Origin of the sequence: Streptomyces sp. HUAS YS2 (genome assembly GCF_033343995.1) — a bacterium.
Taxonomy (GTDB): domain Bacteria; phylum Actinomycetota; class Actinomycetes; order Streptomycetales; family Streptomycetaceae; genus Streptomyces; species Streptomyces solicathayae.
This window is the reverse complement of sequence record NZ_CP137573.1, coordinates 7,406,759-7,520,183: the sequence shown is the minus strand read 5'-3', so window position 1 is coordinate 7,520,183 and position 113,425 is coordinate 7,406,759. Positions and strand designations below refer to the sequence as shown.

The following is a 113,425-nucleotide window of genomic DNA, read 5'->3' as shown; positions in this document are numbered from 1 at the left end:
CCCTGGTGCGCGTGCGGGTGCGGGTGTGCGCCCTGGTGCGCGTGCGGGTCGACGAGGACCGGGCCGGAGCGGGCCGCGGCGATCCGGCCGCACAGCTCGGACGCGTCCCCGGGCCTGCCCTCGGGGGTCTTGGCGAGCAGGTCGAGGACCATCCGCTCCAGGAACGCGGGCAGTTCGGCCCGGTGCTCGCGCAGCGGGACGGGCGGGGTGTCACGGTGGCCGACCAGCACCGCCCAGGCGTCGTCGAGGTCGAACGGCGGGACGCCGGTGGCGATCTCGTAGAGGACGCAGCCGAGCGAGTACAGGTCGCTGCGGTGGTCCACCTCGGACCCGCTGATCTGCTCCGGCGACATGTAGTGGGGGGTTCCCATCGCGATGCCGGTGCCGGTGAGGCGGGAGGTGAACCCGATGTCGGCGCCGAGGCGGGCGATCCCGAAGTCGCAGATCTTCACGGCGCCGTCGGTGAGCCGCATGATGTTCGCGGGCTTCAGGTCGCGGTGCACGATGCCCTGGCGGTGGGTGTACGCGAGGGCGTCGGCGACCTGTTCGGCGATGTCGACGACGTCGGCGACGGGCAGCGGGGCCTGCTTGTTCTGCTCCAGGAGCTGGCTGAGGTTCTGCCCCTCCAGGAGTTCCATGACCAGGTAGAGCACCCCGTCCGACTCGCCGAAGTCGTGCACGACGGTGACGCCGCGGTGCTGGAGGGAGGCCGCGACCCGGGCCTCGCGCCGGAAGCGCTCGCGCAGCACCTTGACGAAGTTGTCGTCGCCGCGGGCGTGCTGCGGCCCGAGCGGCTTGAGGCACTTGACGGCGACGCTGCGGCCGAGCGCCTCGTCGGTCGCGCGCCACACCTCGCCCATGCCGCCACGCCCGATCTGTTCGAGCAGCCGGTACCGGCTCTGGATCAGCCTGGTCTCCGCCATCGCGTGCTGTCGCCCCCGTCGCTAAGCTGCTGCGCCCTCCCCGGCCCGTCCAGTATGGCCGCCTGCCTGTGCAGTTTGAACGGGGCGGGCCGCGTGGCGGGCCCGAGTCGCGCCATCGCGTTCAAGATGTGACCGGGCGGCAACCTCCAGCGGAGCCGGGCGGGGATGCTGCGGAGCGCGTTCGCCGTGGCGACGAGCCGGTGGGTGACGGTCTCGGGCGGCGGCGCGGGACGGCCGTACAACTCGTGGGCGTACGGCGGCAGCGTGTCGTACGCGAGGGCCGCGACGTGCCGCCAGATCACCGCGCGGGCGGGGACGAGCAGCGGCGGGATCGGGGGCCGGCGCAGGAAGTCGTCGACGACGCGCGCGTCCTCGCCGGCGGCGAGCTCGGGGCGCACGGCGACGAAGTACGCGTCGAGTTCGTCCGTGTCGGCCGGCGTCCGGTCCGGGTCGAGGCCGACGAGCCGGGCGGAGGTGCGGTGTTCGTCGACGTACCGGTCGGCCTGGGCGTCCGTCAGCGGGATGCCGGAACGGCGGGCGACGTTCAGGTACGAGTCGATCTCGGCGCAGTGCACCCAGAGCAGCAGCTCCGGGTCGTCGACGCCGAGCAGCCGGTGGATCTTGCGGACGCGGGCCCCGGCCGCCTCCGCGGCGTCGGCGGTGCCGTAGCTGATGGTGCCGACGAAGTTCGCGGTGCGCAGCAGGCGGCCCCAGGCGTCCTTCCTGAAGTCACTGTTGATCATCACGCCCCGGACGGCACGGGGGTGCAGGGCCTGGAGGTAGAGGGCGCGGACCCCGGCGATCCACATGACCGGGTCGCCGTGGAGCTGCCAGGTCACGGAGTCGGGGCCGAAGAGGCCGGGGTCTGCGGCGCGGGGCGCCGTCGCTTCGGGGTTCACGTCGGGCTCCTTCCCGCCCGGGGCGGGTCCGGAACCGGCGCACGGCCGAGGAACCCTGGAAACGAGTAGTTCGCTTCGCGAATTTCTGCGTGCGAAATGTTAGCGTGGCCGGGTGGGAAAGCATGGAGACGACGACCGTATGGCCATGGCGACCGCTCTGGTGCGGACCGCGTTCCTCGTCAACGCCGCCTACGCCGAGTCCGCCCGCCAGCACGAACTCACTCCACAGCAGGGCCAGTTGCTCTGCGCACTGATGGCCCGACCGTACGGCATGGGCGAGTTGGGCGCGGTACTGCGCCTCGCCAAGTCGAGCCTGACCGGACTCGTGGACCGCAGCGAGCGCAACGGACTGGTCCGCCGCGAGCAGGACGCCGACGACCTGCGCGCCGTGCGCGTCGCATTGACACCCCAAGGCACCGCCCTGGCCGAGGAGTTCTACGGCGGCACATGCCGGCGGATCGAGCGACTGCCGTCGACCCTCGGTGCGGCCGAGCGGGCCACGCTCGTCGCGCTGCTCGGCCGCGTCGTGCGCGACAACGAGGCCCCCGCGCGCTTCACGGAGCCGAACGAGGGTTGCAGTTCGTGACGCGAACTAATATGGTTCGTGACACGAACTGCAACTCTTTGTCTGTGGGGAGCACCAACATGAGTCGTACAGTCGCAGTCATCGGTGGGGGTTACGGCGGGGCCGCGGTCGCCAAGGCGCTGGACTCCGAGGCCGATGTCGTCCTGATCGATCCGCGGGACGCGTTCGTCAACGTGGCCGGTTCGCTCCGGGCCCTGGCCCGGCCGGACTGGGCGGACAACGCGTTCTTCCCGTTCGACACCCTGCTCGCCCGGGGCGAGGTGATCCGCGACCGCGCCGTCTCGGTGGACCCCGAGGGCGTCACCCTCGCCTCCGGGCGCCGCGTCGACGCGGACTATCTGGTCCTGGCCACCGGCTCCAGCTACAGCTACCCGGCCAATCCCGCGTCGGACGCCACCGCCGAGGCGCTGGACGACCTCCGCCGGAGCCACAAGGAGCTGGACGGCGCGGAGCGGGTGCTGATCCTCGGGGCCGGGCCGGTGGGTCTGGAACTCGCGGGCGAGATCCGGGAGGTCTGGCCGAACAAGGAGATCACGGTGGTGGACCCGGCGGAGCAGCTGCTGCCCGGCTTCGAGCCGGAGCTTCGGGACGACCTGCACCGCCAGCTGGACGCGCAGGAAGTCCGGCTGCGCCTCGGCACCCGCCTGACCGTCCCGCCGGCCACCGAGCCGGGCCGGGCCGGGACCTTCACGGTCGCCACCGGGAACGGCGACGAGATCACCGCCGACATCTGGTTCCGCGCCCACGGGCTGCGGATCAACAGCGACTTCCTCGCCGACGGCCGCCTCACCACCCGCACCGAGCAGGGCCAGGTCCCGGTCACCGGGACGCTGCGCGTCCGCGGCCACGACCACGTGTACGCGGTCGGCGACCTCACCGACCTCGCCGAGGCGAAGATGGCCGGGTACGCGATGCAGCACGCCGAGGTCGTGGCACGGAACATCGCCGCGCAGCTGCGCGGCGAGACGCCCGAGGCGGTCTACGAGCCCGCGACCGACCCGATGATCCTGCTGCCGCTCGGCACCCGGGGCGGCGTCGGCCAGCTGCCCTCCCCCGACGGCCCGAACGTCGTCACGTCCGACACGGTCTCCGCTTACAAGGGCGGCGACCTGTTCACCGGCCGCTTCGCCGAGATGTTCGGCACCGCCGGCTCCTGAGTGCTCCGGTGAACCGAGGACCGCTGTGAACACCCCTGGAAAGGCAGAACGTTGACCGGACAGAAGATTCCGCCGCTCGCCTTCGGCTTCGGGGCGCCCACCGGGCTCCGCGACCTGCCCGAGCTGCTGCGCACGACCCGGCAGGCCGACCGCGACGCGCTCGATCTCTTCTCGCTGTCGGACCATCCGTACCTGGGCGACCGCGTGGACGCGTACGCCACGCTCGGCTTCGTCCTCGGTGGCACGGAACGGATCGCGGGCTTCGCCAACGTCAGCAATCTGCCGACCCGCCCGGCACCGATGCTGGCACGGACGGTGACCTCGCTGTCGGCGCTCTCCGAGGGCCGGGTCGTCCTCGGCCTGGGTGTCGGCGGGCTGTGGGACCGGATCACCGCCATGGGCGTGGACCGGCTCTCCCCCGCCGACGCGGTGGCCGCCTTCGAGGAGGCGATCGTCCTGATCAAGTCCCTCGCGGGCGGCGGCCCGCCGGTCACCCACGACGGCCGCTTCTACCGGGTGGCCGGCATCGAGCCCTCACCCGTGGCCGCGCCTCCGGTGTGGACCGGGTCGGTCGGCCCGAAGTCCCTCGCCGCCACCGGCCGCGTCGCCGACGGCTGGATCCCCGGCCACGCGGCGGACTGGCTCAGCGACCGCTACCGGGAGTCGCGCCCGGTCATCGACGCGGCGGCGGCCGCGGTGGGCCGCGACCCGGGCGAGATCCGCACGGTGTTCAACTTCCCCGGCCGCATCACCGAACGCCCCCTGACCGCCACCCGCGACGACCAGGGCCGCTGGATCGGCGGCTCCGTCGACCAGTGGGTCGAGGAGCTGACCGGGGCGGTCCTGGAGCACGGCGCGTCGGGCTTCGTCCTCTTCGCGAACGACTACGGCCACGTGGACCTCACCACGCTGGGCCGCTGGGCCACGGAGGTCGCCCCGGCCGTGCGCGAGGCGGTCGCGAAGGAGCGCGGCTGACGGGCGGACCGACCGCCGGCCGCCTCGGGTCCGGGGCCGGCGTCCGGGACCGCCGGACGGGCCCTAGCCGATCTCGACCACGCGCGCCCAGTCCGGCGGCCGGTCCGGTCGGTAGTCGGGGTCGTTCTCGTACGACGAGCCGGTGCGCGGCCTGGGAAACAGGCCGACGACGGTGCGGCAGTACGGCCGGGCCTCCGGCCAGGGCGTCTGGCCGTCCGTGAGGACGACCACGACGTCCGGACGGGTCCGCAGGGCGGCCGCGAACCCGGTGCGCAGGTCCGTGCCGCCGCCCCCGAGCAGCGGGATCCCCTCGGCCGTGCACAGCGGGTCCACGATCCGCGCGGCCGCGTCGCACGACAGCACGGTGACCAGATCGCTCCGGCCGCCCACGGCGCGGGAGATCGCCGTCACCTCCAGCAGCGCGCTGCCGAGTTCGGTGTCGCTGACCGACCCCGACGTGTCGATGACCACCGCCACCCGGGGCGGCGTACGACGCAGGCTCGGCAGCACGATCCCGGGCAGCGCGACCGAGCGGCGCGACGGCCGGCCGTACGTGTGGTCGGTGCCCCCGCCGGAGCCGGAGGCGGCCGAGCGCAGCGCGGCACCCAGCAACTCCCGCCAGGGCTGCGGCGGGTGGAAGACCTCCTCCGCCCACCGCCGCCACCCCTTCGGGGCGTCTCCCGGCCGGCCGGTGATCCCCTGCGCGACCCGGAAGCGGACCTCGTCCTGTTCCTGCTCGCTGAGGCCGTGCGCGCCGTCCGGGCCGAGGTCCCACTCCCGCTCCAGCCCGTCCGCGCCGCTGCCGCAGTCCAGCCAGGCGGCCATGTCGTCCAGCCACGGCCCGAGCCGGAACTGGCGCAGGTAGTCCTCCATGAGCTCGCCCTCCGACAGCCCCAGCAGCTTCGGCAGGACCGCCCCCTCCGGCTGCGCCAGCCCGTCGCCGTAGACGTCGTCGTTGATCTCGCAGTCGGCGGCGATGTTCATCCGCAGCCGGTCCCCCGCACCGGTGAGCCCACGCTGCTTCGCCACCCGGTCGCCGCGCCCGTGGTGGTCGCGCAGCAGGTGCGCCACCTCGTGCACCCACACCCCGGCGAGTTCCTCGACCGGCGTCCGGGCCACGAAGTGCGGGGAGACGTAGCACCGCCAGTGCCGGTCGACGGCCATGGTCGGCACCCGCCGCGATTCGACGACGTGCAGCGCGAAGAGCGCCGTCGCGAGGTAGGGCCGGACCTTCACGGCGTGCAGCCGGGCGGCGAACAGCTTCTCCCGGTCCAGGGCGAGGGGCGCGGACGGGCCCGGAGTCCCGCCCTCCGCTCCGCCCGTCTCCGCGCCGACGCCCACGCTGGTGTCCGCGCTCATCGGCCCGCCGTCACCGCACGGGCCACCGAGCGGTCCGCGCGGCGGGACACCGACACCGCGCCGGCCAGCCGCTCGATCGCGTCCGGCACGTCCCACTCCTCCTGCCGCAGCGCGGCGAGTGTGGTCGCGGGGACGACGACCAGATCCGGCGCGCCGGTTTCCAGGGCTCGTACCAGCAGCGCCCACGCCGCGTCCCAACGCTCCTTGCTCGGACGTGCCTTGACCGCTTCGACGACCCCTTCCAGCGTGGCCTGACGCCGGTCGCCGCGCTCGGGCAGTTCGGCGTTCTCCGGATCCGCGAGCAGTTCCTCGGGGTCCGGCAGGTCCATCCGGTCCAGCCAGGCGAGCAGTTCGAGCCCCGGACCGTCGCCGACGGTGCCCCGGACGAGCAGCGACAGCACGTCCCGTGAGGAGCCGGCCGCGGTCGCGAAGGCTATCAGACACACCGTCATGTCCCAGCTGCGCGGGGACGGCCAGGGGCCGCCTCGGCGCGTCTCGCTGCCGGGCAGCCGGTGGACGAGCGCGGGTCGGACGTCGAGCAGCCCGCACACCGCGCGCCGGGCCCGGTCCACGGCATCCGGGAGCCGCTGCGGGTCGAGCCGGGGCAGCGTGGCACGGGGCCAGGTCCCGCCGAGGCCGCGCACCACCACCTCGTGGTCGTGGGTCCACTGCAGATGCACGAAGCGGTTGGCCAGCGGCGCGCTCAGCTCCCAGCCGTCGGCCGCCGAGGACCGCGGGTTGGCGGCGGCCACGATCCGGACGCCGGGCGGCAATTGGAGCGAGCCGATGCGGCGCTCCAGGACGAGCCGGAGCAGGGCGGCCTGGACGGCCGGGGTCGCGGTGGAGAGTTCGTCGAGGAACAGCAGCCCCCGGCCCTCCCGCACGAGGCGGACGGCCCAGTCCGGCGGGGCCAGCGGCACGCCCTGCTGCGCGGGATCGTCCCCGACGATGGGCAGGCCGGAGAAGTCGGACGGCTCGTGCACGCTGGCGATCACCGTGGTGAGCGGGAGTTCGAGGGAGTCGGCGAGCTGGGTGAGGGCCGAGGTCTTGCCGATGCCGGGCTCGCCCCACAGGAGGACGGGCAGGTCGGCGGCGACGGCGAGGGTGAGCGCCTCCAGCCGGTCGTCGGGGCGCGGTTCGGTGCGCGTGTCGCGCAGCAGCGCGAGCAGATCGGCCGCGACATCGAGCTGGGAGGCGGAGGGGGCGAGGGGCCGGAGGGCAGGCACGGACGGGGCGAATGTGGCCAAAGAGATCACCTGGGCGTGTGGGAAGGGACGAGAAGACGGTGGGGTGCGTGCGCAGGCCGAGGACCCGCGTCAGGCGCCGGCGGCGTTGCGCGGGCGGGTACGGCGATCGCCGCGCGGGTGGGCGGGACGCCTGCCGACGCGCTTCCGGGGCAGACGGGCGGGTCCGGGCGCGGGGCCGACCAGACCGGCCCGGTAGAGCCCGTACGTGACCCGCCGCTCCACGGCGGCTTCCAGGGCGTCCCGGAGCGGTCCGTCGCGCAGTGTCGCGTCGGGGCCGAGCAGTCCCTCGACGACGGACAGGGCCCCGGCGATGTCGCCGTGGTCCAGACGTTCACGGACGCCGGTGAGGCTGTCCGGGCGGCGGTGCGCGTCGTCGATGGCCCGGAGGCAGGGCAGCGGCGTGCCGGACAGCGCGGCCAGCAGCTCCTCCCGCCGTATCTCGGCCGGGTCGTGGTCGAGCGCGGAGAGGACGCCGTCGACCAGCCCGATCCGGTGCCGGGCGCCCCGGCACTCCACGATGCGCGGCTCCCCCGCCCGGTCCGTCGTACGGGACGGGCCGTCGGACGTCGACCACCCGGGTACGAGGGCGGCGGCGACCAGCGGGTGCAGCCGGTCGGCCTCGATCGCACCGGCACGGATCAGCTCCAGGTCGGGCAGGACCCAGGTGGCCGCGTCCGGCAGGAGCGGCAGCGGGGCACCGTGGCCGCCCGGAGGCCCGTCGGAGATCCGCGGGCCGGAGGCCCCCGTCTCCAGGACCAGCCGGCGGCTCCCGACGCGCACGGCGACGGGACCGTCGGCGTGCCCGTCGGCGCGGAGCAGGATCCCGGCCTCGGCTGCCCACCGGTGCACGGCGCAGCGCCGCAGCTCCGGCGGAACGTCGCCCTCCGACGGAAGGCCGGCCCCGGACCGGAGCGGCAGCTCGTCGGTCCTGCGGGCGTCCCACAGGTGCCGGTGCAGGTCGAACCGGAACCTTCGGCTGGGCCGGGGATGCGGATGGCGGGCGACGAGGTCGTCCGCCCGTGTCCCGTCCCACAGGGCGAGGCTCATCCGCTGCCCGGCGTCCGCCCAGGCCGGCACGGTCCGGACCACCAGTTGCACCGGTCTCGGCCCGTCCCGGCCCGGCACGTCGTACCGGGCGAGCGGGACGGTCAGTCCGGGGCGCAGCAGTCCGTCCGGGGCGATCCTGGGCATGTGCCAGCGCAGCAGGTCGGGCGCCAAGTGCCGCAGATCGGAGCGTACTCGGGACGCGAACGCGCGACCGTGGGCATGCGCCACGGCCCGCAGGTCCAGGTCTACGTCGAAGCCCGCGGCGGCACAGGCCCCCGCCCAGTCACCGACGTGTCGGCGGGCGGTCGCGGTCTCGATCATGGAGGTCGGCACGGCGTACTCGCGCACGCGCGACCAGGAGGAAAGCCGGGTGTCCCCGTTCGCGTGGTCGGTGAGCATCAGCACTCACTTCGCGAAGAGGGGGCCCCCAATCTGGCGAGAGAGGTAGTCATCGCGATCATCGTAACCACGAACCCGGCTCCGGGTCACGTCAATTGAGCGTGACGGGAACGGGACCGTCACTCTTCTTCGTCGCGCCGCTTGTGCCACCGCAGCCACGCGGCGCCCACCACCAGCGACCCCACCGTCAGCACGATCCCCAGCACCGGCCAGTGGCTGCCCGCCAGGCGCAGATCGGCGGCCAGGACCCCCGTGATCATGAGGACCGGGAGCAGGATCGAGAGGCCGACGCGCGCGGCGCCGGCCACGGCCCCCGGGGACAGACGCGAGCGCCGGCGCGGGGCGGAGACGGGTTCGGCGAAGTAGAAGAGCGTCGCACGGCGCATGAGGTCGGCCGTGCCGCGCCTGTACGACATCGCCATGTACGGCAGCCACACGAGCGGGGCGACCAGGCCCGTGAGGATGACCGCGACCAGCAGCAGCCACCGGCCCGCCTGGACGAGCCGGGGGTGGGCCCCGAGCTCCTGGCCGGGAGTGATCACCCCCAGCAGGCGAGCCATCCGGGGAACCAGGTTCCAGAGCGCCGCGAATCCGTGCCGGTGCACTTCGGCCGGGTCGTCCTTCCGGGTGCCCTCGCGGGCGTCCAGAGCCGCTCCGGCCTGCTCGACGTCGTCGTGGACGCCCTGGATCACGAGGAGTTCGGCGGCGCGTTCGCGCGTCCTCGGATCGCGGCCGTCCAGCGCCGCGAGTTCCAGCATCGTGCGGGTCTGGCGCAGCAGCGCGGCGCAGAACGCGACCGGGACGAGGACCATGAACGGGCCGCCGACGAAGGCACCCTCGGTCACGGCGGCCCGGGTGCCCCTGGTCACCACCCGGGCCCGAAGCTCGGCGGGCTCGTCGGCGGGGAGCGCGGCCACCTTCCGGCGCGCCACGGGCCCGAGCCGGCGCACCGCGAACAGGGCGAGGATCTCCGGGAGACTCTGGGGGTCGGCGAGGATCTCCCGCAGCAGGGACCGGGCGAGGAGGTGATCCCCGGCGGAGTCGGCGGTCAAGGCATCAGCGCCCTCCCGGCCCCGGCGGCCGGCGCGGCGCCCCCGGTCGCCGTACACGGGCCCGCGGCCCGGCGCCTGCGGCGAGGGGCCATGTCTCCTCCAGCGGTGGGTACGTCCTCATTCCAGTGAAGGACGCCCACCGCACATCCGCACCCCGGACCACCCACACGGCGCCGCCGGGTAGGGGGTCGGGCGGGTGTCAGGAGAGAGCGGCGAGGATCTCGTCCGCGGCACGGCGGCCGGAGCGGACGGCGCCGTCCATGTAGCCGCTCCAGGTCTCGGAGGTCTCGGCGCCGGCCCAGTGGATCCGGCCGACCGGCGCGGAGAGGGCCGGGCCGTACTGGGTCAGGGCACCGGCGCCCAACCGGCCGCCGTAACAGCCTCGGGTGAACTCCTCGGCGTTCCAGTCCTGTTCCACGACGTCGAAGGGGTGGGCCGCCCGGGGGCCGAAGTACTTCACCAGGGCTCCGACGACGAGTTCGCGGCGCTCCGCCGCGGTCAGCAGACACGCCTTGCGGGCGTGGGCGCCTTCGAGGAAGCCGACGAGCACCCCGCAGGAGGCGTCCTGCGGGGAGTTGTCGAGGACTACGCCGAACGCGTCGTCGACGCTGAGGACAAGACCGTTCAGTCCCTCCGCGCGCCAGAACGGCGTGTCGTAGGCGATGTGGAACTTGATCACCGATCCGGCGGGCATCTGCTGGGTCAGCCCGTCACGGAGCGGGGGCAGCGCGGGGACGTACCGGAGCCGTCCCGCCAGCGTCGGGGGCAGGGCGACGATCACGCGACGGGCCGTGACGCTGCCGCCCTCGAACTCGACGGCAACGCCGTCCTCGTCCTGGCGGATCGTGCGGACCACGTGGTTCAGCCGGACCGCGTCGCCGAGTTCGGCGGCCATCTTCTCGCTGATCAGGTGGGTGCCGCCGACCACACGCCGTTCCTGGGCGCCCCCGGTGGTGGCGATCATCGTCTGAAGGCTCGTTCCGGACCTGATGTAGAAGAGGAAGTGCAGCAGGGAGAGTTCGGGGGACTCCGCGGAGAACAGGGTCGGCACCAGCAGGCGGAAGAACCGTCGGGCGACGTCGTCCTCGGTGTGCGCGACGAGCCAGCCGTCCAGCGTCTGCCGATCCAGGCCCTCGGCGCCCTCGGCCGTCCACGGCGCCTCCGTCGGCACCGTCGAGGCGAGGATCTCCAGCTGCTCCCACAGTCGGCCGACCTCCATGGCCGTCTCCGGGGGAAGGCCGAAGGTCTCGTCGGCGTACCGGACGACCTTGCCGTCGTAGACGGTCATCGCCTCGCCCTCGTCGAAGCTGGGGAAGGTCTCGAGGCCCAGCTCCTCGATCAGTTGCAGTACGACGTCCTGCGTGGGGCCGACCCACTGACCGCCGAGCTCCACCGGAACCCCGTTGTTGAGGAATCCTCCGAAGGTTCGGCCCGCGACCCGGTCACGGGCCTCCAGCACGGCCACGGTCCGGCCCGCCGCCACCAGAGAGCGTGCGGCGCTCAGCCCCGCCAGCCCGGCGCCCACCACGACAACGTCCACGTCGGTCATCTCGCACCCTCCGAGTAAGTCAGTCGCTTGACTGAATACGTAGGAACGGTATTCCTGCTTTCAGCCGTCGACAAGGGTTCGACGGGTTGAATTAATACGGGCGACCGAGTCGCAGGAAGGGGTCGGGCGACGCCACGGACAACCCCTAGGCGTTCCGCCGCACAGCCGCGAGCGAGACGATCATCTCGATCGCCGCGTCGAGGTCCTCACGCGCCCGCGTGTCGTTCGGATCGCACACGTACTGCAGGATCAGGCCGTCCAGCGTCGCCACCACGATCCGGCCGAGCCGGCCGAACGGCACCGCGCACGTCTCGCCGGCCTCCTGGGCGGCCCGCTGGCACCATTCGGCGACGACCGCGCAGTACCGCTCGTACTGCCAGCGGGCCAGGCTCTCCTGCCCCGCGGCACGCAGGGCGTAAGTGGTCAGCTCGTACTGCATGACCTGGAGGTCCGTCCGCCCGACGACCAGCTGCGACCAGAAGCCGACGAGGGCCTGCCGCACGGCGTGCTCCAGACCCTTCCCCAGGTCGGCCGCTTCCCGGAGCACCTCCGCGATCTCGTTCACCACGTCCTCGATCACCGCGCGCAGGAGCAGTTCCTTGGACGGGAACACGTACTGCATGGTGCCGAGGGACACCCCGGCCTCGGCCGCGACCGCGCGCAGGGAGGTGCCCGGCACCCCGTCCCTCGCGAGGGCGATGCGGGCGGCGGCCACCAGCTGCCGGCGGCGGACGGATGCTTCGACGTAGGGCATTGCGTCTCTTTCTCGGTCGTGTGACCGACAGCATCCCCGCCAGGTCTCCCCCGGGGCAACTCCGGTCGTCACCGTCCGCCGGGGAGCCCACTCCGCCTGACCGGCACCCTGTGTCAGGACCGGCCGAAGGCGAGCTCGACGACCTTCCGCCAGTCCACACGCGGCGCGGGAGGCGGGACGCCCGGCCGGTCGCGCGGTACGAGGACCCGCAGGACGCCCGGCCGCAGGGTGCACACGACGGGCGTGGGCATCCGCAGCGCCTCGCCGTCGACCGCCACCGGGATCTCCGCCTCGTCGGTGGTCACCTCGACCCGCTGCGCCGTCGTGACCGTCAGCGCGTCGGACTCGGAGCCCCGTACGGCCAGGTCCGCGGCCTCCGCCGCACCCTCCACCCTGATTCCCAGCACGCCCAGCTCCCCGTCGTCGAGCCTGGGCCTGCGGGCGCCGCCCGTGAACTCGTCGGGCGACTCGTACGCGTTGTTGCTGATCAGGAGGGCCTGCTGGGCGGAGAGCGCCGTGCCGTCGATCCGTGCGTCGAGTCGTCGGACCCCTTCCCCGACCAACAGGTCCGGCATGAGCGCCAGGGCCGTCCCGGCTTTGTCGTCGCGGTACTCGGGGCGCTGCACGATGTCGGCGTACACGCCGAAGGACACGGTGTTGACGAAGGGTCGGCCGTCGACGTCGCCGAGGTCGATCCGCAGTTCCTCACCGTCGGTCAGCGCGTCGAGGCACCGTGTCGGGTCGGAGCGGTCGAGGCCGAGGTCCATGGCGAAGTGGTTGCGGGTACCGGCGGAGACGACGAGGAACGGCAGCCCGTGTTCGGCGGCGACCGCCGCGACCAGCGCCTGGGTGCCGTCGCCGCCGGCGACGCCGAGCAGGTCGGCGCCCTCGGTCACCGCCTCCCGGGCCAGCTCGGCCACGTCGGCGGGGGCGCCGGGGTCGAGCAGGACCACCCGGGCGCCCAGGGCTTCCGCCCTCTCGACCAGCCCGAACCGGCCGACCTTCCCGCCCCCCGACTTCGGGTTCATGATGAGGAACGGCCGCTTCGGCCGGGACGCGACGACCGCCCGCTGCGACCGCTCGGGCCGCGCCCTGCGCAGCGCGTCCCGCGCGCAGACGAGCGCCACGCCCCAGCACAGGATCAGCACCAGCGCCGTCCGCCAGAGGCCGTCGAACGCGTAGAAGACCAGGACTCCGGCGGGCGCGGCGATCGCGACCAGCGCCCCGAGCAGGCGCAGCAGACCGCGGCGGACCAGGAACCACCACAGGCCTGCCGCGCCGAGGACCAGCCCGAGCAGGCCGGCCGCGACGACCTCGAGCCCGCCCTCCCGCACGGAGAGGATCAGCACGACCAGGGAACCGGCCGCCGCGAGCACGGCAAGGCGCGCCGACAGCCGTGCGCCCGCACCCCCGCCGGGCCTCGTCATTCGCCACCTCCCATGGGGCGCACCACCTCTCGACCTGGTCCGAGACCCACCTTGCGCCCTCCCGGACCCGACGGCATCCCGGCCGAAAGGGAGGCCTGGGACACAGAAAGCCGGTCAAGTAGATTTCGACTCTGGTTTGAGTTTACTTTGGGTGCGATGTTTGAGTATCGGCAAGCACCCCCGGTGGCAGGCAGCCGCCCGTTTCCGCACAATTTCCCTATGGGGACCGATGTCGACGCGTTCCTGCGGCGGGTGGCGCAAGAGCTCCGGCCACGGACGAACCAGTCGGCCGACGTCTTGCTGCGGCGCATCCGCAGCGAGCTTCCCGATCCGTCACTGGACGAGGACATCGCCGCCCTCGTGTCGGAGGAGACGACCGGGCATGTCGCCGCGTTCCTGGACGTTCTCGAACACGGCATCGACACCACGGAGTTCACCGCGCCGCCACAGGCCGCGGAGGTCGCGCGCCGGTACGCCCGGATCGGCGTGCCGATCACCACGCTGCTGCGCGCGTACCGGCTCGGCCACCTCGGCCTGCTCCACATGATGCAGGCGGAGATCCCCCGGTTCACCGACGACCCGGAGTTGATCAACACCGCTGCGATGCGGCTGATGGAGGCCGGTTTCGCCTACGTGGACCGCGGCTCCGCGCACGTCGTCGCGGCCTATCAGGAGGAGCGCGACCGCCGGCTCCAGCACAGGCTCCTCCTGACGAACGAGGCGAGCCTGCGGATCGGGAGCACGCTCGACGTCGGCCGGACCGCGCAGGAGCTGACGGACGTCTGCACCGAGGACTTCGCCGCCCTCGTCACCGTCGACCTGCTCGACTCCGTCCTCGACGACGAGGGCGAGGGGGCGCAGACACCGACGGATCCGCCCCTGCTCCGACGCGTCGCCCAGCGCTCGGTATCGGGCGAGTCGCCCGTCGAGTCGCCCGTCGCCGAAGGGCGTACGCACACCTATCCGACCGGCTCGGAGCCTGCTCGCGCGCTCGCCACGGGTCGCGCCGGCCTGCTCCACGCCGCACAGGCCTCCCACTTCCCCTCGGCGCTGCTGCTGCCCCTGCTGGCCCGCGGGGACACCCTGGGCCTGGTCCAGTTCTTCCGCGACGAGAGCGCGCCACCCTTCGACGAGGACGATCTCCTCCTCGCCCAGGAGATCGCGGCCAGGGCGGCGGTGTCCATCGACAACGCCCGCCGGTACACCCACGAACGCTCCACCGCACTCACCCTGCAGCGCAGTCTGCTGCCTCCGCACGCGGTGGAACAGTCCGCCGTCGTGGCGGCCGCCCGCTATCTGCCCAGCGGTTCCCGCGCGGGCGTGGGCGGCGACTGGTACGACGTCATCCCCCTGTCCGGGGCCCGGGTGGCCCTGGTGGTGGGTGACGTGGTCGGCCGCGGGCTGCACGCCGCCGCCACCATGGGCCGGCTGCGGACGGCGGTGCGCGCCTTCGCCGACATCGACCTCATGCCCGACGAACTGCTCACCCACCTCGACGACGTCGTCATCCGGCTCCAGCGCGAGGAGGCACGGGAGGACGGCGAGCTCAGCGCCACGTGCCTCTACGCGGTCTACGACCCGGTCTCCCGGCTCTGCTCACTGGCGAGCGCGGGACACGTGGTGCCGGCCCTGGCCACCCCCGCCGTCCCCGGCGGCGGCGACCGGGCCCCGCAGTCGGCCCGTTTCCTCGACATGCCGATCGGGCCGCCGCTCGGCCTGGGCGGACTCCCCTTCGAGACCGCGCAGTTCGAACTGCCGGCTGGCAGCCTGCTCGCCCTGTACACGGACGGCCTCATCCAGCGGCGGGCGCAGGACGTCGACGCCGCGCGCACCACCCTGTGCGACGTCCTCGGCCGCGCGCCGGGGGCGCCGAAAGAGGTCTGCGACCGGCTTCTCGCCGCGCTGCTGGCCGGCCGTCCCGCCGACGACGTGGCCCTGCTGGTGGCACACACCCTGGCACTCGACCCCGGCCGCGTCGCCACGCTGGACCTCCCCTCCGACCCGGCCGCGGTCTCCGGGGCCCGGCGGTTCACCTCCGAGACGCTGTCCGCCTGGGGACTCGAGGACCTGGCCTTCGGTACCGAACTCATGGTCAGCGAGCTCGTGACGAACGCGATCCGCTACGGCAAGCCCCCCATCCGGCTCCGTCTGATCCGTCAGTCCTCGCTGACCTGCGAGGTCTTCGACGCGAACGCCACCGCGCCGCACCTGCGCCGGGCCCGCACCTTCGACGAGGGCGGCCGCGGCCTGCTCCTCGTCGCGCAGCTCGCGGAGCGCTGGGGCACGCGGCACGGCCGCGAGGGAAAGGTCATCTGGGCCGAGCAGGCGCTGCCGCGTTGAAACCGGACGCCCTTCGCCTCGGCCGCTCCCCCTCCGTCCCCGGCCTTCCCGCCCTCTCTGCCCCTCTCCCGTCTCAGCGAGCCGCCGTGATTGCCATCCTCGTCCTGCTGACCCTGCTGTTCCTGTGGACCGTCGTGTCCGACCGGCTCGCACGGTGGAGCATCACCGCTCCGATCGCCTTCGCCGCGGCCGGCATCCTCCTCAGCGGTCTCGATCACCCGGTCGTGCCTCTGGACGTGGACACCCACACCTTCCAGCGGGCCATCGAACTCGTGCTCGCGGTGATGCTGTTCACCGACGCCACCGAGGCGCGGGACTACGCCCGGCTGCGCGGCCCGGTCGGCGAGGGAAGACTCCTCGGAATCGCCCTGCCGGCCTCCGTCGCGCTCGCCACGCTGGCGGGCGCGCTGGTCTTCCCGGACAGGAGCTGGTGGCTCCTCGCGGTCGCGGCCCTCGTGGTCATGCCCATGGACCTGGCGCCGGTCCTGATGATCCTGCGCGACGAGCGCATGCCGCTGCGGGTGCGGGCCGCGCTCAACATCGAGGGCGGGTTCAACGACGGTCTGATCTCGCCGCTCTTCGTCTTCTGCGTCGCCAACCTCGTCTCCGCCGAGGGCGACACGTTCGGCGACCTGCTCCTCAATGCCCTCCAGGGCGCCGTGTACGCCGCGATCGTCGGCAGCGTGCTCGGGTATCTGGCCTCCCGGGTGGTGCGCCGGGCGCTGGAGTCCGGGTGGGCCAAGCCCGCGAGCCTGCGCTTGGCGGGGCTCGCCCTGCCGTTCCTGACGTACGCGGCCTCCGTCCTCGTCGAGGGCAACGGCTTCGTCGCGGCGTTCGTGGCGGGCCTCTGGTACGCGAACACCGTCCTCGTGATCGGGAGCGACTCCCTCGACCTGGTGCAGGACGTCAGCCACCTGCTGGCCCTGGCGGCCTGGTACGCGTTCGGCGCGCTGGCCGCGGAGGCGTTCGCCGACGGGGTCGCGCTCCAGGTGTTCGCCTACGCGCTGCTGGTGCTGACCGTGGCCCGGTTCGTCCCGGTGGTCGCATCGCTCACCGGCACGGTGTTCAGCCGGGCCGAGCGGGCCGCGATCGGCTGGCTGGGGCCGCGCGGCGTCACCTCGATCGTCTTCGCCGTCCTCGCGTACGTCCAACTCCCCGAGGAGGACGCCGACTTCGTGGTGAACATGACCAGTGCGACGGTGCTGCTCAGCGTGATCCTGCACGGAGTGACCGCGGAACCGGTCGCCCGTTGGTTCGCGCGGCACCCGCAACAGCCCGGTCCAGCACGTGAGACCGACTGAGAGGGCGGCCCGCCGGCCGCCTCCGCCCCGTTAAGGTGCCCCTACCCGTGGCCGGCAACCGATGACCCGGCCACCCGTTCCGCCCGATTCCCCTGAGGATGCACATGTTCACGGTCAATGAGTATTTCGACGGCGCGGTCAAGTCGATCGCGTTCACGCAGGAGCAGGGTGCGGCGACCGTCGGCGTCATGGCTCCCGGGAAGTACGAGTTCGGCACCGCCGCTCCGGAGATCATGCACGTGGTCAGCGGGGCCCTGGCGGTCATGCTGCCCGGCGCCGGCGAGTGGGAGACCTTCGCCGCCGGGGACCACTTCAAGGTCCCCGGCGACAGCAGGTTCCAGATCGAGGTCGCGGTGGAGACCGCCTACCTCTGCGAGTACCGCTGACCCCGCCCCGGACCGTCAGGCGCGCAGCACGGAGCGGCCCGCGAAGCGCGCCGAGTCGCCCAGCTCCTCCTCGATCCGGATCAGCTGGTTGTACTTCGCCGTGCGGTCGGAACGGGAGAGCGAGCCGGTCTTGATCTGACCGCAGCCGGTCGCCACCGCGAGATCGGCGATGGTGGTGTCCTCCGTCTCGCCCGAGCGGTGCGACATGACAGCCGTCCAGCCCGCCTCGTGGGCGGTGGCGACCGCGGCCAGCGCCTCGGTCAGGGTCCCGATCTGATTGACCTTGACCAGGATCGAGTTGCCGACGCCGGTGCGGATGCCCTCGCGCAGCAGCGTCTCGTTGGTGCAGAACACGTCGTCGCCGGTGAGCTGGCAGCGGTCGCCGACGCGGGCCGTCAGCTCGCGCCAGCCGTCCAGGTCGTTCTCCGCCATCGGGTCCTCGATGGAGACGATGGGGTACGCGTCGATGAGCTTGGTCAGGTAGTCGGCGTTCTCGGAGGGGGTGCGGCGCACCCCCTCGCCCGCGTAGTCGTACACCCCTTCGCGGAAGAACTCCGACGACGCCGGGTCCATGATCAGTCCGATGTCCGCGCCGGGGCGGTAGCCGGTGCGCTCGATGGCGGCCGTCACGAAGTCGAGCGCCTCCTCGGCGGTACGCAGCGCGGGCGCGAAGCCGCCCTCGTCGCCGACTCCCGTGGAGTGCCCGGCGGCCAGCAGATCGCGGCGCAGGGTGTGGAAGACCTCGCTGCCCATGCGGACGGCCTCGGCAAAGGTGTCCGCGCCCACCGGGGCGATCATGAACTCCTGGAAGTCCAGCGGATTGTCGGCGTGGGCGCCGCCGTTGACGATGTTCATCATCGGCAGCGGCAGGAGGTGGGCGCCGGCGCCGCCGAGATAGCGGTAGAGGGGCTGGCGGTGGGCCGCCGCGGCAGCCTTGGCGGCGGCCAGGGAGACGCCGAGGATCGCGTTGGCGCCGAGCCGGGACTTGGTTGCGGTGCCGTCGAGGGCGACCAGCGCGGCGTCGAGCCCCGTCTGGTCCGCCGCGTCCCGACCGCGGACGGACGCCGCGATCTCCCCGTTGACGTGGGCCACAGCGCGGTCGACGCCCTTGCCGTGCCAGCGCGCGGCGTCTCCGTCGCGCAGTTCCACGGCCTCCCGGGCTCCGGTCGAGGCGCCGGAGGGGACGGCCGCGCGCCCCAGGGAGCCGTCCGCCAGGACGACGTCGACCTCGACCGTGGGGTTGCCCCGGCTGTCGATGATCCGGCGGGCGGTGACGGTCTCGATGGTGGCGTCGACGGTTCCGACTGCTTGTGCGGACATGGCGGTTCCTCCCCGTTGTCATGTGCCGTGGCCCCGGCTGCGACAACGCTGGCGCTGAGCCCGACGAGGCCAAACCATACAGCAATGCTGTTCAGTTTTGCTGTACAGCATTGCTGTGCAGGTCAGCTGCACACCCAGGCCGGCCGACGGGGTAAAGTGCCCTATGCCCACCTCGGAAGCCGCCGCCATCGCCGCAGAACTGCGCACCGCGATGGGCAAGCTGCTGCGGCGCGCCAAGGACGAGGACCGTATTCCGCTGGGCCAGGCCGCGGTGCTCGGCGCACTCGATCGCAACGGCGCCATGACCACCAGCGACCTCGCCGCCGATCAGCGCGTACGACCCCAGTCCATGGCCCGGTCGGTGGGGCTCCTCATGGAGCAGAACCTGATCACGCGCCGGGCACACCCCACGGACGGCCGCAAGTCGCTCGTCGAGCTGTCGGACGCGGGCCGGGCCGCGCTCGAAGCCGAGCGCGGCCGCAGGGCCGGTTGGCTCGCCCAGGCCATCGAGGCCGAACTCACGGACGAGGAGCAGGCGTTGCTCGCCCGGAGCACCGCCCTCCTGGAGCGGCTCGCCGCACGCTAGAAGATCCTCGCCGGGGAACGGGACCTGTCCCGGTCCCGGGACCGTGTGACCGGGCTCGCTAGTTGGCACCAGGGCACGTTCACGACCTGCACTGATGCCAAGTGGCCTCAGCAGCCGGAGCCGCAGAATCAGCGAAATGGTTGGCACTTTGGTACAGCGCAGGTCATGAGGATATGAACGCGACAACACATCGCCGTGTTGTTGTGAGGCGAGAAGCTGTGCTGGACGGCAACCCGTGGCTCCAGCCCTCGGTACACGCCGGCGGGTCCGGAGCACGTTACGAGGCCGCAAGGACCCGACCGCTGCCGTGACCGGCCAGGAGGTCGCTCGAGTTGTCGGCCCGAGCCGGTCCCGCAGGCCGTGTCGTGGGCACGCGGTGTAGCGGACGGCCAGTTGATCACCCCATGTGCGCGTTGAGGGCAGACGTCAGAGCCGCCGCCAGTGTCAGCACGGCTGCGAAGGTGACAGCGGCCCGGGCCAGAGCGGACGGATAGGAGGCACCGTCGAGGCGCGCGAGCTTGCCGGCGACTGCGGCAGCCAACAAGGCGAATTGAACGACCAGCGCTGCGGCGAACAGAAGAAGGGTGTGACCGGGCACTGCGACTCCAAGCTGCTGGGTGGTTTCGACGCATCCCAGAGTCGGAGAGGTTGTGTTCGCCATGGTTCGGCCGGTGGAAGATGAACACCTACGAACGGGTCGCATGGAAAGGCCTTGCCGGGTGAACGATGGGACGTGGGAGCGTGAGGCGGCGCTGACCGAGCTCCGCAGGCGGCTCGACGACGGCTTGGCAACGCTCGGTCTGACCAAGACCCAGCTCGCCGCCCGCGCGGGACTGGGCCGCACAACAGTCCAGGAGGCGTTCAACCCCAAGGCTCCCGTTGCCTCCCCCGGAACGGTGGCCTCGCTGTCGAACGCGCTGGGCCTCCCGGAAACCGAGCTGCTGCGCCTGAGGCGCTTCGCTGTCGGAGAGGACGCAGCGGTATCTGAGGCAGAACCGATCGGAAGGCCGATCGCGGAGTGGGACCCGCATCATCTGGAGGTTCATCCTGCTGGCACCGGCGAAGGCCACTTGCCCGGCTCTGCGCTCTCCGGATATGTACTCCGCAACCACGACCGGGTCCTGGCCGAAGCGGTGTCAGCGGCAGCGTCGGGCGATCGACTGATGGTGGTGCTGGTCGGGTCCTCCTCGACAGGCAAGACGCGTGCGTGTTGGGAGGCCGTGCAACCGCTGGGGGCGAAGGGGTGGCACCTGTGGCACCCCTTCAACCCGACGCGTGCCGAGGCGGCGCACGACGAGCTCGCCCATGTGGGCCCGCACACTGTCGTATGGCTGAACGAGGCCCAACATTATCTAGGAGACCACAGCTACGGAGAGCGCATCGCTGCCGCCCTCCATGCCCTGCTCACCGCTCCAGAACGTGGTCCCGTACTGGTGCTGGGCACTCTGTGGCCCGAGTACGCACGTCAGTACACCGCCCAGCCGACCCCTGGGCTTCCGGACCCGCACAGCAGAGTGCGCGAACTCCTCACTGGCCGGGTCGTTCACGTCCCCGATGCCTTCGATGCGAAGGCACTCCAGGAAGCAACCGCACGGGCACGGACCGGCGATCAACTTCTCGCCGACGCGCTCGGACGAGCTCGCAGAAGCGGTCGAGTGGCGCAGGACCTGGCTGGGGCCCCTCTTCTGCTTCATCGCTACCTCACCGCGTCTCCTCCCGCCAGAGCCGTACTGGAGGCGGCCATGGACGCCCGGCGTCTCGGCGTGGGGCTGCATCTGCTCCAGGACTTCCTGACCGAGGCGGCGGTCGACTACATCGACGAGGAGGACTACGTCACCCTTCATCACACGAGGGACTGGGCCCAAGACGCTCTGGACGAACTGGCAGAGACCGTCCACGGCAAACAGGCTCCACTGCGTCCGGCCAACACGCGCCCCAAGCAGCGTCCGCCCGGAGACATCCCGTCCGATGAGTCGGGCGTCACCGGTCCGGTGTTCCGCCTTGCCGACTATCTGGAGCAGCATGGCCGTCGCACTCGGTCCCGGCTCTGTCCGCCTGCGTCGTTCTGGAGTGCAGCCCTGTCACATCTCACACAGTTCGACGACCTCAGCAGCCTGGCGGCAGCCGCCAAGAGCCGTCACCGCCTCCAGTGGGCCCACCATCTCCAACGCCGAGCTGAGCTGGAGCGTGCCGGCGTGACGGGAGGTCTCAGAGGGGAAATCGACGAACGCCACGACCTCGAAAAGGAAACAGCGCTTCTCTGGTCGCGAGCAGTGGGCGGAGACCCCGACGGCGCGGAGGCCGCAGCCCGGATCACAGCTGCTTCCGGATCCCCCATGGGTTTGCATGTGATGGGCATCTGGCGAGCGGAGGCCGGGGACAGGGCCGCTGCCGAAGCGCTGCTCCGCCAGGCGGTCGAGGCCGGCTGGTCAGCGGCTCTGCGCGACCTCGCCATGCTGCGGGACGATGCCGGGGACCCGCAGGATGCGGAGGCTCTTGCCATCAGAGCAGCGAAAGCGGGTCATACGGAGGCCCTGCGGAGTCTGGTGAAGCGACGGGAGGAGTCGGGGAACAGTGCAGCCGCGGAGGCCCTGGCGCAGGCGCTGGCCGACACGGGATCCCCGACGACTCTGCGGGCTCTCGCTGTGCGGCGCCAGGAAGCCGGCGACACAACCGCCGCTGAGGCTCTCTTGCGGTACTGCGCCGAAACGGGTGACGTTCCCAGCCTGCACCCACTGTGCCTGCTTCGTGAGGATGCCGGGGACCACGAAGCCGCAGAAGTCATGGCGCGGCAAGCGGCCGCCGCCGGCAACTCCGGTGCGTTGCACGCCCTGGCCATCCGCCGCTTGAAGGACGGGGCCACCGAGAGCGCCCACTCTCTCTTCCGCGAGGCTGCCGACATCGGCGATACCAAAGCCACACGCGCCCTGATCTTCCTGTCGGAACGGGCCGGACAACACGAAGACGCGGAAGCCGTAGCGCGACAAGCCAGCGCAACCTGCCGCCGCCAGGCCCTTCGCGACCTCGCAGTCCTGCGGGCAAAGGGCGGCGACATGACCTCCGCCGAGACTCTCTTTCGGGAGGCCGCAGCAGCGGGGCACCCGTACGCCCTCGGGGAACTCATTCGATGGCACGACGAGAACGGCGATTCTGCAGAGGCCGAAGCCCTCGCCCGGGAAGCTGTCCACACAGACATCAACAAGCGCCACCCGTTGCACGAACTGGCACGCTGGCGAGACAGAAATGGCGACGCGGCGAGCGCCAGGGCGCTGTACCGCGAAGCCGCCTGTCTTGGACATCACGACGCCTTGATGGAGCTGGCCGTGTCATGGGAGAGGGCCCGAGACCTCCGTGCCGCTGAAGCCGTATACCGCGAGGCAGCGGATGCCGGCAACGTCGACGCTCTGCGCGCGCTAATTGCGCGGCACACCGACCGGGGAGAGCAGGCAGAAATCGAGGCTCTCCATCGCGAAGCCGCCGACTCAGGCAACGCCCGGTTCTTCTCCCTCGATTCGAGATGGCCATCCGGACTGGATCCGGATGGCCGCCCGACGCCTCCTTGGAACAAGAAAACCCGCCGCCGGGACCTGAAGTTCGGAGGCGGTGGGTGAGGTTCGGTGAGGGAGCGCGTGATGAGTTGGGAGTCGGTCTTGTTGATCAGGCCGAGGCGCCCGGATTCCTCCACCAGGTGGCGGCAGACGGCGGAGCCCCTCTCACACTGTCGGCGGCATAGTGGCGGCTCAGCAGGTGCTACACCCCTGTCTGGCCCGCCATTGCTCCGCCCGTCCGACCCGCGTCACTACGCTGAAGAGACTTCAGGTCGAGGACTCATGTCCCTGCTCGACGCCGCGGAGGGAGAAGGATGTGGCGCCGCCCTCCGTCGCGGACCCAGGCCCAGAGGCCCTGTTCCCACTTGCATTCTCCGCGCCTATCCTCACGATCAAGCAGCGAGGGGGAGGGCGCGTGGCAGGCGAGGCGACAAGCTGGCAGAAGGAACAGATCAGCCGCGCGTACGTACACGCACTCGCTTCCCAAGGCGGTTACACCGTGGGCGAGTGGAACGTCGACAAGGACGGCGTGGACGTCACCCTCCGGGATCGCGGCCTGATGATCGACTTTCAGCTCAAATGCACTCAGAGTCCACGCATTGTCCGAGGCGGGTACAGCTTCGATCTGGATGTCGAGACCTACGACAAACTGCGCAGCACAGAGCGCTCGGCACCTGGGCACCTGGTTCTCTTGGTGGTGCCGCCGAACCTCGAGCTCTGGGTCACCCAGCACACCGATTCTGTCGTACTCGCCTGTCACGGGTACTGAGCTTGCTTACACGGGCGCAGCTCGACGGACAGCCGCGCCACGACAGCAGTCAGTCTCCCGGTGGAGCAGCAGCTCTCGGTGAAGTCCATGCGCGGCATGTTCGACATGGCGCGCGGCATTCTCCTGTCCGGCAGCACGAGGGTGAACTGACATGGCTACCGACATGCTTCCCTTCGGGTCCGACGAGATCCGGAGCTATCTCAAGGTCACCGGCTGGTCCACCGTGTCCGGTGGTGACGTAGCCGAACTCTGGCGCCGGCCAGGGCCGACCGAGGAAGTCGTGCTCGTCCCCATGAAGCCGGGAGCGCCGGACTTCGGGAAGCGTGCACGCATGCTCGTCGAGGACCTGGCGCGAGTCAGCGCCGAAGACACGCGGACCGTGCAGGACGCTGTCGCGTCCGTGTTCCACGACGTCACGGACCTCAGGGCCTCCCACCCCACCATTCACGACGGATCGATTCCGCTGGACGCCGGATTCGAGTTGTTCCAGTCCGCCAAGCGCCTCCGCGTGGCCTCGGCCACAGCCACCATCCGCCGCCAGGGACACTTTCGCAATTTCCCCACCCGCGCCCGCGACCAGGCCCGCGACGTCCGCCTCGGACAGACCCGCAAGGGCTCCTACATCGTGCCCATCATCAGCCAGGCGCGGTCGCCACTGGACGTGTACGAGCGGGGACAGGAACAGATCGGCATCGAGGTCGAGGAGACGCTCTTCGACCGACGAGTCACCGCGACCATGTCCCGCGCCCTGGGCGTGCTGGAGGAAATGGCGACCGCCGAGCGGGTTCCCACGCCCAGCGAGATCACGGATTCCATCGGGGAAGGCGTCTCATACGAACTGTGCCAAGCCCTGTCGAAGGTCGTGAACAGCGACGGGGTCGACAGGCTGGACGTCACTTTCAACTGGTCCCGTGTGGCGGCGGCCCCGCCCGGCACTCCACATGAGGTCGAGTTCGACCGCGATGCCATCGCGATCGTGGAACGGGTATCCGACCAGCTCAAGACGAGTGTCTATAGTCGCGAGAACGTGATCTACGGCTTGGTCACCGACCTGAACCGGCATCCGGACGATGAGACAGGCAGGGTGGGCGTCCAAGTCCTCATCCAGCGACGCACCCGAACGGTCTGGATGGATCTCCCCGACGCCGGCTACCACGAGGCAGTCCGCTGCCACGACTCCGGGATCCCCGTACGTGTCCGTGGGGTGCTCAACAGCCCACCCGGAGGAGCGGCCACCATGCAGGTCGCCGATTTCGGGCCGGATCCGTCCCTGGGGCAGTAACGCCAGTTCTTCCGCAACGGCTCAGCGCGTGAACCGACTTTTCATTGATCATTTTCGTCGCGGGAGTCCTCGGCGAGATGTCCGTGGTGCCGGTACACCATTTCGTCGGGGTGGCGGGTCACCCGGGCCAGCCGCCAGGCCGCGTCGTAGGACATACGGCCGCCTTCTTGAGCACGAAGCCGCAGAGCCAGGAGGCTGGTTGCCGGGTCGAGCAGCCAGCGCAGGGCGGATAGCTTCATCGGGCCGTGCCCGCCTCGGCGACGCGACCCTGCTCTGCGCCGTCATCGCGGACGCTCTCGGTCGAATCAGCCGCTGACGGCTCGCCCAGTGCCGACCAGGCGAGCGCGTCGTTCCATCCCATCTGGTCCAGGACGGTGCGGACGGTGGTGGTGAAGCGGGCGTGTTGTCCTGGGTCATTGCCCAGTTTCTCCCAGACGTACAGGAGGGTGTGGGCGATGCGTTCGGCCTTGGACTGGATGTCGTCGGCCGTGCCGACGAGAGGGAGGATCTTCTCCTTGAAGAGGTCCCAGTCGAGGGATTGCAGGGCGTCCAGGTGGCGGTCGAGCCACCAGATGCGCGTGGCGTCCGGGCTGTTGAACACCGCTTGTCTGAACCGTTCTCGGCGTTCGTGTTCCTGCGCGAGCTGGAGTGTCACCTCGCGTATGGCGTCTTGGTATCTCTGGGCCCGGTTTGCGTCTTGCTCGGTGAGCAGCAGGGTGATGTGTGCCTTCAGCCAGAGGCCTGGGGTGTCCTTGGGGGTGTGCCAGTGCGCTGCGGCGAGTGTGAGGCCTTCTTGTGCGGTGGTGAGCTGTTCGGGCATGTGGTTCTGGGTGATGCCGCGGCCGAGTTCGTCCAGGGCGAGTCGTGCGGCGGCTCGGGCGCTGGCCGTGCCGCCGTCCTTGATGTTGGCGTGTGCCTGGTAGGTGAGGGTGCCGCGGGCGCAGAAGCGGATGCCGGGGAGGCGTGTGGGCCACTGGGCCCGGATCCGACTGCGCCGGCGGTTCCACCACGGGCCGGGTCCGTCGGTCGTCAAGGGGTCGATGCCTCCTTGGAGGCCTGGTAGCGGTTGGCGGCCAGCACCAGGACCTCGCGCCAGAAGGGGAGGATGGCCGCTTCTTCCGTCACCATGAGCCGGTCGAGACCGGGGCGGAGGCTGGGTGGGGCGAAGATGTCGGCGAGGACGTCCACCACGGCTTCCCGGCGGTCGGGGTGCTCTTGGAATCGCTCATGCCATCGCGACAATTGCGTGACGACCGCGTCCACGGCGTCGTCGGTGGACAGCAGTTTCTGCCATGCGTGGATGATGCGCGGCCGGGCTTCGGTGTCGTGTGTGTTGTTCAGGATCAGGTCTGTTCCCTCGTCGCTGGAGACGAGGGCGAGGAAGGATCCGAGAGTCTGGCGGCGCAGGGGCTCGTCGGCGGGCCGGCTTTCGGTGTCGGTGAGCCATTGGTCGACGGCCTTGCGCACATCGTCCGGTCGTTGCAGCGCGAGTTGCTGGAAGGCATTGACGACGGTTGCGGATCCGAACGTCTTGTGGCCTGCTGCTTTGCCCAGCCGTGTCAGGGCAAGGGTCGGCTGTTGGATTCCCCAGGTGCCTGCGCAGATCTCGATGACGAGCTCGACCTTGTCGTCCGAAGGGTTCTTGGCGTCCATCCACTGGCGCAGGCGGTCCCTGACGTAGCGGCCGAACTCGGCGTCCCCGGCTGCTTTGGTGAGGGCTTCGACCGCCAGGACCCTCCGAGAGCCCTTGAGGTCGCTCGCCAGCCCGTCGAGGATGGCCCGGTCGTGGCGGTGCGCCGCCAGTTTCCACAGTGCGGTGGTAATCAGCCGGGCGTCCTCTTCCGGGACGGTGCGGTCTGCGGCGATGCCAATGGCCCACCTGCGCAGGAGTTCATGCTGGGTGGGGAACTCGTCCCAAAGGTGACGCAGGATGGCGGCGGGCAGGCCTTCTTTCTGTGTGTCGTGGAAGGCCCGGTCTCCGTCGCGAGTGATCTCCGCACCGTCCAGGCGGCTCGACGTGGTGGCGTCGGCCAGAACGTTGACAGGGTGGCGCTCAAGCCCGAGCCGGGTCAGGAGGTCATCGGCTGCCTTGATGACGGACCCGCGCTGTCCTCCGTGCAGCAGGGCGCCCGCCCAGACCGTAACCCGGGTGGACAGCAGCTGCGTGTCGCCCCCCGTCGCCCGATTCCTGCTGAGGAGTCTCTCGACTTCACCGTGCCAGTCGCCGAACTCATCGACGATCGCCTGGATCTGCTCCTGGCCGGACGCCCGGAGCAGACGGTCAGCCAGGCGCCACGCGGCACGCGCGGACGGGTTGGCCTTCCAGATGCCAGCGAACTCCGTCCTGTCCAACCAGGTCACACGATCACCGCGGTAGTTCGCCCGGAATTCCGCTGTGACGAGGGCGCGCGCGTCGGGAGACTCCAGCCGGACGGTGAAGGGCAGCGTTGGTTCGGCCCAGTGGCCATACCAATCGGCGGGCGTGGCCAGGATGACGAGGAAGGAGTTGTTCTTGCGCAGCGCCGCCCCGTAGCTGACCAGGTCGGTGCCCAGCCGTTCGCCAGGTTGCTCCGCGAGGTCGGAGAGATCAAGGATGCATCCCAGCCCCGCCTCTTTCGGCAGCGGGCGGACCGAGGGCTTGGACCATTCCGGGTCGAGGTCGAAGAGGGCCGGCCGAGGGCTGGTCACGGTACTCAGCAGGCGTATGGCAGCCGTGCGCCGGCCGTTGCCCTGGGCTGCGCAGAGCACGATGACTCCGTATTCGTCCAGCAGTTTGGAAGCGGCCTCCCACTGGTCTGTGTTGCGTGGCGGGACGAACCGGCCATCCTGGCTCGCCTTATAGTCGGCGTCGCTCTCGGTGATGGGGACGGATATCGCCTGATCACCGTTCAGGTGCAGGTTGTAGGCCTGGATGCCGTGCTCACCGGAGTGACTGAAGCGCACGGAGCTGGACTGCGGCTGACCGTTCGGCGCGCCGCCGTCTGGCGGTGGAGGGGATCCTGCGGGATCGTTCGGCTCGACCGGCTCCACCGGCGGTGGCTCCGCCGATGGCGACGTGGTCGCCGTGCCTCCTCGCTGGCCCTGCTCGTTGTCGATCATCACTGCCCCCGCCCGCCGCCGAAGTGGTTGTAGGCCTGGATGCCGTGCTCGCCCGTATGACTGAAGCTGACCGTGCCCGGGGCAGTGGAGGCCGGCTGAGGGGATGCTCCGGGCGGAGTGGCCGGCTGCTCAGTGGCCGCATCCGTGCTGTCGAGGGGTTCGAAGATGTCGGGGTCCGCGAGCCGCCAATCGAAGCCGGGGATGTGGACATAGGCCGGCTGCTGGAACTTCTTCACCTTCACCAGGTGCCGCATGAACTGGTCGGGCAGGACGTCGCCGTTGATGCAGCCGCTTTCGAAAACGTCCTCGTAGACGCGTTGCGAGATGATCACCGCCGTGTTTGTGATCTCCGGGTTCGCGCGGTTCAGCAGGGTGCGCAGTGCGTCGTCGTCCAGGAGCCGGTGGGTGTGCACCATCGGTACGCCCAGCCCAGTGTGTGGCAGCGGGCCGACGTGGATACTGACCCTGAGCTGCAGGGGCGTACTGGCAGGGCTATCCGCGCGTCGGCGCCCAAGAGCCTGCCTCAGGGCGTCGGGGAAGCAGCCCACCAGCGCGGGCAACACCTCTGGGTCCATGCCTGCGACGTAGCTGTCTCCGGCGTGCTGGCCGAAAACCCGCAGCTGCCACTGAGCGCTCACGTTGCTGGCGCTGAGCGCCTCGGACAGCAACGGCAGGATGTCGGCGTTCACTTGCTGCATGCCCCTGCTGTCCAGCGCACTGAAGTTGCGGGCGTCCACCGCCAGTACGGCCCGGTAGGGCCACAACGGCTCCCAAGACGGCAACATGTGCCGCTCCTCTCGTCGGGTGTCCTCCGCGGAATCGCGGCGAACACGACCTTCGCGGAGGAGCAGGGACGAGATGGTCCAGGACTGGACGGTACGGGCGTGCGCTGAGTCACATGCTGGGTGCGTCGCCCTGGCAGCCGATGCCGCCCGGAAGCTGCTTCTCGTCCCGGGCGGCTGCCCTGAGGCGGGCGACATCGTTGATGACCAGGTTCTGGCGGCCGAGTGTCAGGACACCGGCCGCCTGCAGCTGGCTGAGAGCGTCAAGTGCTGATGAGCGGCTCATGGCCGCCATGGTGGCCAGCTCTGTGCGGACCATGCCCAACTCGACGACGAGGCCGTCGTCGCCGTGCGGGTGGCCGATTTCGTCTGCGAGGTGACTGACGATGCGGGCCATGCGCGCCACGCGTGGCAGGTGCGCGAGGTCCGCTCGCAGGCGTTCGTGGGTGTTGAGCCGCTCTACGGTCAGCTGGTACACCACCGTCTCCAGGCGATGGCGCTCTATGTAGCCGCGGAAGGCGTGGGCTGGCAGAACAAAGCCTGTACACGGACGGACTGCGGTGACGGTGGCCGAGCGTGGTCGCCCGAGTAAGGCGCCTATTTCCCCCAGCACTTCGCCTGGTCCACGCAGCGTCAGCGTCAGTTCGTCCCCGCACTCATTGATCTGGGTCACCTTCACCAGGCCGTCGACCAGTGCGATCACGGAGTCGGGCGACTCCCCCTCTCGCAGCAGCACGGACCCACGCCGGAACGTTCGCCGGCGCCCGCGTTCGACAAGGTCGCGCCATACGTCGGCGGATACCAGGGAGCAGAAGTTCATCAGCGTCCTGCCGTACTGGTGGGTCATCCGACCACAGTCGCGAGAGCGAAGGCGGTGCAGCCCGCAACTGCCAACGTGAGCGACCACTGCACGCGGCGGTGCTTCGTCCAGGCGATCTCGCTCATCACCACCAGTTGCCGGGACAGCGGTGGCAGCGGATCTTTGTTCCGGAGGACTTCTTCGAGCTCCGCCGGTTCCAAGTGCCGAACATGCCCGAAGTACAGGAAGTCGTCGTCACGTTCCGGCCCCCGCCGCTCCTTTCGGAGGTTCGGCGAGATGGCCCAGGCCGCGCAGCTGGCTCCGCCCACCATGAGTAGGACGCCGCACCACAGCAACAGCCGTGATGCGCCAGAGTCGAGGTCACCTGCCGCTCGCTGGGAACCCACAAGCAGTCCTAAGACAGCCAAAGCCGTGGATTGCACGGTCAGTGCAAACGAGGCCTTCGAATCAGCCTTGGCCGTCAAATCCGCAACAGCCGCCTGAATCCGCCACGCAGTCTCCGTCGACTCGACCGCCACCGGCCACCCCCCTTTGTGTCAGGCAGGACTTCCACCTGCCAGCCCGGGCAGAATCATGGACAGCACAGGTGTCCCGAAAACCTCACTTGGGGCAGTTTGGCCAAGAACGCACTCCCCGGGTGCTGCAGCAGGAAGCGACGCACCTGACGACAGGGCCCCCTCCCCGCGTACTGGAAACACGCCATCGACGAAAGCGTCTGGATTCCGCAATCGCCAGCGCCGAACCGAGGGTGAATGGGCCCTTCGAGGGATTGCGGGAGCGGCCGTAGTGAAGCACCGGTACTGCACGAGCCAGAGCTGGAGTTCCGTGCCGGAAAACCGCCATACCGATCCCCGGCACGGCATCAGCGTGTTCGACCCCGCCGACGCCCACTCCCCTACCGGCCCCCGTCAGATCCCCCTCGGGCTGGTCGGCCCCTCCCATGCAGTCGACGGCATCCGGAAACTCGCTCGAGCGCTGCCAGTACACCAAACCGGGCCAGGAGAACCTTCACCAGCCGTTTCCCGGTTTCAGCACCGACTCCCCGTTCGGCGCCCAGCTCGTCTTCGACGACGCCCCCATCCGCGAGATCCCCGAACGCCAGTTGCGCCTCATGGTTCGCGTCGACACAGTCTCCGCCACCAAGGAAGCAGTCAATTTCTACGCCGACGCTGCGTATGAACTCGTCGCGGAACCGGTGGGGATTCATCATCGAGGAGATCGATGGGCCGCTGCGCGCCGGCGAACGGGATCGCGCCAAGGCGTGGGGCGCGGCCCTCCGGGTCGCTTGACTGACACACACGTGCCGGAAGGTCGCCCATTCGGCATCTTGCGATCAAGAACAAGAATCCGGTGCGTGCCCCACACGGCGGCACCAGAGGCGGGTCTGACCCGCCTCGCACGGGCCTAACAGGGCCCCGAAGGGGCCATCCGGCCCTGCCCTCCAACACAGAGTCCGGCCAGACTGGAGTGGACTCTGATGCGGAGGCCGCCGATGAGCACTACCCCCTAACCCACGGCTCGCAGCAGCTCTCTCCGCCGACCAGCGTCAACGGCTGTTGTAGTGCGCCAGCCCGATGGACTTCCCAGAAGAGACCCGGCTATTCGGAAGGCGGATACGCCCATCGATTCTGGATCGTCCGTGCTGGCACGGTCGCCCTGGACGTCGACGTTCCCGGCAGGCGGCCCGGCGTGGTCGTCAGCGTCAGCGCCGGCGAACTGCTCAGCTGGTCGGGGCTGTTGCAGCCGTACCGCTGGTCAGCCCGTAAATCTTCACCCCTCCGGGAGAACGTGATGCCCGCCTCGCGCTACACCGTCAGCGACGTCATGACCCACACCGCCATCGCCATCGGTCGTGACGCGCCGTACAAGGAGATCGTGGCGCTCATGGACCAGTGGAAGGTGAGCGCCTTGCCCGTTCTGGAGGGGGAGGGACGGGTGATCGGGGTCGTGTCGGAGGCCGATCTGCTCGCCAAGGAGGAGTTCCGTACGGACGAGCCCCGCCCGGACGAGTTCGCCGCGGCGTCCAAGGCCGGAGCCGTACGGGCCGGGGAACTCATGTCCAGCCCGGCCGTGACCGTCCATCCTCACGCAACCCTCGCCGAAGCGGCACGGATCATGGCGACGCGGAGGGTGAAGCGCCTGCCCGTGGTCAACGGGGTCGGCATGTTGGAGGGTGTGGTCAGCCGGAGTGATCTGCTGAAGGTGTTCCTCCGTACGGACGCGGAGATCGAGGAGGACATCCGCCGCTCCGTCCTCGGCGAGCCGGCCGCCACCGTGGGGCTCGCTGTAACGGTCGCGGACGGTGTGGCCACGGTCCGTGGGTCGCTCGCCGACCGGTCGATGGTGCCGCTGGTCGCCCGCGCCGTGCGGGCTGTGGAGGGCGTGGTCGACGTCCGGATGGATCTCGTTGCCCCCTGAGACGCTTCATGACGGACAATCCTTGTGGGGGCGCGTATGCACCCGACCGACCACAGGGGTCGCCATGACCGAGCTACCGGTAGCCACCGCGCTCACCGGGGTGTTCCTCGTCGACGACCACGAGGTCGTCCGCCGGGGCCTCCGTGACCTGATCGACGACGAGCCCGATCTGGAAGTGGTCGGGGAGGCGGCGACGGCCGAGCAAGCTCTGGCCAGGGGACCCGCGCTGCGGCCGGACGTGGCGGTTCTCGACGTCCGGCTGCCGGACGGCGACGGCATTTCCGTGTGCCGGGAGCTGCGGTCCCGGATGCCCGAGCTGGCGTGCCTGATGCTGACGTCGTTCGACGATGAGGACACTCTCCTCGACGCGATCATGGCCGGGGCGGCCGGGTACGTGCTCAAACAGGTCAAGGGGTCGGACCTCGTCTCGGCCGTGCGGACCGTGGCCACCGGGCAGTCGATGCTGGACCCGGCCACCACGGCTCGGCTGATGCATTCGCTTCGAGACCCCGAGGCAGCGAAGCCACCTGAGGACGAACGGCTCGCGGTGCTGTCGGAGCGGGAGCGGTCCGTGCTCGATCTCATCGGCGAGGGGCTCACCAACCGGCAGATCGCCGCGCGGCTCTACCTGTCCGAGAAGACCGTCAAGAACCACATCTCGCGGCTGCTCGGCAAACTCGGCGTGGAACGTCGCGTGCAGGCCGCCGTGATCGCCGCGCAGGCCCACGAGCACGACGCCGAGGAGACGTAGCTCAGTCCCGCTCGGTCGGCAGCGGGATCCGCCACTCGAGTACCGTGCCGCTGCTGGGCTCCACGCGCGCTCGGACCGACCAGGCTGCCGCCCAGCCGCTCGGCCCGTTCGGACAGGTTCCGCAGTCCACTGCGCCTGCCGCCCTGCGGGATGCCCACGCCGTCGTCGCTCACCGTCACCGCCAGCACGCCGTCGTCGGCGACGACCGACACCTCGGCCCGGCGGGCCCGCGCGTGCCGGGCCACGTTGGCGAGGGCTTCACCGATGACCACGATCACCTGTTCGGCTGCCTCAGAGGGCACGTCCGTGTCGAGGAGGCCCTCCATTCGCAGGGCGGGGGTGAATCCGAGCGTGGTCGCGGCCTCGTCCACCGCCTTGACCACGCGGTTCCTCAGCTTCGGGGCGGTGCCGGGGGTGTCGTGTTCCCGGAGCCCGAAGATGGTCGACCGGATGATCTTGATGGTGGCGTCCAAGTCGTCGATCGCCCGCCCCAGCCGGTCCAGGGCCTCCGGGTGTTCGACGAACCGCCGGGCGCTCTGCAGCGTCATCCCCGTGGCGAACAGGCGCTGGATCGCGAGGTCGTGCAGGTCACGGGCGATCCGGTCACGATCCTCCAGAAGACTCACCTGCTCGGCGTCGCGTCGCCGGTCGGCCAGTTCGAGCGCCAGTGCCGCCTGTCCCGCGAATCCGGGGAGAGCTAGGATCTCCGGCCCCGTGAAGGGCGACCGCCCGTGCCGCCGCGCGAGGATCAGCACCCCGCTCAGTCGCTCCTTGGTGCCGACCGTGACGGCCACCGCCGGCCCGAACCCCTCCCATCGTTCGGGCTGCACCCTGATGCGCGGCTCGTGCTCGACGTCGGCGACCGTGACCAGACCCTCCTGCGCGAGTGCCGCCTCGGCCAGCGTTCCCTCGCTGGTCGGCAGGACGACGCCCCGGTGCGCTTCGGCCCCCTCACCGCGGGCGAGCGAGCCCCGCAGTTCACCGCTGACACCCACCAAGTAGAAGACCCCCATGTCGGCGCCCGCGATGTCGACCGCCTGCTCCAGCATCCCGTCGAGGACCTCGGTCTCCTCCGAGCCGGACAGCAGGGCACTCGTCAGGTCAGCGCTCGCGGCCAGCCACCGTTGCCGGAGGCGGCCCTCCTCGTACAGGCGAGCGTTCTCGATGGCAATGCCGGCCGCGACGGCCAGCGTCGTCACGACAGCCTCGTCCTCGGCGTCGAAGTCCGCCGCTCCCCGCTTCTCGGTGAGGTAGAGGTTGCCGAAGACCTCGTCGCGGACCCGGATGGGCACGCCGAGGAACGAGTGCATCGGCGGGTGATGCGGCGGGAACCCGTACGAGGCGGGATGCTCGGACAACTCGGCGAGCCGCAGCGTTTTGGGGTTGCGGATCAGCTCACCGAGCAGGCCGTGCCCGGAGGGCAGGTCGCCGATCTGCGCCCGCAGGTCGTCTCCGATGCCGACGGGGAGGAACTCCGAGAGCTTACTGTCGTCCCCGATGACGCCCAAAGCTCCGTACTCGGCGTCCACAAGGGTGACGGCCGCCTCCACGATGCCCCTCAGCACCTGAGGCAGGTCGAGTTCCCTGCCCACGGACATGACGGCTTCCAGTAGCCCCTTGAGCCGGTCCCTGGTGCCCCGTACCTCGTTGATGCGGGCCTGGAGCTCGTCGAGCAGCTCGGTCGAGCCGCAGCCGCGGAAGCCTGCTGTCCGCCGGCACCGGCCGCTCGTGCTCCATCACCACCTCCGGCCACGTCGAGCGCACGGTCCTCGCCCGACGGGCACATATTCACGGTAGTTCCGGTGTCTCCGACGCTCCAGCCGGATTCGTCCCACGGAAGGCGGTGCGGACGAGCCGCGCGGCGAGGAACCCCGCGGGGGCGCCGGCCAATGCGATCCCGACGCCCGCCCAGCTGAGCGGTTCGGTCTCCAGGACCGAGCTCAGGAAGGGCACGTACAGCGCCGCCGCGGCAAGCAGGGCGGAGGCGAGGACGGAAAGGGGAAGGAACGGGTTCCTGCGCGTGAACAACCGGGCGCGGAGTCCCAGGACCGCCCCCAGCTGTGCGGCGAGCAGCGCAAGGAAGAGGACGCTCTGCCAGGCGAGGTCGAGTGCGCGGGCGCCGAGTCCCGCACCGAGGGAGACCGTCGTGACGACAGCGGCCAGGACGAGCAGGCGCTGCCAGGCACCGCCGCCCAGGATGTGCTGGCCCGGCGGGCGAGGCGGTCGTCGCATCGCGCCCGGGGAGGCCGGTTCGGCGCCCATGGCGACGCCGGTGAGACCGTGCGTCAGGAGGTTGATCCACAGGATCTGCCCCGCTCTAAGGGGCAGAGGCAGTCCCAGTACGGGGCCGATCAGCATGACGAGAATCTCGGCCGCGCCGCCGGCCATCCCGTAGACGAGGAATCTGCGGATGTTGTCGTAGACGCGGCGTCCCTCCTCGACAGCCGCCACGACCGTCGACAGCTCGTCGTCGGTGAGGACCAGGTCCGCGGCCTGTCGCGCGACCTCCGTGCCGCGTGCGCCCATGGCGACGCCGATGTCGGCGCGGTGCAGGGCGGGGCCGTCGTTGACCCCGTCACCGGTCATCGCGGTCACCGCTCCCCTGGCGCGCCACGCCTCCACGATGTCCAGCTTCTGCTGGGGGTCCGTACGGGCGAAGACCCGAACCGAGGTGAGGTCGGCGACCCGCCCCGCAGCCAGGTCCGTCCCTGTGGCCACGTAGTCTTCCGTCTGGCCACTGTCGCCCAGGAGTGCGACGCGGGACGCCACCGCCCGCGCCGTCGCCGGGTGGTCCCCCGTGATGAGGACGGGGGTGATGCCGGCCGCCCGGCAGGAAGCGAGCGTCGCTGCGGCATGCGGCTTGGGCGGGTCGCTGAGCGCGACGAGCCCGAGGAGCGCGAGCCCCGTCTCCGCTTCGGTGACCGGGCTCGGGAGGTCGTTGCGCACGCCCGATGCCACAGCGAGCACGCGGTATCCCCGGGCAGCCAGGCGCGCGGCATCCCGGCGGGCCGCCTCTAGCGCGTCCGCGGGATCGATAAGGACCGCCGGATCGAGGACTGCTTCGGGGGCGCCCTTCGTACAGACGAGCACCCTGTCTCCGCCGGTCTCGTGGAGCGTCGTCATGCGTCTACGGAGGCTGTCGAAGGGCGCTTCTGCGATCCGGGGACGGGTCACCGACAGTTCCGCCGGCCCCGGGCAGCCTGTCTTGGCCGCAGCCGTCAGCAGGGCGGCTTCCATCGGGTCGCCCAAAGCCGTCCAGCGGGCGTCGGAGGCACTGTCGTCCGCCGGGCGCAGCGTGGCGTCGTTGCAGAGGGTGGTCACCGTCAACAGCTCGCGCAGCGGCTCGAGCTCGTCCGCCTCTGCCGGCCTCCCGGCGACCAGGACCTCGCCCTCGGGTTCGTACCCCACACCCGAGAGCTCGGCGGTCACCAGCGGCGTCCAGATGTGCTGGACGACCATGCGGCCCTCGGTCAGGGTGCCGGTCTTGTCGGTGGCGAGTACGGACACCGAGCCGAGCGTCTCCACCGCGGGCAGCCGCCGCACCAGAGCGTGCCGGGTGACCATGCGCCGGGCCCCGAGAGCCAGGGCCAGAGTGACGACGGCGGGAAGGGACTCGGGGACCGCCGCCACGGCCAGGCTGATGGCGGTGACCGCCATCGTGCCGAGCGGGAGCCCCCGGACCAGGCCAAGGGCGAAGACCAGCACGCACAGAGCGAGCGTCACGACCGCGAGGACGCGCCCGAGGGCGGCGAGGCGGCGCTGCAGCGGGGTCGGCTCGCGTCCTTCGTCCAGCAGAGCCGCGATACGGCCGAGCGCGCTGGACGCCCCGGTCGCCGTGACCACCGCCACGCCCCGGCCTCGGACAACGACCGTGCCCGCGCTCAGCGTCGCACCGGGATTCTTGTCGACGGGCACGGACTCCCCCGTCAGCATGGACTCGTCCACCAGTACGGCGGACGCCTCGGCGAGCTCGGCGTCGGCGGCGACGATGTCGCCCTCACCTACCAGGAGGGCGTCACCAGGGACGACCGAGGTCGCGGGGAGGTCGCAGACCGTGCCGTCGCGCCGCACGCGCGCGTGCGGGGCGGTGAGGGCCGAGAGGGCGGCGACGGCGTTGTCGGCACGGATCTCCTGCGCCACGCCGACGGTCGTGTTCACGAGGACGACCAGCCCGATGACGATCGCGTCGGGATGGTCGCCGATCGCGAGGGTCAGCACGACGGCTCCGAGCAGCACCATGATCAGTGGGTCGGTCAGCTGGGCCAGAACCCGCTTGTGGAGCCGTACGGGCTTACTCGAAGTCACCTCGTTGGGGCCTCCAACGGCGAACCGGCGGGCGGCCTCTTCCTGCGTGAGTCCCGTCGTCTCCCGCACCAGTACGGGCGCCCGGTCCACTGCCGACCTCGTCATGGCCTGCTCACCCCGCGGGGACGGTGATCACCGGGCAGTGCGCACGGTGCAGCAGCCCGTGGACGACGGAACCGACCCGCATCCCCGTGTACCCACCCCGGCCCCGACGGCCCACGACGACGGCCAGCGCGTGCTCGGCGGCGTTCGCCAGCGTCTCGACGGGGGAACCGATCAGCACCTCGTGGGTGAGTCGGACGTCGGGATACGTCTCCGCCCGGCCCGCAGTGGTCTCCGAGAGCAGGCGGCGCTCGGCTTGGAACAGCGTGTCACCGCTCTGCAGGGAGAAAACGGGAGGCTGCCACACGGCGATGGCCCGCAGCGCACAGCGCCGGAGGTCCGCTTCCTCGAATGCCCAGGCCAGGGCTGCTCGTGAGGACTCGCTTCCGTCGACGCCGACCACGAGGTAGGGCGTCACCTGCGTGACGTGCTCCGCGTCGCCCACCACGACGACCGGGCAGTGTGCCTGTGCCGTGACCGGGACGACCAGGGAGCCCGCGCTCAGGAACTCCTCGGTACGGCTGAGGTGCCGGGAGCCCAGCACGATCATGCCTGCCTCGTGTGACAGACCGCCCAGGACCCCTGCCGGGGCCCCGTCGAGGAGGGAGGAGGTGGCCTCCATGGCCGGCTGTCGGGCGTGCGCCCAGGCGAGGGCCGTACGCAGAGCGTCCGTGCCGGCCTGCCGCTGTGCCAGGTGGCGAGGAGCGGCGTCGATGTGCTGGGGGTCGTTCTGCGGTGGCACCGCGACCACCAGGCGCAGTTCCACGCCTCGCAGGTGAGCCTCGTCCACCGCCCAGGCAAGAGCCAGGTGCCAGTTCCTGACCGGATCGATGCCGACCGCGATGTCGCGTCGGGTCGTGGTGGGCGTCATGACGTGCTCCCATGTCCGGGCCCTTGCCGAGGGATGAGCTCCACGGGGCAGTGGGCGTGCTGCAGGAGGCTGAGCGTGGTCCATCCGATAGTGGGCCCGAGATAGCCGGGTGACCGTCGGCCTCCGACGACGAGCAGGTCGGCGTGGCGCGATGCCTCGACGAGAGCTCCGGGCCCACTGTGGTTCTTCTGGGCATCGGCATGCACGGTCAGGTCCGGAAACTCCTCCCGGACCCTGTCCGACACCGAGGACAGCGCGCGTACGTGATCGCGGGCGATCTCCTTGTCACCGTTGCGGAGCAGAGCCCGTGATCCGGCGGACAGCCCCACACCCCAGATGTGCAGGAGTCGTAGAGGCGCCTTGCGCAACAGGGCCTCACGGGCCGCCGCACGGGCACAGCCCACGTCGGCCTCGTCCCGGACCGCCGCCAGTACGACGCCTGCCTGGGTGGGCTCGGCGGCCCCGCGCACCACTGTCACGGGCGTGGTCGCGGCGGCCGCGACCTCAAGGCCGACCGATCCGAGCAGCAGTGACGAGAATCCGCCAAGGCCACGGTGTCCGACGACGATCGCCGTGCGTGCTGGCAGTGATCCGTCGACGCCGACGACGACCCTGCCGAGGCCGGGACGGGCCGTGGTTCCGTCCATGGTTCCACCTCACACGGTCCGAGGGACTTGATTCCACCCTGGCAGCCGGCGCCGGGCAGCCGGAGGGCCGCTGGGGCCAACGGCGGGACCAAAGGTCCCCACCCTGGCCGGCCGGATTACGGACGGGCGGTGACGGACCCGTTCGGTCCTGCCCCGGGACCGTTCGGCCCTCGCCGCCCCCGGGCGTGCGTTGGAGGCTGGTTGCACGGGACAGCACACCTTCCGGACCCCCGACAGGAGGCGCCGCGATGAAGCACATGAAGATCGGCGGTCTCATGACCGGCAACGTGATCTCCGCCGTCCCCGCGACGTCTTTCAAAGAAGTCGCGAAGCTGCTCGCCGAGCACGACATCAGCGGGGTCCCCGTGGTGGATGATGACGACCACGTCGTCGGGGTCGTCTCCGAGAGCGACCTCCTGGCCCGCCACGAGCTGACCGCACGGGAAGTGATGACCAGGCCCCCGGTCACGGTCCACGCCGAGGAGACGGTGGCTGACGCGGCGCGGCTGATGGTGCGTCGCGGAGTCGAGCGCCTGCCCGTGGTCGACGTGGAGGATCGACTGGTGGGCATCGTGACCCGCCGTGACCTGCTCTGCGTCTACCTCCGCCCGGACGCGGAGATCCGGCACCGCATCCGCGAGGAGGTTCTTACGGACGCCATGGACCTGCCCGGGGACGCCGTCGACGTGCACGTCCTCGACGGCGTGGTGACGCTCGCCGGTCGTGTCCGTCGGCGCAGCCACGCCCTGATGCTCGTCGAACTCGCCGAGCGGGTGGACGGCGTCGTCGCCGTGGTGGACCGGCTGTCCGACGAGGACGACGCAACGTCTCAGGTCCTCCACACGGACTCCGCACGACGTCTCTAGGTGACTCACCGCAGACAGGACGAAACCGTGTCTACCACCGCTCTGACCCGACCCTTCGTGACGTCGCTGATCGAAGACGCCGTCACGGCTCCCTCGATGCACAACGCACAGCCGTGGAAGTTCGTCTGCAAGGCGGGTGCCGGCGTCATCGAGGTGCACGGCGATCCGATGCGCAGCATGCCGCGCGAGGACCCCGACCACCGCGCCCTCCACCTCGGCTGCGGTGCCGCCCTGTTCGGTCTGCGGGTCGCCGCCGCGCACCGGGCACTGCATCCGATGCTACGGCTGCTGCCCTCCCCCGACGATCCCTGGCACCTCGCCGACGTACGGTTCGACGGTCCCGACGACGCCGACCGCGAACTGGGCGTGTTCCATCCCGCCCTGGCGCGGCGGCACACTATCCGCTTCCCCTTCACCGAGGAGCCGATCCCCTCCGAGGTGCTCGACGGCCTCCGTGCTGCGGCCTTGCTGGAGGGCTGCCGACTGATCGTTCCGGGAGCTTGGCATACCGACACCGTCATGGATCTCGTCCACGCCTCCGAACTGTTCGAGGCGGCGGACGAGGCCGTGCGCGCGGAGATCGCCGCCTGGACACACACCGGTGCGACCGGGGAAGGCCCCGACACCGAGGGCATCCCCTCGTACGCCTTCGGCCCACGGCAGTACGACGTGACCTCCCCCGTCAGGGACTTCGGCGCACCCGGCCAGGTGCCCGGCCGTGTGTCGGCGCGCTTCGAGAAGAAGCCGCAGCTCGCGCTGCTCGGCACGGTCGAGGACACTCCGGGGGACTGGCTGAAGGCTGGCCAGGCGATGCAACGCGTCCTTCTGCAGGCCACCCTCGACGGACTCGCCACCTCCCTCATGTCCCAGCCCCTGGAATGGCCCGAACTCCGTTCCGACGCACGCGACCCCGGCTCGACCATCGGCTTCGTCCAGATGGTGATCCGCCTGGGCTACGGCCCCCAAGGACGAGCCACACCGCGCCGGCCCGTCTCCGAGGTGCTCACCTTCGACTGAACCTGCGCTCAGAGAGCGGTTCGTGAGGTGATGTCCCTTTCCGGGTGAGGCTGGGCCAGGGATGCTGGTTGAAAGCTACAGCTCGACGCTCGGCCAGGTGGTCCTGGTAGGGCGCCGCCTGGCTGCCGTTCGGGCTGAGTCAGCGTCGGAAGCCGCGGACTCGGCGGGGGCTGCCGACCCCGGTGGGGGCGTCGTAGCCGAGGGTCGCGGGAAAGGCGCCGGCCATGCCCACGTTGATGTCCCAGAAGAAGCGGCGGTTGGCGTAGGGGTAGGAGTTGGGGCGGTCGTTGGGGCCCGGGTTGCCGGCCTGGGCGTAGATACCAGCGACCAGGGGGGCGGCGACGCTGGTGCCGCCGGCGATCAGCCAGCCCGTTTCCGGGTTGGGGCCGGGGGTGGGGGTGTGGATGGAGATGCCGGTGTCCGGGTCGGCGACGGCGGCGACGTCCGCGGTGGTGCGGGTGGTGGGGCAGATCGTGTCGGTCTGCCACGGGGGCTTGGGCTGGAACTGGGTGCAGCCGGAGCCTGAGCCGGACCAGGCGGTTTCGTACCAGGGACCGGGGCGGGTGCGCTACGGGCCCGGTACCGGGTTCGGAACCTCGGTGAGACGGGTGCCCCCGACGGCGGTGACGAACGTGGAGAGGGCGGGCCAGTTGACGACGCCACCAGTGTTGCCGGAGGACGCGACGAAGGCGATGCCGGGGAAGTCGAAGTAGGTCGGGTCGATGACCGGCTGAATGTCGTTCTCCCCGTCGCCCCAGCTCATGGAGATGAACTTCGCCGGTGGCGAGACGCTCGGCACGCCGGTGCGGGCCACGGTCACGGCGTTGAGCAGATCGCCGATGCCGTCGCTGGCGTCTTCGACGAGCACGATGTGGCAGCGGGGGCAGGACGCGCTGACTGCCTCAATGTCGATGGCGCTCTCCAGCGCCCAGCCGGCATCGACGGGCGGCTGGCTGCCGGTTGCGTAGACCTGGTCGAAGCAGCCGTTGGCGGTGGTGCACGGCGGCAGGTTGTACTGGCGGCGGTACTCGGCGATGTCGGCTTCGGCCGTGGGGTAGTGGAAGGCACTGACGATCGCCACCGTGCGGCCGCCGCCGAAGGGGAGCTGGTACGCCCTGCGGATGTCGTTGGGGGTGAGGCCGGGGGGCGTGACTCCCGGGGTCAGATTCCTCACCGGCGGCAGGTCGGTCCGGAGCAGCGACTGACAGGCGGCGCGGCCGGGTTCAGGTGGACACACCTGCATTGACTGTCCCGGATTCTCCGGCGGGACTGCGGCCGGGGCCGTGACCGGTGCCCGTTGGCTCCCGGCGTCCGCTGCCCCGGCATGCGCCGCGCCAGGGACGAGGGTCAGACCTGCCACCGAGGGCACGGCCCCCGTAGCAACCGCAGAATGCGCACGGGCCGCATGACGCTCCTTCACGATCGGATTCTCCGGTGAATCCGACCAGGCAGACTCGATGCGCTTGCTCTCCGTCGTACGCGCGGCAACCTGGCGGATTCGCCCGACATCATGGGCGCAGCACGAACGGTGAATCCGGATACTGCACCGGGCAGGGTGCCCGGTGCAGTAGCGGATTCACCTTGACGGCCCACCTTGCGACCAGGACTGAGACGGCGATTCACGACTCTTCGGGTGGTTCCGTCGTCGCCTGATGGTGTGCGTGGGGGCTGAATCCGCCTTTTCACGGTCGCTGATCTGCTGGTCCTTCCGGCCCGGTTTCCAGGCCGGTGATCCCGCGCTCGACGATGACGATCGTGCCGGCCATCGCGCCGAGGTGGACGCGTTCACCGGTCGTACCCCCCCTGGACGTCGGCCACTTCAGCGAGCAGAGCTTCCTCGCAGTACCGCCAGGCGCCGGTGCCCTTCTGACGCGCCAGCACCCAGCCGTGAACGAGGCTGCTGAGCATCCAACCGTGGCTGGTGCGCCGCCTGCTCGGCGAACTTCCCGAGGCCCGCCGCTCGGAACTCCGGGACCAACTGACGCTGGACGACGGCGAACTCGCGCGCTCGGAAGACGTCTCCCGCCGCCTGTACCTGCCCTTCCACCGAGGCGATCAGCCAGCGGGCACGTCCTGCCAGTCCCTGCGGCCCGGCCCCTGGAACGCGAGTGCCTTCAAGGTCTCCCCCATTTCTTCTCGCGCGTCGCTGCGTTCCTCGGCACCGGGCTCCGCGGAATCCCTTGCGGCGCATGAGCCGGTCGGCCCCCAAGACGGGCCCACTCGGACCCTCAGGATCGGCTCAGCCGGATGCGAAGGTGGAGACCGGCCCCCACCGAAGGAGGGCTGGCCATGTCCGAAGCAGCCCCGTACCCCGCTCCCACCACCCCGCGACCGGCACTCCTCAGTCTCCTGGGCGGCGTAGGTACGGTCACCGGAAGCAAGTTCCTCGTCGAGAGCGACCATGCCCGCATCCTCCTCGACTGCGGTCTCTTCCAGGGTTTCGCAACCCTGCGGCGCCGCAACTGGGAGCGGTTCGCCCGCGACGCCGCCGACGTCGACGCCGTGGTCGTGACCCATGCCCACCTGGACCACTGCGGCTACCTGCCCCGCCTGGTGCGACAAGGCTTCCGGGGACCCATCCTCACCAGCACCCACACCTCCCGGCTCGCCGGGATCGTGCTGCGCGACAGTGCCCGCCTCCAGATGGAGGCCGCCCGGCACGCCGACGAACACGGCTGGTCCAAGCACCGCCCGGCCAAGCCGCTCTATGACGACTCCGACGTCGAGAAGACGCTGTCGTTCTTCGACCCGGTCCCTGTCGGCACAGACGTCGAGATCATGGCCGACAACCGGCTGACGCTCCACCACGGCGGGCACATCCTCGGGTCGGCCTGGGCGCACCTCACCCTTGAGGACGGCCACACCCTCGCCGTCTCCGGAGACCTGGGACGGCCCGGACACCCGCTGCTGCTACCGCCCGAGCCGTTCTCGGGCGCCGACACGCTGCTCATGGAGTCGACGTACGGCGACCGCCGCCACGACCAGGAGTCCGCCCGGTCGGAATTCTCCGCCGTCATCACGCGCACCCTCGCTCGCAACGGCACCGTCGTCATCCCGGCCTTCGCGATCGACCGGACCGAAGTCGTCCTGCACGAACTGGGCCTGCTGCGCGACAAGAGCGTCCTACCCCGGTCGGTGCCCGTGTACGTGGACAGCCCCATGGCCCTGGCGGCCCTCGACGTCTACCGGGACGCCGTACGCGAGCGCTCGGCCGAGCTGCGGCCGGAGATCCTGGCCCGGGGCGAGGCCGCGCTGAGCCCCGAGCCGTTCCTCGCTGCCCGGACGGTCCAGGAATCCATCGACATCAACAGCACTCACGGAGCCGCCGTCATCGTCTCCTCGGCCGGCATGGCCACCGGCGGCCGCGTCCTGCACCACCTCCACCGGCTCCTCCCCGATCCACGCAACGCGGTCGTCATCGTCGGATTCGCCGCGGCCGGCACCCGGGCACGGGACCTGGTGGACGGCGCCCGGACGCTCAAGATGTTCGGCGAGTACGTGCCCGTACGGGCCGAGGTCGCCGACGTCCCCCACTTCTCGGCCCACGCCGACGCCGGACAGATCATCGACTGGCTGCGCGGCGCTCCTCCCCCGCACACCACCTACCTCGTCCACGGCGAACCGGCCGCGTCCCATGCCCTGCGCGACCGCATCGACCACGAACTGGGCTGGACGGCTGTCGTCCCCCGTTCAGGGGAGGCCGTCCTGGTCCGCTGAGACTGGGCCCTTCGGCCCCCCCGGTGTGACCCGCGCGGCCCTCCCCGTGCCCACCCACCGCGCGGAAGTCTGTGGGGAGAGGGCTGGAGGCACATCGTGAGCACCATGAGGATGTTGCTGAGCGGGCTCGCTCCGGCGGCGCGCAACCAGCTCCTGCGGCAGGCACGTCTGGTCCGGTTCACCGCGGACACGCGTATCTTCCGAGAGCAGCAGCATGCCGACCGCTTCTGGATCATCGAGGCGGGGCGGGTCGAACTGGACAAGCACGTCCCCGGTCCCGGCCACGCTCTCGTCGACACCCTGGTGTCCGGCGATCTCCTCGGCTGTTCCTGGATGAACCCCCCGTACCAGTGGCGCTTCGGCGCCACGGCCACCACCGAGGTGCACGCCCTCGAGTTCGACGGGCGGACTGTCAGGGATCTCTGCGCGCAGGACATCTCGATCCGTGAAGCGGTGTCCGCGGCCGTCGCCGCGGCGCAGGAGCGCCGACTCGTCACGTTAGGAACGAGCCATGACACCTCAGACTTTCACCGTCGCCGACGTCATGACCAAGAAGGTCGTCGCCGTCCTGCCCAGCGCGGAGTTCAAGGAGATCGTCGCCACGATGGAGCGGTGGAAGGTGACCGCCGTACCTGTGGTCGAGGGCGAGGGTCGCGTCGTCGGAGTGGTCTCCGAGGCGGACCTGCTCCTCAAGGAGGAGTTCCACGACCACCGTCCCGGCCTCGTCGAGCAGATGCGACGACTCGACGCGACCGCCAAAGCCGCCGCCGGCCGTGCCCAGGACCTGATGACCTCGCCCGCCCTCACCGTCGGCCTCGAGGCATCACTGCCGCAGGCCGCGCGTCTCATGGCCGCCCATCGTGTGAAGCGGCTGCCGGTCGTCGACACGAGCGGCACGATCCAGGGGATCGTGAGCCGCTCCGACCTCCTCAAGGTCTTCCTCCGCCCGGACGACGATCTCGCCACCGAGGTGCGCCACGACGTCATCGAGCACCTGTTCCCACTCTCCCACCGTGAGGTCGACGTCCGAGTCGACGCCGGAGTCGTCACCCTGTCCGGCGAGGTCCGCGACAGCGCGCGGATCCCGCTCGCGGCACGCCTGGCACGGACCGTCGAAGGCGTGGTGGACGTCCGGTGCGAGCTCACCGCCCAGGGACGGACGTAGCCATGTCCGGTCCTTCCGACACAGGCCACGGGGCCGCGGCGCATGCCCGAAGCATGTCTCAGGTGACCAGCACCGACCTGTACGAGGTCACGATGGCGCTCTCGTACCTGCGGGAGGGCATGCGGGCCCCGGCCACCTTCAGCCTCTTCGTCCGCGACCTCCCCCCGGGCCGCGGATTCCTCGTCACGGCGGGGCTCGAACCTGCCCTCGAATACCTGTCCCGATTCTGGGTGAGCCGCTCCGACGTCCTTGAGTTCGCCGAGGCGCTGCGTCGGCCGGTTGCGGACCTGGAACCGCTGCACGGCCTGTCGTTCGACGGCCAGGTCCGCGCCGTACCCGAAGGACGGCTCGTCCTCGCTGGGGAGCCGCTCCTGGAGGTCACTGCGCACCTGCCGCAGGCCCAGCTCGTGGAGACGTACCTGCTGTCTCTCGTCTGCCATCAGACGGCGGTCGCCTCCAAGGCGGCACGGTGTGTGCTCGCCGCCGCCGGGCGGCCCCTGGTGGACTTCTCTCTGCGCCGCAACCACGGACCCGAGGCCGGCATGCAGGCGGCTCGCCTGTGCGCCCTGGTCGGGTTCGCAGGCACCAGCAACGTCGCCGCCGCGACCCGGTACGGCATCCCTGCATCCGGCACCATGGCCCACTCATACATCGAGACCTTCACCTCGGAAGAGGACGCCTTCCGGGCGTTTGCCCGAACTCATCCGGGACCCGTGACCTTCCTGGTCGACACCTACGACACCGACCGCGGGGTCGCGACGGCCGCGCGCGTCCTGAGCGACTTGCGGCTCGGCCCGGGGTGCGGAATCCGCCTCGACAGCGGCGACCTCGGCGCGCTCGCCCGACGCGCCCGTACCGCACTCGACGCGGCGGGGCTGAGCGACGTACAGATCATCGCAAGTGGTGGCCTCGACGAGTACGCCGTCGCCGCGCTCGTGAGGGACGGGGCACCCATCGACGTCTTCGCCGTGGGGACCAAAGTCGGCACGGCCGCCGACGCGCCGTATCTGGACGCGGCGTACAAGCTGGTCGAGTACGACGGCCGGCCCGTCATGAAGCTCTCGTCGGCGAAGGTGACGGCTCCGGCCCCGAAACAGGTGTTTCGCGGCCCCGGCTTCCGCGATGTCATCGGCCTGGCGAACGAGGAGCCCCCCGAGGGCACGGAGCCATTGCTGCAGACCGTGATGCGCGGCGGGCTCCGCACGGAACGACCCGACACTCTCGCCGCAGCCCGCGCCCGATTCGATGCGGATCTCGCCGCACTGCCGGATGTGGCGCGCCGCATCGAGGACCCTGTGCCGCCGGTGTCCGTGGTGTCGAACCGGCTGTCGGCTCTGACGACCGTCGTACGAGGCCGCATCGAGGCGCGGACGCAAGCCGTGCAGTAGCACCACGGACACGCGGCGGACGCGGCGCGCCCGAAGGGGCTAGGTCGTGTCCGGAAAGTCATGGGAGCCAGAGTCGGAGGCAGGCGAGGGTGACCATGGCTTGGTAGTGGACGGCGCGTTTGTCGTAGCGGGTGGCCAGGGCCCGGTTCTGCTTGAGCCGGCTGAAACAGCGTTCGACAACGTTGCGGCGCCGGTAGGCGGTCCGGTCGAGGCGGCAGCGTGTCTCGCCGCGGCGGATGCGCCCGTTGATCTGGTCGATCCGCTCCGGGATCGTGCAGGCGATCCCGCGTCGCCTCAGGTAGGCCCGGATCTTGCGGGCCGAGTAGCCCTTGTCTGCGACCACGCGCTGGGGCCGGGTCCGGGGCCTGCCGGGCCCCGGCCGGGCGACGCGGATCCGGTCCATGACCGCCTCGAACTGGGTGCAGTCGTTGACGTTCCCGCCGGTCAGGGTGAAGGCCAGTGGCCGGCCCTGGCCGTCGCAGGCCAGGTGGATCTTGCTGGTCAGCCCGCCGCGTGATCGGCCGAGTGCCTCGCCTTCCCAGGGCCCCCTTTTCGGGCCCCGGCCGCATGCTGATGCGCGCGGACCGTGGTCGAGTCCACGCAGACGATCGACCAGTCGACGGTCCCGACGGCGTCGGAGTGCTGCTGGACGTGGGCCAGCAGCCGGTCCCAGGTGCCGTCGGCGGACCAGTGCCGGAAGCGTTCGTAGACCGTCTTCCACGGCCCGTACCGCTCGGGCAGGTCACGCCAGGCGGCCCCGGTGGACAGCTTCCAAAGGATCCCGTTGACCACCTGGCGCCGGTCCCGCACGGGCCGGCCCATACGGCCCGGCGCCAGCAACGGAGCGATCAACGCCCACGACTCATCCGTCAGTTCATGTCGACGCACCACAAACGGAGTAACGAGCCAACAACTTTACGGACACGGCCTAGCGGGCACGGCCAGTGGCCTGAGATCGAAGCCGGAGGGCGGACTCCGTCCCCGCTCGTGGGAAGAATGCCGGGATGACGTGGCTTGCGACGCCGACGGGCGCTGTCCTCGTGCTGTTCATCCTCCGGGACGTTTTCCACACGCTCTGGCACCCGACCCGTCGCGGAGGTCTGAGCAGGTTGGTGATGGTGTCCCTGTGGTGGGCTGTCCGCACGCCTCGGGGCTCGGAGGCGGCCAGCCGGTCTCGCGGGCCCGCTCGGCATGGTGACGGTCGTCGCCGCGTGGGCTCTGACGGTGGCCGTGGGGTGGGGGCTCATCTACTGGCCCCACATGCCCGAGGACTTCTCGTACACGACGGGGCTCGTCCCGTCCGAACACGCGGGCCCGCTCGACGCCCTCTACATCTCGCTGGTCACCCTGGCCACGCTCGGACTGGGCGACATCGCGTCGGCCTCCGGCTGGCTGCGCGTACTCGCCCCCATGGAGGCCCTCGTGGGCTTCGTCCTGCTGTCGGCGACCGTCGCCTGGATCCTCGGCATCTACCCAGCGCTGGCACGCCGCAGATCGCTGGCCCTGCGGCTGTCGCACGTGCGCCGCAGCAGCGCCACCGGCCAGGCCCTCGACTCCGACGGCGGCGCCGCGCTCCTGGACGGACTCGCCTCAGCCCTCTCCACCATCAAAGTCGACTTCCTTCAGTACGCCGAGTCGTACTACTTCCACGACGGGACGAGAACACGTCCCTGCCCCGGCAGATCCGCTACGCCCTCGGCCTCGCGGACCAAACCGACGGGGCGCGCCACCCGGACGTCAGGCTCTCCGCGTCGGTACTACGCAGGGCACTGGAAGACCTGGCCGTCGTGCTCGACGAGAACTTCTTGCACACGGACGGGGGACCCGAGCGGGTCTTCGCGGCCTACGCCGAGGACCACGGGCGACCCCAGCGGCCGGACGGCCCTCCCCAGGACGGCGGCAGCGCGCGATCCTGAACGTGGGGCCGCCGGTCGAACGCGTGAGAAGGTGACAAGCGATGAGGCACCGCAGCGTCGCGGATCTGATGACGCCCACGGCGATCAGCGTGGTTCGGGGCACGACGTTCAAGGAGATCGCACGGCTCCTGGACGAGTTCGACATCACCGCGGTGTGCGTGGCGGACGATTCGAACCGGCCACTGGGCGTGGTCTCGGAAGCGGACCTGGTACTCCGCCGCGCCGCCGGGGCCGGGCTCGACACCGCGGGCGCGCTCATGTCGAGTCCCGCCGTCGTCGCCCGACCCGAGTGGAGCGTGGTGCGTGCCGCCCGTGTGATGGACCGGGCCAAGGTCAAGCGCCTGCCCGTGGTCGATGACGAAGGGCAGCTCGTGGGCGTGCTGAGCCGCAGCGACCTCGTCCAGCTGTATCTGCGCAGGGACCGGGCGATCCAGGAGGAGATCGTCGAGGACGTCGTCACCCACACCCTGGGGCTGAGCCCGTCGGCCCTCTCCGTGGAGGTCGTGGACGGCCGCGTCACCCTCGGTGGCGTGGTCGGCCGCCGCAGTCTCGTTCCAGTGCTTCTCAGGCTCTGCAACAGCGTCGACGGGGTCGTGGGGGTCGTCGACCGGCTCGGGTACGAAGACGACGACGTGTCGAGGCAGTGACGATCATGGACACCCCGAACTCCTCGCATGCTCCCGTGGCGGTGACGGCCGAACTTGACAGCCGGCTGTCCCACTGGCTGTGGCTGGTGAAATGGATCCTGGTGATCCCCCACTGGATCGTGCTGTTCTTCCTCTGGATCGCCTTCATCGTCGTGACGGTGATCGCGTTCTTCGCCATCCTGTTCACCGAGCGCTTCCCGCGGGGCCTCTTCGACTTCAACCTCGGCGTCCTCCGCTGGTCCTGGCGCGTGTCGTACTACTCGTACGGCGCGCTCGGCACCGACCGGTACCCGCCTTTCAGCCTGGGGCCCGAGCCCGGGTACCCGGCCCGGCTCGACATCGCCTACCCGGAGCGGCTCTCCCGCTCGCAGGTACTGGTCAAGTGGTGGCTGCTCGCCATCCCCCACTACCTGGTGATCGCGTTCTTCACCGGCGGGATGCAGGTGCATTGGTGGAGCGGCGGCCTGATCACGCTGCTCACGCTCATCGCGGGCTTCGCGGTGGCCTTCACCGACCGGTATCCGCGCGACCTGTTCGCCCTGATCGTCGGCCTGAACCGCTGGGTCCTGCGCGTCGCCGCCTACGCGAGCCTCATGACCGACACCTACCCACCCTTCCGCCTCGACCAGGGCGGCACCGAGACAGCCAGGACCGAGCGCGCCGCCGACGGCCGCTGACGGCGCCGCCTGGCGCGCCGCAGCTCGTCCGTGCCCCACACCAGGACCGGGAACGTGGCGATGAGCAGCACGACGTCCAGAGGCAGAGCGGCTGTGCCGAAGAGGTCCTGGAGCGCGGGCACGTAGACGAGAGCGGCCGTGAACGCGAGCTCAAAAGCGATGCCGGCGAGCAACAGAGGATTCGAGAACACCCCGATGTCGCGGAGCGCGGCGTGGTCCGTGCGGGCCGCGAAGGCGGTGCCTACCTGGCAGGTGACGATGCCGGCGAAGGTGGCCGTCGTGGCCGTCACATAGGCGTGGTGCAAGGGGCTGCCCGTGCCCGTGGGATCGCCCGGCTGCCAGCCCGCGCGCCAGAGCACGTAGAAGTAGCCCACCATGACGAGGGCCGCCGACACCAGGCCCAGGTAGCCCCAGCTGCGGATGAGCATGTCGCGGGAGATCACTCCCTGGTGTCGTGGCCTGGGCGGCCGCTGCATGATTCCTGGCTCGGAGCGTTCCCGGCCTAGGGCGAGGGCGGGCAGCGTCTCGGTGCCGAGGTCGATGGCGAGAATCTGGAGCACGGTGAGGGGAAGCGGTACCGCGCCGGCGGAGAGCGCGAAGACGAGGAAGGGCACGATCTCCGGGGTCGCGTGGGCGAAGATGTAGACGATGAACTTACGTACGTTGTCGTAGACGCGGCGCCCGGATTCGACCGCGGTCACGATGGTGGCGAAGTCGTCGTCGGTGAGCACCATGGTGGCGGCCTCGCGGGCCACGTCGGTGCCGGAGCGTCCCATGGCCACCCCGATGTGCGCACGGTGCAGCGCGGGGGCGTCGTTGACCCCGTCACCTGTCATGGCGACGATCCGGCCGTGAGCCCGCAGAGTGTCGGCCACCTTGAGTTTCGTCTCGGGCGAGGAGCGGGCGAAGACGATCTCGGCGTCGCCTTCCACGAGGAGCCGGTCGAGTTCGTCGTCGCCCAGCGACTCGGAAGCCGCGACCACGTGCAGGTGGGGCACTCCGATGCCTACCTCCCGGGCGACTGCCGCGGCGGTGGCGCCCCTGTCCCCCGTCACGATGTGCACGCGTACCCCGGCCTCGTGGCAGCGGCGCACGGCCTCGGCCACCTCGGGGCGCGGCGGGTCGTACAAGCCGACGAGGCCGAGCAGTGTCAGTCCCGCCTCGGCGTCCTGACGGCGTGACGGCGGCTCCGCGCCCGGTGGCAGGTCGCGTGCGGCGACGGCCAGGACCCGCGTGCCGCCCTGGGCGAGTTCATCCGCCGCCGAGCGGGCGGCGTCCGTGGCAGAGCCGGGACGGACGCGAGCCAGGACCGCCTCGGGCGCCCCCTTGGCGACGATCCGCAAGCCGCCCGTCGCCTCGTCGTCCTGCACGACCGACATCAACCGCAGCCGCGGATCGAAGCGGAACAGTCTGCGCCGTGCCGCCTCGCGCCGGCCGACGTCCACCGGGACCCCGTGGTCGGCAGCCCCTGTGACGAGGGCGGCCTCGGTCGGATCACCGTGCAGCTCACCGTCGTCATCGCGGGTGACGGTGGTGCACAGGGCGCTCGCCCGCACCAGCTCCTGCGCCCAAGGTCCGGGTTCAGCGCCGTGTCCCGCGGTCCAGAGCGCTCTCAGACGCATGCGGTTGCGTGTCAGCGTGCCGGTCTTGTCCGTACAGATGACGTTCGTGGAGCCGAGCGTCTCCACGGCGCTGAGCCGTTTCACCAAGGCGCCCTCGCGGGCCAGCGCGCGGACACCGACGGCAAGGGCCAGCGTGATCGTCGGAAGCAGCCCCTCCGGGACGTTGGCGACGAGGAGCCCGATGGCGAACATGAGAGAGTCGGTCACCGGCAGTCCGACGGCCACGCCCAGAACCAGGAACACGGCCCCCATGCCGGTTGCGACGCCGGCGATGAGCCAGGCGACCTTCTTGACCTGTCGTTCCAACGGACTCGCCTCGCGCCGGGTCCGCTGGCTGAGGGCGGCGATCCGGCCGAGCTCGGTGTGGTCGCCGGTGGCGAACACGACGGCCCGAGCCTGTCCCTCGACGCAGGTCGTCCCGCTGAAGACGAGGTTCGGCTCCTCCAGCAACGGGGCGCCGAGGAGTCCGGCCGCAGCCATGCGCTCGGCGGGGACGGACTCCCCCGTGAGCATCGACAGATCGACTTCCACTCCGCCCTCGGTGACGCGCGCGTCGGCCGGAACCTTGTCGCCCTCTTCCAGGACGATCACATCGCCCGGCACCAGATCGCGAGCCTCCACGGTGAGCGGCCGTCCGTCGCGTACGGCGAGAGCGTGCTCGGGCAGATAACGCGCGAGGGTCTCCACCGCCCGCTCGGCCTGGCGTTCCTGAAGCAGCGCGAAGGCCGCGTTGATGCCGATGACCGCGAGGATCGCCCAGCCGAGCACCCCGAGACCCGCTACGAAGGCCAGTGCGGCGGCGGCCCAGAGCAGCAGGGCGAGGGGGTGGACCAGCTGCCCGACCAGCTCCCGCGCGAAGGAGGAGCGGGCCTTGCGTCGCACCTCGTTGGGCCCGTGAACGGCGAGCCGGCGGGCCGCCTCGCGAGCGGACAACCCGTCCGGTCCGGTGGCCAGTTCCCGGCGCAGTCTGGACAGGGGCTCACTGGGGTCGAAGGGCAGCGCCGGGGCAGGGGTGGTGCTCGGCTCCGCTGCAGTTCGGCCGCTGGCGCGGTCAGTCATCGTCGCCCCCGGCATCACTGCCCCGGTGCAGGCGGCCGGACCACAGGGGTTCCACCTGCTCCCACTCTCGTTCCCAGGCGTCGAGCCGGTGACCTTCGCTGCGCCGCCGTAGGAGGAAGACCGCGCCGGCTCCCGTCACCCCGACGGCTCCCGCCGCCGCGGTACCGCCCGAGAGGGAGGTGAATGCTCGGTCCGCAACGCTGCCCGGGGGCCGGGTAGGGGACCCTGCGTCGTCCACCCAGATCGTCACGATGCGGCCCGGGGGCGTTCTCGGCGGGACATGGATCGTCCCGGAGCGGCGGACATGCTCCGGCTGTTCCCACACCGCTGGTGCGAGGGCCTGTGGCTTCGTGCCGTGTCTGGCGGCGACAGGTGCTTCCTTGGCTGGTCCGGTGATGGTCGCCTTCACCTGATGACGGTGGGCGGCGAGTTCGCGATCGGTCCTGGCTCCGGTGTTCCACAGTATTCCGCCAGCCACGGCGCCACAGACCAGGGCAATGATCAGGACGAGGACAAAGGCGGCATGCCCGCGGGATCCTTTCGCCGGCGGGGCGGCACCGCTACTCGAAGACTCCTGGTGAGACATGCCGCACCTCCCGTCGGGTGTGGCTGGCCAAAGGATCGGCGACACCGCTCAGGGGCTGCCGAGTTCCGTTCCGATGTGGCGGGCCCATGCCCCGGATGCGTTCCGCATTGCGGAAGTCGCCGTCGGCGTTGCGCTGGGCTCAGCGCCGCATCATGCCAGTCCAGTGCCCCGCTCAGGGGCTCCGCCGAGGACGACGGCGTCGAAGCCGTCGTCCGGATCGTCTTGCCGATCTCTTCGGCGATCCCGGCGGTCGCGCCGGCCTTGATGCCGTAGGCGACCAGGACTCGCTTGGGGTTCACGACGTGGCTCCTTCGGGCGGGGTGCCGCCTCGCTTCACCGGGATGGTGCGTGCGACGCTGCTCTCCTCCTCGGGCATCGGGACGCGGATGGTGAGGATGCCGTCCGCGTACGACGCCTCGACGTCGTCGGCCGGGATCGTGGCCGGCAGACGCACGGTCCGGCGGAACGATCCGTAGCGGAACTCCGAGTGCTCCTTGTCCTCTGTGCTCTCGCTGTGCTCGGCACTCACCGTGATGAGGTTGTCGTCTACGGTGATGGTGAAGTCGTCCGGGTCCATCCCGGGCAGCTCGGCCCGCAGCACGTACCCGCCGGCGCCGCTCGACACCTCCACAGGAATGGAGTGAGCAGCCGTCGCGGGCCGCCACCCGGGCAGCCCCGGGAACTCCCGGTTGAACCAGTCGTTGAAGTCGGGGAAGAGGCTGTGCCTGCGTTCCACCTTGCCTCCGGCCATTGTTCTGCTCCTCATTCCGGGGGCCCAGGACGGTCGTCATGGACCCGAGTCGGTACGGACGGGCGGTGGACCGGGTTACGGGGCCGGTCCGACTCCGTAACCCAATCGTCCGCCCGCGGGGTCAGATGGCACAGCGTCCAAGGGGGCTGTCCGACGGGGCCGAACGGGCTTCCCTTGGACCGACCGGCCCATCGCGCCACGGCTCCGGTGCTGTCAGCGGCAGATCTCCTCGACGAACTGGCCCACCCGTTCCTCCGGAAGGTGCCGGGCCAGGTCCGCCTCGCTGATCATGCCGACCAGGCGGTGGTCGTCGATCACGGGCACGCGGCGGACACGGTGGTCCTGCATCGTGCGGAGCACCTGCTCGCTGTCGGCGTCCACGTCCACGGTGACCGGCTTGCCCTGAGCAAGGTGTCCGGCCGTCATGTGGTGGGGGTCCTTGCCCTTGGCGAGGCACTTCACCACGATGTCCCGGTCGGTGATGATGCCGTGCAGCCGGTTGTCCGGCCCGCAGATGGGCAGGGCGCCGACATCCAGTTCGCTCATGCGCCGCGCGGCGTCCATCAGGGTTTCGTTCTCCTGCACACAGCTGGCACCGGTGTGCATGATTTCCCTTGCGGTCGTCATGGCCGCGGCCTCCTTTCAGGCCCCCCTACTCACGATCCCGCCGATTCGTCGTCGCTTCAGAGGAAGAGCGTCGACACCCTGACGGTGTGTACCGGGCGCAGGGGACGCCGGTTCAGTCCCTCTGCGGGCGGCTGGTGCTTCGTGCGGCGACCGCGCAGCGTGCCTGTGGCCGTCTGTAGATCGAGGTTGGCCGACGGCCCTGGATTCCGGGCGTCTCGGTGCCGTGTCCTCCTGGGCATGGTCACTCCTCCCTTCGTCCGGCGCCACGGCGAGGGATCGAGAACCCCGCGAAGCGTTCCGCGAAGTCCTTGGCGAGGACGAACGGTGCGACGCGTCGTGTCGGCTCCATGACATCCTCCGCGGCTCTCTGGAGTCCTCAGTACGGGATCGGTCGGCCGGACGGGGTGCGCAGATCAAGGGGGATCGGCCTGCGGGGCTGCCGGGGCCGGGGGCTGATCCGGATGCGCTGCATGGTGCTCACCTCTCCGGGGAACCGGCGGACGGACCGGGGTCGTCCTCTCGCCCCACCGTCCCGCGCGGAGGCCGTGGCGCTCCAGTGCCGAGCGGGTCATCGGGCCGGGGCCGGCCGGTCGTGCGGGAACGGGACGGGTCGGCCCATGCCGGGTCGCCGGTCCGCCCCTCGCGCAGGGGGAGGGGGACGGTGATCACCGGACACATGGCGCGGTGAAGCAGGCCGTGGACCGTCGAACCCAGCCGCATGCCAGAGTAGCCGCCGCGGCCTCTGCGGCCGACGACCAGGGCGAGGGACTCCTGGGACGCCAGGGCGAGTTGCTCGACCGGGTGTCCTCGAACGACCTGTTGGGAGATGGCGAGGTCCGGATACCTCTGCGCCCACCCCGCAACCGACTCGGCCAGCAGCCGACGGCGCTCGGCCAGGCCTCCGGCCACGTCCTCGTGGGCGAGGACGGAAGGGGGCCATACCCAGACGGCGCGCAGTCGTGCCTCGCGCAGGCTCGTCTCCTCGACGGCGAAGTCGACCGCGGCCCGTGAGGACTCGCTTCCGTCCACGCCGACGACGAGGGTCGGTGGGTGCACGGCGTGTTCGGGTACGCGGACCACGACGACGGGGCATTCGGCCCTCGCGGCGAGCGGGACGACCACGGAGCCCTCGCTGAACACTTCGGCCGCCCGGCCGAGACGGCGCGAGCCGACGACGACGAGCGCGGCGTGCGCCGCCAGGTCGCGGAGCACGGTCGCCGGCACGCCGTTCACGCGTTCCGTCGCGATCCGCAGACCGCCGTGGAGTTCCCGTACGAGGTCCTCCGCGTTGTCGATCGCCGACTCCGCGTGGCGTCGCAGGGCGCTCTGGTGGGCAAGCGCGTCGTACCGAACCCTGTCGTGGGCGGGCGGTACGACGACGACCAGGCGAAGCGCCAGTCCTCTTCGTTCGGCCTCGGCAGCGGCCCAGACGAGAGCCGGGATCGACTGCTCCCGGGGGTCGATTCCGAGCAGTATCTCGTTCACGTCTCCTCGACCCGTGTGGCGAAAGCCGGTGGAACGATCTCCACCGGGCAATGGGCGTGGTGGAGCAGGACATGGGCGACGCGCCCCAGGGACGGACCGGCGCCCAGAACCCGGTGTTCCCTGCCCATCACGAGCAGATCGGTGTGGGCAGTCGCCTCCACCAGGATCCCGGGCGTGCTCGTGCCCGTCTCCACGTGATGGCTGACGTTGAGCCCGGGATAGAAGTCACGCACACGGTCGGCGAGCGCCTTGATCTCGTGCACGCGCTCCCGCGCGATCTCGTCGAGGTCGTCCAGCATCGTCGCGACGCTGCCGACATGAGTGAGCACGTTCCACACGCTCACCAGTCGCAACACCGCCTTGCGGGCATCCGCCTCGGCAGCCGCGACGAGCAGCCAGCCGATATCCGAGGCCCCGTGCACGGCTGCCGTCACCGAGCCCGACTCGGGGCGGTCGCCCTCACCACGGACGACGATCACCGGCACCTCGGCGCGGGCTGCCACGCCCAGACCCACGGAGCCGAGCATGAGCGCGGAGAATCCGCCGAGGCCCCGGTTGCCCACCACGATCGTTCCCCGGTGGCCGGCGGCCGCCCGAAGACCGGCGACCGCCTCCTGGCGGCTCAGTTCCCTCGTGACGGAAAGGTCCGGAAAGCGCTCCTGGACCGTGCTCGCGGTCTCGATCAGCAGCTCGCGGCCCGCTTCCCGTACCGCCTGGATCGTCTCGGCATTGGCGAAGAGGGCCCGGCGGTCGGTGTCGGCAGCGTGGACGAGATGCAAGGAACTCCCCCGGCGGTCCGCCACTGCGGCAGCCCAGAGAACAGCAGTGCGCCCGGAAGGGGACCCGTCGACTCCCACGACGACGTTGCCGAGCTCCGGTCGAACGGGGATCTCGCTGGTCATGGTTCCTCCTCCCGGTTACGCCCGGCGCTCGGGAGCACGTCCCAGGGGGCGACACCTCCCACGCTGACACCGTGGCGGGCCTCTTCGGGATGGGCCGTTCGGCCCCGATCGAGACCTGACCGGCCCTGCCGCCGGGAGGCACGGGACCATCAGTCTGAAGCTCGGGATGTCCCGTCCGATCCGGACCACGCACGGAACGGAGCGGGCACGGCTGAGGAGGCACGCCATGACGGCCCAGGTCACCGTCGGTCTGGACGGCTCGAAGGAAAGCCTCGCCGCCGTGGGTTGGGCGGCGACGGCAGCGGTGTTGCGCCAAGTGCCCCTCCGGCTGGTGCACGTGGAGGAGTGGCCGAACACCCCTGAGGTGCCCCCGCCGTATGCCCGCACCCTGGCCGAGCGGGCCGAGAGTCTCTTGCAGGACGAGGCGGACCGCGTGCGGAAGGACCATCCCGGACTCGAGGTGCTCACGGAGCGTGCGGGAGGCCGGGCAGCCGACGAGCTGACGGCCGCCGCGAACGAGGCGGACCTGACGGTGCTGGGATCGCGTGGGCTCGGTGGCGTCCGCGGCTTCGTCGTCGGCTCGGTCTCCCTGACTGTCGTCGGCTCGGCGCGTCGGCCGGTCGTCCTCGTGCGCGCGGAGGGCGCCCCCGCAACTTCCGAGGGCGACATCGTGGTCGGCGTCGACATCTACCACCCATGCGAGGCCCTGCTCGCGTTCTCGTTCAATGAAGCCGCCCGCAGGGGCACGCCGCTGCGGTTCCTGCACAGCTGGACGCTTCCCGCCTCGTACGGCTACGCGGCCGTCGTGGACCCGGGGATCGGCGAGGAGCTGGGCGGCCACCTCCTCGGGGGTCTGGACGACCTGCTGGAACCGTGGCAGAAGCGGTACGCGGGGGTGGACGCGGCGGCCATGACGATGGTAGGCCCGCCTGCGTACCAGCTGGTCGAGGCGGCACAGAACGCGCAACTCGTCATCGTGGGACGGCGGAGCAGGAAGGTCCCCATCGGCCCCCATCTCGGCCATGTCGCCCACGCAGTCATCCACCACAGCCCCGCGCCGGTCGCCGTCGTCCCCCTGATGTGAGCGCACGGCGACGGCTGTGCCGTCGCCATGGCGGGGAGGGACGCCATCCCGCAACTGACGAACCAACACTCGTGATCACCGTGCGTAGCGGGTCCCTCCAAGGCTCGGCCTACGTGGACCGCAACTCGCGAGCCCGGGCGCGGAAGACGCGCCAGCGTCGCTCGTTGTCGTGGACCAGCATCGCCGACTCCGTCATCAGATCCGCCGCCCGGTCCAGCAGTTCGGAGGCGGAATAGAGGTAGGACGGGGCCGTCCGATCGCTGCTCAGGTCGGCCCGCAGCGCCGCCGGGGCGAAATCGACGCGGGCCAGGAGGTCGAGGGCGCGTCGCAGCAGCCGTGCGACCAGGGCCTGCAGGCCCGCCGACTGCCAGTCGTCGGCGATGATCCGGTGCCGCTCCCCGAGTAGGTCGGCCAGCGCCGGATACGCAGCCAAGCCGCCCGCCATCTCCCACGCCTGCTCCATCGCCCCGGCCAGCCAGGCACCCGTCTGCTCAAGGTCATCCGCCAGCAGCCCCACCTCACGCCTCAGTCTCTGCAGTTCGGGCGGCTCGCCCTCCCCCTCCATGAAGAGAATCCCCGATTCCGCGACGAGCCCGGGGGCATTCAGGTCCTCGGCGCCGGCGAACACGATCGGCGGCGCCTGCTCGCTCGCGCCGATCACGCTCCACCGGTCGGCCAGCGCCTTCAGCGCCCGAGACCGCGCCTGCAGCTCGCCGGCCTGCCGCAACGGCGCCTGTGCGTAGTACTCCTCATGCTCGCGATGGAACCGCGCGAGATTGTCGATCAACTGCAACAGCGACTCAGGGGGGCTGAGCTGCGCCTCGTCCTCGGCCATGTCGGCAGTGTGCACCAGGGGACGCGCCGGCGGGCATCCAGGCACGCCCGCCGCAGCGGACTCGAGCCCGCCCGACGCTCAGAGGTCACGTACGGGACGGCCCTTGGTCAGCAGAGCCGGACGGAGTGCCCGGCGCGCCCGGCACCCGGATACGGCGGCCGGTCACCCGGCGCGGCGAGAGCATCACGAGGGTGTCACGCCCGTCCCCGGCCCACGGCTCCGGGCGGCCGACGTCCGTGATCCTCTGTACCGTCGCCTCGTCCGACACCTCGCGTACCGAACCGACGAGGAGCACGCTCCAGCCCTGGCTGAACGCTTCGTCCAGGCGGTCCTCCTCGAAGGCGACCTCCGCGCCGGACGCCGAAGCGTGCGCGAGGGACGAGTCAGCGGCGGTCATGAAGACGATCTCCCCGTCGACGACTCGGTAGTTCACAGGGAAGACCGCCAGGCCGTCCCGTCCCTCGATGGCTACCCGGCCGACGCCATGGCCGTCGAGCAGCTCCCAGCACTCGGCCTCGCCGATCTCCTCCATCCGTGCCCGGTCCCCGGCCGGGGCTCCTCCGGGCGCGAGGTCCGCCCTGTACCCGGTGAGATCCGGGACAGTGGTCTCCAGGGCGTTCGCGAGCCGGACCAGGAACTCGATCCCCGGGGTCGGCACCCGCTCCTCGACGTAGGCTATGAAGCCGGGTGCAGAACCGACCCGTTCGGCCAATTCCTCCCGGGACAGGCCGAGTTGCGTGCGCCGTGCCGCGATGCGGCGGCCCAGGTCGCTGGTGACGTGCGGCGCGTGGCGGTCATCGGCCGTGTTCATCACGGTCTCCTTCCACGGGCTCCGGATTCCGTTGGGGTACGACGGCGACCGGACACGAGGCGTGGTGCAGGGCGCGGTGGGCGACCCTGCCGAGTTCCAGGCCGACGAGCCTGTCCCTGCGTCGTGCCCCGACGACCAGCAGGTCGGCGGCGGCGGAGCGCTCGGTCAGCACTCGGTGGGCGGGGCCCTCGGCCGTGGTCCTGCGCAGGCGCACCCCGGGGTGTTCGAGCACGGCGGCTTCAACGGCCTTGTCGAGCAGCCCTGAGGCCCGTTCCGCGAAGTAGGCGCCCCCGTCGCCGCTCAGCAGCGGGTGATCGACCGATTCATGGGCCGGCCGTCGCCAGGTGCGGACAACGTCGAGTTCGGCGTCCCGGACCGCCGCCTCACGGAAGGCGAACCGGACGGCCGGCGAGTCGACGTCGTGTTCTCCGACGCCGAGCAGGACGCGCGCGTGACGTGCCTCGAGGGCCTCTCGGTCTCCACGGACGACGACGACCGGGCAGTGGGCCCGGGCGGCCACGACGAGGCTCACGGATCCGAGCAGAAGGTCGGCGAACTCACCGCGCCCTCGAGACCCGACGACGAGGATCGAACCCTCCCGCCCCTCCCTGAGCAGCCCGGTGGAGGCGCCCTCAGCGAGGACATCCGTGGTGACAGGGAGGTCGGGTGCACGGCGCCGGGCGCGTTCGGCCGCAATGCCGACGATGTTCTCGGCGAGAACCTGGCCCGAGGGCCGGTCCAAGGCCCAGGTCGGGACGACTCCTTCGTACCGCTCCCACATCGAGGCATGGACGATCCGGAGGGAAAGCCCGTGCCGAGCCGCTTCGTCGACGCCCCAGTCCAAAGCCGTGAGACTGGGGTCGGACCCGTCGACTCCTACCACCAGGGGCGATTCCATCGTGCCCACCGCCTTCCGGGTCGGGTGGTGGCCTGCTGCCACGCTCGCACCGGGCTGCGGGCGCCGGATAGGGCCGGTCGGTCCCGGGCGCGGTCCGCCCGGGCCACGCCCGGGACCGAGACACGACGGGAGGAGGGGCCCATCCGCTTCTCGCGGATCCTGATCGCGCGGTGCGCGGCTCGAAGCCGCTTCCCCGCGTCCCTGGGGCGGGCCCCTCCTCACTTTCAGGAAAGCGCCGGTGGCCGGTTCGTGCCAGAGCCGCCCGGGTCCGGCAGTACCCCTTTCGGCCCTTGCCGCCGCCCGGTCGGTGTCGTCAGTCAGGGGACCTGCTCAAGGGCTACCTGCGCTCCGACGCCGAAGTCGCCGAGGACGTGCCCAAAAAACCCTCGCGCTCCTGATCCCTGAAGGCGACGCCGCACTCACCGTACGTGTTCCGTCGGAAAGTGCTGGACCCGCGCGTCCGGGCCCGGGAACACCAGAGTGACCCGGCCCGTGTCCGACCATCGGACGTCGAAGGGGGGAGTTCCGTCGGCGTGGTGCAGCCCGACGATCTCACCGTCACGCCCCTCGTCCCCGACCGTGGCACCACCCACGATCAACCGGTCGCCGATGTGAGCCCACAACCCGGCGCGTCGCTTCTCCTGCCCTCGCCGTGTTCCGGTCGCCGTCATTGTTCTCGCCTCCCGGCCCGCGCACCCGGCCGCGGCCCTCCCGAGACCGGGTGCTCTCGCCTCCACCGTGCGTCCTGACCGGCCGACCGTCATAGGGGCGAACAGTCCCTGAAGGGGACCATTCGGCACTGCCCGAAGGTGGGCTCCGCGCAGCAGGGTGAGATCTACCGGGGCTGCCACGTCCCGTGAAGGAGGACCGTCATGCAGCACCGTACGGTTTTCGAGGTGATGACCCACTCCGTGGTCACCGCCGCCCCGCAGACCCCGTTCAAGGAGATCGCCCGGCTCTTCGCCGAGAACGACGTCTCGGCGGTACCGGTCGTCGACGCGGACCGACGCCTGCTCGGCGTGGTCTCGGAGGCCGACCTGCTGCGGACCACCGCCGAGCTCCCCGATCCGGAGGGCCGCCCAGCGGACGTCCGATTGCTGCCCCAGGAGAAAGGGCCGCCCGATGCGGAGACGGCCGCCCAGCTGATGACCTCACCCGCAGTCACGGCCCAGCCGAACTGGAATCTCGTCGAGACGGCGCGGACGATGCACCGCAAGGGGGTGAAGCGGCTTCCCGTCACCGACGAGACAGGTCGGCTCGTCGGGATCATCAGCCGCAGCGACCTGCTGCGCCCCTTCCTGCGCGGTGACACGGCGATCCGTGACGAGATCGAGCACGACGTCCTGGCCGGCACCCTGCGCCTCGCCCCCGACACGATCCGTGTGACCGTCGAAGACGGAGTCGTCAGGCTGACGGGCCGGGTCGACGAGCGCGCCGACATCCCCGTGATCGTTCGGCTCTGCCGCTCGGTCGACGGAGTCGTCGCCCTTCACGAATCGATCGCGTACTCCTACGACAACCTCGCGCTCGACGTGGAGCCACCGCGATGAACGCCCTGTGGGTGGCACCGGTCATGCCCGACTACGACAGCGCCCGGGCCACGTTCTCCTGGCGACGCGAGCGGTCCCGGCTCGCCGGACTGCCGGACGGCGGCATCAACATCGGGTACGAGGCCGTCGACCGGCACCTGCGCGAGGGCCACGGCGAACGCGCCGCACTGCGCTGCATCGCCCGCGACGGATCGACGCAGACGGTGACCTTCACCCGACTCGCGGCCGAAAGCTCCCGCTTCGCGCACGTGCTCGAAACGCTGGGCATCGAACGCGGCGAGCGGGTCTTCACCCTGCTGGGCCGCCGGTTCGAGCTGTACAGCACCGTCCTCGGCACGCTGCGCGCCGGGCGTGTTCTGTGCCCCCTGTTCACCGCGTTCGGACCCGAACCCGTAGCGCTGCGCATGGAGCTGGGCAACGCCAGGGCTCTGGTCACGACCCGGGAGCTGTACGAGCGCAAGGTGGCCCCTGTACGGTCCCGACTTCCGCACCTGCGCCACGTCCTGCTTCTCGACCCCGGGGCCGACCCGCCTCCGGACACCCTCTCCCTCCCCGCTCTCACCTCCGCCGCACCGGTCGAGTACACCGTGGGGCCGACGGATCCGGCCGAGCCGGCGCTGCTGCACTTCACCAGCGGCACGACGGGCACCCCCAAGGGCGCGATACACGTGCACGAGGCGGTCCTCGCCCACCATGTCACCGCCGCCTACGCCCTGGACCTGCACGAAGGCGACGTCTTCTGGTGCACCGCCGACCCCGGCTGGGTCACCGGCATGTCGTACGGCATCGTCGCCCCGCTCACCCACGGTGTGACGACTGTCGTCGACGAGGGGGACTTCGCCCCCGCCCGCTGGTACGGGATCCTCGCCGACCAGCACGTCACCGTCTGGTACACGGCCCCGACCGCGCTGCGCATGCTCATGCGGGCCGCACCACGCAGCGGCGACGCGACGCCTGCCACGCGCCACGACCTCTCCGCGCTCCGGTTCGTCGCGAGCGTCGGCGAGCCGCTCAACCCCGAGGCCGTGCATTGGGGCCGGGAGGCGCTCGGGCTGCCGGTCCACGACACCTGGTGGCAGACCGAGACGGGCGCGATCATGATCGCCAACTTCGCCGCCGATCCAGTGCGACCTGGTTCGATGGGCCGCCCGCTTCCCGGCATCGAGGCCGCGGTTCTGGCGTGCGGCGAGGACGGCCGGGCCCTGGTCACCGGCGGACGCGTCCAGTCGCTTCAGGAGCCGGGAGCCCAGGGCGAGCTCGCCCTGCGGGCGGGCTGGCCGTCGATGTTCCGCGGCTACCTCCACGAGCCCAGCCGTTATGAGGCGTGCTTCGCGGACGGGTGGTACATGACCGGCGACCTCGTCAGCCGCGATGCCGACGGCTGGTACTGGTTCGTGGGCCGGGCCGACGACGTCATCAAGTCCGCGGGACACCTCATCGGACCGTTCGAGGTGGAGAGCGCGCTCATGGAGCATCCGGCGGTCGCCGAGGCCGGTGTCATCGGACGCCCCGACCCGCTGGCAGGCGCGATCGTCAAGGCGTTCGTGCTGCCGCGCCCCGAGTATCCGCCCGGGACCTCACTGCAGCGCGAGATCATGGCGTTCGCCCGTCGGCGCCTCGGCCCGGCCGTCGCCCCCCGAGAGATCGAGTTCGTCGAGGATCTGCCGCACACCCGCAGCGGAAAGGTGATGCGCCGCCTGCTCAAGGCCCGCGAACTGGGCCTGCCCGAGGGTGATGTGTCCACGCTGGAGACACCCGAACCGGCCGGGACGGCCGGCATGTCCGGGAAGGAGCCGTGATGGCCACCGCACACGGCGGCACGTCCGCCAGGACGTCGCAGACGAAACGCCCCCGTCGCACTCGTGGTACTGCCGCGACGCCCTCCCGCACTCCTGCGGCAGCCCACGACCTGGACCTCCTGCGGCAGATGCTGCTCATCCGCCGCTTCGAGGAACGGTGCGTCGAGCTGTACAGCGCGGCGGCGATACGCGGCTTCGTCCACCTGTACATCGGCGAGGAGGCGGTGGCGGTCGGTGTCCACCAGGCGCTCGACGAACGGGACGCAGTCGTCTCCACGTACCGCGAACACGGCCACGCACTGGCCCGCCGGGTACCGCCCGAGGCTGTGATGGCGGAGATGTACGGGAAGGCCACCGGCTGCAGCCACGGCCGCGGTGGCTCCATGCACCTCTTCGACGGCGACCGCCGCTTCTACGGCGGCAACGCGATCGTCGGCGGCGGACTGCCGCTCGCGGCCGGTCTGGCGCTCGCCGACCGCATGCGCGGCGAGTCCCGCGTGACGTGCTGCTTCTTCGGTGACGGGGCGTTCGCCGAGGGCGAGTTCCATGAGACCGCCAATCTGGCGGCGCTCTGGGGTCTGCCCGTGCTCTTCGTCTGCGAGAACAACCTGTACGCGATGGGGACGGCCCTCGCCCGCGAACACGCCCAGACAGACCTCGCCATGCGGGCAGCGTCGTACGGCATGGCGGCCTGGGCCGTCGACGGCATGGACGTGCACGCTGTGGAGAAGGCGGCGCGCGGGGCTGTCGAGTCCATCCGCGCCGGCAACGGACCGCACTTCCTGGAGATGCGGACGTATCGGTTCCGTGCGCACTCGATGTACGACCCGGACCGGTATCGGCCGAAGAACGAGATCGAGGAGTGGAAGCGGCACGACCCTGTCACGGGCCTCGCCGACGGCATGCGTGCGGCCGGTCTTCTCGACGACGCCGCGCTGAAGGCTCTGGACCAGGACGTCATGGAGGAGATCGACCGAGCCGTCCGGGCGGCCGAACAGGCTCCCGAGGAGGCGGCCGAAGACCTGCTGCTCCACGTTACCGGCCGACCCGAGGAGGCTCCGTCATGAGCACGCGTACGCGACCTCGGGCGCATCCCGACGACGGCACCACCACATACAGGGAGGCCCTGCGAGAGGGTCTGCGCGAGGCCCTGGCCTCGGATGACCGGGTCTTCCTCATGGGCGAGGACGTGGGCCGCTACGGCGGCTGCTTCGGGGTGAGCCTCGGCCTCCTGGAGGAGTTCGGACCCGATCGCATCCGGGACACGCCCCTGTCTGAGTCCGCTTTCGTGGGAGCCGGCATCGGCGCCGCCCTGGCCGGGATGAGACCGGTCGTCGAGATCATGACGGTCAACTTCAGCCTGCTGGCTCTGGACCAGATCCTCAACAACGCCGCCACCCTGCGGCACATGTCCGGCGGACAGCTCGGTGTGCCGCTGGTGATCCGGATGACGACGGGCGCGGGACGGCAACTGGCCGCCCAGCACTCCCACAGCCTCGAGGGCTGGTACGCGCACATCCCCGGGCTCCGGGTCCTCGCGCCGGCCACGGTCGACGACGCCCGCCATGTGCTGGCGGCTGCGCTCGCCGACCCCGACCCGGTCCTGCTCTTCGAACACGGCAGCCTGTACAACGCGGCCGGCATGCTCGACCCGGCGGTCCATGATGTCCACCTGGACCGCGCGGCCGTCCGCCGCGAGGGCACCGACGTCACGATCGTCGCCTACGGCGGATGCGTGTCCAAGGCTCTCGAAGCCGCTGAGGCCATGGCCGGGGAGGGGATCAGCGCGGAGGTCGTCGACCTGCGGACGCTGCGGCCCCTGGACGACGCCACGATCGTCGGCTCGGTGCTGCGGACCCACCGGGCCGTCGTGGTGGACGAGGGCTGGCGCAGCGGCAGCCTCTCCGCCGAGATCGAGTCGCGCATCTACGAACAGGCGTTCTTCGACCTCGACGCGCCCGTCGAACGGGTCTGCAGCGCCGAGGTCCCCATTCCGTACGCGCGTCGACTGGAGGAGGCGGCACTCCCCCAGCCGGCCGACATCGTTGCGGCGGCACACCGGGTAGTGAGCTGACATGGCCGAGTTCACAATGCCCTCCCTCGGCGCCGACATGGACGAGGGCACGCTCTCCCAGTGGCTGGTGCACCCAGGGGACCAGGTGGCGCGGGGCGACGTCGTCGCCGTGGTCGAGACCGCCAAGTCCGCGATCGAGGTGGAATGTTTCGACAGCGGTACGGTCGAGGCCCTCCTCGTCGACGAGGGCACAACCGTGCCGGTGGGCACCCCGCTGGCACGTATCGGCACGACCGCCGAAAGCCGGCCCACCGAAAGGCAGCCCGTCCGAGGACAGCCCGTCGAAAGCCCGCCGCCGTCGACGCCCCTGGTACGCCGACTCGCCGAGGACCGGCACGTCGACCTCGCCGCCGTCCGTGGTTCGGGCCCGGGAGGCAGGATCACACGCGCCGACGTGGAGCACGCGGAATCGGAGCCTGCACGAGCGCCGGAGCAGCAGCCGGGCACGGAGCCGCCTCGACGGAAGCGGAGCGAATCCGGGGCCACGGCGAAGACCGCGCCGACGCCACGGCCGGCGAAGCCGGTGCGCAGCGACGGCTCGGCGGGGAAGCGTCCCGCTCCTGCGCGGGTGAAGTCCTCACCGCTCGCGCGGCGGCTGGCCACGGAACTCGGCGTCGACCTCGCCGAGGTGACCGGCACGGGGCGGGGCGGCACCGTCCGCGCCGAGGATGTCCGCTCGGCCGCAGCTACCAAGGGCGCACAGCGGCCGGCCGTCCCGGATGCGGCACTGGCGGCGACAGCCCGGCTCATGAGCCGGTCCAAGCGGGAGATCCCGCACTTCTACCTCTCCACGACCGTGGACATGGCAGCTGCACTGGAGTGGATGCACGCTCGCAACCGCGAGCTGCCGCTGTCCGCCCGTCTGGTGCCCGCCGCCCTGACGTTCAAGGCCGTCGCGCTGGCAGCGCGGAAGGTGCCCGAGCTCAACGGGCACTGGCGCGACGACCGCTTCGTCCCGGCGGAGGAGGTGCGGCTGGGCGTCGCTGTTTCCCTGCGGAGCGGTGGCCTTGTCGCCCCGGCCCTCGCCCACGCCGACGCGCTCTCCGTGGCCGAGGTGATGGCCGCGCTCAAGGACCTGGTGGCACGGGCACGGGGCGGTCGGCTCAGAGCGTCGCAGACCGCCGATCCCAGTCTCACCGTCACGAACCTCGGCGAGCAGGGTGTCGAGGCGGTGTTCGGCGTCGTCTATCCGCCGCAGGTCGCACTCGTCGGTCTCGGCAGGATCGTCGAGCGGCCGGTGGCCGTGAACGGCCTGCTGGGAGTACGTCCCGTACTGACGGCGACGCTGTCCGCCGATCACCGAGCCGCCGACGGTGCCACCGGCGCGCGTTTCCTGACCGCCATGGACCGGCTCCTGCAACAACCGGAGGAACTGTGAACCACGAACAGGCCAAGGAGCTCGTTCGGCAGGCCGTGCAGCGTGTCGTCCCCGGCGCCGAGTTCACCGGGCTCGATCCCCGCGTGCCTCTGCGCGACACGTTCGAGATGGATTCGCTGGACTTCCTCGAATTCGTCGAGGCGCTCGCCGAACTCAGCGGGACGGAACTCACCGAGGACGACTATCCGGCCCTCGACACCTGGGACGGCTGCGCCGCTCGCCTGGTGGGCGAGGAACGTGCGCCCGTACAGGGAAGGAGAGGGTGATGCGTCACCGCAGGATCGGCGAGCTGATGACGCGCGAGGTGGTGAGTGTCCGCGGCGACGCCCCGTTCAAGGAGATCGCCCGCATACTCTCGCAGCACCGGGTGACCGCTGTTCCGGTGCTGGACGGTAGCGGGCGGGTGGTCGGGGTGGTGTCGGAGGGGGATCTGCTGCGCAAGTCCGCCGACCAGGCCGCCGCACCGGGAGACCTCCCGGTCGTCCCGGACCTGGAGGCGTGGGAGCAGGCGAAGGCCGAGGGAACGCGGGCCGAGGAGTTGATGTCCGCACCCGCCGTGTGTGCCCGCCCGGACTGGAACGTAGCGGAGACGGCGCGGCTGATGGAGGTCCAGGGGGTCAAGCGGCTCGTCGTCGTCGACAGCGAGGACCGGCTGGTGGGCATCGTGAGCCGCCGCGACCTGCTGGGCATCTTCCTCCGCGAGGACGAAGACATCCGCCGGGAGATCGTCGAGGACGTCCTCGGCGACACGCTGAATCTCGGACCGGCCGCACTCACCGTCGAAGTCCGCGACGGGCGGGTGGACCTCGCCGGCAGGCTGCGCTTCCGGGGCATGATCCCAGCGATCGAGCGCATGTGCGCGACCGTCGACGGCGTGGTCTCGGTCTCCTCCACCCGTCTCACGTACGACACAGATGACACAGAACGAGGAGGTGGAAGGTCATGACGCGGAACATCGTGGTCGGCCTGGACGGCACAGGACAGGCGAACGCCGCCGCCGAGTGGGCGGCCGAGGAGGCCGTACTGCGCGGCACGGGTGTGCATCTGGTGTACGTGAGGGAAATGCCGCCGGGAGCCGTGCTGCCACCGGGGCCGTGGGAGTCCGAGGACGCGTGGGCCGAGGAAATGACGGCCCGGGTCGCCCTAGCTCTGCGCAAGCGCCATCCCGGACTGTCGGTGACCACTCGTCTGCTGCCCACGGGTCCCGTGCCGGGGCTTGTCGCGGCGTCTCAGGAGAGCGAGCTGCTGGTCCTCGGCTCGCGAGCGCTCGGCAGTGTGGCCGGCTATCTGCTCGGCTCGGTCGGCCTGACGGTCGCCGGTGCCGTCGAGCGACCTGTCGTCCTGGTACGGGCGGGCAGCGGAGCGACCGCTCCGAGAGGCCCCGTCGTGGTGGGGACCGACGTGCGGCGGCCGGTGGACGCCGTTCTGGGTTTCGCCTTCGAGGAAGCCGCCCGGCGTGGCTCCCTGATCCATGTCGTGTACGCGGAGCAGCTTCCGTTGTTCGGTGGACTGGGACCCGCCATGGTCCCGGACATCCGCCTCACCGTGGCTCCGGAGATCGAGCGTTCGATGGAAGAGCTGCTGAATCCTTGGCGCGCGAAGTACCCGGACGTGGGGGCCGCCGCCCGCGTGGTGGTCGGATCGGCCGGCGTCGAACTGGTTCAGGCTGCCGGGGACGCCGCACTCGTGGTGGTGGGTCGGCGTACTCGCCATTCGGCGCTGGGCGGGCACATCGGTAGCGTGGCCCACGCGGTGCTGCACCACAGCCCGGTGCCCGTGGCCCTCGTGCCCCATGCCTGAACTCGATGCCGATCAGCCCTCGGGCGCCGCCGTCGGCCGCAGCCGCACCGCCGTGACCTTGTACTCCGGACACGAGGTCACGGTGTCGGCGTGCTCCGAGGTGAGAGAGTTCACTCCGCTGGCCGGGAAGTGGAACGCGCAGAAGACCTGCCCGGGAGCGAGTTCCGTCCCTACGCGGGCGACCAGTCGCGCCTGTCCGTGCCGGCTCTCGACGGTGACCGCGGCGCCGTCCCGGACACCGAACCGGGCGGCGTCCTCCGGGTGCAGGTCCAGGCGGTCGGACGCGTCGAGGAGGAGATTGCCGCCGCGCCGGGTCATGCTCCCGGAGTTGTAGTGGGCCCATCGACGCCCGGTGACGAGCACCAGCGGGTAGTCGTGATCCGGTTCTTCGCCGGGCGCCAGATAGGGGGCCGCCGACAGATGGGCGCGTCCGTCGGGGGTGGCGAACTCCTCCGTGTACAGGGTGGCTTCGCCCGGCCCGTCCGGTGCGGGGCAGGGCCAGGGCACCGCCCCCTCCCGGTCGAGGCGCTCGTGCGTGAGACCCGCGAAGAGAGGTGTCACCCGTCCGCACTCGGCGAGTGCCGCTGCCGGGGTGGGGCAGCCCAGGTCGGCGCCGAGGGCGTCGGCCACGGCGTGCACGACCTCGAAGTCGGAGCGTGCCGTGCCGGGCGGAGTCACCGCCGGCCGTACGCGCTGGAAGCGTCGGTCGAAGTTGACGAAGGTCCCGTCCTTCTCCAGCCACGAAGCCACGGGCAGCACCACGTCGGCGTGTCGGGCGGTCTCGCCGAGGAAGAGCTCGCTGACCACGACGAGCGGACAGGCGTCGAGCGCCTCGGCGACGCGCCGGCTGTCCGGGTCGGTCGCGCACACGTCCTCGCCGATGATCCACAGCGCCCGCAGCCGGCCCTCCCGAGCGGCCGCGAACATCTCGGGGATGCGCAGCCCTGGTGCCGGTGGGACCGGCCGGCCCCACACCTCCTCGGCCCGGGCGCGGGCCTCCGGGTCGGTGACGCGTCCGTAGCCGGGGAGCAGGTCGGGCAGGGCTCCCATGTCGGATGCGCCTTGCACGTTGTTCTGGCCGCGCAGGGGGCTGATGCCGAACCCGCGGCCGGTGCCACCGACGGCGCCGCGCAGAATGGGAAGGTTCGCCAGGGTGCGGACGCCGTCCGTGCCGTGCAGGTGCTCGGTGACACCGAGTCCGTAGAGGACGGCGGGCCGCTCCGCCCGGCCGTAGAGCCGGGCGGCCTTCCTGATGTCGTCGGCGGGGACGCCGGTGATCGCCGCAACCCGCTCGGGCGGGTAGTCGGCCAGCAGGTCGGTGAGTTCGTCCACTCCGGTGGCGCGGTCGCGGAGGAAGTCCGGGTCGGTCATGCCTTCCTCGACGATGACATGGGCGAGGCCGTGGAAGAGCGCGACGTTGGTGCCGGGGCGGGGACGCAGGTGTATGTCTGCATGGCGGGCGAGTCCGACGGATCGGGGGTCGGCCACGATCAGAGAGGCTCCTGCGAGCGCTCGCTGGAGGAGGCGGGCGCCGACGACGGGGTGGGCTTCGACGGGATTGGCGCCGACGACCAGGAGGCAGTCGGCGGTCTCGACGTCGTCGAAGGGGTCGGTACCGCCGGCGCGTCCGAAGGAGGCGGTGAGGCCGGCGGCAGAGGGGGCGTGGCAGAGGCGGGAGCAGTTGTCTACGTTGTTGGTGCCGATGACGGTCCGCAGGAACTTCTGGACGAGGTAGTTCTCCTCGTTGGTGGCCCGGGCCGAGGAGATCGCGGCGACCGCGTCGGGACCGCCGTCCCGTACCGCGACGCGCAGTCCGTCGACGAAACGGGAGATCGCTTCGCCCCAACTCGCGGACCGCAGAAGTCCGTTCTCTCGGATCAAGGGCTCGGTGAGACGTTCGGCGGAACCGAGGTATCCGTAAGCGAAGCGGCCTTTGACGCAGGCGTGGCCCCGGTTGACCGGCCCGTCCCGGGCGGGGAGCACGGCGGCGACGCGGTCCTCTCGGACGACGACGTCGAGGGCACAGCCGACTCCGCAGTAGCCGCAGGTGGTCCGCACGCGGTCGGCGGGCGTGCGCCGTGAGGTGAGGCCCTGGCCGGGTCCGGGCTGGGTGATCGCGCCGGTGGGGCAGGTGTCGACGCAGCCGCCGCAGGACACGCAGTCGGATTCGGCCCAGGGGCCGCCGGTTCCCGGGGCGACGACTGTGTCGGCGCCGCGGCCGGTGAGGGTGAGCGCGAAGGTGCCCTGGACGTCGGAGCACATGCGGACGCAGCGGCCGCACGCGATACACAGGTCCCGGTCGAGATGGACGTACGGGTGACTCTCGTCCCGGCCGCGCGTGGGTTCAGCGGCTGCGGTGTGGGTGGGGATCCCCAAGGCCCGGCACGCGTCGGCCAGTTCACTGTTCGCGCTGTCTGCGAGCACGGGCGGTGGTAGCGCCGAGGCGATCAGGCCGACCGCATCCCGACGCAGGTTCGCCACGCCCTCGTCGGCGGTTTCCACGGTGAGGCCCGATGTGGCGGGTGTGACGCAGGCGGCGACGGTGCGACCGTCGGCGCGGACCAGGCAGGTCCGGCAGGAGCCGGCCGGCCGGAGACGGTCGTCGTGGCAGAGGGTGGGCAGGTCGGCTCCTGTAGCGCGCACGGCGTCGAGCAGTGTCCCCCCGGCCGGCAGTTCGACCGACACGCCGTCGACCCGGAGCCGTGTCATCGGTCCCATCCTTCCAGGGCCGGCCCGTAGGCGCGGGCCAGGCTGCGGACGGCGGCGGGAACACGGCGGCCGAAGGCGCAGAGACTCGCCTGGCCCATCAGCCGCGCCAGCCGCTCGTAAGACTCACCCGGCCCGCCCCGGCCCTGTGCGAGTCCGAGCCCTCGCCTGGTGCCGACTCGGCAGGGCGAGCAGGCCCCGCAGCTCTCGTCAGCGGCGAACTCCCAGACATGCCGGAGGAGTTCGCGTGGGTCGACGGAGTCGTCGAAGGCGACCATGCCGGCGTGGCCGAGGGCCGAGCCGTGCGCGGCGAGCGCTGCCGTGGTGAGCGGGACGTCGAGCGCCGTTCCGGCGAGGAAGCCGCCGAGGGGGCCGCCGATCTGGAGGGCGACCAACTCGTGGCCGTCCTTGAGGCCATCTCCGAAGCGGGCGACGATCTCGCCTACAGGAGTGCCGAGTTCGACTTCGTAGGCGCCGGGGCGGGCGAACCGCTCGGACAGGCAGACGAGTTTGGTGCCGGTCTCGTCCGGTACGCCACGCCGGGCGTAGGACGCTCCGCCGTGGGCGACGATCCAGGGCACGGCCGCCAGCGTCTCCACGTTGTTGACCACGGTCGGCGCGTCCCACAGGCCGTGGTCCGTGGGGTAGGGGGGCCGGGGGCGCGCGCAGCCGCGAGCGCCTTCGAGGCGGGCGATGAGGGCGGTCTCCTCCCCGGAGACGTAGGAGCCCGCTCCTTCGACGATCTCGACGAACGGCCGCGGACCGGCCGCCCCGACCGAGGGAGCCAGGTCGCCCGCCTGCGTCGCGCGTTCCACCGCCCGGCGCAGGCGGGCCATGGCTCTCGGATACTCCGAGCGCACCAGGACGATTCCGCGCCCGGCGCCGCAGGCGAAGCAGGCCAGCGCGAGTCCGGTGAGGACGCGCTCGGGGTCCTCCTCCATGAGCAGCCGGTCGGCGTACGAGCCCGGGTCGCCCTCGTCCCCGTTGGCGACGATGACTGTGTCCGGCTTTCCCGCCGCCGCGGCCCACTTGTCGGCCACCGGGAATCCGGCGCCGCCGCGCCCACGCAGTCCCGAGACTGCGGTCTCCTCCCGGACGTCCTCAGGTCGCAGCCTGGCCACCGCCTCGCGCCACACGTCCCAGGCGTCCTGCCCTCCCACGATGCCGGCGAGCAGGACGGGTGCCGCGGTGGTGTCGGCTACGGGAATGCCCGGCGTGCGTGGTTCCGTCCGCCCGCCGAGCTGGTCGGCGAGGTTGGGGCCCGTACGGGGAAGGGTTCCGTCAAGGGCGGCGGGGCCCGAGTAGCAGTAGCCGATGCAGTGCACGGTCTGCAGCGATGTCGCACCCGCTTCGTCCACCGTGCCAGCCGTCACTCCGAGCGCCCGTTCGACCTCCGCCAGATGCCGTCCGCCCCGCGCGGCGAAGCACGCCGTCGCGGTGCACACGCGTACATGCCGCTCGCCGCGTGGGGCGGCGAGATCGGCGAAGAAGGTGGCTGGGCCGAGTCCCGCGGCGGCCGGCAGTCCGGCTGCCGCCGTGACCTGGGGCGCCCACACCTCGGGCGCTGCCGCGGTGCCCGCCCTGGCGCGCTCGAGCCCGGCAGGCAACAGCCCCTCGTGCCCTCCGTGCCGTGCGGTCAGTTCACGGAGCGCGTCGGGGCGTCGGCCCGGCTCTCCGGGCATCCGACCGGCCATGCTCCCAGGGTGACCGGCCGCACCCCAGCCCGCATCCCGGCCGGTCACGGGGTTCATGGCTCGGCGCTGCGCAGGGCGCTCAGACGCCGCCGGTATTCCTCCTCGTCGATCTCACCGCGAGCCAGTCGCTCGCCCAGGATCTGCTCAGCCGAAGTGGGCGACCGGGGCCCTGAGGGCCGTTCCTCGGCCCTGCCCCAGGTGCGGAAGAGCATCACCGCGACGGTGATGAGAAGGCCCCAGAACAGCACCATCCCGGCCGACATGGCGAACCAGCCCCATCCGTTCATGCCGTCGCCGTACCAGAACATCATCGCCACTCACACTCCCGGCGGCGGACCTGCAGGAGCGGGACGCCCTGCCTCGGGTCCATCCGCCACTCCTACCGTGCGCTGCCCCAGGACGCCCGCACAGGGCCGACCGGCCCATGGCCGGGGGCCGGACGGTCACGGAACGGAACAAAGTGGCCCTTGGAGCCGGGACCCGGCGGCCGGAGAGTGGGAAACAGCACGGCTCACACCGTCCACGCGGATCACTGCCGGGAGGCAACCATGGTCCGGAACACGGGGAGCCCGCCGGTCGCGGACGCGCCGCGACCGTGGCAGATGCTGCTCCTCGCCACCATCGGGTTCACCCTCTGCTTCTGGGCCTGGGCATTGCTGGCCCCTCTCGGCCCACGGCTCCGGGACGACCTTGGCCTCAGCTCCTTCGAGCAGTCCCTGGTGGTCGCCGTGCCCGTCGTGGTCGGCGCGCTCGGCCGGATCCCGGCAGGGGCGCTGACGGACCGATTGGGCGCCCGCCGCGTCTTCCCGTTCGTCGCGGCCCTGACCATCCTCCCCGTGCTGTACCTGGGTCACCTGGCCGACTCGCTGGCCGAGGTACTCGCAGGCGGCTTCCTGCTCGGGCTCGGGGGAACGGCCTTCGCTGTCGGCGTGCCGTTCGTCAACGCCTGGTACCCACCCGCGCGGCGGGGTGTCGCCCTTGGAATCTTCGGCATCGGCACCGGTGGAACCGCCTTGTCGGCCTTCACCACCGTCCAGCTCGCCGACGCAGTCGGCCGTGCGTTCCCCTTCGATCTCGTGGCCGGCTTCCTCGCCGTGTATGCCGTGGTGTCCTGGTTCCTCCTCCGCGACAGGCCGGGGCGCGCGACAGCGGCGGGGTCGATGCGGACGCGGACGGCACTGGCCATGCGCACACCGGCCACCTGGCAGCTGGCGTTCCTGTACGCCGTGGCCTTCGGCGGATTCGTCGCGTTCAGCGTCTACCTGCCGACCTACCTCACCCGGGCCTACGAACTCGGCCGCTCCGACGCGGCACTGAGAACGGCGGGATTCGTCGTCCTCGCCGTGGCCATGCGACCCGTGGGCGGCTGGCTGTCGGACCGCATCCACCCCGTACCCGTGCTGGCGGTGTCGTACGGGCTCGTCTCGGCGTGCGCCCTGGTCGCGGCGTTCGAGGCCGAACTGGTCCCCGTGGGAACGGCGGCCTTCCTCGGCATGGCCGCGGGCCTGGGCGCCGGGTCCGGGGCGGTCTTCGCGCTCGTCGCACGCCTGGTTCCAGCCAAGAGAGTCGGCTCGGTGACGGGCGTGGTCGGTGCGGCGGGCGGTCTCGGAGGTTTCTTCCCGCCCCTCGTGATGGGAGCCGTCGACAGCATCGCGCACGACTACACCTGGGGGTTCGTCCTCCTCGCCGTCACCGCGACGGCCGCGGGAACCCTGGCCGCCACCGCGGTCCGTAGACGTGCCCGAGCGACCGCGGACGTCTGATCGCAGCAGCGAAGCGTCAACTATTGGGCCCTTCAGCCCCTTATCGGTACCTGGGTGGGCTGTAGCCTCGCGTTCCTTCCGGAGGGTGGGATAGAGGGCATGGACACCGACCGGGCACCATCCTCCGATCGCCGTCCTCGTTCACCGCCAGCAGTCGTCCAAGAGCGCTCACCGGCGGGAACCGCCACGTCACCCAGCTCCTGCCCTTGTTGGAGGCGGTCCCTCCGATCTACGGACGGCGGGGACGTCCCCCTGAAGCAGGCCGCGGCGCGTATACGCCGATAGGGGCTACGACTTCGACAAGTACCGTCGGCTCCGAATCCGATGGGAACCCCGAGCCGATCTCCATCAGGGCTGCTTGAACTCGCCTGCAGCATCATCCGCCTCCGACGCATCTATAGATCATTCTGAAACGATCAGTGCTTCGTTGATTGGTGCGGCCGACCTGGCGGCCTGCTCGATCTTCGCGCAGTAGGCCGCACGGGCTGCCTCGTCGATCTGCCGCTCGTGTTCGGGGCGCATCCCGGTCCGGCCGTCGAGGCCCTCGCGCAGGACATCGGCGTGGCCGGCATGCCGGTTGGACTCGCCGAGGACATGGACCATGACGGCGAACAGGTTCGTGTTGGGACCAGGCTCCGGCCACCACGGCACGTGGCCGGGGGCGTCGAGGGGAAGCTCGTCGATCGTCGCGTCCGAGTGTTCCCACGTGCGCCGGTAGAACCCGACGATCTGGTCGCGGGTCTCGTCCTCGGTCGCCCACAGATCGCTGCCGTTGTGGTCCTGCCACCGGGGCAGCGGTTCCGGGGAAGGGCGGTCGAAGACCTCGCCGAAGTACCTGGCCTCGACAGTGGCCACGTGTTTGACCAGGCCGAGGAGGTTCGTCCCGGTCGCCGTCAAAGGTCGGCGGACATCGTATTCGGACAAACCGTCGAGTTTCCAGAGCAGCGCCCTGCGGTCCCGCCGCAGTCTCCCTTGAAGGTTGCCCTTCGCGAATTCATCGATCATGCGGCATGAACCTTCCATGGGCTGTTGGTGGTCTCACGGCTCGCGGCCGACCCGACCTTCGACGGTTACTGCGGAGGAGAACTACACGCATGCTGTTTCGGGTGCCGTTCTGACCCCGTTGAGTGGTCCGGGACGGGGACCGGGGAGGTGGGCGTGTGCCAGGTGAGCATCCAGCCGGCGGTGAGCGCCGCCGCGCAGCCTGCCAGGGCGATTGCGCCGCCTGTTCCGATGCCTGCGGCCACCGAGCCGAAGCAGGCCGGCCCGACGCCCTGCAGCGTCATGCTGCCGGAGCCGAGCAGACCGAAGGCCTGGCCCTGGCCATCGTGCGGCAGGGCGTCCAAAAAGGGCCGTTGCAGGCCGAGCCCGTAGGCGAATCCGAAGCCACAGAACAGCAGCAGACAGGACGAGACCCCCACTCCGGGCTCGGCAGCGAAGCCGACCAGCGGCAGTCCCATCAGCACGATCAACGGAACCACCAGTCGCTCCCGGGTGGGGGGCCGCAGGAATCGCCCCACCAACAGATCACCGACCAGCATGCCGACCGGCAGACAGCCCATCAGCACCGCGTACCAGCCCGGTGCGAAGTGGCGTCCTCCCGCGTAGGCGACGATCAGGCCCTCCGCGCCCGCTACGAACGCGCACGGTAGCCACTGTGCCAGCATCAGCCGTCGCACCGTGCGTCCGCGCAGCAGCAGGCCGGCACCGCGCAGGCTTGCCCGGACGGCCCCGCCATCGCCCCGAGGATCAGCGGCTGCGCCGCCGATCTCTCCCGGCTGCAGCCGGGGTAGCCGGATGCGGATGGCGAGCGCGCAGCCGAGGTAGAGGGCGGCGCTCACCGCGAGTGCCCGGTGCGGGCCGAATACCGCGACGACCGCACCTCCCAGCGCCAGACCGAACAATTGCGCGCCGGAGGCAGCAATGTTGTTCAGCGAACGGCCCAGTACATAGGCGTCGCCCTCCAGCCACTGTGCGACCAGCCGACTCGACGCGCCGCTGAACACCGGTGTGGCGAGGGCGACCAGCGCCACGACACCGAGGCTTGCCGCGATCGGCATCCGCACCAGGGCGAGCAGCAGGGCGGCGGCGCACTCCAAGGCGTAGCCGCCGACGATCAGCGCTCGGGGCGGCAGTCGGTCGGCCAGCGAGCCCAGCAGCAGCGAGCCGAACAACTGCGGGAGAAAGCCGATGCCGAAGGCCAGTGCGCTCCACAGCGCGGAGCCGGTGGCCGCGAAGACCAGAACCGAGAACGTGGAGATCCGCAGCGCGTCCCCAGTGATCGCGACGGTGCGGGTCGAGAAGAGCAGCCGGATTCTCGGCTCGGCCAGCACCTCTCGGTAAGTGGCACGGTGGATGTCCTGCGCGGGTTCGGCGGTTGGGGTCATGTCGCGCAGCCTCGCCGTGCGCCCACGCCGCTCACCAATGATTCGTCACTGGACGAATTCTAACGACCTCCCGCGGTAGCATCGCAGCGTGCTGCGCTTCGAAGTCTCCGTCGAGGACCTGCTGCGCAGCCGCTTCGCGCTGTCGCCCGCGATGGACCTCTGCCTGCTGCTACGCTCGCTCGTCGGCCAAGGTCGGACGCTGCCGCGAGCCTGGGCCGCCCGGCTCCGGCCGGCCTTCGAACGGCTTCGCCGCGAGACCGAACTGGACGCCGCCCTCGCCCTGCAGACCCCGCAGGGCGGACCGAACTTCGTCGCCCCGCCCCCGCGTGGCCTCAATCAGACCTGGGCGGACGACCTGGCCGCGATCCGGGCCACGCCACTGGAAGCGGCCCGCCGCGAATTCGCCTCCACCACAAACGGCCCGTCCACCCGTGATCCCCGCGTACGCGCAGTGCTGGACTCGCCGGACGCCGTCTTCCGGATCGCCAAGGTGATGGACCAGGCGTGGCACGAACTGCTCGCCGCGGACTGGCCGCAACTGCGCGCGATCTGTGAGCGCGATGTCGTGCACCGGGTGGGTGTGATCGGCGAACACGGCTGGGCCACGACCATCGAGAGCCTGCACCCGGGCATCGTCTGGCACGCAGGCGGTATCGAGATCGGCTTCTTCCGAGGCGGAACAGTCCGCCTCGCCGGCGACGGGCTCCTCCTGGTCCCTTCGGTCTTCGTCGGGCATATCGCCGCCCACCTGGACGACCCCTGGCCCAGGACTCTGGTCTATCCTGCCCGCGGCACCGCCGCCCTGTGGGGCGAGCAGGACACCGCCCCCCAACCGGACGCGCTGACCGCTCTGGTCGGCCGGGCACGAGCCCGGCTGCTGTTGGCGCTGGACGCCCCGGCCAGCACCAGCCACCTCGCCCGAACCCTCGCCATGGCGCCGGGCGCGGTAGGAGACCACCTCGCCATCCTGCGAGGCGCGGGGCTGCTCGCCCGCGCCCGGTCCGGACGGTCGGTGCTCTATCGACGCACCCCACTCGGCGAGGCCCTGGTCGCCGGTTCGGGCTGAGGGCTCAGATCAGCACTGCTTTGTGAGGCGCCGCACTAGCGGTGGTTTGTTAAACCGGGCAGTAGAGATCAAGTGGGTGGCCTGCGCCGACGGCGTTGATCAGTGCTCGGAGTTCGGGTGGTGGCGGCTCGTTGGTCCAGGCTCGCCAGCAGCGTTGGAGGGCGGCCCAGGGGGCGAGCCAGGCCCGGACGGCGCGGATCGCCTGCGGCCTCGCTACGGTTAGGCTCAGGATCCGTGATCTTACTGAGCGATCCCCAGGCGATCACTATCCCAGTGCAGGACTGCGGCAAGCCTCTCGCCGAGATCGCCTCGGTCCCGGCGGTTGCACTGGACTCCCGTGAGCGAGACGAGGCAGGGGCCTACGGCCGGGTCAGGATCGGCGTGCTCGACCGTCTGTGCTCGGCATCCAAGAGACTTCCCGATGGCATCGGGTTCCTCGTCATAGAAGGGCATTACAGCACACCGAGCAGGCGCGACGGTTTGCCCTCTACGAGGACCGTCTGCGCCGCTCCGGCATCACCGACCCTGCCGACCTGGGGCGCCAGGCCAGCGCCTTCGTCTCCCCGGTCGAGGTGGCGCCACACTGTGCCAGCGCGGCCCTCGACCTGACGCTCATTGATGCCGATGGCGTCGAGCTGGACATGCGTGGTGCCGCGAAAGGCCACCGGAGACGAGAAGTACTGTCCGCTGGACGCCTCAGGACCATCAGACCGAGCACGCCGCAATCGCGAGCTCCTGGCCCGAGCCATGGGGGCGCCGGCTTCATCAACTACCCCACAGAGTGGTGGCACTGGTCCTACGGCGACAGGTACTGGGCGCTGATCACCAAGGCCGACAGCGCTCTCTACGGACCAGCCTGCACCACCTCGAACCGGCGCGACCTCACTACACCGTCACCAACATCCCTTGGAATCGATCAGCTAGGTGGCAGAGGAAACACCGCGAGCCTCCCTGTGCTGCGGAGTACCTGGCTGAATGGCACTACTCAGGAGAACCTTCTTCGCGGGCGCGGTGCCAGTCCCGGTACGCGGCCACCGCCGTGGGCAGAGTGGGGAAGATCAGATCGGCACCGACCGACTGGGCCAGCCCATAGGCGTCGAGGTCGTCGAGCAGGTCCTGCTTCACACGCGCCAGCGCGAACACAATGCCGCGCCCGGTCAGTTCGCGACGCAGCTCGTCGACGGAGTCCAACGCGGTGATGTCCACCTCCACATTGGCCTCGGTATTGAGCACGAACCAGTGGACGGGTCCGGACTGCTCCGCGACGGCGGCGAGTGCACGGCGCCGGAAGTTCTCCGCATTGGCGAAGAACAGCGGCGAGTCGTACCGGTAGACGAGCAGCCCAGGAATCGTACGGGCCTCCGGATAGTCGTCGATGTCGTGCATGCCGGCCACGCCGGGCACCAGCCCCTGGACGGCATCGTGCGGGCGCGCGACCCGCGTCAGAAGCTCGGCCACCGACAGACCGACCGCCACCAGCACCCCGTACAGAATGTCCAGGGCCAGCACGCCGCACAGGCAGCCGACGGCCAGCAGGAGTTCCCTGCGACGGAAAGAGGCCAGCCGCCGGAAGCCTGCCAGGTCAATCATCTTGACGGCGGCGTAGACGACGAGGGCGCCCAACACGGCGACCGGGGTGAGACTCAGCAGCGGGCTCAGGAACAGCAGTACAGCGAGAACGCCCGCGCCGGTGGTCAGCGAGTACACCTGAGTTCGCGCGCCGGTGGATTGCGCCAACGCAGTGCGGCTGGCACTGCTGCTCACCGGGAACCCGCTCAGGATGCCCGCACTGAGGTTCGCGGTGCCCAGGGCCAGAAACTCCTGGTTGGCATCCAGGCGCCCGACCTCGTCGCCGACGGCGAAGGCACGCGCGGTGAGGATCACATCCGTGTAGCCCACGAGGAGAATGCCGAGCGCCGGAACCACCAGCCGAGACAGCTCGTCGAAGTCCGGCAGGGCCGGATGAGGAAGCCCCGCCGGCACCGCTCCGATCACGGCGATGCCGTGCTCGTCCAGGCCGAACGCCGCCACCGCCGCGGTTCCGAGCCCGACCACCACCAGCGGCCCAGGCACCGCACGCATGAAGAGCGGAAGGGCAAAAAGGAGGACGAGGGCCGTGACGGCGAGGGCGACGGTGGCGGGCTGGGCCTCGGGCAGGTTCTGCGCGAAGGACACCAGCTGCGGAAAGAAGCCTGACCCGGTGGTACTCACGCCCGTCAGCTTCGGCATCTGATCCTCGATCATGATCAGCGCCACACCCGCGAGATAGCCGACCAGGACCGGCCGCGAGAGGAGATCGGCGACGAAGCCTAGCCTTGCCGCCCACGCCACCAGGCACAGCAGCCCGACCGCCACCGCCAGCGTGGCCGCCAATACGGCATATCGACCAGGGTCCCCGGCCGCGAGCGGCGCGATCACGGTGGCGGTCATCAGTGCGGTCGTCGACTCCGGTCCGACCGACAGGAGTCTCGACGAGCCGAGCAACGCGTACAGCACCAGTGCGGGCAGAATCGCCCACAGCCCGGCGACGGGCGGCAGCCCCGCCACGGTCGCGTAGGCCATGACCTGCGGCACGAGATATGCCACGACGGTCACGCCCGCCAGCAGGTCGCCGCGCAGCCAGGTGCGCTCGTAGCGGGCGAGGACCGCGATTCCGGGCGCTCCGGGTACCAAACGACGCCACCCCGGATCGCTGGGTCGGACGTGCTGCGACACGAGCCTCCTCTCAGCCGCCGCTTCAAGATCTCACCGACTCTGTCACGGCCGCGAGAACCGAAGGTCCCACCACGCCGTCACCCACTGCCTACGGCGTGACCGCCGGCGCCCGCTCGCCCAGGTCCGGGCCGACGACTGAATCCTTCCACAGCGGCACCAGGATGCGGTCTATCAACGGACCAGCCCCCACCATTCGGTACGAGCCTGACCAGGTCGGGCACGGTCGTGATCATTCCGCCAATCAGGCGTCGTGCAGGCTGCGTTGGCGCCATCAATACGGAACCACTCGTACGCGTGAAGATTGCCGATTTGCCCGAGTTGCAGACGCTGATCGCCGTAATGTCGTGGCCGGTCTCGGCGGCCGTGTTCGATCTGCTCAGGAGCGATGGACGTGCAAATGAAGGATTCCGGGGCGAGTTCCTTCCGCCAGGTGCCGGAGGGGCCACGAGGGGAGGCATGGTCCGACTCCTGCCGCCTGGAGGATCTGGCGTTCCTGCATCGGGGATTCACCGAGTACGCGCACCAGCTGGACCTAGACGAACGATGGGCCCGGCGCTGGACGACCAGGTGGAAGTTCGGGCGGGACGCTGCCGCCACGTACTCGGTGCGCGACCTCAACGAGGTGGATGTCCCACGCACGGTGCCGGTGCGTCGGTTCACGGTCGATGAAGTCCCGCCATACCTTCCTCTCGACTGGTTCTCGGACCACTTCACCGACCTCAGAACGCAACTCCCCGATGTCACGTACCGCGACGACCGTCTTCTCCGCCGCGGTGCGTCGCTCCGCCTCGCCGAACTGGTCACAGGGCTCACGTGGCCGGAGTGTGCGGAAGCGTTGAAAGTCGGCAACGGCATGGGGAGATACACGCTCAACGCGCTGGGCCGCCGACTCACCGACAACCGACTGGGGCCGGCTTTCACCCGAGCCGTCGATCAAGTCGCCGAGCGACTCGACGGCTCAGCCCATCGGACCGACTACGCCCGCCGACGCCGCAGAATGGCGCGTTGGAGCATGGGCGACACCCACTGGTCCCACCTCTTCGAAAAGCTGCCACGACTCACGCACATGCGGTCCACGGCAGATCCCCGCATCGCCTCGATCATCGTCTGGAGCGACGTCACACGGGCCGAAGCCCCGCAATGCCCCATCGTCAAGAAGGAGCGGGGCAGGGGAGACGCCTGACTACTCACCTCCCGCACCAGCGCACTCCACGAAGCCGACGTCGGCCGCGGCGAACGATTCCGCCTGCGCCAACGCCTCAGCCTCTACGCGACGCAACTCGCGGCAGCCTGCGACCAGAATCAGCCCCTGTACGTATCCGCACGCGCGATCGTCGAGGAAGAGACCCGTACCCGCCGCACGGCCCAGTTGCGCTGCCTCTGAGGAACTAGCAGGTCAGCGAACCTAGGACGCCAAAAAATCAAGCAAATCGCACGTCAGGGCAACCGCTCCATCCAGTGCCAACCATCCCGCTTTTAATGCCGACTAAAAAGCCTCGTCACACCGGGTCAGCGGCGGACGCGGGGCATGCCCAGGCCGATCCAGGAGATGATCTCGCGCTGGATCTCGTTGTTGCCGCCGCCGAAGGTGAAGATCACCGCGGAGCGGTAGCCGCGTTCGAGTTCGCCGTGGAGGACCGCGCCGGACGAGCCCTCCTTCAGGGCACCGGCCGCGCCGACGATCTCCATCAGCCAGGCATAGGCGTCGCGGCGGGCCTCGGAGCCGTAGACCTTGACCGCGGAGGCGTCCTGCGGGGTGAGGGTGCCGTCCTTGACCGCCCCGACCATCTGCCAGTTGAGGAGTTTCATCGCGTCGAGCCGGGCGTGGGTGCGGGCGAGGCGGCCGCGGACCCAGGCGAGGTCGATGACGCGGGTGCCGTCGGCGAGCTTCGTGTCCGCGGCCCAGCGCTGGACGTCGTGCAGCGCGCGGATGGCCATGGTGCCGTGGGCGGCGAGGGTGACGCGCTCGTGGTTGAGCTGGTTGGTGATCAGCCGCCAGCCCTTGTTCTCCGCGCCGACCCGGCGGGACGCGGGGACCCGGACGTTCTCGTAGTAGCTCGCCGTGGTGTCGTGCGAGGCCAGGGTGTTGATCAGGGTGCAGGAGTAGCCCGGGTCGGAGGTCGGCACGAGGAGCATGGTGATGCCCTTGTGGGGGGGCGCGTCCGGGTCGGTGCGGACGGCGAGCCAGACCCAGTCGGCCGTGTCGCCGTTCGTCGTCCAGATCTTCTGACCGTCAACCGTGTACGTGCCGGTCTCCTCGTCGCCCTCCCGGACCGCACGGGTCTTCAGCGCGGCCAGGTCGGTCCCGGCGTCGGGCTCGCTGTAGCCGATGGCGAAGTCGATCTCCCCGGAGAGGATCCGGGGCAGGAAGTACGCCTTCTGCTCGTCGGTCCCGAACTGCATGATCGTCGGACCGACCGTGTTGAGCGCCATCAGCGGGAGCGGGACGCCGGCCTGGGCTGCCTCGTCGAAGAAGATGAACTGTTCCATCGGGGTCAGGCCGCGCCCGCCGTACTCCTCGGGCCAGCCGACGCCGAGCCAGCCGTCGCCGCCGAGCCGGCGTACGGTCTCGCGGTAGAACCGCTTCTGGGCGGCCGGGTCGGCGTACCGCGCGTGCACGTCCTCCGGGACGAGCGTGGCGAAGTACGCGCGCAGCTCGCTGCGCAGGCGGTTCTGGGCGGGCGTGTACTCGAGGTGCATCGGGCCTCCCGTGGCGGCGTCCGGCGGGACGGCGGCCACGGTAGAACGTGTTCCACAAATGCGGAAGCCCCGTGCAACCCCCACGCACGAAAGCGGGGCGTCGCGGAGCGGATCCTCCGACGCCCCGCACCGATCAGGGCAGCAGCTCGTCCAGGGACTTGCGGCCCTTTTCGGCCAGGCGACGCTCGGCCCAGGCCATGCTCTTCGGGTTGACGTCCCGGCCCGAGGCGAGGACCAGGTCCTCCGCGGTGAACTCGCCCTCCGAGCCGGAATGGAGCAGATTGTCGGGCGTCGGACCCGGTCCGAGCGTCCTCTTTTCGGACTCAGCGTTCATGCCGCCTCCTCGTTCGTCCGCTTGCAGCCATTCTCATCGCGGCCCGGCGGTCGCGCATCCGGTGCGCTCCGGGCCGCCCCGGGCCCCGGGCCCTCACGGCGCGGACAGCGTGTCGGTCCGCTGCCGCCGCCCGTGTCGGCGGCCCGGGGCGAGGGTGGGCGCAGACACGGCCTCACACCTCATGGGTACACCCGCGGCCCCGGCTCCGCCCGTCCGGAACCCCCGCGCACGCCCCTCCCCCTCGCGCGCGCTCGTGCACCCCCGGTACGCCGCCGTACACCCCCGCTGCGTCCGTTCGGAGCAATCACGTACCGGTCGGGGGCGGACAGGGCGCGCATCGCCATGGCATTCCCGCCCCGCCGGTTCGACAATGAGGAGGATGACCGAAGACGACCGGCGCCTGCCTGCCGGCTCGCCCCCGCGCCCGGCGCCGGACGGGCCGCGCAACGGCGAGATCGGCCCCACCGAGCGGCTCGCCATGAACCGCACGGGCAGCTTCGACTGGGATCTGACAGCCGGGGCGATCGACATCGACGACGCCGGTCTGCTCGTGTTCGGGCTGGAACCGGACGGCTTCGACTCCCGTCCCGTGTCCCTCGTGAGCCATCTCGACCCCGACGAGCGGGCCCGGCTCGAAGGGGTGATCCGCGAGGCGATCATCAGCGGCCGGACGTCCTACACGGCGCACTTCCGCATCGACCGTTCCGACGGTACCCCCCAGTGGACGCACGTCCAGGCGCGCATCCTGCGCGACGGGCAGGGCATGGCGCACCGGATCGTCGGGATCGTGCGGGACGCGACCGCCGAGGTGACCCACTCGGCCTTCGTCCTGGAGCTGGAGAAGCGCCGCGAGGTGCAGACCAGCATCGTCGAGCGGACGACGCACGCGCTGTCCCGGGCGGTGACCGTGGACGACGTGACCGCCGCGCTCACCGGCCCGGGCGGCCTCGCCCGGCTCGGCGCGGACGGGCTGGCGCTCGGTCTGGTGGAGAACGGGGCGCTCAACATCATCGCGCTGAGCGGCGAGTCCCTGGAGGTCCTCAACGACTTCCGCAGCCGTCGTCTCGACCGGGGGCTGCCGCTGGCGGAGACGGTCCTGAGCGGCCGGCCGCGGTTCGTGACCTCGTTGCCGTCGCTCGGGCGGGACTTCCCGCAGCTCGCCCCGTACCTGCAGCGGCTGCGGTTCCGCGCCGCGGCCTATCTGCCGCTGGTGGCGCAGGCGCGCTCGCTGGGCGGGATGGCGCTGTTCTACCGGGGGCGTACGGCGTTCAACGCCGACGAACGCAATCTGAGCCTCGGCCTGGCCGCGATCGTGGCCCAGTCGCTGCAGCGCGCGCTGCTGTTCGACGAGGAGCGGGAGCTGGCCACCGGGCTGCAGGAGACCATGCTGCCGCGCCGGATCCCGGCGATCTCGGGCGGCGAGATCGCCGTGCGGTACCACGCGGCGTGGAGCGGCCGGCAGGTCGGCGGCGACTGGTACGACGTGATCTCGCTGCCGCGCGGCCGGGTCGGCGTCGTCGTCGGCGACGTCCAGGGCCACGACACGCACGCCGCGGCCATCATGGGGCAGCTGCGGATCGCCCTGCGGGCGTACGCCGGCGAGGGACACGCGCCGGCGACCGTGCTGGCCCGGGCCTCCCGGTTTCTCGCCGAGCTGGACACGAACCGGTTCGCGACCTGCACGTACGCCCAGGTCGACCTGACGACCGGGACGGTCCGCGCGGTGCGCGCCGGGCATCTCGGCCCGCTGATCCGTCACACGGACGGGCGAGTGGGGCGGCCGAAACTGCGCGGCGGCCTGCCGCTCGGTCTCGCGTCGGTCTTCGGCGACGAGGAGTTCCCGGAGACCCGGCTCGACCTGGTGCCGGGAGAGACCCTCGTGCTGTACACGGACGGGCTCGTCGAGCAGCCGGGCACGGACATCGAGTCGGGTATGGAGACGCTGTCCGCGGCGGTCAGCAGCGGGCCGCCGCAGGCGGAGGCGCTCGCCGACCACCTGTCGGAGCAGCTGTGGGAGCGCTGGGGTCCCGGAGACGACGTGGCACTCCTGGTGCTGCGGCGCAGCCCTGACCCGGGCACCCCGCGGGCGCCGCGCATCCACCAGTACATCCACCAGGCCGATCCGCAGGGGCTCTCGGACGCACGCGCGGCCGTCGGCCAGGCGCTGCGCGACTGGGACATGGGCGACCTCGCCGACGACGCGGAACTGCTGACCGGCGAGCTGCTGGTGAACGTGCTGCTGCACACCGAGGGCGGCGCGGTGCTGACCCTGGAGGTGCTGCCGGAGCCGGTGCGCCGGGTCCGGCTCTCCGTGCAGGACCGTTCCAGCGCCTGGCCCCGGCGGCGTACGCCCGGCGAGGCGGCGACCTCGGGGCGCGGACTGCTGCTGCTCGACGCGCTGTCGTCCCGGTGGGGCGTGGAGCCGCGCGGCGAGGGCAAGGCCGTGTGGTGCGAGTTCGGCCCGCCGGAGGGATCGGGGGCCGGGGCGACGGTCGGCACCGGCGCCGCGACGTGACGATCGATCTGCGACGTGGGAAACATGTGACGTGTGACGTGTGACGTGTGACGTGACGGAAGGACGCTCCTCATGGACCCCGTGGCCGCGCTGAGCCGGATCGCGTTCCTGCTGGAGCGCGCTCAGGAACCGACGTACCGCGTACGGGCGTTCCGCACGGCGCAGGCCGTCGTGGAGGCGATGGAGCCGGGCGAGGCGGAGCGGCGGGCCGCCGCCGGGACCCTGGAGAAGGTGAAGGGGCTCGGGCCGAAGACCGCGGCGGTGGTGCGCGAGGCGCTGGCCGGCCAGGTCCCGGAGTATCTGGCCCGTCTGGAGCATGAGTTGGCGGACTCGTTCGACGTGGCGGGGTCGACGGTCGGCGGGGAGACGCTGCGGGCCGCGCTGCGCGGCGACTGCCACCTGCACTCCGACTGGTCCGACGGCGGGGCGTCGATCGAGGCGATGGGCCGGACGGCGGCGGAGCTGGGCCACGCGTGGGCGGTGCTGACCGACCACTCGCCGCGCCTGACGGTCGCCCGCGGGCTCTCCGCGGAGCGGCTGCGGGAGCAGCTGGACGTGGTGGCGGAACTGAACGAGCGCTGGGCGCCGTTCCGGCTGCTCACCGGCATCGAGTGCGACATCCTGCCGGACGGCTCGCTCGACCAGGAGCCCGAACTCCTGGACCGGCTCGACCTGGTGGTCGGCTCGGTCCACTCGAAGCTGCGGATGGAGGCGCCGGCGATGACCCGGCGGATGGTGAACGCGGTGGGCAATCCGCTGCTGGACGTCCTCGGGCACTGCACCGGGCGCCTGGTCACCGGCCGGGGGCGGCCGGAGTCCGAGTTCGACGCGGAGGAGGTCTTCGCGGCGTGCGCCGCGTCCGGCGCGGCGGTCGAGATCAACAGCCGGCCGGAGCGGCTCGATCCGCCGCGCCGGCTGCTGCGGCAGGCGGTCGCGGCCGGCGTGTACTTCGCCGTGGACACCGACGCGCACGCCCCCGGGCAACTGGAGTGGCAGATCCTGGGCTGCGCCCGGGCGGAGGAGTGCGGGGTGCCGACGGAGCGCGTGATCAACACCTGGTCGGCGGACGACCTGCTGGAGTGGACACGGACACGTCAGGCGCCGAAGGGGTGAGGGGAGCCGGTGAAGTCGGTCGCCGCTGAGCCCGTCGCGCGGCAGCGCGTCAGTCGCCGCTCGTGCGCCGCCAGACCGTCGTCGTGTTGCAGAACTCGCGGATGCCGTGGCCGGAGAGTTCCCGGCCGTACCCCGAACGCTTGACGCCGCCGAAGGGCAGCGCGGGGTGCGAGGCGGTCATGCCGTTCACGAAGACGCCGCCCGCCTGGAGGTCCCGTACGAAGCGCTCCACGTCGGCGTCGTCCAGGGTCCAGACGTTGGAACTCAGCCCGAAGGGCGTGTCGTTGGCGACGGCGACGGCCTCGTCGATGCCGGCGACCCGGTAGAGCGTGGCGACCGGGCCGAACGCCTCCTCCTGGTGGATCCGCATCTCGGGCGTGATCCCGGCGAGCACGGTGGGCCGGTAGAACCAGCCGGCGGTACGGTCCTCCGGCCGTCCGCCGCCGCACAGCACCTCGGCGCCCTTCGCCACCGCGTCGTCGACGAGTTCCTCCAGGTCGCGGCGGCCCTGTTCGGTGGCGAGCGGGCCGATGTCGGTGCCGTCGGCCATCGGGTCGCCGACGGTCAGCGCGGCCATCCCGGCGGTGAAGCGCTCGGCGAAGGAGTCGTACACGTCGGCGTGGACGATGAACCGCTTGGCCGCGATGCAGGACTGGCCGTTGTTCTGGGCGCGCGCGGTGACCGCGGTCTCCGCCGCGCGCTCGACGTCGGCGGAGGCCATGACGATGTACGGGTCGCTGCCGCCGAGTTCGAGCACGGTCTTCTTCACCTCGTCGCCCGCCACCGCGGCGACGGAACGGCCCGCGGGCTCGCTGCCGGTGAGGGTGGCGGCGGCCACGCGCGGATCGCGGAGCACCGCCTCAACGGCGCCGGAACCGATCAGCAGGGTCTGGAAGCAGCCCTCCGGGAAGCCGGCCCGGTGGAACAGCTCGCCCAGGTAGAGCGCGGTCTGCGGGACGTTCGACGCGTGCTTGAGCAGCCCGGTGTTCCCGGCCATCAGCGCGGGCGCGGCGAACCGGACGACCTGCCAGAGCGGGAAGTTCCACGGCATGACGGCGAGCACCGGACCCAGCGGGCGGTAGAGGACGCGGGCGGCGTCCGCCCCGGCGTCGCGGACGTCGGCCTCGGCGGGGTGCTCGTCGGCGAGCAGGGCCTCGGCGTGGTCGGCGTACCAGCGCATCGCCTTGGCGCACTTGGCGGCCTCGGCGCGGGCGGCGGCGAGCGGCTTGCCCATCTCGATCGTCATGGTCCGGGCGATGTCCTCGCGGTCCTCGTCGAGCAGCTCGGCGGCCCGGCGCAGCAGCCGGGAGCGCTCGGCGAACGAGGTGGTGCGGTACGTCAGGAAGGTCTCGTACGCGGCGGCGATGCGCCGCTCGACCTCGTCCGGGGTGTGCGCCTCGTACGTGCGGACGGTCTCGCCGGTGGCGGGGTTCACGGTGGCGATGGGCATGGCGTCTCCTCTGCCGACTCGACGCTCCGACCCTCCCCCGCGCGTCGGCCGGGCGCAATCGGGAGGGGGCCGAAGGAACGCCGGCGGGCGCTCGCCTACGTCCCGGGCCGGCCGCCGCCGACGCCGTCGTCCCCGTCCGAGAAGCGGCCCGCCGCAGCGCCGCGCAGCCGCGCGGCGGGGAGCCGGCGGCCGTACGCGACGAGCAGCAGGTCCTGGGCGGCGCCGTGCAGCGGTGCGCCGGTGCCGTACGACCAGTCGAGGTCGTCGGCCCGGAGCCGTACGCCGTCGAGGTCGACGCCGAAGAACTTCAGACCGCGGGGGCGGACCTCGTCGAGCAGGACGCGCAGCCGGTCCGCGGGGACGCGGCGGTCGTGGCCGAGGGCGACGGTGATGTCGAGGCCGTGCACGACGTCGTGGCCGAGCGCGGCGGAGAAGCCGCCGACCGGGGGCGTCCAAGGGTGGTGGGCGTGGTCCCGGAGGAAGGCGGCGAGGCCGGCGGTGGAGTGGGCGGCGGCGTCGCGCCGGGCCACCCGGTCGGTCATCCGGTGCAGGCTCCCGCGCGCCTTGGCGAGTTCGACGAGGGTGGCGGGCAGGGAGAGCCGAAAGCCCATGGACATGTGGGCCGCGACCTCGCGGACCCGCCAGCCCGAGCAGAGGCTGGGCGCCTGCCACTGCCGCTCGTCGAGGCCGTCGAGCAGGTCCGCGAGTTCCCGGCGTTCGGCCGCGATCATGGCCCGGACGGCGGCTGTGGTGGCGGGCGTGGTGGCGGACGTGGTGCGGTCGGACGTCGCTTCGCTCATGGGATCAAGGGTGCGGGCGGCCCGGGTGATAAGTCCAAGAGCTGGTTCTGCTGGTCCCTAGAATCATCGGTTATGGAACTGCGCCGTCTCCAGTACTTCGTCGCCGTCGTCGAGGAGGGCGGCTTCACGCGCGCCGCCGCTCGGCTGCACCTGTCGCAGCCGGGCCTGAGCGCGCAGATCCGGCAGCTGGAGAAGGAGCTGGGACAGCCCCTGCTCGACCGTTCCGGCCGGACGGTGACGCCGACGGAGGTGGGGCGGGCGGTGCTGCCGTACGCGCGGGCCGCCCTGGCCGCGGTGGACGGGGTGCGGCAGACGGTGGACGAGTACACCGGCCTGCTGCGCGGCCGGGTCACCCTCGGGATCGTGTCGGGGGCGGCCGGTCGGGCCTTCGAACTGCCCGCACTGCTGGCGGACTTCAGGGACGCGCACCCGCGGGTCGAGATCTCGCTCACCGAGGACTCGTCGGAGCGGATGCGGGCGGCGCTGCTGGCCGGCGAACTGGACGTGGCGCTGCTCGGGACGGCCGACGCGGAGCCGCCGCCCGGACTCGCGTACCGCGTGGTGGTGGACGAGCCGCTGGTCGCGCTCGTGACCGGCGATCACCCGCTCGCGGTGCGCGGCGAGGTCCCGCTGAGCGACCTGCGGGAGCGGTCGTTGATCTGCCTGCCGCGCGGGACGGGGGTGCGGACGGTGCTCGAACGGGCCTGTGCGGCGGCCGGGTTCGCGCCCCAGGTCGCCTTCGAGGCGGCGGCGCCGCAGGTGCTGGCGCAGCTCGCCGCGCGCGGCCTGGGGGTGGCCGTGCTGCCGTGGGGCGAGGAGCCGGTGCCGGACGGATCGCTGCGCGCGGTGCGGATCGTCCGGCCCGTGCTGCGCGGCCGGGTCGCGCTGGCCTGGCGGGCCGACGGACCGGCGTCCCCGGCGGCGCGGGCCTTCCTGGAGCGGCTGCGGGACGCCCTGCCCGAGGCGGCGGGTTAACGCCCCGCCGTCCAGCGGAGGGCGCCGGCGAGGTGGGCACGGAAGGCGGGAGCCGCGTACGACTCCGAGGTGTGGCCGAGGGCCGTGAAGAGGAAACGGCCGCATGCCTTGTCGTGGCACCACGCGAGCGGGTGGTCCGCGCCGTGGGTGCCGCCGGTGTACGTGGACTCGTCGGCGCGCAGCAGGACATGGACGCCCGCTTCGCGCGGCGGCGAGGTGAAGTCGTACCACTCGTCGGTCCAGTCCCACTCGGCCGGCAGGTGCGCGGTCGACGGGTGGGCGGGGTCCTCCACGTGGACCCGGCCGGGCTGGAGCGGCGGGTGGCCGGCGAAGCGGGTGCCGAGCAGCTCGCCGTAGAAGGGCCAGTCGGGCTCGGCGTTGGCGCCCGCGTGCACGGCGAGCAGTCCGCCGCCGGCCCGTACGTACGCCTCGAGGGCGGCGCGGCCGGGGTCGGTGAGGACGCGGCCGGTGGTGGACAGCAGCACCACGGCCGCGCACCGCCCGAGCCGCTCGGGCGTGAACGCGCCCGGATCGTCGGTGGACCGGGCGTCGAATCCGCTCTCCCGGGCCAGCTCGACGAGCGCCTCCGCGCCGGCCGGGATGGAGTCGTGGCGGTAGCCGGCGGTACGGGTGTAGACGAGCACGTCCGAGGTCGGCACCTGGCGAATTCCCTTCCGGTAAGCGCTTTCCGTCCGACCGTAGCGAGCAGGGCTCACGCGCCGCAAGACCGTTCCGCGCTCGATGCGTTGTCGTATCGGATACAGGTCTGTATCTTTTGCCGCGCCGTGCACCCCTCCCGTCTGGAGCGCCCATGAGCACCGTGCCCGCCGCCCTCGCCGCCGCCGTCGGCCCCATGCCGGAGGGGGTGACGCTTCCGCTGCCGCCGACGTTCGAGAGCGTCGAGGAGGAACGTCAGTACCGGAAGGAACAACTCGCGGCCGGATTCCGGCTGTTCGGCCGCTTCGGGTTCTCCGAGGGGGTCGCGGGACACATCACGGTCCGCGATCCGGAGAACCCGCGGGCCTTCTGGGTCAATCCGTTCGGGATGGCCTTCGGTCAGATCAAGGCGTCCGACCTGATCCTGGTCGATCACGAGGGTCACCTCCTGGAGGGCCGCCGGCCGGTGAACCGGGCCGCGTTCGTCATCCACTCGCAGGTCCACGCCGCCCGCCCGGACGCCGTCGCGGCCGCGCACTCGCACTCCCTGCACGGCAAGGCCTTCTCCAGCCTCGGCATCCCGCTCGATCCGATCACGCAGGACGCCTGCGCCTTCTTCGAGGACCACGCGATCTACGACGACTACCGGGGCGTGGTCAACGAGACCGAGGAGGGCGAGCGGGTCGCCAAGGCGCTCGGCGACCACAAGGCCGTCATCCTCAAGAACCACGGGCTGCTGACCGTCGGCCACTCGGTCGCGGAGGCGGTCTGGTGGTTCGTGACCATGGAACGCTCCTGCCAGGCCCAGCTGTTGGCGATGGCAGCGGGCACCCCGCAGCTGATCGACCGGGAGACCGCCCTGATCACCCGCGGCCAGATCGGCTCGCACCTGGCGGGCTGGTTCCAGGCGCGGCCGCTCTGGGATCAGATCACGGCGTCGGACCCGGATCTGTTCGACTGACCGGCTCCGTGAGTGCGGCGAGCAGCGGCGGCAGGAACTCCTTCTCCAGGGCGCCCGGCGGGAGTTCCTCCGGCTCGACGTAGCTCTGTGCCAGGCCGCCCTCGCGCCATGCCACCAGCAGCCGGGCGAACCGGTCCGCGTCCACGGTGAGTTCGCGGCCCGCCCGGCGCAGCACCGACCGCAGGCCGCGGGCGATCTCCGCCCGCAGCCGGGCGTCGTGCCGGGCCAGCACCCAGGCGGCCTGGCGGTCCCGGATCGCGTACAGCGTGAACTCGGTGGTGACCAGGTACCAGTCCCGTTCGTCCGGCTCGATCCGGGCGGCGAGGCCGGCGAGGCCGGCCAGGGTGAAGTCCTCGGCGGGCAGCTCGTCGACGGCCGCGGCGAGCCGGGCGACGGTCCGCTCGCTGTGCTCGTCGAACAGCGCCAGGAACAGCTCGTCCTTGCTGCTGAAGTTCGAGTAGAACGCCCCGCGGGTGAATCCGGCGCGCTCGCAGATCTGCTCGATGGACGAGGCGTGGTAGCCCTGCTCCGCGAAGGTCTCCAGCGCCGCCTTCAGCAGCGCGGCGCGAGTACGCGGACGCCGTCCGGTCACACCCTTCGGCACAGTGCCCTCCTCGTCTCCGCCGCCGCGGCGGCCCACGATACCGGCGGCTCTCCCAGGCACGGATCGGACCCGGAAGATAAAATTCACGCATGGGAGAGCGGCCCGTCGCGCCCGCCGCACCCGAGCTGGTCCTCGAGATCGACGGGGACGCGACAGTGATGAGTCCGAGCCGGGTCTACCGCATCGGGCGCGACCCCACCAGTGACGTCGTGCTGGCAGACGCCCGCGCGTCGTGGCACCACGCGCTGCTGCGCGCCGACGGCGACCACTGGACGCTGGAGGACGAGGGCAGCACGAACGGGACGTACGCGGCCGGCCGGCGCGTCCGGGTCAGCGGCGTCGGCCCGGGTACGGTCATCCGCTTCGGCCATCCGGACGACGGCCCGCGCGCGGTGCTGTCCGGACACACCCCGGCGCCCCCTCCCCCGCCGACACCGGCACCGGCACCGGTCGAACCGCCGCCCCCGGAGCCGTACGCACCCGAGCCTGAGCCGTACACGCAGGAGCCGGAGCCGTACGCGCCCGAACCCGAGCCGTACACGCCCCCGGCCCCGCAGCCGTACGCCGCCGAGCCCGAGCCCGCCCCCACCCCCGCCGCCCCGCCGCAGCCCTCCTCCGTCTCGCATCCCGCGGCGACCGGTACCTTCCGGCAGCCGACCTCCGTCCGGCCGCTGCCCACCCGGACCGTCCGGATCGGCCGCGGCCCGGACAACGACCTGGTCGTCGACGACCTCGTCGTCTCCCGTCGGCACGCCGAGCTGCGCGCCCACCCGGACGGCACGTACTGGATCTACGACGTCGGCAGCCACAACGGCACGTACCTCAACGGCCGTCCGGTCGTACGCGCCCGGGTCACCGCCGCCGACATCGTCGGCATCGGTCACTCCGCGTTCTGCCTCATCGGCGACCAGCTGGTGGAGTTCACCGACACCGGCGAGGTCTCGCTCGACGTCCAGGAGCTCGCGGTCACGGTCGACCAGGGCCGCAAGACCCTCCTCGACGACGTGTCCTTCCCCGTCGGCCAGAAGACCCTGCTCGCCGTCGTCGGCCCGAGCGGCGCCGGGAAGTCGACCCTGCTCGGCGCGCTGACCGGCCAGCGGCCGGCCGACCACGGCACCGTCCTGTACGACGGCCGCGACCTCTACCGGGACTACGCGGAGCTGCGCCAGCGCATCGGACTCGTACCGCAGGACGACATCCTGCACCTCCAGCTGACCGTGCGACGGGCCCTCGCGTACGCCGCCGAGCTGCGCTTCCCCGAGGACACCCGCCGCGACGAGCGGCGCGCCCGGGTCGACGAGGTGATCGTCGAGCTCGGCCTGGAGCAGCGGGCGGACCAGCACATCCACAGCCTGTCGGGCGGCCAGCGCAAGCGGGTCAGCGTGGCACTCGAACTGCTGACGAAGCCGTCGCTGCTGTTCCTGGACGAGCCGACGTCCGGCCTCGACCCGGGCATGGACCGCTCCGTGATGCACATGCTGCGCGGACTCGCCGACGACGGCCGCACGGTCATCGTGGTCACGCACAGCGTGCTCAGCCTGGACGTCTGCGACCGGCTGCTGGTGCTGGCCCCGGGCGGCAGGATCGCCTACTACGGTCCGCCCGCAGACACCCTGGACTTCTTCGGCTTCGAGCAGTGGCCGGAGGCGTTCGAGGCGTTCGAGACCGACCGCGACCGCGACTGGGCCGGGCAGTACCGGACGTCCCGGTTCCACCGGCAGTACGTCGCGGACGCGATGGAGCGGCCCCGGCTGCCCGAGGGGACGGGCGCGGCCGCGGCACCCCCGCCGCCGCCGAAGGCGCAGAGCTGGGGCGCGCAGCTGCGCACGCTGGTGCGCCGGTACGCGGCCGCGCTCAGCGCCGACCGGACCTTCCTGGTGGTCATGGTCGCGCTGCCGTTCGTGATGGGCGCGATGGCGCGGGCCCTGTCGGAGGGCAGTCTCGGCCCCGAGTCGACGATGAACGTGCTGCTGATCCTGTGTGTGGGCGGGGTGCTGACGGGTTCGGCGAACGCGGTCCGCGAGCTGGTGAAGGAGCGGACCATCTACCGCCGGGAGAGAGCCGTCGGCCTGTCGCGCTCCGCGTATCTGATGTCGAAGGTGGTCGTCCTCGGCGTCATCACGGTGGTCCAGGCCGTGGTGCTGACGCTGGTCGCCCTGATCGGCGTGCCGCTGAACGTGCCGGACGGCAAGGGTGTGCTGATGCCTCCGCTGATCGAGATCACGCTGGCCGTCGCGCTGCTGTCGTTCACCGCGATGATGCTGGGCCTGTTCGTGTCGGCGCTGGTCCGCAAGGAAGAGGTGACGATGCCGCTGCTCGTCCTGATCGCCATCGTCCAGGTGGTGTTCTGCGGCGGGCTGCTGAAGGTGCGCGGTACGGCGGTCCTGGAGCAGCTGGCCTGGCTGGTGCCGTCGCGGTGGGCGTTCGCCGCGATGGGCGCGACCATCGACATCGGGAAGGTCGCGCCGAACGAGAAGACCGCGGACCCTCTGATGGCGCACACGGCGGGCGCATGGCTGTTCGACATGGGGATGCTCGTGGCGATCTGCCTCGTCCTCGGCGTGGTGGTGCTGCGGCTGCTCCGCCGGCACGAACCCGTGATCATGCGAAAGTAGGCGGCCCATGGGATTTCCCGGCTCTCCCGTCCCCTCCGTGCCTTCCGTCCCCTCCGACCCGCCGGTCCTGCCGGACTTCCGGCCGACGCACGTGGTGCCGCGCGAGGGGCTGCCGGCCTGGGAGGCGCCCGATCCGTCGCTGCCGACGGACCCGCTCGACGCGTTCCTGCCGGTGCAGCTGGTGGACCGGGTGGGCGACTGGGGGCAGATCGTCTGCTCCAACGGCTGGTCGGCGTGGGTGGACGGACGGCTGCTGATCGCGGTGCCGCAGGACCCGCCGGCGGCCGGTCAGCCGGCCGCCCGGACCGCCGACCCGCGCCCGCTGATCGCCCGTGCGGAGGACTCGCTGGGCCGGTTCCGGCGGGCGGCGGAGGAGCTGGCGGCGGGCCGCTCGGACGGGGAGACCTTCCGGCGGCGGACGCGCGGGCTGCGGGTGGGGATGGTGGTGGACGGCGAGTCGCTGTGGCTCTTCGACGCCGAGCACGAGCGCTGGGTGTACTGCGACGGGGCCGCGCTCGCCACCTACGCGACCTCGGGACGCCCGGCGGCGGCCGGGCAGGCCGCGCCGGAGCCCGCCCCGGAGCCGGCGGCCGGTGGGCACCGGCCCACGCAGGTGGTGCCGGAGGCGGCAGCGGCTGGGCCGGAGGCCACCCAGGTGGTACCCCAGACGGACTTGTCGCCGCCGGATCCCGAAGCCACCCAGGTCGTACCGCCCGTCGCGCCGGGAACGCCGGGAGCGCCGGCTCCGCCCGAGCCGACTCGGGTGGTGGACGTCGCGGACGCAGCGGGTGAGGGCGGGCGGTCGGCCGAGCGGGGTGACGAGTGATGCCCGGCGCGACCCGGGGCACCGACCTCCCGGCCGGACGGGACACCGGCCTGCTCGGCAAGAAGATCGCGGGCTACCTGGTCCAGGGCGAACTCGGCCGGGGCGGCATGGCGGTGGTGTACCGGGCACGGGACCTGCGCCTGGACCGCACCGTCGCGCTCAAGCTGCTCGCGCCGGAACTGGCGCGCAACGACACCTTCCGCAAGCGCTTCGCGCACGAGTCGAAGGTGGCCGCGGCGATCGACCATCCGCACATCGTGCCGGTGTTCGAGGCGGGCGAGACGGAGGGCGTGCTGTACATCGCGATGCGGTACGTCCCCGGGCAGGACCTGCGCGCCGTGCTGGACCGCGAGGGGCCGCTGCCGCCGGCGAAGGCCGCCCGGATCGCGGTGCAGGTCGCGTCCGCGCTGGACGCGGCGCACGCGCACGACCTGGTCCACCGGGACGTGAAGCCGGGCAACATCCTGGTGGCGGAGGGCACCGACAGCGAGCACCCGGAGCACGTGTACCTCGCGGACTTCGGCCTGACGAAGAAGTCCCTGTCGCTGACCGGGATCACGACGGTGGGGCAGTTCGTCGGAACGCTGGACTACGTGGCCCCTGAGCAGATCGCGGGCCGCCCGGTGGACGGCCGGTGCGACGTGTACAGCCTGGGCTGCGTCGTCTTCGAGACGCTGACCGGTGCGCCGCCGTTCCGCCGCGACGACGACATGGCCCTGCTCTGGGCCCACCAGTACGACCCGCCGCCCCGGCTGTCCGCCGAGCGCCCGGGGCTGCCCGAGGCGGCCGACGCCGTCCTGGCGAAGGCCCTCGCGAAGGCGCCGGAGGAGCGGTACGGCACCTGCCTGGAGTTCGTCTTCGCGCTGCGTACGGCCCTGGAGTCCGGCAGGCCCGCGGTCGCTGCCCCCGCCGCCGCGCCCGCCCCGCAGGGCCCCCAGCCGCCTCCGGAACCGCCGCGCTGGGCGCAGCCGGTGTTCCGGGGCATCGTGGAGCGGCCGGAGAGGAGTCCCGGCTGACGTCGGCCGTCTTCGGGGTCAGTGCTTCAGCACCAGCTTGAAGGTGACGATCAGCAGGCCGAGGAGCAGGTTGACGGTGGCGGTGATGGCGACCTCGCGCCATGCGGCCCCGGCCCGGCGGGCGGCGGCGACGGACCAGCCGACCTGACCGGTGATCGCGACCCCGAGCGCCAGCCAGAGGGTGCCCGGCATGTCCAGACCCAGGAGCGGGCTGACCGCCACCGCCACGGTCGGCGGAACCGCCGCCTTGACGATCGGCCACTCGTCCCGGCAGGCACGCGCCACGATCCGGCGGTTCAGGGAACGCTGGGCCAGCCGCTCGCCGAACAGCGTCGCGTGCACGTGCGCGATCCAGAACACCCCGCCGGTGAGCAGAAGCAGCAGTATGAGCTCCAGGCGCGGGAACTCGCCCAGGCTGCCGGCACCGACGACGACGGAGGCCGCGAGCATGGATCCGTAGACGGCGCCGGTGTAGTCGGCGTGCTCGCGCCGCTCGGCCCTCCGGGCCGCGGCGTCTGCGGGTCGGGACATTCCGGCCTCCAGCCGCTCTCGGACCGCCGCCTAGCCGCCGCGGGTCGTCTCCTGCGGGACCTCGCCGCGGCGGTGGACCCGGGAGGCGAGCAGGGCGCCGAGGAAGCCGGCGACGAGGCCCCACAGGAGGGCGAGGCCGGCCATCTGCCAGACGTGGGGATCGAGGACGACCTCGCCGCCGAACCCCTCGATGTCGCCGATGCCGAGGACCGACAGGCCGAAGTGGGCCGAGACGTGGGTGACCGGCGCGACGACGAGGAGGGTGAGGGCGAAGGCGATGCCGCAGTGGAGGGCGTGCTGCCAGATCCGGACCCCGGCCGGGGAACGGGCCGCCATGACGAAGGCGGCGGCGATCAGCAGCACTGCGGCGACGGGGATCAGCCACCAGGCGCGGGCGTCCTGTTCGGCCAGCGCGGAGACGTCCAGCGTGGTGGTCTCCTTGCCGCGCAGCACCTCGTCCAGCACGTGCGGCATGGGCAGCCCGAAGGGGCCGTCGACCTTGCCGTCCCAGGAGCCGCCGATGCCGACGCCGAGGGCGAGCCAGCTGACGTTGGGCAGGCCCAGGAGGACGACAGCGAGCGTCTCGGCGGCGTGACCGCGGGTCGCCGCCACCACGATCCCGACGACCAGGCCGATGGCGACGTACGCGAGCACGAGGAGCAGCATCGCGGAGGCGGCTGGGCGCACGATCGCGTGGTACCGGACGATCCGGGCGGGCAGCGGGGTGCGCCGGGAGACCAGCAGGGCCACCAGGAGCACACCGAGCACCCACAGCAGCCCGTAGCCCAGCGTCGGCCCCAGTGCCGCTCGGAAGCCGACGGACGGATCGGTGGCGTCCAGGAGTTCGCCGAAGATGTCGGTGATCGTGTCCCCGCCGGTCGGAGCCGTGATGGGGAAGTCGTGCCGGGCGAGCGCGGAGACGCCCGCGAGGGCGGCGAGCCACAGGAGCGTCGTACGGGCGACGCGGGCGAGCAGCTCACCGGTGCTCGCCACGGCGTGGTGGCGCAGCGGGCGCAGGAAGACGATGCCGGTGACCAGCGCGCCGACGAGGGTGACGCTGAGTGGCATGGCGGTGAGGTCGGCGTTGGTGCCGGCCAGCGCGCCGGCCTCTCCGGAGAGGTCGATCCGGCCGCCCGCGGCCATGACGACGACGGCCGCGACGACGCTCGGGAAGCCGCCGTCCGGCAGTTCGTCGGCGCCGGCGGCCCACAGACCGAGCGCCGCGACGACGGCCATGGCGAGAATCCCCGCTAGTACGGCGACGAGGGCGTCCAGCCAGTCGCGGGCGATGTGCCCGGTACCGGCCGGCGCCCCGCGCGCCGTGGGGAGCTGACTGCTCACCCTGACCACGCTAGGGCGAGCGGGGGCGCGGCGCCCGCCGGGAGGAGCCCGTACGGGTCACCCGGTGTCAGCCCGCCGGGTCAGGGGGCGTCCCGTCCGCTTGCGGCTCTCCCGGACGGGGCGCACATTGGCGCGGAACGGAAGAAAGGGAAAAACGTGACTTCCCAACCGCCGTCCGGCCGTCCCACGGGTCCCCCTTCGGGCCCTCTGTCGGGTCCCTCCTCACGCCCCGGGTCGTCCGGTCCGCCGCCACCCTCCGGGCCGCCCTACGGCGGTGGCCAGGGGGGCGGTTCGGGCGGCTCGGACGGTGGCGGCGGTTTCGGCGGCCGGGGCGGCGGTGCCGGCGGCGGGCGGGGCGGCGGCGAGGGCCCGTGGTGGCGCTCCGTGCCGAAGATCGCGGCGATCACCGCGGCGCTGGTGGCGGCGGCGGTCCTGGCCGTCGTCCTCACCCGGTCCGACGACGGCGGGGACCAGGCCGGCGGAGGAGGAGGCGAGGTCTTCCTGCAGTCGGCGTCGGCCGCCGGGCCGGACCCGTTCACCAAGTCCTCGGCGCGCGAGCCCGACACCGCACAGTCCCCCGCGACGCTGCCCGCCCCCACCGGGGGGACCGGCACGAACGTGACGCGCAGCGTGTCCGGTTCGGCGGAAGGCCTGTACGGCGGCACGAAGAACGTGGCGAGCTGCAACGTCCAGCAGCAGATCGACTTCCTGGCGGCGGAGCCGGCCAAGAACAAGGCCTTCGCCTCGGTGCTCGGCATCTCGGAGTCCGCCGTGCCCGGTTACCTGCGCGGACTGACGCCGCTTCAGCTGCGGGTCGACACACGGGTCACCAACCACGGTTACAAGGACGGTGGACCGACCGCGTACCAGGCGGTGCTGCAGGCCGGCACCGCGGTCATGGTCGACGACCGCGGCGTGCCGCGCGTGCGGTGCGCCTGCGGCAACCCACTGACCACGCCGGTCCCGCAGAAGACCGCGCCGAAGACGACAGGCACGGCCTGGCCCGGCTACCAGGCGCAGAACGTGGTGGTCGTGGCCCCGTCCGTGACCGTGGTGAACATCTTCGTGATCTACGACCCGGACGACGACGCGTGGTTCACCCGCAAGCCGGGCCACCACGGCCGGACGGACAAGCCGACCTCCCCGCCGACGGCGCCCGCCTCCCCGTCCGTGTCGCCGTCGGACTCGCCGACCAAGTCCTCTCCCCCGCCCTCTTCGCCGGTGCCGTGCGTCACGGTGACCGACCCCTCCCAGTCCCTCGGCCCGTCCCAGTCGCCCTGCCCGTCGTCCCTCGCGCCGCCCAGCTCGGCGTCGCCGGACACGCTCTCGCCCGTGACGCCCGACCCGGAGAGCCCGCCGCCGCAGCCGGTGGTCCCCGACTCGCCCTCCGACGGCACGACGACGGACCAGTCGGCGGGCGTGGAGTCCTCGCCGGTCTCCCCGGACGCCGGACCGGGCAGCTCGTCCCCGGCCCAGGGCCCGGACGCGTCGTTCTTCGGACCGACGCTCTGACACCCCGCGCAAGACCGCCACGCCCTCGGGGCCGGCCGTCCGAAACTCGGATGACCGGCCCCGGGGGCGTGTGTACGGTCGGACGAGTGGAACCACTCACCGAACAACAGATCCGCGCGTCCTTCGTGAACTGCACCAAGGGCGAGGCGGCCCGCCTGCGCCTGCCGCTGGACTTCGCGGAGACCCCCTGGCAGGACCTCGACTTCCTCGGCTGGGTCGACCCCGGCGCGCCGCTGCGCGCCCACGTCGTCGTGCCCGGTGAGGACGGCCGTCCGCTCGGGGTCACGCTGCGCGTGCCGGCCACGCGCCGGACCAGCGCGGTCAGGTCCAGCGCGTGCCAGGTATGCCTGACCGGTCACGCCGCCTCGGGCGTCACACTGCTCGCCGCGCCGCTGGCGGGGACGAAGGGCCGCGAGGGCAACACCGTCGGCATCTACCTCTGCGCGGACCTCGCCTGTTCGCTGTACGTGCGCGGCAAGCGGCAGCCGAGGCTGCGGGCCGGCCGCCAGGAGGAGACCCTGTCGGTCGACGAGAAGGTGGCCCGCGCGATGGGCAACCTGCACGCGTTCCTCGCCAAGGTCACCGCCTGACGCCTCAGCGGAAGGCCGCCTCGCCCGTCAGCGCCTTGCCGACGACCAGCGAGTGGACCTCGCTGGTGCCCTCGTAGGTGAGCACCGACTCGAGGTTGTTGGCGTGCCGCATCACCGGGTACTCCAGAGTGATGCCGTTCGCGCCCAGGATGGTGCGGCACTGCCGGGCGATCTCGATCGCCTCCCGGACGTTGTTGAGCTTGCCGACACTGACCTGCTCGGGCGTCAGCCGCCCGGCGTCCTTCAGCCGGCCCAGGTGCAGCGCGAGCAGCATGCCCTTGCCGAGCTCCACGGCCATGTCCGCGAGCTTCTGCTGGGTCAGCTGGTACGAGGCGAGGGAACGCTCGAACACGACGCGGTCGCCGGCGTACGAGATCGCCGTCTCCAGGCAGTCCCGGGCCGCGCCCAGCGCGCCGAAGACGATGCCGAAACGGGCCTCGTTGAGGCAGCCGAGCGGGCCGGACAGGCCGCGCGCGCCGGGCAGCATCGCGTCGGCCGGAAGGCGGACGCCCTCCAGGACCAGCTCACTGGTGACGCTGGCCCGCAGCGAGAGCTTCTGCTTGATCTCCGGGGCGCTGAACCCGGGGGTCCCGGCGGGCACCAGGAAGCCGCGCACGCCCTCGTCGGTGCGGGCCCACACCACGGCGACGTCGGCGACGGAGCCGTTGGTGATCCACATCTTGGTGCCGTCGAGGATCCAGTCGTCGCCATCCTTCTTGGCGCGGGTGCGCATCGCGCCCGGGTCGGAGCCCGCGTCGGGCTCGGTCAGCCCGAAACAGCCGATGGTCTCGCCCGCGGCCATGCCCGGCAGCCACTGCTGCTTCTGCTCCTCGGAGCCGTACTTCCAGATCGCGTACATGGCGAGGGAGCCCTGCACCGAGACGAGGCTGCGCAGCCCGGAGTCGACCGCCTCCAGTTCCAGACAGGCCAGGCCGTACGCGACGGCGCTGGTGCCGGCGCAGCCGTAGCCGTCCAGGTGCATGCCGAGCACGCCGAGGCCGCCGAGGGTGCGGGCGAGCTCGCGGGCCGGGATCTCGCCGCTCTCGAACCAGCCGGCGACGTGCGGGCGCAGCTCGCGGTCCGCCAGGGCCCGGACGGTGGCGCGGATCTCGCGCTCCTCGTCGGTGAGCAGGCCGTCGATGGCGAGCAGGTCGAAGGGGTGGACGGGCGACGACTTCATGTTCCGGCCTCCTGGGCTGTGGACGCACCGCCGGGTCCGTGCGGCTCCCGGTCGACGGCAGACTAGCCGTAGATCGGATTTTGGATCCAGTATTGAATTCGGGCTCTCGGCTGCGTACGTTCGCGGGGCGGACGGACGGACCGGGCGAAGGAGTGAGCGGGATGGCGGCAGACCAGAAGGGGACGGGCGCGGGCGCGCTGTCCGGGATCGTCGTCGCCGACTTCGGCCGGGTGCTCGCCGGCCCGTACATGACGATGCTGCTCGCCGACCTCGGCGCCGACGTGATCAAGATCGAGCGGCCCGGGTCCGGCGACGACACCCGCGCCTGGGGCCCGCCGTTCGCGGACGGTGAGGCCACGTACTTCCTGGGTGTGAACCGCAACAAGCGCTCGGTCGCGCTCGACCTGACGGATCCGCGCGGCCTGGAGGCGGCGCGGGCGATCGTCGCGCGCGCCGATGTGCTGGTGGAGAACTTCCGCCCGGGCACGATGGACAAGCTCGGCCTCGGTCACGAGGAGCTGAGCGCCCTCCACCCGGGCCTGGTGTACTGCTCCGTCACCGGTTTCGGCGCCGACGGCGGCGCCCACCTGCCCGGCTACGACCTGCTGGTGCAGGCCATGGGCGGGCTGATGAGCGTCACCGGCGAGCCGGACGGCCGGGGCACCAAGGCGGGCGTGGCGCTGGTCGACGTGATCACCGGGTTGCACGCCGGGATGGGCGTCCTCGCCGCGCTGCGGCACCGCGAACGCACCGGCGAGGGCCAGCGGGTGGAGGTGTCCCTGCTGGGCTCGCTGCTCTCCGCGCTCACCAACCAGGCGTCGGCGTACGTCGGCGCGGGGGTGGTGCCGCGGGCGATGGGCAACCGGCACCCGAGCATCGCCCCGTACGAGGTGTTCGACGCGCAGGACCGCCCGCTGGTCCTCGCGGTCGGCAACGACCGCCAGTTCCGCACGCTCTGCGGCCGGCTCGGCCTGCCCGCTCTCGCCGACGACGCCCGGTTCGCCACCAACACGGCCCGGGTCGCGCACCGCGACGAGCTGGTCGCCGCGCTCTCCGGACCGCTCGCCGGGCGGACCGCGGACGCCTGGTTCGAGGAACTCACGGCGGCCGGCGTGCCGTGCGGACCGATCAACGACCTCGCGGCCGCCTTCGACCTGGCCGACCGGCTCGGCCTCGGCGCGCGCGTCCCCGGGAACGGGGACGGTGACGGCGCCGGAGCGGGCCAGGTGGCGAACCCGATCGGTCTCGGCGCCACGCCCGCCTCCTACCGCAGCGCGCCGCCCCGGCTCGGCGAGCACACCGAGGCGCTCCTCGCGGAGCTGGGCCTCGTACCCGGGGAAGATCCCCTGCCATAGGAAGATGAGCAGGTCACGACGGCGAAGAGAGGGTCAGAGGCGATGAGCAGCGCGGTGCAGAGGCGGCGGCCGCCGACCGCCCAGCAGTTCGTCCTGGCGGAACTGCGGAGCGCCATCACCGGCGGGGAGCTGCGCCCGGGCGAACCGATCCGGCAGGACGCCCTGGCCGCGCGGCTCGACGTCAGCAGGGTGCCGCTGCGGGAGGCACTGAAGATCCTGGAGGGCGAGGGTCTGGTCGTCCACCACGCGCACCGCGGCTACTTCGTGGCCGAACTGTCCCTGGCCGACCTGGAGGAGGTCTACCGCATCCGGGCGCTCCTGGAGGGGGAGGCGGTCCGGGAGGCGGTGGCACGTTCCGGGCCGGGCCTCGCGGACGTCCTGGAAGAGGCACAGGCCGAGGTGGAGCGGGCCGGCGAGGCGGGGGACGTGGCGGAGATGGCCGCCGCGAACCGGCGGTTCCACTTCGCGATCGTGGAGGCATCGGGGATGCCGCGGCTCGTCCGGCTGATCGGCACGCTCTGGGACGCGACGGACGCGTACCGGTCGCTGTACTACGCGGAGCGGCCCAACCGGGAGCGGGTGCAGCACGAGCACGACGCGGTCGTGGTTGCGCTGCGCGCGGGCGACGCCGAGGAGGCGGTCCGCCTCCTCGATCTGCACCGGGAGCACGCGGTCGCGGCGCTCCGGGAGGTCCTGGACCTGGGCTGACGGGCCGTCGGCCGTTGGGGACCGGCCGCGGAAAATCCGGATGCCGGGCGGCGGTTCGGCTCTCTACGCTCGGCCGCATGAATCTCCCTGACCTCGGCCGTACGTATGCCGACACGCCCGACGACGGGCTGCTGAACGTGGTCGACGTCGAGGCCACCTGCTGGGACGGGCAGCCGCCGCCCGGCGCGGTGAGCGAGATCGTCGAGATCGGTCTCACGGTCGTGGACCTGGCGGCGGGCCGCCGGCTCGGCAGGCACCGGATCCTGGTCCGTCCGGCCAGGTCCCGGGTGAGCGCCTTCTGCACGGAACTGACCGGGCTCACCCAGGAGGAGGTGGACGGCGGGCTGCCGTTCGCCGACGCCTGTCGGCTGCTGGCGCGTGAGCACCGGTCGGGCCTGCGGCCGTGGGCGAGCTGGGGCGACTACGACCGCCACCAGTTCACCCGGCAGTGCCGGGCGACGGAGGTCCCCTACCCGTTCGGCCGGGTCCACACCAACGCGAAGGCCGTCTTCACCGAGGCCTACGGCCTGCGCAAGCGCCCGGGCATGGCACGGGCCCTCGCCGTCGCGGGCCTCCCCCTGGAGGGCCGGCATCACCGGGGCGAGGACGACGCCTGGAACATCGCGGCGCTGGTTCTCGACGTGGTGGGGCGCGGCGCCTGGCCGTCGCACCCGGCCGGAAAATCCGCACCCTGAAAATCCCGGGAACGACCGGAAAAACATCTCCCGCCGCACGTTCCTCATTTTCGTGCTACTGTCGAACCTTGTTGCAGTTGTGGTTCCCAAATACTTCAGATGTTCCTCTGCCTTCGCGGTCATGAGAGCACTTCGGTGGTTCCGGTTCTTCCGGACGGGGCGATCATCGCGGCGACACGGCGCTCCCAAAGTGGGAACGCCGGAATGCCCCGAAGGAGATTAGACATGGCATCTGGCATCGTGAAGTGGTTCAACGCGGAAAAGGGCTTCGGCTTCATCGCGCAGGACGGTGGCGGCCCCGACGTGTTCGCGCACTACTCGAACATCGCGTCGACCGGCTTCCGTGAGCTGCAGGAGGGTCAGAAGGTGACCTTCGACATCGCGCAGGGCCAGAAGGGCCCGACGGCTGAGAACATCGTCTCCGCCTGACCCCACAGCGCTGAACGAGCCGGGGCCCGCACCTCCAGGTGCGGGCCCCGGCTCCGTTTTTGTGCGGCTGCAGGGCCCGGCTTCTTCCGAGAAATTCTCCGCGTGTTTCCGGCCACACATTCCCCCATTCCCACCCGCCTCTCATCGGATAATCGGAAATTGTCACCCCGGCGCGGGCCAGGTGAATGTTCGACGACGTGCGCCCCGCGCAGGAGCGACGGACGCTCGAACCGGACACGTCCGCCCCCTAGAAACCGACCAGCCGGTATGTCATTCTTCCGTTCCACGGCGGTCCGCGGGAACGGGGCGTCGTGCCGGGAGCGAGCCGACCGACGCCGGTGGAGGAACGCGATGCTGCATGCCGTACAGGACCGGCCCGTCGATGTGGAGGCGGTGGCCGCGCTGCACCGGGCCGCCCACGTCCTGATGGCCGACCTGCCGGGGCTCTGCGAGCGCCTGCTCGCCGCGCTCACCGTCCAGCAGCCCGCCTACCGCGCCGCGCTGGCCGCCGACCCGTCCGGCGTACGGCAGGAGGTGCGGGCGTCCCTCCGGTACCACGTCCGCTCGCTCATGGGGCCCGGGCGACCCTCGCGCCCGGACGCCCGCCGGTGCGCGGACGAGGTCGGCGCGTCGTGGGCCGCGCGGGGACTGCCGCTCGACGCGGTGCTCCAGGCGTTCCGGCTCGGCGGCGCGATGGTCTGGCAGGAGCTGGTCGACGAGACGGCGCGCCGCGACCCCGACGACGTCCGGCTGCTGGTCCATGTCGCCGCCGACGTCTGGAACTTCGTCGACGAGCACTGCACCCTCGTCGCGGACGCCCACCGCCGGGCCGCCCGGCGCACGACCGGCGGTCCCGACGACCGGCTGCGGCGGATGACCGCGGCGCTGCTGGACGGGACCACCCGGATCGCCGATCTGCCGGAGGTCGCGGCCGCGCTCGGGCTGACCGTGGAGGGTGCGTACGCGGTGGTAGCGGCCACCGGCGCAGACGTCCTGGCACTCAGGAACGCGGCCCCGGACGGCGGTCCGCGGATCGTGTGGCACGCGGACGGGGACACCGCGTACGGCCTCGTCCCCGTCGCCGAGGGCACGCTCCGCACTCTGGCGCGGAGCCTGCACGGCCCGCCGGGGACGCCCATCGGGATCGGCTCCCCGGTCGAGACACTGGCCGCCGTCGGCGACGCCCGCCGGCTCGCCGAGGTCGCACTGCGCGCCTGCCCTCCGGACGGCGGCACCGTCCTGCTCGACGAGCATCTCCCGGCCGCCCTGCTGGCCTCCTCCCCCGCGCTCGCCGCCACGCTCGCGGAGCGGGTCCTCGGCCCGGTGCTCCGACTGGATCCCGGCGACCGGGACCTGCTGATCGGGACGCTGAGCGCCTGGCTCGACTGCGAGGGGAGCGCCCAGCGCGCCGCGGTCCGGCTGTACTGCCACCGCAACACGGTGCTGAACCGACTGCGCCGCCTCGAACAGCTCACCGGGCGCTCGCTGACCCGTCCGGCGGACGTCGTCGAGCTGTCGCTGGCGCTCACCGCCCGCTGCCGGCTCCGCCTCTGAGTGATTTCGCCCGTATTGTCGGCTCATGAGCGATTTCCCTGTCGTTGCCGCCGTCGACGGATCCGAGCACAGCCACCGGGCCCTTGAGTGGGCGCTCGGCGAAGCCCACCGGCTCGGCGCGGAGCTGCGCGTCGTCCACGTCAGCCCCGAGGAACTCCAGGTGGGCCTGGCCCGCATCCATTCCCTCGGCCAGGACCCGGAGATCGTCGACGCCGTGCTCGAAGGGGCCAAACGGCAGGTGGAGGCGTACGCCGACGGCGGCGTGCGCGCGCAGTACGCCACGCTCGACGGCTCGGTCTCCGACGCGCTGGTCGCGGAGGCCGGCCGGGCCCGGGTACTGGTCGTCGGCTCCCGCGGCCGCGGCGGCTTCGCCAGCCTGCTGCTCGGCTCGACCAGCCGCTCGCTCACCTCGTCGGCGCCGTGCCCCGTCGTCGTGGTACCGCACGAGGCGCGGGCCGCCGCGCTCACAGAACGACCGGAGGCGGGACGGGTGCTGCTCGGCCTGCATCCCGAGGAGACCGCGGACGCCGTCGTCGCCTTCGCCTTCGAGGAGGCGCGGGGGCGGAGCGTGGCGCTGGAGGTGGTGACGGCGTATCCGGTGCCGCCGTCGCCGCTGCTGATGGTCGGGCCGCCGGCCCCGGTGGTGCCGCTGACCGACGTGCCCGAGCCGGACCGGCCCGAGTTCGAGCAGGAGGCGGATGAGCACCAGGCCGCCCGGCTCGGGCCGTTCACCGAGCGGTACCACGACGTGAAGGTGGTGCGGGTGGTCGCGCCCATGGACGCGGCGGGCCGGCTCGTCGAGGACTCCGCCACGGCCGCTCTGGTGGTGGTCGGCCGCCACCACCGCCGGTTGCGCCCCGGGTCGCTGACGATGGGTTCGGTGGCGCACGCGGTGCTGCAGCACGCCCAGTGCCCGGTCGCGGTGGTCCCGGCCGCCCCGGAGGAGCACGCGGCCGGCTGAACGGGCCGCCGGCCAGGTCCGGGTGCGCGGGGCCGGGTTCACGAGTCGGGTGCGGACTGTAGTACCTGTAGGGCTCGTCGTCGTACGTCCGCACCGTGAGGAGCCCCCATGACCCCGGCCGAGCAGGCCCAACCGCACCGCAACCTCCAGGCGCCCGCCGCGCAGGCCTCCCTCGGCGCCGGCGTGATCGTCACGGACCCCGAGGGGCGGGTGCTGCTCGGGCTGCATCCGACCGGGGTGTGGGAGCTGCCGGGCGGGAAGGTCGATCCGGGCGAGTCGATCGAGCGGGCGGCGGCTCGCGAACTGGCCGAGGAGACCACGCTGGAGGCGGACCCGGACGACGTGGAGGTCGTGGCGATCCTGCTGGACACGCCGAACGGCGCCGCGCTGACCCGGATGACGGCCGTGACGGTCGTCGGGGCGCACCGCGGCACGCCGGCCGTGGCCGAGCCGGACAAGATGCGACGGTGGGAGTGGTTCGCCCCCGACGCGCTGCCGGCGCCGCTGTTCGTCCCGTCGAGCCAGGCCCTGAAGATCTGGCGCCCCGAACTCCCCCTGGAGAACGGCCCGTTCCACCGCTACGCGGTCCGCCGCGAGGCGTGACCGGGCCGAACGGGGGCTCTTCAAAAGCCCGTTGCCGTACGAGCGGTGCCTGTCCCCGGTCGCGGGCTATGATCTCCGCAACCGGGGGGTGATCGATGAAGCACGGGTTTCTCGCGGGTGTCGGCGTCCTGCTCCTCATGCTGACCGGTTGCACGGAGGCCGACCCTCCTGTCGGTTCTCCCCATCCCTCCCCCACTTCCGCTTCGCCCGCCTCCTCCGGTACTCCTGAGCCGGCCGAGCCCGGCCCTGCCGAGCCACTGGGGGCCGCGAAGATCACCGCGGCGGACACGCGGCTGGTCGAGGCGTTCTGGAAGACAGCGCTGCTCCCTGCGGACAAGGCCGTTCCGGCGAGCTCCGAGCTGGCGGTTCTGCGGCGCGGCCGGCCGGCGGGTACGGGGGACGTCGCCTGGATGCCGGACGCCGACACGTACTGCCTGGTGTCGATCCGCGAGCGGGGATCGGACCGGGAGTGCTTCCAGCTCGCGGCGAAGCGGAAGCCTCAGGGATACGTGCACGTGGGCAGAGCCGCTCCGCACGGCCTCGGCATCCAGTCGGAGCCGCACCGGTTGTGGCTCACCGTCAGCGTCGTCGAGAACACCCGCGGTTCCTTCGCCTTCACCAACGGCACCCCGGAGCACGCGCCCCCGGTGCAGCAAGCCACGCTGAGGTTTCCCTCGGGCCGGACGATGACCTTTGTGACCTATGAGTTCCCGGAGGCCGTCCACCTCCCGAGGGACGCCGAGATCTGCAGCGCCGGCCGAGCCGTCTGCTTCCAGGCGTTCGAACCGAACCCAGCCGGCTCGTAGGTGATCGTCCTGCCCTCAGGGGGTCCCGGGGGTGCCCGTCGGTGCGGCGGGAGCGGGGCACTGGACGGTGCCCGGTTTCACGGAGATGGAGAGCGAGGGGGCGGTGAGCAGGCCAGGCACCTGGAGGTCCTGGGCCGATCCGACGATCCGGTCGAACTTCGCGTACCGGGCCTGGATCCCGAACCGGTCGGGCGGGCTGTTCAACGGGTTGTCCACGAGGTTGCCGGCCGCGTCCTTGACCGTCTTCACGTCACTGCCGTCGATGTTGAGGCTGACGATGCCGTCCATGTCGAGGACCCCGGTGGCCTGGTTGAGGTCGAGCACGGTGTTCTTCGTCCGGATCTCCCACGAACCGGGGTTCTGGTCCCCGAGGTTGAGCAGCAGCGTGTAGTCCACGCCCATGATCTTCTGCGGCTGGCTCAGGCACAGGCCGTTGATGACGCCGTCGGCGAAGCCCATCCGCAGCACCCGCTTGGAGGCGGTGGTGCCGTCCGGCTTCACGTACGTCTGGTCGACGACGGCGGCGCCGTACTGGGTTCCGTACAGGCTGCTGGTGGCGATCTGCACCGGCTGGTTCTGCACCTGGAGACCGACGGCGAGCGCTCCGGTGGACATGGCCGCGCCCACGCCGGCGGCCGCGGCGAGCGCGGGGACGGCGACCAGCAGACTGCGCCGCCAGTGGGTGCGTCCTTCGTACGACGGGTCGTCAGGGTTCATGGCATGGTCACCGTGATGGTCCCGGGGAGGTGGACCGGGTTGTCGGTCGAGCTCAGCTCGGCGTGGTCGTCGATGGTGCGGATGGCGTAGATCCGGCCGGCGAAGTCCTCGGCCCCGGCGGTGAGCGGGATGAGCGAGCCGAAGAAGTCGAGGAGTCCCTGCACCCCGCAGATCTTGAGCAGCACGCGGACGCAGATGTTGTCGATGTCGCCCCACATGGTGGTGGTCTCCGGCTGTCCCGCGCTGTCGTAGCCGCCGAGCGAACCGGTGTCGGGGACGTCGATGGTGACGGTGTGGCCGTCCGCCACCTGGCTGACGTGCATGTGGTCGCGGATCTGCAGCTTGGTGAACGTGTACTTGGTGGTGGTCCGGGTGGACCCGTCGGCCAGCCGGATCGTCACGTTCTTCTCGACCGTCATCGAGACGGCGACCATGCTCTCGATGGTGACGTTCAGCGGCTTGGTGCTCGGCAAGAACGGCACGCCGAGCGGGACCGGGTCGGCCGCCGGGAGCGCGGCGGCGCGCAGCGCGTCGGGGCCCACGGCGGTGCCGACCGCGAGCACCATGACGGCCGTCACCGCGAGGCCGGTGCGCCAGGGGCTGCGGCCGGGTGTACGGGGGCTCCGGCTCATCGGTCGTCCTCCGGCACGGCCGCCTGCCGGTCGCCGTCAGCAACCGCCGCCTTCGGGTCGCGGCGGCGCGGCCGCTTGGCGCCCCAGCCGACCGTCATAGAGCCGCCCAGGACGCCGAGGACCATGCCGACGAGGAAGCCGCCGAGGTTGGAGACGACCAGGGACACGACGGCGAGGACGACGCCGATGAGCCCGAAGGTGTACCGCTGGGCGGGCAGCGCGATCGGGATGACGCCGCACAGGATCATCCCGCCGCCGACCAGATAGCCGGCGACGCCGCCGAAGCCGGTGTCCACGATCAACTGCAGCGAGCTGAGCGAGAACTTGAGCACGCTCCAGCCGCCCGCGGCCAGCCAGACCCCGCCCCAGAACGGCCGGGTGCGGCGGAACGCTCCGAACCACGCCCATGCCGCGAGGGCGCCTCGCCCCAGGGAGCGCAGAAGCGCGCGGCGGGTCGGCACGGTGTCGGCCGGGGCCGTGTCCGCCTGGGCCGTCTCGGTCAGCATGCGGTGGCCTTTCCGCCGACGACCCGGATGGTCAGCTGCGGCAGGACCAGCGAGCCCGCGATCTCCGCGTCGTACGCCGTGGCACGCAGGCCGACCAGTTTGACGGAGCTGCCGCCCTGGCCGCCGGCCGAGCCGAGCCCGAACCCGCCGGGCAGCGCGCCCGTCAGCGGCTTGCCGGCGACCATGACCTGGTCGGCGGACTGCCCGATGACCGCGTTCTCCAGCGTGGTGGAGCCGCTGGCCTTCAGCTCGGTGGCCTGGAAGTAGAGGTCCGAGGCGGGGATGTCGGTGGCCAGGGTGGCCGGCGCGGGCAGGGTGACGCTTTGGCCGGCGGTCAGCAGCAGCGAGTACGGCAGTCCGGCGATGTCCTGGTGGACGATGCCGCACAGTCCGGCGAGACCGGCGCTGGCGAAACCGACCCGCGCCATGCCCGTGTCGGTCGTGGTCGTGCCGTCGGCGTGGCCCACCGCCGGGGTGTTGACGATCGCGCCGAAGCCGGTGCCGGAGACGCCGTTGGAGGTGAGCGTGAACGGCTCACCGGTGACACTGAAGTTGGCGGCGAGGGCGCCCTGCTGCATGGCGGCGCCGAGCGCGCCGACCGCCACGACAGCGGGGACCAGGGCGAAGGCGCCGCGGCCCCAGCGGGTGCCGCGCCGGGTGCCGTCGTGCGCCGTGCCGAGCATGCGCCGGTTCCAGGACGCCGCGCCGTCGACGCCGGCCGCGCGGAGCCGGGCGAGTCGGTGACCGGCGGAGCCGGGTCGCGAGGGGGAGGTCATGCCGGTTCTCCAGGGAGGGCAAGGGGGCGGTCGGGGGCGGACGCCGCATCGGCCGGGGCGGGCAGCCGGCGGAATCGCCGCCACTTCTTCGGGGGCTTGTTCGGCATCCAGCCGAAGGCCATCGAGCCGCCCAGGACGGCGAGGATCATCCCGATGAACAGGCCGCCCAGGTTCGACAGCGGGAAGGAGGCGACGCCCGCGACGACCGCGATGATGCCGGCGGTGTGCCGCTGGCTCGGGAGCAGCAGCGTCAGCAGGGCCATGGCCATGAGCACGA

At 71.5% G+C, this 113,425-nt stretch carries 97 protein-coding genes and 7 pseudogenes (2 of these 104 cut by a window edge); 51 read left to right on the top strand and 53 right to left on the bottom strand.

What is annotated here, in order from left to right; translation table 11 throughout:
- Window positions 1-923 carry the 5' portion of a serine/threonine-protein kinase gene (locus tag R2D22_RS34350; RefSeq protein ID WP_318109114.1) on the bottom strand. The gene continues 1,438 nt to the left of window position 1, outside the view, so the window shows 923 of its 2,361 coding nt (coding positions 1-923); it begins with the start codon at window positions 921-923; its stop codon lies off the left edge, out of view.
- Window positions 905-1,822 carry an oxygenase MpaB family protein gene (locus R2D22_RS34345; protein ID WP_318109113.1) on the bottom strand — a complete coding sequence of 306 codons (918 nt, stop codon included), beginning with the start codon at window positions 1,820-1,822 and terminating at the stop codon, window positions 905-907. The genes R2D22_RS34350 and R2D22_RS34345 overlap by 19 nt, the downstream gene beginning before the upstream one ends.
- Window positions 1,823-1,961: 139 nt before the next feature.
- On the opposite strand from R2D22_RS34345, the gene R2D22_RS34340 reads away from it, so the two are divergent.
- From R2D22_RS34340 to R2D22_RS34330, 3 genes are read left to right on the top strand one after another with little or no spacing between them, the layout of a single operon-like run.
- Window positions 1,962-2,408, top strand: coding sequence for a MarR family winged helix-turn-helix transcriptional regulator (locus R2D22_RS34340; protein WP_318110150.1), 447 nt, complete (start codon window positions 1,962-1,964; stop codon window positions 2,406-2,408).
- A 59-nt stretch (window positions 2,409-2,467) separates the two neighbouring features.
- Window positions 2,468-3,565 carry an NAD(P)/FAD-dependent oxidoreductase gene (locus tag R2D22_RS34335; RefSeq protein WP_318109111.1) on the top strand — a complete coding sequence of 366 codons (1,098 nt, stop codon included), beginning with the start codon at window positions 2,468-2,470 and terminating at the stop codon, window positions 3,563-3,565.
- Between the two features lie 51 nt (window positions 3,566-3,616).
- The gene (locus tag R2D22_RS34330) at window positions 3,617-4,540 is read left to right on the top strand and encodes an LLM class flavin-dependent oxidoreductase (protein WP_318109110.1); all 924 of its coding nucleotides are present in this window, start codon (window positions 3,617-3,619) and stop codon (window positions 4,538-4,540) included.
- A 63-nt stretch (window positions 4,541-4,603) separates the two neighbouring features.
- Here the strand turns inward: R2D22_RS34330 and R2D22_RS34325 are convergent, their stop codons facing one another.
- The 7 genes from R2D22_RS34325 to R2D22_RS34295 all read right to left on the bottom strand — a co-directional run bounded on the left by R2D22_RS34325 (window position 4,604) and on the right by R2D22_RS34295 (window position 13,374).
- Window positions 4,604-5,899, bottom strand: coding sequence for a vWA domain-containing protein (locus tag R2D22_RS34325; RefSeq protein WP_318109109.1), 1,296 nt, complete (start codon window positions 5,897-5,899; stop codon window positions 4,604-4,606).
- Window positions 5,896-7,146: an AAA family ATPase gene (locus tag R2D22_RS34320; RefSeq protein WP_318109108.1), complete on the bottom strand. Its 1,251-nt coding sequence runs from the start codon at window positions 7,144-7,146 to the stop codon at window positions 5,896-5,898. The genes R2D22_RS34325 and R2D22_RS34320 overlap by 4 nt, the downstream gene beginning before the upstream one ends.
- Before the next feature lie 69 nt (window positions 7,147-7,215).
- Complete coding sequence (locus R2D22_RS34315) at window positions 7,216-8,592, bottom strand: hypothetical protein (protein ID WP_318109107.1); 1,377 nt, start codon at window positions 8,590-8,592, stop codon at window positions 7,216-7,218.
- A gap of 119 nt (window positions 8,593-8,711) precedes the next feature.
- Window positions 8,712-9,644, bottom strand: a complete 933-nt coding sequence (locus R2D22_RS34310) for a hypothetical protein (protein WP_318109106.1) — start codon at window positions 9,642-9,644, stop codon at window positions 8,712-8,714.
- A gap of 199 nt (window positions 9,645-9,843) precedes the next feature.
- A complete protein-coding gene (locus R2D22_RS34305) occupies window positions 9,844-11,193 on the bottom strand; it encodes a flavin monoamine oxidase family protein (RefSeq protein ID WP_318109105.1) in 1,350 nt (449 codons plus the stop codon).
- Window positions 11,194-11,338: 145 nt separating this feature from the next.
- The gene (locus tag R2D22_RS34300) at window positions 11,339-11,947 is read right to left on the bottom strand and encodes a TetR/AcrR family transcriptional regulator (protein WP_318109103.1); all 609 of its coding nucleotides are present in this window, start codon (window positions 11,945-11,947) and stop codon (window positions 11,339-11,341) included.
- A gap of 113 nt (window positions 11,948-12,060) precedes the next feature.
- Window positions 12,061-13,374, bottom strand: a complete 1,314-nt coding sequence (locus R2D22_RS34295; protein ID WP_318109101.1) for a diacylglycerol/lipid kinase family protein — start codon at window positions 13,372-13,374, stop codon at window positions 12,061-12,063.
- A 219-nt stretch (window positions 13,375-13,593) separates the two neighbouring features.
- On the opposite strand from R2D22_RS34295, the gene R2D22_RS34290 reads away from it, so the two are divergent.
- From R2D22_RS34290 to ppnP, 3 genes are all read left to right on the top strand, one after another.
- The gene (locus R2D22_RS34290; protein ID WP_318109099.1) at window positions 13,594-15,714 is read left to right on the top strand and encodes an ATP-binding SpoIIE family protein phosphatase; all 2,121 of its coding nucleotides are present in this window, start codon (window positions 13,594-13,596) and stop codon (window positions 15,712-15,714) included.
- A gap of 86 nt (window positions 15,715-15,800) precedes the next feature.
- On the top strand, window positions 15,801-17,015 hold the full coding sequence (locus R2D22_RS34285) for a cation:proton antiporter (RefSeq protein WP_318109098.1): 1,215 nt from the start codon (window positions 15,801-15,803) through the stop codon (window positions 17,013-17,015).
- A gap of 104 nt (window positions 17,016-17,119) precedes the next feature.
- Complete coding sequence (gene ppnP / locus R2D22_RS34280) at window positions 17,120-17,401, top strand: pyrimidine/purine nucleoside phosphorylase (RefSeq protein WP_318109096.1); 282 nt, start codon at window positions 17,120-17,122, stop codon at window positions 17,399-17,401.
- Between the two features lie 15 nt (window positions 17,402-17,416).
- Here ppnP and eno read toward each other — a convergent pair whose 3' ends face one another.
- A complete protein-coding gene (eno, locus tag R2D22_RS34275; RefSeq protein WP_318109095.1) occupies window positions 17,417-18,721 on the bottom strand; it encodes a phosphopyruvate hydratase in 1,305 nt (434 codons plus the stop codon).
- A gap of 163 nt (window positions 18,722-18,884) precedes the next feature.
- On the opposite strand from eno, the gene R2D22_RS34270 reads away from it, so the two are divergent.
- A complete protein-coding gene (locus R2D22_RS34270) occupies window positions 18,885-19,307 on the top strand; it encodes a MarR family winged helix-turn-helix transcriptional regulator (protein ID WP_318109094.1) in 423 nt (140 codons plus the stop codon).
- Between the two features lie 397 nt (window positions 19,308-19,704).
- Here R2D22_RS34270 and R2D22_RS34265 read toward each other — a convergent pair whose 3' ends face one another.
- Window positions 19,705-19,968: a hypothetical protein gene (locus R2D22_RS34265; protein WP_318109092.1), complete on the bottom strand. Its 264-nt coding sequence runs from the start codon at window positions 19,966-19,968 to the stop codon at window positions 19,705-19,707.
- Window positions 19,969-20,026: 58 nt separating this feature from the next.
- Between R2D22_RS34265 and R2D22_RS34260 the strand changes: the two genes are divergently transcribed.
- From R2D22_RS34260 to R2D22_RS34250, 3 genes are all read left to right on the top strand, one after another.
- Complete coding sequence (locus tag R2D22_RS34260) at window positions 20,027-22,918, top strand: helix-turn-helix domain-containing protein (protein ID WP_318109090.1); 2,892 nt, start codon at window positions 20,027-20,029, stop codon at window positions 22,916-22,918.
- A 352-nt stretch (window positions 22,919-23,270) separates the two neighbouring features.
- Window positions 23,271-23,624: a DUF4365 domain-containing protein gene (locus tag R2D22_RS34255; RefSeq protein ID WP_318109089.1), complete on the top strand. Its 354-nt coding sequence runs from the start codon at window positions 23,271-23,273 to the stop codon at window positions 23,622-23,624.
- A 151-nt stretch (window positions 23,625-23,775) separates the two neighbouring features.
- Window positions 23,776-24,906, top strand: coding sequence for a hypothetical protein (locus R2D22_RS34250; protein ID WP_318109087.1), 1,131 nt, complete (start codon window positions 23,776-23,778; stop codon window positions 24,904-24,906).
- A 235-nt stretch (window positions 24,907-25,141) separates the two neighbouring features.
- On the opposite strand, the gene R2D22_RS34245 is transcribed toward R2D22_RS34250, so the two are convergent.
- From R2D22_RS34245 to R2D22_RS34225, 5 genes are all read right to left on the bottom strand, one after another.
- Window positions 25,142-25,939 carry a hypothetical protein gene (locus tag R2D22_RS34245; protein WP_318109086.1) on the bottom strand — a complete coding sequence of 266 codons (798 nt, stop codon included), beginning with the start codon at window positions 25,937-25,939 and terminating at the stop codon, window positions 25,142-25,144.
- Window positions 25,936-28,005, bottom strand: a complete 2,070-nt coding sequence (locus R2D22_RS34240; RefSeq protein WP_318109084.1) for a hypothetical protein — start codon at window positions 28,003-28,005, stop codon at window positions 25,936-25,938. The genes R2D22_RS34245 and R2D22_RS34240 overlap by 4 nt, the downstream gene beginning before the upstream one ends.
- Window positions 28,005-28,790, bottom strand: coding sequence for a hypothetical protein (locus R2D22_RS34235; protein WP_318109083.1), 786 nt, complete (start codon window positions 28,788-28,790; stop codon window positions 28,005-28,007). Before R2D22_RS34235 ends, R2D22_RS34240 begins: the two co-directional genes overlap by 1 nt.
- Window positions 28,791-28,899: 109 nt before the next feature.
- Entirely contained in the window at window positions 28,900-29,634 is a 735-nt protein-coding gene (locus R2D22_RS34230; protein ID WP_318109082.1) for a Crp/Fnr family transcriptional regulator, read from the bottom strand.
- Window positions 29,631-30,125, bottom strand: a complete 495-nt coding sequence (locus tag R2D22_RS34225) for a Pycsar system effector family protein (protein ID WP_318109081.1) — start codon at window positions 30,123-30,125, stop codon at window positions 29,631-29,633. The genes R2D22_RS34230 and R2D22_RS34225 overlap by 4 nt, the downstream gene beginning before the upstream one ends.
- A 1,273-nt stretch (window positions 30,126-31,398) precedes the next feature.
- Between R2D22_RS34225 and R2D22_RS34220 the strand changes: the two genes are divergently transcribed.
- Window positions 31,399-32,025, top strand: coding sequence for a CBS domain-containing protein (locus R2D22_RS34220; RefSeq protein ID WP_318110148.1), 627 nt, complete (start codon window positions 31,399-31,401; stop codon window positions 32,023-32,025).
- A gap of 64 nt (window positions 32,026-32,089) precedes the next feature.
- A complete protein-coding gene (locus R2D22_RS34215; RefSeq protein ID WP_318109079.1) occupies window positions 32,090-32,776 on the top strand; it encodes a response regulator transcription factor in 687 nt (228 codons plus the stop codon).
- Window positions 32,777-32,922: 146 nt separating this feature from the next.
- On the opposite strand, the pseudogene R2D22_RS34210 reads toward R2D22_RS34215, so the two are convergent.
- From R2D22_RS34210 to R2D22_RS34195, 4 genes and pseudogenes are all read right to left on the bottom strand, one after another.
- Window positions 32,923-34,374: pseudogene (locus R2D22_RS34210) on the bottom strand (sensor histidine kinase); the annotation flags it as partial.
- Between the two features lie 190 nt (window positions 34,375-34,564).
- Window positions 34,565-37,186 (bottom strand): cation-translocating P-type ATPase, encoded by a 2,622-nt coding sequence (locus R2D22_RS34205; RefSeq protein ID WP_318109078.1) that lies wholly within the window; start codon window positions 37,184-37,186, stop codon window positions 34,565-34,567.
- A gap of 7 nt (window positions 37,187-37,193) precedes the next feature.
- The gene (locus R2D22_RS34200) at window positions 37,194-38,054 is read right to left on the bottom strand and encodes a universal stress protein (protein WP_318109077.1); all 861 of its coding nucleotides are present in this window, start codon (window positions 38,052-38,054) and stop codon (window positions 37,194-37,196) included.
- Window positions 38,051-38,701, bottom strand: coding sequence for a universal stress protein (locus tag R2D22_RS34195; protein ID WP_318109075.1), 651 nt, complete (start codon window positions 38,699-38,701; stop codon window positions 38,051-38,053). Before R2D22_RS34195 ends, R2D22_RS34200 begins: the two co-directional genes overlap by 4 nt.
- Window positions 38,702-38,949: 248 nt before the next feature.
- Between R2D22_RS34195 and R2D22_RS34190 the strand changes: the two genes are divergently transcribed.
- Entirely contained in the window at window positions 38,950-39,567 is a 618-nt protein-coding gene (locus tag R2D22_RS34190; RefSeq protein ID WP_318109074.1) for a CBS domain-containing protein, read from the top strand.
- Window positions 39,568-39,594: 27 nt separating this feature from the next.
- Entirely contained in the window at window positions 39,595-40,584 is a 990-nt protein-coding gene (locus R2D22_RS34185) for an Acg family FMN-binding oxidoreductase (protein WP_318109072.1), read from the top strand.
- Window positions 40,585-41,152: 568 nt separating this feature from the next.
- On the opposite strand, the gene R2D22_RS34180 is transcribed toward R2D22_RS34185, so the two are convergent.
- Entirely contained in the window at window positions 41,153-41,758 is a 606-nt protein-coding gene (locus tag R2D22_RS34180; protein ID WP_318109071.1) for a S8/S53 family peptidase, read from the bottom strand.
- A gap of 541 nt (window positions 41,759-42,299) precedes the next feature.
- A pseudogene (locus R2D22_RS34175) lies at window positions 42,300-42,510 on the bottom strand (glycosyl hydrolase family 65 protein); the annotation flags it as partial.
- A 363-nt stretch (window positions 42,511-42,873) separates the two neighbouring features.
- Here R2D22_RS34175 and R2D22_RS34170 point away from each other — a divergent pair.
- The 4 genes and pseudogenes from R2D22_RS34170 (at window position 42,874) to R2D22_RS34160 (ending at window position 46,854) form a co-directional block, all read left to right on the top strand.
- Window positions 42,874-44,301 carry an MBL fold metallo-hydrolase RNA specificity domain-containing protein gene (locus tag R2D22_RS34170; protein WP_318109070.1) on the top strand — a complete coding sequence of 476 codons (1,428 nt, stop codon included), beginning with the start codon at window positions 42,874-42,876 and terminating at the stop codon, window positions 44,299-44,301.
- Window positions 44,302-44,406: 105 nt separating this feature from the next.
- Window positions 44,407-44,724 (top strand): annotated as a pseudogene (locus R2D22_RS36170) (cyclic nucleotide-binding domain-containing protein); the annotation flags it as partial.
- Between the two features lie 88 nt (window positions 44,725-44,812).
- Window positions 44,813-45,466: a CBS domain-containing protein gene (locus R2D22_RS34165; protein WP_318109069.1), complete on the top strand. Its 654-nt coding sequence runs from the start codon at window positions 44,813-44,815 to the stop codon at window positions 45,464-45,466.
- Between the two features lie 53 nt (window positions 45,467-45,519).
- A complete protein-coding gene (locus tag R2D22_RS34160) occupies window positions 45,520-46,854 on the top strand; it encodes a nicotinate phosphoribosyltransferase (RefSeq protein WP_318109068.1) in 1,335 nt (444 codons plus the stop codon).
- 58 nt (window positions 46,855-46,912) lie between these two features.
- Here R2D22_RS34160 and R2D22_RS34155 read toward each other — a convergent pair.
- A pseudogene (locus R2D22_RS34155) lies at window positions 46,913-47,745 on the bottom strand (IS5 family transposase).
- Window positions 47,746-48,045: 300 nt separating this feature from the next.
- Here R2D22_RS34155 and R2D22_RS34150 point away from each other — a divergent pair.
- From R2D22_RS34150 to R2D22_RS34140, 3 genes and pseudogenes are all read left to right on the top strand, one after another.
- Window positions 48,046-48,249 (top strand): annotated as a pseudogene (locus tag R2D22_RS34150) (two pore domain potassium channel family protein); the annotation flags it as partial.
- 562 nt (window positions 48,250-48,811) lie between these two features.
- On the top strand, window positions 48,812-49,417 hold the full coding sequence (locus tag R2D22_RS34145) for a CBS domain-containing protein (protein ID WP_318109067.1): 606 nt from the start codon (window positions 48,812-48,814) through the stop codon (window positions 49,415-49,417).
- 5 nt (window positions 49,418-49,422) lie between these two features.
- The gene (locus R2D22_RS34140) at window positions 49,423-50,094 is read left to right on the top strand and encodes a DUF4389 domain-containing protein (protein ID WP_318109065.1); all 672 of its coding nucleotides are present in this window, start codon (window positions 49,423-49,425) and stop codon (window positions 50,092-50,094) included.
- Here R2D22_RS34140 and R2D22_RS34135 read toward each other — a convergent pair.
- The 6 genes from R2D22_RS34135 to R2D22_RS34115 form a co-directional block, all read right to left on the bottom strand.
- A complete protein-coding gene (locus R2D22_RS34135) occupies window positions 50,022-52,775 on the bottom strand; it encodes a cation-translocating P-type ATPase (RefSeq protein ID WP_318109064.1) in 2,754 nt (917 codons plus the stop codon). The two genes, R2D22_RS34140 and R2D22_RS34135, sit on opposite strands and share 73 nt — an antisense overlap.
- Entirely contained in the window at window positions 52,768-53,361 is a 594-nt protein-coding gene (locus tag R2D22_RS36195; protein WP_475638842.1) for an Rv1733c family protein, read from the bottom strand. The genes R2D22_RS34135 and R2D22_RS36195 overlap by 8 nt, the downstream gene beginning before the upstream one ends.
- A 295-nt stretch (window positions 53,362-53,656) precedes the next feature.
- On the bottom strand, window positions 53,657-54,112 hold the full coding sequence (locus R2D22_RS34130; RefSeq protein WP_318109062.1) for an Hsp20/alpha crystallin family protein: 456 nt from the start codon (window positions 54,110-54,112) through the stop codon (window positions 53,657-53,659).
- A 213-nt stretch (window positions 54,113-54,325) separates the two neighbouring features.
- Window positions 54,326-54,739 carry a CBS domain-containing protein gene (locus tag R2D22_RS34125; protein WP_318109060.1) on the bottom strand — a complete coding sequence of 138 codons (414 nt, stop codon included), beginning with the start codon at window positions 54,737-54,739 and terminating at the stop codon, window positions 54,326-54,328.
- Window positions 54,740-55,216: 477 nt separating this feature from the next.
- Window positions 55,217-56,224, bottom strand: coding sequence for a universal stress protein (locus R2D22_RS34120; protein ID WP_318109059.1), 1,008 nt, complete (start codon window positions 56,222-56,224; stop codon window positions 55,217-55,219).
- Window positions 56,221-57,126, bottom strand: coding sequence for a universal stress protein (locus tag R2D22_RS34115; RefSeq protein WP_318109058.1), 906 nt, complete (start codon window positions 57,124-57,126; stop codon window positions 56,221-56,223). The genes R2D22_RS34120 and R2D22_RS34115 overlap by 4 nt, the downstream gene beginning before the upstream one ends.
- A 226-nt stretch (window positions 57,127-57,352) precedes the next feature.
- Here R2D22_RS34115 and R2D22_RS34110 point away from each other — a divergent pair, with 226 nt between their 5' ends.
- Window positions 57,353-58,210 (top strand): universal stress protein, encoded by an 858-nt coding sequence (locus tag R2D22_RS34110; RefSeq protein WP_318109055.1) that lies wholly within the window; start codon window positions 57,353-57,355, stop codon window positions 58,208-58,210.
- A 109-nt stretch (window positions 58,211-58,319) separates the two neighbouring features.
- Here the strand turns inward: R2D22_RS34110 and R2D22_RS34105 are convergent, their stop codons facing one another.
- The 4 genes and pseudogenes from R2D22_RS34105 to R2D22_RS34090 form a co-directional block, all read right to left on the bottom strand.
- On the bottom strand, window positions 58,320-59,045 hold the full coding sequence (locus R2D22_RS34105) for a hypothetical protein (protein WP_318109053.1): 726 nt from the start codon (window positions 59,043-59,045) through the stop codon (window positions 58,320-58,322).
- A gap of 85 nt (window positions 59,046-59,130) precedes the next feature.
- Window positions 59,131-59,856 (bottom strand): helix-turn-helix domain-containing protein, encoded by a 726-nt coding sequence (locus tag R2D22_RS34100; RefSeq protein WP_318109052.1) that lies wholly within the window; start codon window positions 59,854-59,856, stop codon window positions 59,131-59,133.
- Window positions 59,840-60,754, bottom strand: a complete 915-nt coding sequence (locus R2D22_RS34095; RefSeq protein WP_318109051.1) for a universal stress protein — start codon at window positions 60,752-60,754, stop codon at window positions 59,840-59,842. Before R2D22_RS34095 ends, R2D22_RS34100 begins: the two co-directional genes overlap by 17 nt.
- 443 nt (window positions 60,755-61,197) lie before the next feature.
- A pseudogene (locus tag R2D22_RS34090) lies at window positions 61,198-61,377 on the bottom strand (DUF1918 domain-containing protein); the annotation flags it as partial.
- A 249-nt stretch (window positions 61,378-61,626) separates the two neighbouring features.
- On the opposite strand from R2D22_RS34090, the gene R2D22_RS34085 reads away from it, so the two are divergent.
- Genes R2D22_RS34085 through R2D22_RS34050 form a run of 8 tightly spaced genes read left to right on the top strand, consistent with a single transcriptional unit; the run spans window position 61,627 to window position 69,355 of the window.
- Window positions 61,627-62,304 carry a CBS domain-containing protein gene (locus R2D22_RS34085; protein WP_318109049.1) on the top strand — a complete coding sequence of 226 codons (678 nt, stop codon included), beginning with the start codon at window positions 61,627-61,629 and terminating at the stop codon, window positions 62,302-62,304.
- Window positions 62,301-64,103, top strand: coding sequence for an acetate--CoA ligase (gene acsA / locus R2D22_RS34080; RefSeq protein ID WP_318109048.1), 1,803 nt, complete (start codon window positions 62,301-62,303; stop codon window positions 64,101-64,103). The genes R2D22_RS34085 and acsA overlap by 4 nt, the downstream gene beginning before the upstream one ends.
- Window positions 64,103-65,170 (top strand): pyruvate dehydrogenase (acetyl-transferring) E1 component subunit alpha, encoded by a 1,068-nt coding sequence (gene pdhA / locus R2D22_RS34075; RefSeq protein WP_318109047.1) that lies wholly within the window; start codon window positions 64,103-64,105, stop codon window positions 65,168-65,170. Before acsA ends, pdhA begins: the two co-directional genes overlap by 1 nt.
- On the top strand, window positions 65,167-66,177 hold the full coding sequence (locus R2D22_RS34070; RefSeq protein ID WP_318109046.1) for an alpha-ketoacid dehydrogenase subunit beta: 1,011 nt from the start codon (window positions 65,167-65,169) through the stop codon (window positions 66,175-66,177). The genes pdhA and R2D22_RS34070 overlap by 4 nt, the downstream gene beginning before the upstream one ends.
- 1 nt (window position 66,178) lies before the next feature.
- Window positions 66,179-67,555 carry a 2-oxo acid dehydrogenase subunit E2 gene (locus tag R2D22_RS34065; protein ID WP_318109045.1) on the top strand — a complete coding sequence of 459 codons (1,377 nt, stop codon included), beginning with the start codon at window positions 66,179-66,181 and terminating at the stop codon, window positions 67,553-67,555.
- Complete coding sequence (locus tag R2D22_RS34060; protein WP_318109044.1) at window positions 67,552-67,821, top strand: phosphopantetheine-binding protein; 270 nt, start codon at window positions 67,552-67,554, stop codon at window positions 67,819-67,821. Before R2D22_RS34065 ends, R2D22_RS34060 begins: the two co-directional genes overlap by 4 nt.
- The gene (locus tag R2D22_RS34055; protein ID WP_318109043.1) at window positions 67,821-68,501 is read left to right on the top strand and encodes a CBS domain-containing protein; all 681 of its coding nucleotides are present in this window, start codon (window positions 67,821-67,823) and stop codon (window positions 68,499-68,501) included. The genes R2D22_RS34060 and R2D22_RS34055 overlap by 1 nt, the downstream gene beginning before the upstream one ends.
- Window positions 68,498-69,355: a universal stress protein gene (locus R2D22_RS34050; RefSeq protein WP_318109042.1), complete on the top strand. Its 858-nt coding sequence runs from the start codon at window positions 68,498-68,500 to the stop codon at window positions 69,353-69,355. Before R2D22_RS34055 ends, R2D22_RS34050 begins: the two co-directional genes overlap by 4 nt.
- Window positions 69,356-69,367: 12 nt before the next feature.
- Here the strand turns inward: R2D22_RS34050 and fdhF are convergent, their stop codons facing one another.
- The 3 genes from fdhF to R2D22_RS34035 are packed head-to-tail and all read right to left on the bottom strand — an operon-like array spanning window position 69,368 to window position 74,066.
- A complete protein-coding gene (gene fdhF / locus R2D22_RS34045; protein WP_318109041.1) occupies window positions 69,368-72,064 on the bottom strand; it encodes a formate dehydrogenase subunit alpha in 2,697 nt (898 codons plus the stop codon).
- Window positions 72,061-73,755, bottom strand: a complete 1,695-nt coding sequence (locus R2D22_RS34040) for an NADH-ubiquinone oxidoreductase-F iron-sulfur binding region domain-containing protein (RefSeq protein WP_318109040.1) — start codon at window positions 73,753-73,755, stop codon at window positions 72,061-72,063. The genes fdhF and R2D22_RS34040 overlap by 4 nt, the downstream gene beginning before the upstream one ends.
- A gap of 53 nt (window positions 73,756-73,808) precedes the next feature.
- Window positions 73,809-74,066, bottom strand: a complete 258-nt coding sequence (locus R2D22_RS34035) for an SHOCT domain-containing protein (protein ID WP_318110145.1) — start codon at window positions 74,064-74,066, stop codon at window positions 73,809-73,811.
- A 237-nt stretch (window positions 74,067-74,303) separates the two neighbouring features.
- Between R2D22_RS34035 and R2D22_RS34030 the strand changes: the two genes are divergently transcribed.
- Window positions 74,304-75,518: an MFS transporter gene (locus R2D22_RS34030; RefSeq protein ID WP_318109039.1), complete on the top strand. Its 1,215-nt coding sequence runs from the start codon at window positions 74,304-74,306 to the stop codon at window positions 75,516-75,518.
- Between the two features lie 167 nt (window positions 75,519-75,685).
- A pseudogene (locus R2D22_RS34025) lies at window positions 75,686-75,929 on the top strand (IS5/IS1182 family transposase); the annotation flags it as partial.
- Here R2D22_RS34025 and R2D22_RS34020 read toward each other — a convergent pair.
- Together R2D22_RS34020 and R2D22_RS34015 are read right to left on the bottom strand one after the other, a co-directional pair.
- Window positions 75,921-76,523 carry a DinB family protein gene (locus tag R2D22_RS34020; RefSeq protein WP_318109038.1) on the bottom strand — a complete coding sequence of 201 codons (603 nt, stop codon included), beginning with the start codon at window positions 76,521-76,523 and terminating at the stop codon, window positions 75,921-75,923. The pseudogene R2D22_RS34025 and the gene R2D22_RS34020 overlap by 9 nt on opposite strands.
- Window positions 76,524-76,588: 65 nt before the next feature.
- Window positions 76,589-77,905 carry an MFS transporter gene (locus tag R2D22_RS34015; protein ID WP_318109037.1) on the bottom strand — a complete coding sequence of 439 codons (1,317 nt, stop codon included), beginning with the start codon at window positions 77,903-77,905 and terminating at the stop codon, window positions 76,589-76,591.
- Window positions 77,906-77,993: 88 nt separating this feature from the next.
- Here R2D22_RS34015 and R2D22_RS34010 point away from each other — a divergent pair, with 88 nt between their 5' ends.
- Window positions 77,994-78,971 carry an ArsR/SmtB family transcription factor gene (locus R2D22_RS34010; protein ID WP_318109036.1) on the top strand — a complete coding sequence of 326 codons (978 nt, stop codon included), beginning with the start codon at window positions 77,994-77,996 and terminating at the stop codon, window positions 78,969-78,971.
- A gap of 981 nt (window positions 78,972-79,952) precedes the next feature.
- Here the strand turns inward: R2D22_RS34010 and R2D22_RS34005 are convergent.
- Window positions 79,953-81,686, bottom strand: a complete 1,734-nt coding sequence (locus R2D22_RS34005) for a SulP family inorganic anion transporter (RefSeq protein ID WP_318109035.1) — start codon at window positions 81,684-81,686, stop codon at window positions 79,953-79,955.
- 385 nt (window positions 81,687-82,071) lie between these two features.
- On the opposite strand from R2D22_RS34005, the gene R2D22_RS34000 reads away from it, so the two are divergent.
- Window positions 82,072-82,869 (top strand): hypothetical protein, encoded by a 798-nt coding sequence (locus tag R2D22_RS34000; protein ID WP_318109034.1) that lies wholly within the window; start codon window positions 82,072-82,074, stop codon window positions 82,867-82,869.
- A gap of 326 nt (window positions 82,870-83,195) precedes the next feature.
- Here the strand turns inward: R2D22_RS34000 and R2D22_RS33995 are convergent, their stop codons facing one another.
- Together R2D22_RS33995 and R2D22_RS33990 are read right to left on the bottom strand one after the other, a co-directional pair.
- Window positions 83,196-84,386, bottom strand: a complete 1,191-nt coding sequence (locus tag R2D22_RS33995) for an acyl-CoA dehydrogenase family protein (protein WP_318109033.1) — start codon at window positions 84,384-84,386, stop codon at window positions 83,196-83,198.
- Between the two features lie 133 nt (window positions 84,387-84,519).
- Window positions 84,520-84,720 carry a hypothetical protein gene (locus R2D22_RS33990; RefSeq protein WP_318109032.1) on the bottom strand — a complete coding sequence of 67 codons (201 nt, stop codon included), beginning with the start codon at window positions 84,718-84,720 and terminating at the stop codon, window positions 84,520-84,522.
- A 379-nt stretch (window positions 84,721-85,099) separates the two neighbouring features.
- On the opposite strand from R2D22_RS33990, the gene R2D22_RS33985 reads away from it, so the two are divergent.
- Together R2D22_RS33985 and R2D22_RS33980 are read left to right on the top strand one after the other, a co-directional pair.
- Window positions 85,100-87,235 carry a SpoIIE family protein phosphatase gene (locus R2D22_RS33985; RefSeq protein ID WP_318109031.1) on the top strand — a complete coding sequence of 712 codons (2,136 nt, stop codon included), beginning with the start codon at window positions 85,100-85,102 and terminating at the stop codon, window positions 87,233-87,235.
- Window positions 87,236-87,307: 72 nt separating this feature from the next.
- On the top strand, window positions 87,308-88,348 hold the full coding sequence (locus R2D22_RS33980) for a PHP domain-containing protein (RefSeq protein WP_318109030.1): 1,041 nt from the start codon (window positions 87,308-87,310) through the stop codon (window positions 88,346-88,348).
- Window positions 88,349-88,397: 49 nt separating this feature from the next.
- Here R2D22_RS33980 and R2D22_RS33975 read toward each other — a convergent pair whose 3' ends face one another.
- Both R2D22_RS33975 and R2D22_RS33970 read right to left on the bottom strand, forming a co-directional pair.
- Window positions 88,398-89,798, bottom strand: coding sequence for an NADP-dependent succinic semialdehyde dehydrogenase (locus R2D22_RS33975; protein WP_318109029.1), 1,401 nt, complete (start codon window positions 89,796-89,798; stop codon window positions 88,398-88,400).
- A gap of 95 nt (window positions 89,799-89,893) precedes the next feature.
- Window positions 89,894-90,598, bottom strand: coding sequence for a maleylpyruvate isomerase family mycothiol-dependent enzyme (locus R2D22_RS33970; RefSeq protein ID WP_318109028.1), 705 nt, complete (start codon window positions 90,596-90,598; stop codon window positions 89,894-89,896).
- A gap of 72 nt (window positions 90,599-90,670) precedes the next feature.
- Between R2D22_RS33970 and R2D22_RS33965 the strand changes: the two genes are divergently transcribed.
- A complete protein-coding gene (locus tag R2D22_RS33965) occupies window positions 90,671-91,573 on the top strand; it encodes a LysR family transcriptional regulator (RefSeq protein ID WP_318109026.1) in 903 nt (300 codons plus the stop codon).
- Here the strand turns inward: R2D22_RS33965 and R2D22_RS33960 are convergent.
- Complete coding sequence (locus R2D22_RS33960; RefSeq protein WP_318109025.1) at window positions 91,570-92,232, bottom strand: ThuA domain-containing protein; 663 nt, start codon at window positions 92,230-92,232, stop codon at window positions 91,570-91,572. The genes R2D22_RS33965 and R2D22_RS33960 overlap by 4 nt on opposite strands.
- A gap of 152 nt (window positions 92,233-92,384) precedes the next feature.
- Between R2D22_RS33960 and R2D22_RS33955 the strand changes: the two genes are divergently transcribed.
- On the top strand, window positions 92,385-93,191 hold the full coding sequence (locus R2D22_RS33955; RefSeq protein WP_318109024.1) for a class II aldolase/adducin family protein: 807 nt from the start codon (window positions 92,385-92,387) through the stop codon (window positions 93,189-93,191).
- On the opposite strand, the gene R2D22_RS33950 is transcribed toward R2D22_RS33955, so the two are convergent.
- Window positions 93,160-93,795: a TetR/AcrR family transcriptional regulator gene (locus R2D22_RS33950; protein WP_318109023.1), complete on the bottom strand. Its 636-nt coding sequence runs from the start codon at window positions 93,793-93,795 to the stop codon at window positions 93,160-93,162. The genes R2D22_RS33955 and R2D22_RS33950 overlap by 32 nt on opposite strands.
- Window positions 93,796-93,884: 89 nt before the next feature.
- Between R2D22_RS33950 and R2D22_RS33945 the strand changes: the two genes are divergently transcribed.
- Genes R2D22_RS33945 through R2D22_RS33935 form a run of 3 tightly spaced genes read left to right on the top strand, consistent with a single transcriptional unit; the run spans window position 93,885 to window position 98,252 of the window.
- On the top strand, window positions 93,885-96,410 hold the full coding sequence (locus R2D22_RS33945) for an FHA domain-containing protein (RefSeq protein ID WP_318109022.1): 2,526 nt from the start codon (window positions 93,885-93,887) through the stop codon (window positions 96,408-96,410).
- A gap of 37 nt (window positions 96,411-96,447) precedes the next feature.
- Window positions 96,448-97,236 carry a hypothetical protein gene (locus R2D22_RS33940; protein ID WP_318109021.1) on the top strand — a complete coding sequence of 263 codons (789 nt, stop codon included), beginning with the start codon at window positions 96,448-96,450 and terminating at the stop codon, window positions 97,234-97,236.
- On the top strand, window positions 97,236-98,252 hold the full coding sequence (locus R2D22_RS33935; RefSeq protein ID WP_318109020.1) for a serine/threonine-protein kinase: 1,017 nt from the start codon (window positions 97,236-97,238) through the stop codon (window positions 98,250-98,252). The genes R2D22_RS33940 and R2D22_RS33935 overlap by 1 nt, the downstream gene beginning before the upstream one ends.
- 18 nt (window positions 98,253-98,270) lie before the next feature.
- Here R2D22_RS33935 and R2D22_RS33930 read toward each other — a convergent pair whose 3' ends face one another.
- Entirely contained in the window at window positions 98,271-98,783 is a 513-nt protein-coding gene (locus R2D22_RS33930) for a hypothetical protein (protein ID WP_318109018.1), read from the bottom strand.
- A gap of 30 nt (window positions 98,784-98,813) precedes the next feature.
- A complete protein-coding gene (locus tag R2D22_RS33925; RefSeq protein ID WP_318109017.1) occupies window positions 98,814-100,124 on the bottom strand; it encodes a streptophobe family protein in 1,311 nt (436 codons plus the stop codon).
- Between the two features lie 156 nt (window positions 100,125-100,280).
- Between R2D22_RS33925 and R2D22_RS33920 the strand changes: the two genes are divergently transcribed.
- Together R2D22_RS33920 and R2D22_RS33915 are read left to right on the top strand one after the other, a co-directional pair.
- A complete protein-coding gene (locus R2D22_RS33920; RefSeq protein ID WP_411977109.1) occupies window positions 100,281-101,636 on the top strand; it encodes a DUF6777 domain-containing protein in 1,356 nt (451 codons plus the stop codon).
- An 86-nt stretch (window positions 101,637-101,722) separates the two neighbouring features.
- On the top strand, window positions 101,723-102,226 hold the full coding sequence (locus tag R2D22_RS33915) for an FBP domain-containing protein (protein WP_318109015.1): 504 nt from the start codon (window positions 101,723-101,725) through the stop codon (window positions 102,224-102,226).
- Between the two features lie 4 nt (window positions 102,227-102,230).
- Here R2D22_RS33915 and R2D22_RS33910 read toward each other — a convergent pair whose 3' ends face one another.
- Complete coding sequence (locus R2D22_RS33910) at window positions 102,231-103,406, bottom strand: acyl-CoA dehydrogenase family protein (RefSeq protein WP_318109014.1); 1,176 nt, start codon at window positions 103,404-103,406, stop codon at window positions 102,231-102,233.
- 161 nt (window positions 103,407-103,567) lie between these two features.
- Here R2D22_RS33910 and R2D22_RS33905 point away from each other — a divergent pair, with 161 nt between their 5' ends.
- The 8 genes from R2D22_RS33905 to R2D22_RS33870 all read left to right on the top strand — a co-directional run bounded on the left by R2D22_RS33905 (window position 103,568) and on the right by R2D22_RS33870 (window position 110,517).
- Complete coding sequence (locus R2D22_RS33905) at window positions 103,568-104,761, top strand: CaiB/BaiF CoA transferase family protein (protein WP_318109012.1); 1,194 nt, start codon at window positions 103,568-103,570, stop codon at window positions 104,759-104,761.
- Between the two features lie 42 nt (window positions 104,762-104,803).
- Window positions 104,804-105,469, top strand: coding sequence for a GntR family transcriptional regulator (locus R2D22_RS33900; protein ID WP_318109011.1), 666 nt, complete (start codon window positions 104,804-104,806; stop codon window positions 105,467-105,469).
- Between the two features lie 77 nt (window positions 105,470-105,546).
- Window positions 105,547-106,164: a 3'-5' exonuclease gene (locus R2D22_RS33895; RefSeq protein ID WP_318109009.1), complete on the top strand. Its 618-nt coding sequence runs from the start codon at window positions 105,547-105,549 to the stop codon at window positions 106,162-106,164.
- Window positions 106,165-106,389: 225 nt separating this feature from the next.
- Window positions 106,390-106,593, top strand: a complete 204-nt coding sequence (locus R2D22_RS33890) for a cold-shock protein (RefSeq protein ID WP_318109008.1) — start codon at window positions 106,390-106,392, stop codon at window positions 106,591-106,593.
- Window positions 106,594-106,944: 351 nt separating this feature from the next.
- On the top strand, window positions 106,945-108,147 hold the full coding sequence (locus R2D22_RS33885) for a PucR family transcriptional regulator (RefSeq protein ID WP_318109007.1): 1,203 nt from the start codon (window positions 106,945-106,947) through the stop codon (window positions 108,145-108,147).
- A 25-nt stretch (window positions 108,148-108,172) separates the two neighbouring features.
- Window positions 108,173-109,108, top strand: coding sequence for a universal stress protein (locus R2D22_RS33880; protein WP_318109006.1), 936 nt, complete (start codon window positions 108,173-108,175; stop codon window positions 109,106-109,108).
- 108 nt (window positions 109,109-109,216) lie between these two features.
- Window positions 109,217-109,711, top strand: a complete 495-nt coding sequence (locus R2D22_RS33875) for a nucleotide triphosphate diphosphatase NUDT15 (protein ID WP_318109005.1) — start codon at window positions 109,217-109,219, stop codon at window positions 109,709-109,711.
- Between the two features lie 95 nt (window positions 109,712-109,806).
- Window positions 109,807-110,517 carry a hypothetical protein gene (locus R2D22_RS33870; protein WP_318109004.1) on the top strand — a complete coding sequence of 237 codons (711 nt, stop codon included), beginning with the start codon at window positions 109,807-109,809 and terminating at the stop codon, window positions 110,515-110,517.
- A gap of 15 nt (window positions 110,518-110,532) precedes the next feature.
- Here the strand turns inward: R2D22_RS33870 and R2D22_RS33865 are convergent, their stop codons facing one another.
- The 5 genes in view from R2D22_RS33865 to R2D22_RS33845 are tightly spaced (each overlapping or abutting the next) and all read right to left on the bottom strand, a layout consistent with a single transcriptional unit that may run on beyond the window.
- The gene (locus R2D22_RS33865) at window positions 110,533-111,234 is read right to left on the bottom strand and encodes a DUF6230 family protein (protein ID WP_318109002.1); all 702 of its coding nucleotides are present in this window, start codon (window positions 111,232-111,234) and stop codon (window positions 110,533-110,535) included.
- Window positions 111,231-111,866 carry a hypothetical protein gene (locus tag R2D22_RS33860; RefSeq protein ID WP_318109001.1) on the bottom strand — a complete coding sequence of 212 codons (636 nt, stop codon included), beginning with the start codon at window positions 111,864-111,866 and terminating at the stop codon, window positions 111,231-111,233. The genes R2D22_RS33865 and R2D22_RS33860 overlap by 4 nt, the downstream gene beginning before the upstream one ends.
- Window positions 111,863-112,372, bottom strand: coding sequence for a DUF6114 domain-containing protein (locus tag R2D22_RS33855; protein ID WP_318108999.1), 510 nt, complete (start codon window positions 112,370-112,372; stop codon window positions 111,863-111,865). Before R2D22_RS33855 ends, R2D22_RS33860 begins: the two co-directional genes overlap by 4 nt.
- Window positions 112,366-113,148 carry a DUF6230 family protein gene (locus R2D22_RS33850; RefSeq protein ID WP_318108997.1) on the bottom strand — a complete coding sequence of 261 codons (783 nt, stop codon included), beginning with the start codon at window positions 113,146-113,148 and terminating at the stop codon, window positions 112,366-112,368. Before R2D22_RS33850 ends, R2D22_RS33855 begins: the two co-directional genes overlap by 7 nt.
- Window positions 113,145-113,425, bottom strand: partial view of a DUF6114 domain-containing protein gene (locus R2D22_RS33845; protein WP_318108996.1) — the 3' portion only. The gene runs 199 nt beyond the window's last position; only the last 281 of its 480 coding nucleotides appear in the window; its start codon lies off the right edge, out of view — the gene reads right to left on this strand; its stop codon occupies window positions 113,145-113,147. Before R2D22_RS33845 ends, R2D22_RS33850 begins: the two co-directional genes overlap by 4 nt.

Coding starts and splice junctions, on each gene's coding strand:
- R2D22_RS34295 (WP_318109101.1), bottom strand. CDS start 13,374: ATGACGAGGCCCGGCGGGGGTGCGGGCGCACGGCTGTCGGCGCGCCTT.
- ppnP (WP_318109096.1), top strand. CDS start 17,120: ATGTTCACGGTCAATGAGTATTTCGACGGCGCGGTCAAGTCGATCGCG.
- R2D22_RS33955 (WP_318109024.1), top strand. CDS start 92,385: ATGAGCACCGTGCCCGCCGCCCTCGCCGCCGCCGTCGGCCCCATGCCG.
- R2D22_RS33970 (WP_318109028.1), bottom strand. CDS start 90,598: ATGAGCGAAGCGACGTCCGACCGCACCACGTCCGCCACCACGCCCGCC.
- fdhF (WP_318109041.1), bottom strand. CDS start 72,064: ATGACACGGCTCCGGGTCGACGGCGTGTCGGTCGAACTGCCGGCCGGG.
- R2D22_RS34055 (WP_318109043.1), top strand. CDS start 67,821: ATGCGTCACCGCAGGATCGGCGAGCTGATGACGCGCGAGGTGGTGAGT.
- R2D22_RS34130 (WP_318109062.1), bottom strand. CDS start 54,112: ATGGCCGGAGGCAAGGTGGAACGCAGGCACAGCCTCTTCCCCGACTTC.
- R2D22_RS33910 (WP_318109014.1), bottom strand. CDS start 103,406: ATGAAGTCGTCGCCCGTCCACCCCTTCGACCTGCTCGCCATCGACGGC.
- R2D22_RS34085 (WP_318109049.1), top strand. CDS start 61,627: ATGCAGCACCGTACGGTTTTCGAGGTGATGACCCACTCCGTGGTCACC.
- R2D22_RS34015 (WP_318109037.1), bottom strand. CDS start 77,905: ATGACCCCAACCGCCGAACCCGCGCAGGACATCCACCGTGCCACTTAC.
- R2D22_RS34230 (WP_318109082.1), bottom strand. CDS start 29,634: ATGACCCACCAGTACGGCAGGACGCTGATGAACTTCTGCTCCCTGGTA.
- R2D22_RS34315 (WP_318109107.1), bottom strand. CDS start 8,592: ATGCTCACCGACCACGCGAACGGGGACACCCGGCTTTCCTCCTGGTCG.
- R2D22_RS34205 (WP_318109078.1), bottom strand. CDS start 37,186: ATGACGAGGTCGGCAGTGGACCGGGCGCCCGTACTGGTGCGGGAGACG.
- R2D22_RS33870 (WP_318109004.1), top strand. CDS start 109,807: ATGAAGCACGGGTTTCTCGCGGGTGTCGGCGTCCTGCTCCTCATGCTG.
- R2D22_RS36195 (WP_475638842.1), bottom strand. CDS start 53,361: ATGTCTCACCAGGAGTCTTCGAGTAGCGGTGCCGCCCCGCCGGCGAAA.
- R2D22_RS34035 (WP_318110145.1), bottom strand. CDS start 74,066: ATGATGTTCTGGTACGGCGACGGCATGAACGGATGGGGCTGGTTCGCC.
- R2D22_RS34000 (WP_318109034.1), top strand. CDS start 82,072: ATGGACGTGCAAATGAAGGATTCCGGGGCGAGTTCCTTCCGCCAGGTG.
- R2D22_RS34220 (WP_318110148.1), top strand. CDS start 31,399: ATGCCCGCCTCGCGCTACACCGTCAGCGACGTCATGACCCACACCGCC.
- pdhA (WP_318109047.1), top strand. CDS start 64,103: ATGGCCACCGCACACGGCGGCACGTCCGCCAGGACGTCGCAGACGAAA.
- R2D22_RS34300 (WP_318109103.1), bottom strand. CDS start 11,947: ATGCCCTACGTCGAAGCATCCGTCCGCCGCCGGCAGCTGGTGGCCGCC.
- R2D22_RS34110 (WP_318109055.1), top strand. CDS start 57,353: ATGACGGCCCAGGTCACCGTCGGTCTGGACGGCTCGAAGGAAAGCCTC.
- R2D22_RS33875 (WP_318109005.1), top strand. CDS start 109,217: ATGACCCCGGCCGAGCAGGCCCAACCGCACCGCAACCTCCAGGCGCCC.
- R2D22_RS33990 (WP_318109032.1), bottom strand. CDS start 84,720: ATGAACGCTGAGTCCGAAAAGAGGACGCTCGGACCGGGTCCGACGCCC.
- R2D22_RS34200 (WP_318109077.1), bottom strand. CDS start 38,054: ATGACGCCCACCACGACCCGACGCGACATCGCGGTCGGCATCGATCCG.
- R2D22_RS33905 (WP_318109012.1), top strand. CDS start 103,568: ATGGCGGCAGACCAGAAGGGGACGGGCGCGGGCGCGCTGTCCGGGATC.
- R2D22_RS34250 (WP_318109087.1), top strand. CDS start 23,776: ATGGCTACCGACATGCTTCCCTTCGGGTCCGACGAGATCCGGAGCTAT.
- R2D22_RS34070 (WP_318109046.1), top strand. CDS start 65,167: ATGAGCACGCGTACGCGACCTCGGGCGCATCCCGACGACGGCACCACC.
- R2D22_RS33850 (WP_318108997.1), bottom strand. CDS start 113,148: ATGACCTCCCCCTCGCGACCCGGCTCCGCCGGTCACCGACTCGCCCGG.
- R2D22_RS34305 (WP_318109105.1), bottom strand. CDS start 11,193: ATGACCGACGTGGACGTTGTCGTGGTGGGCGCCGGGCTGGCGGGGCTG.
- R2D22_RS33885 (WP_318109007.1), top strand. CDS start 106,945: ATGCTGCATGCCGTACAGGACCGGCCCGTCGATGTGGAGGCGGTGGCC.
- R2D22_RS33965 (WP_318109026.1), top strand. CDS start 90,671: ATGGAACTGCGCCGTCTCCAGTACTTCGTCGCCGTCGTCGAGGAGGGC.
- acsA (WP_318109048.1), top strand. CDS start 62,301: ATGAACGCCCTGTGGGTGGCACCGGTCATGCCCGACTACGACAGCGCC.
- R2D22_RS33945 (WP_318109022.1), top strand. CDS start 93,885: ATGGGAGAGCGGCCCGTCGCGCCCGCCGCACCCGAGCTGGTCCTCGAG.
- R2D22_RS34020 (WP_318109038.1), bottom strand. CDS start 76,523: ATGATCGATGAATTCGCGAAGGGCAACCTTCAAGGGAGACTGCGGCGG.
- R2D22_RS34170 (WP_318109070.1), top strand. CDS start 42,874: ATGTCCGAAGCAGCCCCGTACCCCGCTCCCACCACCCCGCGACCGGCA.
- R2D22_RS33890 (WP_318109008.1), top strand. CDS start 106,390: ATGGCATCTGGCATCGTGAAGTGGTTCAACGCGGAAAAGGGCTTCGGC.
- R2D22_RS34115 (WP_318109058.1), bottom strand. CDS start 57,126: ATGACCAGCGAGATCCCCGTTCGACCGGAGCTCGGCAACGTCGTCGTG.
- R2D22_RS34325 (WP_318109109.1), bottom strand. CDS start 5,899: ATGAGCGCGGACACCAGCGTGGGCGTCGGCGCGGAGACGGGCGGAGCG.
- R2D22_RS33980 (WP_318109030.1), top strand. CDS start 87,308: ATGGACCCCGTGGCCGCGCTGAGCCGGATCGCGTTCCTGCTGGAGCGC.
- R2D22_RS33895 (WP_318109009.1), top strand. CDS start 105,547: ATGAATCTCCCTGACCTCGGCCGTACGTATGCCGACACGCCCGACGAC.
- R2D22_RS34125 (WP_318109060.1), bottom strand. CDS start 54,739: ATGACGACCGCAAGGGAAATCATGCACACCGGTGCCAGCTGTGTGCAG.
- R2D22_RS34135 (WP_318109064.1), bottom strand. CDS start 52,775: ATGACTGACCGCGCCAGCGGCCGAACTGCAGCGGAGCCGAGCACCACC.
- R2D22_RS33880 (WP_318109006.1), top strand. CDS start 108,173: ATGAGCGATTTCCCTGTCGTTGCCGCCGTCGACGGATCCGAGCACAGC.
- R2D22_RS33995 (WP_318109033.1), bottom strand. CDS start 84,386: ATGCACCTCGAGTACACGCCCGCCCAGAACCGCCTGCGCAGCGAGCTG.
- R2D22_RS33930 (WP_318109018.1), bottom strand. CDS start 98,783: ATGTCCCGACCCGCAGACGCCGCGGCCCGGAGGGCCGAGCGGCGCGAG.
- R2D22_RS34100 (WP_318109052.1), bottom strand. CDS start 59,856: ATGAACACGGCCGATGACCGCCACGCGCCGCACGTCACCAGCGACCTG.
- R2D22_RS33935 (WP_318109020.1), top strand. CDS start 97,236: ATGCCCGGCGCGACCCGGGGCACCGACCTCCCGGCCGGACGGGACACC.
- R2D22_RS33860 (WP_318109001.1), bottom strand. CDS start 111,866: ATGAGCCGGAGCCCCCGTACACCCGGCCGCAGCCCCTGGCGCACCGGC.
- R2D22_RS33855 (WP_318108999.1), bottom strand. CDS start 112,372: ATGCTGACCGAGACGGCCCAGGCGGACACGGCCCCGGCCGACACCGTG.
- R2D22_RS34105 (WP_318109053.1), bottom strand. CDS start 59,045: ATGGCCGAGGACGAGGCGCAGCTCAGCCCCCCTGAGTCGCTGTTGCAG.
- R2D22_RS34265 (WP_318109092.1), bottom strand. CDS start 19,968: ATGGCGAACACAACCTCTCCGACTCTGGGATGCGTCGAAACCACCCAG.
- eno (WP_318109095.1), bottom strand. CDS start 18,721: ATGTCCGCACAAGCAGTCGGAACCGTCGACGCCACCATCGAGACCGTC.
- R2D22_RS34290 (WP_318109099.1), top strand. CDS start 13,594: ATGGGGACCGATGTCGACGCGTTCCTGCGGCGGGTGGCGCAAGAGCTC.
- R2D22_RS34340 (WP_318110150.1), top strand. CDS start 1,962: ATGGCCATGGCGACCGCTCTGGTGCGGACCGCGTTCCTCGTCAACGCC.
- R2D22_RS34140 (WP_318109065.1), top strand. CDS start 49,423: ATGGACACCCCGAACTCCTCGCATGCTCCCGTGGCGGTGACGGCCGAA.
- R2D22_RS34235 (WP_318109083.1), bottom strand. CDS start 28,790: ATGTTGCCGTCTTGGGAGCCGTTGTGGCCCTACCGGGCCGTACTGGCG.
- R2D22_RS34240 (WP_318109084.1), bottom strand. CDS start 28,005: ATGATCGACAACGAGCAGGGCCAGCGAGGAGGCACGGCGACCACGTCG.
- R2D22_RS34095 (WP_318109051.1), bottom strand. CDS start 60,754: ATGGAATCGCCCCTGGTGGTAGGAGTCGACGGGTCCGACCCCAGTCTC.
- R2D22_RS34040 (WP_318109040.1), bottom strand. CDS start 73,755: ATGGCCGGTCGGATGCCCGGAGAGCCGGGCCGACGCCCCGACGCGCTC.
- R2D22_RS34270 (WP_318109094.1), top strand. CDS start 18,885: ATGCCCACCTCGGAAGCCGCCGCCATCGCCGCAGAACTGCGCACCGCG.
- R2D22_RS33900 (WP_318109011.1), top strand. CDS start 104,804: ATGAGCAGCGCGGTGCAGAGGCGGCGGCCGCCGACCGCCCAGCAGTTC.
- R2D22_RS34195 (WP_318109075.1), bottom strand. CDS start 38,701: ATGGACGGAACCACGGCCCGTCCCGGCCTCGGCAGGGTCGTCGTCGGC.
- R2D22_RS33975 (WP_318109029.1), bottom strand. CDS start 89,798: ATGCCCATCGCCACCGTGAACCCCGCCACCGGCGAGACCGTCCGCACG.
- R2D22_RS33985 (WP_318109031.1), top strand. CDS start 85,100: ATGACCGAAGACGACCGGCGCCTGCCTGCCGGCTCGCCCCCGCGCCCG.
- R2D22_RS34065 (WP_318109045.1), top strand. CDS start 66,179: ATGGCCGAGTTCACAATGCCCTCCCTCGGCGCCGACATGGACGAGGGC.
- R2D22_RS34050 (WP_318109042.1), top strand. CDS start 68,498: ATGACGCGGAACATCGTGGTCGGCCTGGACGGCACAGGACAGGCGAAC.
- R2D22_RS33865 (WP_318109002.1), bottom strand. CDS start 111,234: ATGAACCCTGACGACCCGTCGTACGAAGGACGCACCCACTGGCGGCGC.
- R2D22_RS34335 (WP_318109111.1), top strand. CDS start 2,468: ATGAGTCGTACAGTCGCAGTCATCGGTGGGGGTTACGGCGGGGCCGCG.
- R2D22_RS34160 (WP_318109068.1), top strand. CDS start 45,520: ATGTCTCAGGTGACCAGCACCGACCTGTACGAGGTCACGATGGCGCTC.
- R2D22_RS34145 (WP_318109067.1), top strand. CDS start 48,812: ATGAGGCACCGCAGCGTCGCGGATCTGATGACGCCCACGGCGATCAGC.
- R2D22_RS34190 (WP_318109074.1), top strand. CDS start 38,950: ATGAAGCACATGAAGATCGGCGGTCTCATGACCGGCAACGTGATCTCC.
- R2D22_RS34165 (WP_318109069.1), top strand. CDS start 44,813: ATGACACCTCAGACTTTCACCGTCGCCGACGTCATGACCAAGAAGGTC.
- R2D22_RS34030 (WP_318109039.1), top strand. CDS start 74,304: ATGGTCCGGAACACGGGGAGCCCGCCGGTCGCGGACGCGCCGCGACCG.
- R2D22_RS34215 (WP_318109079.1), top strand. CDS start 32,090: ATGACCGAGCTACCGGTAGCCACCGCGCTCACCGGGGTGTTCCTCGTC.